Raw genomic sequence first — 101,694 nt, forward strand, 5'->3', positions numbered from 1 at the left:
CCGCGACGACGATCTTCGCGGAGGTGGTCGCGCGGGTGGGGGCGGCCGCGTTAGAGCTTGCGAAGTCCACTGAGGACCCTTTCGAGCAGCGTGACATCGGGCGTTCCGCCCGACTCGCCCGCAGCGGCGGGCTGGTGGATGGCGACAAGGCCGGCCTCGGCCAGGTCGGCCACGAGGATGCGGGCCACTCCGAGCGGCACGCCGGCCAGTGCGGAGATCTCCGCGATGGACTTGACCTCACGGCAGAGGCTGACGATCCGGGAGTGCTCCGGCAGCAGGCCGCCGGTCCGGTCGGCGGAGGCCGTGGTCGAGATCAGCGCCTCGATGGCGAGCTGGTACCGGGGCCGGGTGCGGCCTCCGGTCATCGCGTACGGGCGGACCAGCGGCTGCTGCTCGTAGCCGTCGGACTGCTGCCCGCCGTAGCCGCTGCCGTACCCGCTGCCGTACGAGCCGGCGGGTGTCGAAGGCGGGGTCATGGGTCCTCCTTGTGCTGCAGCCTTGGGCAGCCGGTTCCAGCTGGGGCAATACCAGCTGAGGCGAAATCAGCTGCCTGAGGGTAGCTGAGGGTGAAGCGCCGGGCCTGGTCGGGTCAGACCCGGCGGGGAGGTGGGACGGTGTGGTGTCCGCTCAGTGCAGCAGACTGCCCTGGAGCTCTGCGCGGAGTGCGGGGGTGAGAACGGCGCCGGCCCGGTCGACGAGCAGTGCCATCTCGTAGCCGACGAGGCCGATGTCGGAGTCCGGAGAGGCCAGCACGGCGAGCGAGGAACCGTCGCTGACGGCCATCAGGAACAGGAAGCCGCGCTCCATCTCGACCACGGTCTGGTTGACCTCGCCGCCCTCGAAGATCCGGCTGGCGCCGGACGTGAGGGAGGTGAGGCCGGAGGCGACGGCGGCGAGCTGGTCGGCGCGGTCCCTGGGGAAACCCTCCGACATGCACAGCAGGAGGCCGTCGGCTGAAACCACCACCGTGTGCGACACCCCGGGGGTGTTGTCCACGAAATTGGTGATCAGCCAGTTCAGGTTCTGTGCGGCCTGGCTCATCTGATTCAACTCAACGCTCCTGATGATCTGCGCCGTTGCCGTCGGTCCGGCCTCCGAAACTATCGAACCCGGGCTGCTGGGCACCATGCTGATTGCCCTGCTGGTTGCCCTGGCCCGCGGACTGCTCCGCCCCGGCCCGGCGGCCCTGCTGGATGCCGCGGCGCAGGTTGGTGAGACGGCCGCGGACCTCCTCGGGGGCGCGGGAGACCTGAGGACCGGTCAGCGGGGACGCCTCGGCGGTACCGGAGACCAGGTTGGCCTGCGGGGTCCGCCGGGGGAGGCCGGACATGGTGACACCGCTGGTGGAGGGCTCGCGGACCTGCTCGGCCCGGCGCCAGCGCTCGTCGTTCGCCGACGGGCGCCACGGTGCGTCACCCGGACCGCCCTGCGGACCCTGCGGGCCCTGGGGGCCCTGCTGGCCCTGCGGAGCCTGCTGGGCCTGGGCCGGAGCCGGCTGCTGGGGCTGCGGCTGGGCCGGCTGCTGGGCGTCCGGCGCGGTGGTCCCGGGGCGGCGCGGCTGGTACGGCCGCGGGCGGGCCTGCGGGTCCTGGCCCTGCTGGGGCCAGGCCTGCTCGGCCGGCTGGAAGAGCGGCGCGCCGCCGTGGGCTCCGCCGTCGGACGGGCCGGTCGGCAGGGCCATCGGCTCCTGGCGGTACTGCTCCTGGCGGGCCGGCTCGGGCCGGACCTGCTCCTGGCGGACGGGCTCCGGACGGGCCGGGTTCGGCACGCTCGGCAGCACCGGCTCGACCAGGCCGAGGCCCAGCGGGTCGCGCGGGTCGATCTCGCTGGCCTCGAAGCGCGGCCGGGCGAACTGCTGGGTGCTCTCCGTCGACGCCGACTCGGCCGGCGGCAGCGGCTGGGCCTGCTGCGGGAGCTGTTGCGGGAGCTGCTGCTGGCGGGTGCGCTGCGGCGCGTCCGGGCCGGGCCGCTGCGGGCGGCGCGGGCCCTGCGGACCCTGGCCACCGGGGCCCTGCGGACCCTGACCGCCGGGGCCCTGCGGTCCCTGGGGGGCCTGGGGGCCGCCCTGCGGACCCTGGGCACCCTGCGGGCCCTGGCCGGCCGGTCGGCGCTGCGGCAGGCCGTCCTGCGGCCGGTTGCCCGGGCGGCTGCCCTGCGGGGCACCCGGACGGCCGGACTGGTCGGCCCAGCCGTGCTGCGGCTGCTCGCCGGTACGGGCGCCCGGGGCGCCGTTGCCGCCGTCACCGGGGCGCGCACGCTCCGGGCCGGGGCGCCGGGCGCCGTCGGGGCGGCCCTGGGCGGGCTGCGGACGACCGGGCTGCTGGCCGCGGCGCGGCAGGCCGGCGCCGGGGCCGCCCTGCGGCTGACCCGCACCGGGGCCGCCCTGCGGCTGGCCCTGGCGACCGGGGCCCTGCGGGGGCAGGCCGCCCTGCGGGTTCTGCGCCGGCGGGGTCTCGCCGCGCAGCGACTGACCGACCTGACGGGTCGGCAGACCGCCGCCGGTCCGTCCACCGGGGCCGTTCGGGCTGCCGCCGAAGCCGCCCGGGCCGGTCGGGGCGCCGGGCGCACCCGGGCCGCCCTGGCCGAGCTGCGGACGGCCCTGCGGGGCACCGCCCGCCGGACCCTGGCCGAGCGCGGCAGGGCCGCCGTTCGGGCCGCCGGGCACCTGGCGCTGCTGGCGCGGCGTCGGGGCGACCCCGCGCTGCTGCTTGGCCTGCGCCGAACCGGGCCGGGCCGGGGCACGGCGGTCGGCGGAGTTGGTGACGTCCACCGGGAGCATGACGAGCGCGGTGGTGCCGCCGGAGTCGCTGGGACGCAGCTGGATCCGGATGCCGTGGCGCAGCGACAGGCGACCGACCACGAAGAGGCCCATGCGGCGGGAGACCGAGACGTCCACCGTCGGCGGGTTGGCCAGCCGCTCGTTGATGTCGGCGAGGTCGTCGGGGCTCAGGCCGATACCGGTGTCGTGGATCTCGACCAGCACCCGGCCGTCCGGCAGGGCGTGGCCGGTGACCCGGACGCGGGTCTGCGGGCTGGAGAACGAGGTGGCGTTCTCCAGCAGCTCGGCGAGCAGGTGGACGAGGTCGTTGACGACGCGGCCGGCGACCTCGGCCGAGGGCACCGCGGCGAGTTCGATGCGCTCGTACTGCTCCACCTCGGAGGCGGCGGCGCGGAGCACGTCGACCAGCGGCACGGGGCGGGTCCAGCGGCGGCCCGGGTCCTCACCGGCGAGGACGAGGAGGTTTTCGCCGTTGCGGCGCATACGGGTCGCGAGGTGGTCCAGCTTGAAGAGGTTGGCCAGCTGGTCCGGGTCGGCCTCGCGGCTCTCCAGCTCCGAGATGAGCGACAGCTGGCGCTGGATGAGGCCCTGGCTGCGGCGCGAGAGGTTGGTGAACATCGCGTTGATGTTGCCGCGGAGGAGGGCCTGCTCGGCGGCGAGGCGGACGGCCTCGCTGTGCACCATGTCGAAGGCGTGGGCCACGTGGCCGATCTCGTCGGACGAGTCGACGCCGACGGGTTCGACGGTGACGTCGACGTCGTGCGGGTCGCTCTCGGAGAGCGTCTTGACCAGCTCGGGCAGCCGCCGCTCGGCGACGTCCTCGGCCGCGGTCTGCAGCCGGGTCAGCGAGCGCACCATCGAGCGGGCGATCAGACCGGCGCCACCGAGGGCGACGAGCAGCACCAGGGCGACCGCGGCACCGATGATCAGGGCTTCGGTGTCGGCGGCGGACTGCAGTTCCTGGGCCTTGCCGTCCAGGTCCTCGATCAGCTTGGCCTCGATGCGCCGCTCGGCGGTGATCTTGGCGGAGGACTGCTCGTACCAGTCCTTGTAGGAGCGCGGCTCGGTCTGGCGGATACCGCTCTGCTGGAGGATCGAGCGCGAGTAGCGGTCGGCGTCGGCGACCACCGAGTTGTAGCTGAGCTGGCCGCGCAGGTTGTCCAGGTCGTGCGAGGTGTAGATGTTGTTGAAGCTGGTGAGCGCGTTGTCGTAGGAGGCGCGCAGGCGGATACCGAAGGACTCGTCGCTCAGGCTGAGGTCGGGGGCCTTCGGGTTGGCGAGCGCGGCGCTGATCAGGGCGCGCTGCTGCGAGGTGGCGTTCTTGGCCAGCGAGAACTGCTGGAGCGCGCGGGTGGCGCGGACCAGGTCGCGGTTGTTGGAGGCGAGCGCGATGTCCTGGGTGATCGACAGCAGGTCGCGGATGATCACGTCGTACGCGGTGATCGTGGCCTGGATGTTCTGGTTGTTCTGGTACGGGGTGTTGCGGGCGTCGGCGATCGAGTTCAGGTCCTTGCGGACCTGGAAGAGCAGGGCCTTCCCGCCGGACAGCTCGAGGTTCTCGAACTTGTCCGAGGACGCGGTGAAGGTGCGGCTGAGATCGTCGGTGATCTTGCGGGCGTTGGTGATCTCGTCGTCGAGGGTGGCGTTCGGGTCCTTGGTGATCGGACCGGCGCTGATGTCCCGCTCGGTCTGCAGCGCGTCGGCGAGGCTGGTCGCCTTCTTGGCCAGATCGGAGAGGTTGGCCATCTGGGCGAGCTGCTGCGAGGTCTCGAGCGAGGTCTGGATGCGCAGACCACCGAGGACGAGGGCGACGAGCACGGGCAGCGCGAGCAGCGCGATCAGGCGGGTACGGATCCGCCAGTTGCGCATCGCGAGCCGACTCATGCCCTTGGCGCGGCGCCTGGTCAGGGTCTTGCGGAGTTTGTCCCGGGCGGACTTCCGGTCCTCGGGCCCGTCGACCTCCGGGCGGCCGGGCCCGTCGGGCACCGGTTCGGCCGGACCGCCGGGCGTCGCCGCCTGCTGGGGGGCTGCCATTGGCTCACGCGACTCCGGGTCACCCGCGGCGCCGCTACCCCTTTTGAAACGTCCCTGCACTGGCGTCGCAACCTCTGGACCGGGCGTCCCACCGCGTCGCCGCGGCCTGGACGGTGTCGAGTTTCCTCCGCACCCCGGCCGGTCCGGGAGAGCGGGTCACCGGGGTGGACTACTCCCTACCCACGGTCCGTGGCATTCCAGCACAGCCGGGGAATCCCAACAAGGGCCGCCAAGGCACACCGCGCGGCGCTACCGACTGCTTGCACAGTCTCACTGACTGTGCGGTAACCGGACCGGAATACCGCATTTTTCGGACACTCGCCGGATACATGCCAAGCCGACCCGAGATCAACTGGAAGTGCAGTGGTTCCGGTTTGTCCGTTATTGCCGCTATGTCGGTAAAACCTGATGAAGCGATATGTCGGATATAAGAGAATTGCTCTTCAATTAGTGAGCAAAATCACAGGCCAATGTGTAGCTTTGGTCACGGTGGCTGTGGAAAGAGATCCGTAACCTGGCTGTCCGGAGCACGGCCTCGATTCAGCCTGCCCGCAAACTCCCCGAATCACTCAGGCCTCGGCCGATCCGTCTGGATCCGCCCGGCCGCAACCCCCGAGGTGCTGACGCGATGTCCCAGGCGAACACGGCCACCACGTCCACGCTGTCCAGCCGTTCCACGGCGAACCCGCGCCGGACGACGCTGGCCTCGGTCGAGGACTTCAGCAAGATCCCCGGCGCCCGCGGCTCCGCGGACGTCGCGACGTACGCGACCGAGCTGCCCGCGAACACGGCCAACCCGCGCCGCACCAAGCTGATGGTCGCCCCGGTCGTCGCCGTCCCGCAGGACTGACACCGCCGGACCCCGGGCGAAGGGCGCCGCGGCCGCACGGACAGTGCGGCCGCGGCGCCCTTCGTGGTTTGTCGCCCGCGGGGCGGGCACTCGGGGCGCAACCCCGCTGAACAGGGGCAAAGCGGGCAGGCGGGGGCTCACGCGATAGCCTGGTCGACGATTGAGCGGGCCCGCGGCCAGGACGGCGCGGCGCCCACCAGCGCCCGGGCGCGCCCCGGGCGGCCGACGAAGCGAGGGGTAGCCCAGCCGTGCGCATTGCCAGGTTTTCCGTCCGGGAGGGGAGCCCTGCCGCCGGCAGCGTCTCCTTCGGTGTGGTCGAGGGCGACCCCGCCCAGCCCGAGTCACTGGTCGTCCACGCGCTGGCCGGCCACCCCTTCGGGCAGCCCCAGCCGACCGGCGAGAGCTACCGCTTCCAGGACGTCCGGCTGCTCAGCCCGATGCTCCCCAACAAGATCGTCGCGGTCGGCCGCAACTACGCGGCACACGCCGCCGAACTCGGCAACGAGGTCCCGGCCGTCCCGCTGACCTTCTTCAAGCCGTCCACGGCGGTGATCGGCCCGACCGAGTCCATCGCGTACCCGCCGTTCTCCTCGGACGTCCAGCACGAGGCCGAACTGGCCGTGGTGATCGGCCGGATGTGCCGCGAGGTCCCGCTGGACCGGGTGCCCGAGGTGATCCTCGGCTACACCTGCGCCAACGACGTGACCGCCCGCGACGTCCAGCAGCGCGAGGGCCAGTGGGCCCGCGCCAAGGGCTTCGACACCTCCTGCCCGCTCGGCCCGTGGATCGAGACCGACCTCGACCCGGCCGACCTCGCCGTCACCTGCACGGTCAACGGCGAGCTGCGCCAGGCCGGCCGCACCTCCCAGATGGTCCGCTCGGTCGCCGAGCTGATCGTCCACATCTCCGAGGCCATGACGCTGCTGCCCGGCGACGTCATCCTCACCGGCACACCCGCAGGGGTGGGCCCGCTCAACGTCGGCGACCAGGTCGCCGTCTCCATCGAAGGCATCGGCACTCTCGCCAACAAGGTGATCAAGCGTGGCTAACACCGACCCCACTGTCCGGGTCCGCTTCTGTCCGTCCCCGACCGGCAACCCGCACGTGGGCCTGGTCCGGACGGCCCTCTTCAACTGGGCCTTCGCCCGCCACAACGGCGGCACGATGGTCTTCCGGATCGAGGACACCGACTCGGCCCGCGACTCCGAGGAGTCGTACGAGCAGCTGCTCGACGCCATGAAGTGGCTGGGCTTCGACTGGGACGAGGGCCCGGAGGTCGGCGGCCCGCACGCGCCGTACCGGCAGTCGCAGCGGATGGACATCTACGCCGACGTCGCCTGCCGCCTGCACGAGGCCGGCCACGCGTACCACTGCTACTGCAGCACCGAGGAGCTCGACGCCCGCCGCGAGGCCGCCCGCGCGGCCGGCCGGCCGTCCGGCTACGACGGCCACTGCCGCGAGCTGACGGACGAGCAGGTCGCCGTCTACAAGCTGGAGAAGCGCGAGCCGATCCTGCGCTTCCGGATGCCCGACCGCACGCTCTCCTTCGACGACCTGGTGCGCGGCACGCTCACCTTCGAGCCGGAGAACGTGCCGGACTACGGCATCGTCCGGGCCAACGGCGCGCCGCTCTACACCCTGGTCAACCCGGTGGACGACGCCCTGATGGGCATCACCCACGTGCTGCGCGGCGAGGACCTGCTCTCCTCCACCCCCCGGCAGATCGCGCTGTACGCGGCGCTCGCGGACATCGGCGTCGGCAACGGCACCACCCCGCGCTTCGGCCACCTGCCGTACGTGATGGGCGAGGGCAACAAGAAGCTCTCCAAGCGCGACCCGCAGGCCTCGCTCAACCTGTACCGCGAGCGCGGCTTCATCCCCGAGGGCCTGCTCAACTACCTGTCGCTGCTGGGCTGGTCGCTCTCCGCGGACGACGACATCTTCTCGGTGGAGCAGCTGGTCGAGGCGTTCGACATCGCGGACGTCAACGCCAACCCGGCCCGCTTCGACCTCAAGAAGTGCGAGCACATCAACGCCGAGCACGTGCGCCGGCTGGCCCCGGAGGACTTCGTCCGCCGCCTGGTGCCGTACCTGCAGGCCCCCGGGCTGCTGCCGGCCGAGCCGACCGCCGAGCAGCTGGAGCTGCTGGCCAAGGTGGCCCCGCTCACCCAGGAGCGGATGGTCGTGCTGAGCGAGATCGTCGGCATGGCCGGCTTCCTGTTCGTCGACCCGGCCGACTTCGCCCTCGACCCCGACGACGCGGCGAAGGTCCTCACGGCCGACGCCCGTCCGGTGCTGGAGGCCAGCATCACGGCGCTGGAGCAGCTGGCGGACTTCTCGCCGGAGCCGATCCAGGCCGCGCTGCGCGAGGCACTGGTGGACGGACTGGGCATCAAGCCCAAGTTCGCCTTCACGCCGCTGCGGGTGGCCGTCACGGGCCGACGGGTCTCCCCGCCGCTGTTCGAGTCGATGGAGCTGCTCGGGCGCCCCGAGACGCTGCGCCGGCTCACCGCCGCCCTGGCGGCCGTCCCGGCCTCCTGAGGCGGGCTCTGAGCAGGTCGCGGGCCCGGCAGCGTGCCGGGCCCGCGGCGTCCCCGGCCCTGCCTGCGGTTATCGATTTTGGAGCGGCGCCCGGCATCGGGTAATGTTCTTTCTGCGCCGCCCGGGAGGGAACGGCGAGGGACCAGAAACCTCGTCAGGACCGAACGGCCGGAGCAGCGCCGAGCAAGACCCCGTCGAGGGGTTGAACTCCGGTGGGGTATGGTGTAATTGGCAGCACGAGTGATTCTGGTTCATTTAGTCTAGGTTCGAGTCCTGGTACCCCAGCGCAGTACCCAGCACCACCGCAGTACCGATGTAGTATCAAGCAGTACAAGCCCCCGTTGTGTAGCGGCCTAGCACGCTGCCCTCTCACGGCAGTAGCGCCGGTTCGAATCCGGTCGGGGGTACCAGAGCAGGAAAGCCGATGGCATGTCCTTGTGAAAGGCGTGCCCATCGGCTCGATGCTTTGTTGGGGTATGGTGTAATTGGCAGCACGAGTGATTCTGGTTCATTTAGTCTAGGTTCGAGTCCTGGTACCCCAGCCAGATAAAGAAGGAAGCCCCGGTCACCGGGGCTTTTTTGCATTTCCCGGACTTTCTCCCGAAAGGGCCCGCTCACGAGGTGAGCGGGCCCTTTCCGGTTCGGGGGAGGTGGGTCAGCCGCGGCGCAGGGCCTCGGTGAGCCGGTTGGCGGCCTCGATGATGGCCTGGGCGTGCAGCCGGCCCGGGTGGCGGGTCAGGCGCTCGATCGGGCCGGACACCGAGACGGCGGCCACCACACGGTTGGAGGGGCCGCGCACCGGCGCGGAGACGGACGCCACCCCCGGCTCGCGCTCGCCGATCGACTGCGCCCAGCCGCGGCGCCGGACACCGCTCAGCGCGGTCGCGGTGAAGCGGGCGCCCTGCAGGCCGCGGTGGAGGCGCTCGGGCTCCTCCCACGCGAGCAGGACCTGGGCGGCGGAGCCGGCCTTCATCGGCAGGGTGCTGCCGACCGGGACGGTGTCCCGCAGACCGGAGAGCCGCTCGGCGGCGGCGACGCAGATCCGCATCTCGCCCTGCCGGCGGTAGAGCTGTGCGCTCTCGCCGGTGACGTCGCGCAGGTGGGTCAGGACCGGGCCCGCGGTGGCGAGCAGCCGGTCCTCGCCCGCCGCGGCGGAGAGTTCGGAGAGACGGGGGCCGAGGATGAACCGGCCCTGCATGTCCCTGGTGACCAGTCGGTGGTGTTCGAGTGCGACGGCGAGCCGGTGGGCCGTGGGCCGCGCCAGACCGGTGGCGGCGACCAGCCCCGCCAACGTGGCGGGGCCCGACTCCAGTGCGCTCAGCACCAGAGCGGCCTTGTCGAGAACGCCGACGCCGCTAGAGTTGTCCATGCCCTAAGACTGCAGTCTCAGTCCGCGAGACGCAAGTTCAATCTTCCGGGAAAAGCGCCACTCTGGATGCAGCAGCCCGGGAGACATCCAGGATGCGGCCTCGACAAGGTGTCCGCATCGTGGACACCGATCCGGCGTGCAGGTCGCGCGACGCGTGCCTCACAGGGCGGCGAAAGCACTGACCTCGACGACACGAGAAGGCCGGCAACGCGGCCGGCTGGAGGGAATCCGATGGGACGGACACTCGCAGAGAAGGTCTGGGACGACCACGTCGTGCGGCGCGCGGAGGGCGAGCCCGACCTGCTCTTCATCGACCTGCACCTGCTCCACGAGGTGACCAGCCCGCAGGCCTTCGACGGCCTGCGCCTGGCCGGCCGCCCGGTCCGCCGTACCGATCTCACGATCGCCACCGAGGACCACAACACCCCGACCCTGGACATCGACAAGCCGATCGCGGACCCGGTCTCCAAGGTGCAGCTGGAGACGCTGCGCCGGAACGCCGCCGAGTTCGGCGTCCGGATCCACTCCCTCGGCGACGTCGAGCAGGGCGTCGTGCACGTGGTCGGCCCGCAGCTGGGCCTGACCCAGCCCGGCACCACCGTGGTCTGTGGGGACTCTCACACCTCCACCCACGGCGCGTTCGGCGCCCTGGCGTTCGGCATCGGCACCAGCCAGGTCGAGCACGTGCTGGCCACCCAGACCCTGCCGCTGGCCCCCTTCCGGACCATGGCGATCACGGTCGAGGGCGAGCTGCCCGAGGGCGTCACCGCCAAGGACCTGATCCTGGCCATCATCACGAAGATCGGCACCGGCGGTGGCCAGGGCTACGTCCTGGAGTACCGCGGCTCGGCCATCCGCAGCCTCTCCATGGAGGCCCGGATGACCATCTGCAACATGTCCATCGAGGCGGGCGCCCGGGCCGGCATGATCGCCCCCGACCAGACCACCTTCGACTACCTGGAGGGCCGCCCGCACGCCCCCGCGGGCGAGGACTGGGACGCCGCGGTCGCCTACTGGAAGACCCTGGCCACCGACGAGGACGCGGTCTTCGACCACGAGATCTTCATCGACGCGAACGAGCTGACCCCGTTCGTCACCTGGGGCACCAACCCGGGCCAGGGCGCCCCGCTCGGCGCGAACGTGCCGGACCCGGCGTCCTTCGCCGACCCGCAGGAGCGGACCGCCGCCGAGAACGCCCTGGCGTACATGGGCCTGGAGGCCGGCACCCCGCTGCGCGAGGTCGAGGTCGACGCCGTCTTCGTCGGCTCCTGCACCAACGGCCGGATCGAGGACCTGCGCGCCGCCGCCGCCATCCTGGAGGGCCGCCGGATCGCCGACCGGGTGCGGATGCTGGTCGTCCCCGGCTCCGTCCGGGTCGCCCTGCAGGCCGTCGAGGAGGGCCTGGACAAGGTGTTCACCGCCGCCGGCGCCGAATGGCGCCACGCGGGCTGCTCGATGTGCCTGGGCATGAACCCCGACCAGCTGGCTCCCGGCGAGCGCTGCGCCTCCACCTCGAACCGCAACTTCGAGGGCCGGCAGGGCAAGGGCGGCCGCACCCACCTGGTGTCCCCGCAGGTCGCCGCCGCGACCGCGGTGCTCGGCCGACTGGCCGCGCCCGTCGATCTCCCGTCCAACGTCGCTGTGGAGGCCTGAGCAGCATGGAGAAGTTCACCACCCACACCGGCCGGGCCGTTCCGCTGCGCCGCAGCAACGTCGACACCGACCAGATCATCCCGGCCCACTGGCTGAAGAAGGTCACCCGTTCCGGTTTCGAGGGCGGGCTGTTCGAGGCCTGGCGCAAGGACGAGTCGTTCATCCTCAACCGCCCCGAGCGGGAGGGTGCCACGGTCCTGGTGGCCGGCCCCGAGTTCGGCACCGGCTCCTCCCGGGAGCACGCCGTCTGGGCGCTCCAGAACTACGGCTTCCACGCCGTGATCTCCTCCCGTTTCGCCGACATCTTCCGCGGCAACTCGCTGAAGAACGGCCTGCTCACGGTCGTGCTGCCGCAGGAGACGGTGGAGCGCCTGTGGGAGCTCACGGAGGCCGACCCGACCGCCGAGATCACCGTCGACCTGGAGGCCCGCGAGGTGCGCGCCGAGGGCGTCACGGCCGCCTTCGAGCTGGACGACAACGTCCGTTGGCGGCTGCTGAACGGCCTGGACGACATCAGCATCACCCTTCAGAACGAGTCCGACATCGCGGCTTTCGAGGCGACCCGGCCGTCCTTCAAGCCGCGTACGCTCCCGGTGGCCTGAGAGTCCGCCGCCGGTTCGCGACGGATCGGCCGGTTCGCCGAGAGTCCGTTGAGAACAAGCATTCTGACGTTCCGCCGGATGGCCCGCCTCCCCCCTCGGGGGGGCGGGCCATCCGCCGTTGCGGAGCAGGAGTTCGGGACCACGACCGGACCCCGATTGCCGATTTGGCATTGCCGCAGAGGGGCCCGGGCAAGCACAACTGCGGGTAGATGGCACAATCAGTACATGCACCGGCACCATGAACCTCCGTACGCGGGCGGCGAACCCGCGTCACCGGAGTCCACGGGCCGGGGAGCCGAACGCCGAATTGACGACCGGCCGGACGCCGCCACCTCACCTGCTGAGGGGCTGGACGACCCGGAAGTCGCAGCGCTCTACGCGCTTGTGGCCGAGCGGTTGAAGCAAGCTCACGCCCGCGTGCATGCGCTGAACGTGTCTGCCGATGCAAAGACCGCTCTCACCCGTCAACTGCTGATCGTCACCGAGACCGCCAAGCGCGATCTTCCGGGGGCGGCACGGCGGTTGAGTCGCTTTGTGCAGGACCTCGACGAGGGGCGCCCGCCCGTCGACTGAGGTCGCCGACGCGCAAATCCATTGCGACACTAGGGTGATTCGCGCGTTTGGTAATTGAAAGTCCGCAGATACATACCTAACGTGCGAAATGAACGGATGGAATCATCCGGCGCCCGTTTCCGAAGGGGAAGACGTGAACAAGGCTCAGCTTGTCGAAGCGGTGGCCGAGCAGCTGGGCGGTCGCAAGGCTGCCGCAGAGGCCGTCGACGCAGTGCTCGACACCATGGTGCGTGCCGTTGTGGCGGGTGACCGGGTGTCGGTCACCGGTTTCGGCACCTTCGAGAAGGTGGAGCGCTCTGCGCGCTTCGCCCGCAACCCGCAGACCGGCGAGAAGGTCAAGGTCAAGAAGACCTCGGTGCCCCGCTTCCGTCCCGGCCAGGGCTTCAAGGACCTGGTCAGCGGCAGCAAGAAGCTGCCGAAGGAAGGCCCGTCGGTCAAGAAGGCCCCCAAGGGCTCCCTCACCCCGGGCAAGAGCGGTGTCGCCGCGACCCCGGCCGCCAAGCGCGCCGCCACCAAGCGTGCCGCCACGGCCGCCGCCGCCGCTCCGGCCGCCGCCGCGACCAAGAAGGCCGCCGCCAAGAAGGCGACCACCACGGCCGCCGCCAAGAAGACCACGGCGACCGCCGCCAAGAAGGCGACCGCGACCAAGAAGACCACGGCCGCCGCCGCCAAGAAGGCCACCACGGCCGCCGCGACCAAGGCCGCCGCGTCCAAGAAGACGGCCGCCGCCAAGAAGGCGACCACCACGGCCGCCGCCAAGAAGACCACGGCGACCGCCGCCAAGAAGGCCACCACGGCCAAGAAGACGGCTCCGGCGAAGAAGACCACCACCCGCAAGACCACTGCGCGCAAGACCACCGCGAAGTAGTAACGGGCGGTCTTCAGAGCCGTGGCGGCACCCTCTCCCGGAATTCCGGGTGACCGGGCCGCCACGGCTCTTCTGCTTTCCGGGCGCTCGGTCGGTGACCGCCCGGCCCACGCTGTCCGTGCCGTCCGGGGAGAGCGGTGCCGGGGAAGGGCGTCAGGCCGGGTCGGCCGGGTCGGGGAAGGTCTGCAGCGTCACGAAGACCACCCGGCGGGCCTCGCCGGTGCCCTCGGTGCGGATCCGCACCCGCTGGCCGGGGCGCAGCAGTCGCAGGCCGCCGGCGTCGAAGGCGTCCGCGTCGAACGGCACCGGGGTCCCGTCGTCGAGCAGCACGGAGCCGGCCCGGGTGGCGGGGTCGAAGGTGAACGAGGTGGCCTGCATGAAAGCAGCATAGCGAGCGGGTCCGACAGTCCCGGCGCCATCTCACCGCGCGGGTCGGCGGCCCTCCGCAGGCCGGCCGAGCCGGTCCGAGGCGGCGGCCGTGTGCGGGCCGACGCCGAGGGCGAGGGCCTCCGCGAGGTCCGTCCCCGTGTCGACGTCCCGGCGCACCGATTCCACGCCCTCCAGGCGCAGTTCGCGGGCGCCGCCGGCCGCGTGCCGGGCCCGGGAGCCGTCGCCGAACGCGGGGGAGAGCGGGCTGCCGGGGGTACAGGCCAGCAGGGTGGTGCCCAGACCGGGGGAGTCGGCCAGGAAGGCCCGGCCGTTCGGCGGGACGGCGGCCAGGACCCGGGCCAGTTCGGCCGGCCGCAGCGCGGGCAGGTCGGCGGAGAGCGCGGCAAGCGGCGCGCGGGGGGCGAGGCCCAGCGCGGCCGCCGCGCCGTGCGCCAGCGCGTGGTTGAGGCCTCCGCCGGGTTCGTCGGCGACCACGACCGCGCCGAGCGCGGCCAACCGGGCGCCGGCCGCGGCGTCCCGGGTGACCACCAGGACCCGGGACACGCCCGGGGTGGCCAGCGCGGCCGTGACGGTGTCGAGGGCGAAGGAGAGCGCGAGGTCCGCCCGGTGCGGCCCGGCGAACGGGGCGAGCCGGGACTTCGCCACGGCGAGCGGCTTGAGCGGCAGCACCAGCGACCAGCCGGCGGTGGGTGCGGGGGGCGCGACGGGCCCGCTGGGGCGTACGGTGTCCTGGGTCATCGGCGTCATTGTGACGCCGGTCCCGGAACCCTCGCCAGGCCGTCCGAACTGTGCGGACGTGCGTTTGATCACGCCTGCCGGCCGGCTGGCGGGGCTGCTCGACAGCCGGTGAGCGATCGGGCGAGACTGTTCCGCCCGGGCCCGGGCACCGTCCCCCGGTGCGCGGCGCCGGGAGGCTAGGACTGCGGCACCCCACGTGCCGCACCGGATGAGGAGGACCTGGGGTGGCCCGCCGCTCGTACGCCAGCTTCGGCAACGCCGACTACGGAATCTGGTACCGCTTCGCGGCCGTGCTGGTGAAGCCGGTGACGACCGCGCTGGTGAAGCCCGACTGGCGGGGCTGGGAGCACCTTCCCCGGGAGGGCGGCTTCATCACCGCGGTCAACCACAACTCGATCATCGACCCGCTGGTCTACGCGCACTGGCAGTACAACAGCGGGCGGCCGCCGCGGATCCTCGGCAAGTCCTCGCTGTTCTCGGTGCCGTTCATCGGGTTCATGCTCCGCAAGACCGGTCAGATCCCGGTGTTCCGGGAGTCGACCGACGCGGCGCAGGCGTTCCGGTCGGCGATCGACGCCGTCAACGGCGGCCAGTGCGTGCAGTTCTACCCGGAGGGAACGCTCACCCGGGACCCGGACCTGTGGCCGATGACCGGCAAGAGCGGAGTGGCCCGGGTGGCGCTGATGACGGGCGCCCCGGTCATCCCGGTGGCGCACTGGGGTGCGCACGAGATCATCCCGCCCTACGGCAGGGGCGGATCCGGCAAGGGCCGGTTCAACCTGTTCCCGCGCCACCGGGTGACCGTGACGGCGGGGCCGGCGGTGGACCTGAGCAAGTACCAGGGCCAGGAGCTGACCGCGCAGGTGCTCAGGGACGCCACCGAGGACATCATGGCGGCGATCACCGCCGTCCTGGCCGAGGTCCGCGGCGAGGAGCCGCCGGCCGAGCGCTACGACATGCGGACGGAGGCCCGCCACCGGGCCACGGCAGCCGCGGCCGAGCGGCACCGGGCCGCGGGCACGCGCGACAGCGGTACCGAGGAGGTCGGCAAGTGACCCGATGCGCCGTGTTCGGGACGGGTTCCTGGGGGACCGCGTTCGCGATGGTGCTGGCCGACGCCGGTTGCGAGGTCACCCTCTGGGGGCGCCGGTGGGAGCTGGTGGACGCGATCCACACCACCCACGTCAATCCGGACTACCTGCCGGACGTCCCGCTGCCGGCGTCGATCCGGGCCACCCTGGACCCGTCGCTGGCGCTGGTCGGGGCCGACTTCGCCGTGCTCGCGGTGCCCTCGCAGACGCTGCGCGAGAACCTGGCGGCCTGGGCGTCGCTGATCGAGCCGCAGACCGTGCTGGTCAGCCTGATGAAGGGCATCGAGCTCGGCACCGCGAAGCGGATGAGCGAGGTCATCGCGGAGGTCGCCAAGGTCGCCCCGGAACGGGTGGCGGTGGTCAGCGGACCCAACCTGGCCCGTGAGATCGCCAACCGGCAGCCCGCCGCCAGCGTGGTCGCCTGCACCGACGAGGCGGTCGCCAAGCGGCTCCAGGCGGCCTGCCACACCCCGTACTTCCGCCCGTACACCAACACCGACGTGATCGGCTGCGAGCTCGGCGGCGCGGTGAAGAACGTCATCGGCCTGGCGGTCGGCATGGCCGACGGCATGGGACTCGGGGACAACACCAAGGCGACGCTGATCACCCGCGGGCTGGCCGAGACCACCCGGCTGGGGCTGGCGCTCGGCGCCGACCCCTACACCTTCGCGGGGCTCGCCGGGATGGGCGACCTGGTGGCGACCTGCTCCTCCCCGCTGTCGCGCAACCACACCTTCGGCACCAACCTGGGCCGGGGGATGTCGCTGGCGGAGACCATCGCGGCCACCCGGCAGACCGCGGAGGGCGTCAAGTCCTGCGAGTCGGTGCTCGACCTGGCCCGGCGCAGCGGCGTCGACATGCCGATCGTCGAGGCGGTGGTGGACGTGGTGCACAACGGCCGGCCCACCCAGGAGGCGCTGCGGGCGCTGATGTCGCGCTCGGCCAAGTCCGAACGGCACTGAGCGGGGCCGCGAATCACAGCGCCGGGTGACTTTCCGGAAACAGCTCGCACGGTAGTCTCAAACCCGATATGAGCATCGAACAGTCCTCCCCGAACCGGTCCGCGAAGCCGCGCGTAGCGCTCGTCTTCGGCGGACGCAGCTCCGAGCACGCCATCTCGGTCACCACCGCGGGCAGTGTGCTCAGGGCGATCGACCGTGAGAAGTACGACGTGCTGCCGATCGGCATCACCCACGAGGGCCGCTGGGCGCTGGTGAGTGACGAGCCGTCCAAGATGGCCATCACCGACGGCCGGCTGCCGGACGTCGCCCACGTCGCCGAGGCCGTCGAGGGCCAGGTGGCCCTGCCGGTCGGCCCGGGCAGCCGCGAGGTGGTCTGGAGCGAGCCGGGGGCCGCCCCGAAGGCGCTCGGCGACGTCGACGTGGTGTTCCCGCTGCTGCACGGCCCGTGGGGCGAGGACGGCACCCTGCAGGGCCTGCTGGAGCTCTCCGGTGTGCCGTACGTCGGCAACGGCGTGCTCTCCAGCGCGGTCGGCATGGACAAGGAGTTCACCAAGCGCGTCCTGGCGTCGCACGGCCTGGGCGTGGGCCGGTACACGGTGGTCCGCCCGCGTGAGTGGGAGAGCGAGGCCGGCCGCACCGCCGTGCGCGAGCGGGTCGCGGAGCTCGGCCTGCCGCTGTTCGTGAAGCCCTGCCGGGCCGGGTCCAGCATGGGCATCACCAAGGTCAAGGACCTCGCCGACCTCGACGCCGCGATCGAGGAGGCCCGCCGGCACGACCCCAAGCTGATCATCGAGGCGGGCGTCTCCGGCCGCGAGATCGAGTGCGGGGTCCTGGAGTTCGAGGACGGCCCGCGCGCCAGCGTCCCGGCCGAGGTGCTGGTCGGCGGCGGCTACGAGTTCTACGACTTCGAGGCCAAGTACATCGACTCCTCCGAGGTGCGGATCCCGGCGGAGCTCTCCGCCGAGGAGACCGCCGAGATCCGCCGCCAGGCGATCGCCGCGTTCGAGGCGCTCGGCTGCGAGGGCCTGGCCCGGGTCGACTTCTTCCTGCTGGACGACGGCAGCTGGATGATCAACGAGATCAACACCATGCCCGGGTTCACGCCGATCTCGGCCTACCCGAAGATGTGGGAGGCCACCGGCCTGTCCTACCCGGAGCTGATCGACCGGCTGCTCCAGACCGCGCTGCGCCGCTCGACCGGCCTGCGGTAGTCGCGGGGCGAACGAAGGAGGGCGGGCCGGGGACTCCCGGCCCGCCCTCCTCGCGTGGCGCCGGATCAGGGGATGGCGGTCTTCACCGCGTCGGAGAGCGACGCCGGCGCGTCCATCGGGTTGGCGGTCGCCCCGCCGGGGACGGTCACCTCGACGAAGACGGCGCGCTGGGTGGCGGTGAAGCGGTAGCCGCCGTCGGCCAGCTGCTCCGGCCACCAGGTGACGTCGTTGACGGTCGGCGAGATCTCCTGCTGGCGCTCCTCGGTCAGCCCCTCCGGGTGGGGCACGCCGCAGCGCAGCACGATGCGCGGCGTGCTGTCCCAGGCCGCCACCAGCGGCGAGGCCGGCGACGGGTCCCGGCGCGGGTGGCCGAGCAGGGTCTGCGGCAGTGCGGCGGCCAGTGCGCGGCAGTACCCGGCCTGGCGCGCGTTGGGCTGCGGCACCTCGATCCGTTCGGGCGTGCTCCAGCTGCCGATCAGCACCACCACGGTGCAGGTCAGCGCGAGCGGCAGGGCCAGCCACCGGACGGGGGCCGGCAGTGCCGCCAGGAAGCGGGGGACGCGCAGTTCTCGGGCCACCCGCCGATGGTAGCCGGGGCTTACAGGTGGACCACCGGACAGGTGAGGGTGCGGGTGATGCCCTCGACCTGCTGGACCTTCGCGACGACCAGACGGCCGAGGTCGTCCACGGTCTCGGCCTCGGCCCGGACGATCACGTCGTAGGGTCCGGTCACGTCCTCGGCCTGGAGGACGCCTTGGATCTTGGAGATGGACTCGGCCACGGCGGTGGCCTTGCCGACCTCGGTCTGGATCAGGATGTATGCCTGTACCACGGGGGCCTCCCGGCGGCTGGGTACGGAGGAACGCCGCCGTGATCACCCGGTCGGCTCCCGGGGTGGGAAACGGGCTCACCGGCAGTCTGATCACCACGCTACCGCGCGGTGGGGCGGGGAGGGGAGACCTCTGCACCACCGGAGGGCGTACGCTGCGCGCGGGGGAGCGGACTGCCCGCGGACGTCGGGTTTGAAACGTTGGAAGACGCGAGAGGACGGCAGATGCAGGGGACCGTGGGTGAGCTGGGCGAGTTCGGACTCATCAGGGAGCTGACCGCCCGGGTACCGCTCACCGATGCGGTCGACCTCGGGCCGGGTGACGACGCCGCCGTGGTGAAGGCGCCGGACGGCCGGGTGGTGGCCACCACCGACGTGCTGATCGAGGGCCGGCACTTCCGCCGGGACTGGTCCACCGCCTACGACGTGGGCCGCAAGGCCGCCGCGCAGAACCTCGCCGACGTGGCCGCGATGGGCGCGGTGCCGACCGCGATACTGCTCGGCCTGGTGGCCCCCGCCGACCTGCCCACCACCTGGGCCACCGAGCTGATGGACGGGCTGCGCGACGAGTGCCAGGTGGCCGGCGCGACGGTGGTCGGCGGCGACGTGGTCCGCGGCGACACCATCACCCTGGCCATCACGGCGCTCGGAGACCTCCAGGGGCGTGCGCCCGTGACCCGCGCCGGTGCCCAGGTGGGCGACGTGGTCGCGGTCACCGGCTGGCTCGGCTGGTCCGCGGCCGGACTGACGGTGCTGCAGCGCGGCTTCCGCTCGCCGCGGGCCTTCGTGGAGGCGCACCGCCGCCCCGAGCCGCCGTACCACGCGGGGCCGGCCGGCTCGGAGTTGGGCGCCACCGCGATGATCGACGTGAGCGACGGGCTGGTCGCCGACCTCGGCCACGTCGCCCGGGCCAGCGCGGTGGACATCGACCTGAAGGCGGCCGACTTCGACGTCCCGGCCCAGATGGCCGACATCGGCCAGGCGGTCGGGGTGGACCCGCTGGTCTGGGTGCTCTCCGGCGGCGAGGACCACGCGATCGTGGCGACCTTCCCGCGCGGGGTCCAACTGCCCGCCCGCTGGCGGGTGGTGGGCGAGGTGACCGGTCGGCCCAGCGGCCGCCGCGGCGGCCGGGTCACGGTGGACGGCGAGGCCTGGGACCGGGCCGCGGGCTGGGACCACTTCGCCGAGTGACGTCCGCGCCGTGGACGTGACGCCCTCCCAGGGCGGTGACCGCGTAGGCTTGCGGTCACCTGCACCTGCCCGCTTTGTCCGGGCAGGTGGTCTGAACCACGGCGGAGCAGGAGAGCACAGCCACCATGCGCATCGGTGTCCTGACCAGCGGCGGCGACTGCCCCGGCCTCAACGCGGTGATCCGTTCGGTGGTGCACAGGGGCACCGATGTGCACGGTGACGAGATCGTCGGGATCGAGGACGGCTTCCTCGGTCTGATCGAGGGCCGCACCCGTCCGGTCTCGCACGACGACGTCACCGGCCTGCTCACCCTCGGCGGCACCATCCTGGGCTCGGCCCGGGTCCAGCGCGAGCGGATCGCCTGGGCGGTGGACAACGCGCGGACGCTGGCCGGCAACATCGGCATCGACGCGCTGATCGCGATCGGCGGCGAGGGCACGCTGACCGCCGCCAAGATGTTCAGCGACGCCGGGCTGCCGGTGGTCGGGGTGCCGAAGACCATCGACAACGACATCGACGCCACCGACGTCACCTTCGGCTTCGACACCGCGGTGCACGTCGCGACCGACGCGATCGACCGGCTGAAGACCACCGCCGAGTCCCACCAGCGCGTCATGGTGGTGGAGTTGATGGGCCGGCACACCGGCTGGATCACCCTCACCGCCGGCATGGCGGGCGGCGCGCACGGCATCCTGATCCCGGAGAAGCCCTTCGACATCGAGGCGGTGGCCCGGATGGTCGAGGACCGCTTCTCCCGGGGCAAGAAGTTCGCCATCATCGCCGTCGCCGAGGGCGCCGCTCCGCTGCCCGGCACCATGCGCTTCGACCACGGCGAGGTCGACCAGTTCGGCCACCGGACCTTCGGCGGGATCGGCAACCGGCTCGCCAACGAGCTGGAGAACCTGCTCGGCAAGGAGGCCCGGCCGGTCATCCTCGGCCACACCCAGCGCGGCGGCACCCCCACCGCCCGCGACCGGGTGCTCGCCACCCGGTTCGGCTGGCACGCCGTGGAGGCCGTCCACAAGGGGGCGTTCGGCCACTTCACCGCGCTGCGCGGCAACGAGATCGAGCTGGTGCCGGTCGCGGAGGCCGTCACCCACCTCAAGACCGTGCCGCAGGACCGCTGGGTGGAATCCGAAGCCGTGCTCTGAACCGGCCCGGGTAGGTTTGGCCCCATGGCTCTCCCGTCGCCCACCCCCGCCCCCGGCGGCCACGCTTCGCGCGGCCCCTCCCTCGCACCTCCCCGCGTGCTCACCGTCGCCGGATCGGACTCCGGCGGCGGCGCCGGTATCCAGGCCGACCTGAAGGCGATGCTCGCCCTCGGCGTCCACGGCATGAGCGTGATCACCGCCGTCACCGCGCAGAACTCGCTCGGTGTCCAGGGCTACTGGGAGCTGCCCGCGGAGGCCGTCCGGGCCCAGTTCCGCAGTGTGGTGGACGACATCGGCGTCCAGGCCGTGAAGACCGGCATGCTCGCCTCGATCGAACTGGTGGAGACCGTCTCCGAGCTGCTGGCCGGGGTGTCCGCGCCGGTGGTGGTCGACCCGGTCGGGGTCTCCAAGCACGGGGACGCGCTGCTGGCCGCCGAGGCCGTCGCGACCGTCCGGGAGCGGCTGCTGCCCGTCGCCACCCTCGCCACCCCCAACCTGCACGAGGTGACGCAGCTCACGGGCCGGACGGTCGAGGACGAGGCGCAGATGCTCGACGCCGCGAAGGCGCTGCTCGACCTCGGGCCGCGCTGGGTGCTGGTGAAGGGCGGGCACCTGGAGGGCGAGGCCGCCGATCTGCTCTACGGCGGCGCGGGGGAGGAGCACTGGTACCGCGCTCCCCGCTACGACAACCGGCACACCCACGGCACCGGCTGCACGCTGGCCAGCGCGATCGCCGCCGGGCTGGCCAAGGGCGAGCCGCTGCCCGCGGCGGTGGCCTCGGCCAAGGAGTACATCACCGGCGCGATCGCCGGCGGTTTCGCGCTGGGCGCCGGGATCGGACCGGTCGACCACGCCTGGCGCTGGCGCTGAAAACGGCCCTGGGCGGGCCCGAGGGCCCGCCCAGGAAGGCACGGAAGGCAAACAGAAAGCCGGCCCATCCGAGGATGAACCGGCTGACTGGAGGACCGGCTTACCGGTCTGCGCGTCAGCGCGAGACCTTACCGGCCTTGATGCACGAGGTGCAGACGTTGAGCCGCTTCGGCGTCCGCCCAATCACAGCGCGCACCGTCTGAATGTTGGGGTTCCAACGACGGGGGGTACGGCGGTGAGAGTGGGAGATGCTGTTGCCGAAGCCCGGCCCCTTGCCGCAGACGTCGCAGTTGGCAGCCACAGGAGTCACTCCAAGACTTCAGATCATTTACGTTCGAAAACCCCGCCAACCCACCGGAGCACTCACGTGAACCAGACTGGACCAAAGGGGTGAGCCTGGACTGTTCCAGGCAACCGGAAGAGCATACAACGCTTGCTTCCGTTCAACGAAACTACCACGACCGCGCAGGTGATCGCTGCGCTCGCCGCCTCCGCCGCCCGCCCCCGGCCCCCGATAACCTGCCGGGTATCACCCCTCGCCGTTCATCCTGAGGCCATCGCGGCGTCCCATCCGGAGGAGACCTGGTGCTGCACACGCTCGACGCCCCGGCCGTGCGCACCTGGTGCCAGCTGGCCCTGCGCGCGCTCGGCCAGGCCCGCGAGGAGATCGACGCACTCAACGTCTACCCCGTCCCCGACGGGGACACCGGCACCAACCTCTACCTGACCGTGGAGTCGGCCGCCGCCGCGGTCGAGAGCCGCTTCACCGATCCGGTCGGGGGCGCCGCACCCGGGCTCGCCGAGGCCGCCCGGGCGATGGCCCGGGGCGCGCTGATCGGCGCACGCGGCAACTCCGGGGTGATCCTCGCCCAGTGGCTGCGCGGCACCGCCGAGACGCTCGCCGAGGGCGGCGGCGCCGACCAGCTGCGGGCCGCCCTCCAACGGGCCTCCGACTCCGCCTACCAGGCCGTCGCCGAGCCCGTCGAGGGGACGCTGCTGACCGTCGCCCGGGTCGCCGCCCGGGAGGCGGTCCGGGTCGGGGGCGGCCTCGCCCAGGTCGCCGACACCGCCCACCGGGCCGCCCGGGACGCGCTGCGGCACACCCCCGAGCAGCTCGCCGTCCTCGCCGAGGCCGGGGTGGTGGACGCCGGCGGACGCGGCCTGGTCGCCGTCCTCGGCGCGCTCGCCGACGCCGTCGCCGGACACCAGCCGATGGGCCCGGTCGCGCTGCGCGGGGACGTGCGGATCACGGAGAGCTGCGAGGGGCACGTGCGGCCGCCCGGCCCCGGCCACCCCGCGTTCGAGGTGATCTACCTGCTGGACGCCCCCGACGAGGCGCTGCCCGCGCTGCGCGCCCGGCTGGCGGTGCTCGGCGACTCCCTGGTGGTCGGCGGCGGCGACGGCCTGTGGAACGTCCACGTGCACGTGGACGACGCGGGCGCCGCCGTCGAGGCCGGGGTCGGGGCCGGGCGGCCGCACCAGATCCGGATCACCCACTTCGCCGAGGCCGCCGCCCGCTCCGGGACCGCCGACGAGCGGGGCGAGCGGGAGGAGCGCACCCGCGCGGTGCTCTCCGTGGTCTCCGGCACGGGCCTGGCCGAACTCTGCGAACAGGCCGGCGCCGTCGTCCTGCACGCCGACCCGGACCGCCCGCCGGCCAGCGCCGAACTCGCCGCCGCCGTCCGCCGGTCCGCCGCCCGCGAGGTCGTGCTGCTGCTCAACGACCCCGAACTGCGGGCCGCCGCCGGGGCCGCCGCCGACCAGCTGCGCGAGGAGGGCGTGCGGATCGCCGTACTGCCCACCCGCTCGCCGGTCCAGGGCCTGGCCGCGCTCGCCGTCCACGAGACCGGTCGGCGCTTCGACGAGGACGTGGTCGCCATGACCTCGGCCGCCGGCGCCACCCGGTACGCCGAACTCGCCGTCGCCGAGGGGGAGTCCTGGACGATGGCCGGGGTCTGCCAGGCGGGGGACGTGCTCGGGCTGATCGACGGGGACGTCGCGGTGATCGGCACCGGGCTGGCCGAGGTCGGGACGAGCGTGCTCGACCGGATGCTCGGTGCGGGCGGCGAGCTCGTCACCCTCATCCTCGGCGAGGGTGCGACCGAGGGCCTGGCCGAGGGGCTGGTCGCGCACGCCCGGCACCGGCGGCCCGAGGTGGACGCGGTGGTCTTCCACGGCGGCCAGGAGTCCGCGCCGCTGCTCATCGGGGTGGAGTAGCGCCCGGACTGTCGGTCCGGTGGTGTAAACAGGGCGGTGATGGGCGCTCTCGACGAACCACTGACCAAGCTCGTCGGCGACCGCACCGCGAAGGTGCTCGCCGACAGCCTCAAGCTGCGCACGGTCGGGGACCTGCTGCACCACTACCCGCGGCGCTACGTCGAACGCGGCCAGCTCACCAGCCTGGACGAGCTGGAGATCGACGAGCACGTCACCGTGCTGGCCCGGATCGAGAAGGTCACCCTGATCCCGTTCCGCGGCCGCAAGGGCGACCGCCTGGAGGTCGTCGTCACCGACGGCCGCAGCCGGCTCTCGCTGGTGTTCTTCAACCAGGGCTGGCGGCAGAAGGAGCTGCGGTCCGGCGCCCAGGGCCTGTTCGCGGGCAAGGTCGGGGTCTTCAACCGCAGCCGCCAACTGGTCTCGCCGGACTACCAGCTGCTCGACGAGGAGGCCGGTTCCGAGGCCGCGCAGCAGTTCGCCGGCCGGCTCATCCCGGTGTACGGCGCCAGCGCCCAGATGCCCAGCTGGAAGCTGTCCATCTGCATCGAGACGGCGCTCACCAAGCACCTGTCCGACGTCGGCGAGCCGCTGCCCGCCGACCTGCGCGAGCGGCACGAGCTGATCCCGCTGCCCGAGGCGCTGGAGCTGATCCACCGACCGCGCGGCCACGCGGACCGCGAGCGCGCCCAGAGCCGGCTGCGCTGGGACGAGGCCTTCGTCCTCCAGGTCGCCCTCGCCCAGCGCCGGGCGGCCGACTCCGCACTGCCCGCCAAGCCCCGCCCGCGCCGGGCCGGCGGCGTGCTGGAGGCCTTCGACGCCCGGCTGCCGTTCACCCTCACCGAGGGCCAGCAGACCGTCTCCACCGAGATCTTCGCCGACCTGGCGAACGAGCACCCGATGCACCGGCTGCTCCAGGGCGAGGTCGGCTCCGGCAAGACCCTCGTCGCGCTGCGCGCCATGCTCGTCGCCGTCGACGCGGGCGGCCAGGCCGTCCTGCTGGCGCCCACCGAGGTGCTGGCCCAGCAACACCACCGCTCGATCGTCGAGATGATGGGGGACCTCGCCGAGGGCGGCATGCTCGGCGGCTCGGACCTCGGCACCAAGGTGGCGCTGCTCACCGGCTCGATGGGCGTCCCGGCCCGCCGCCAGGCGCTGCTGGACATGGCCTGCGGGGACGCGGGGATCGCGATCGGCACGCATGCGCTGATCGAGGACAAGGTGCAGTTCCAGGATCTCGGCCTGGTCGTGGTGGACGAGCAGCACCGCTTCGGCGTCGAGCAGCGGGACGCGCTGCGCGCCAAGGGCGAACAGCCCCCGCACCTGCTGGTGATGACGGCCACCCCGATCCCGCGGACCGTCGCGATGACCGTGTTCGGGGACTTGGAGACGTCGGTGCTGGACCAGCTGCCGGCCGGCCGCTCGCCGATCTCCACCCATGTCGTCCCGGCCGTGGAGAAGCCCAACTTCCTTGCCCGGGCCTGGGAGCGGGTCCGCGAGGAGGTGGGCAAGGGCCACCAGGCGTACGTGGTCTGCCCCCGGATCGGGGACGAGGAGCCCGCCGACCCGAAGAAGAAGCGCAAGGCCGCGGCCGCCGCGGACCTGGAGGACGTCGGCGCCGACAGCGACGAGCGCCGGCCGCCGCTCTCGGTGGTCGAGACCGCCGAGATGCTGGTGAAGGGCCCGCTGGCCGGGCTGCGGGTGGAGATCCTGCACGGGCGGCTGGCGCCCGAGGCCAAGGACGAGGTGATGCGCCGGTTCGCGGGCGGCGAGGTGGACGTCCTGGTGGCCACCACGGTGATCGAGGTCGGCGTCAACGTGCCCAACTCCACCGCGATGGTGATCATGGACGCGGACCGGTTCGGCGTCTCCCAGCTGCACCAGCTGCGCGGCCGGGTCGGGCGCGGCAGCGCGGCCGGACTCTGCCTGCTGGTCAGCGACATGCCCGCGGGCAGTGCCGCCCGGGCCCGGCTGGAGGCGGTGGCCGGCACGCTGGACGGCTTCCAGCTCTCCCGGATCGACCTCGAACAGCGCCGCGAGGGCGACGTGCTGGGCCAGGCGCAGTCCGGGGTGAAGTCCTCGCTCAAGGTGCTCTCGGTGCTGGAGGACGAGGAGGTCATCGTCACCGCCCGGGCCGAGGCCACCCGGCTGGTCGCCGAGGACCCGGAGCTGGCCGCCCACCCGGACCTGCGCACCGCGCTGGAGAGCCTGATCGACGAGGACCGCGCGGCGTACATGGAGAAGGGCTGAGCCCGTGGTTCCGGCCGGGCCCGCGGAATTGCTGAGCGGCGCCGCGCAGGGCCCGATTGTCAGACCCCCGCGAGAGAATGTAGTTGTTCAGGGCGCACCCCCAAGGTGCGTACCTGGCACGACACTTGGGGGTCCTGCCATGGCATTCCGTCATCTCAACGAGCTCCCGCTGGGCGACAAGGTCTTCCGGATCGAACTCGCCAGCGACGACGACCGCGAGGTCACCCTCACCCTGACCGGCTGGCGCGAGGGGGCCGCCGCCGCGCCCCTCGCCTCCGGCAAGCTCCGGCTGCCGGTCGAGGACGTCGCCTCGCTGCGGATCGCGCTCAACCGCGCGCTGCGGGCCCTGGCGATCGTCGCCGATGTCTCCGAGCCCATCCCCGACCGTGACGTCCTGCGCGAGCTCTACCCCGGCCACGGCGCCCCCTGGGTGCCGCAGCACGAGGAGGAACTGGTCCGGCGCTTCCACGACAGCGAGACCATCGCCCGGATCGCCGCCCGCTTCGGCCGCACCCCCGACTCCGTCCGCACCAAGCTGCGCGAGCTCGGCCACGACCCGCGCCGCCCCGACTACTGCCCGCCCGACGGCTGCCTGTCCTGGTCCCGCTACGCCTCGCCGGCCCTGCTCGGCTCCACCGCCCCGGCCCCGAAGGCGGCGGGCGAGTAGCCCCACCCGCGGCTCCACCCGTGGCCCCGCCGGTCCGCCGGCGGGGCCACGGCCGTATAGCGTGGTCGGGCAGCGACGAAAGGACCTCCCACCACCATGAGCCGCGTGATCGCCGGGGCGGCCGGCGGCCGCCGACTGGCCGTACCGCCAGGCCGGGGCACCCGCCCGACCTCCGACAAGGCCCGCGAGGCGATGTTCTCCACCCTGGAGGCACTGCGCGGCACGATCCACGGGGCCCGGATGCTCGACCTGTTCGGCGGGTCGGGCGCGGTCGGCCTGGAGGCGCTGTCGCGCGGCGCCGAGCACGTCCTGCTGGTCGAGGCGGACGGTCAGGCGGCCCGGGTGATCCGGGAGAACGTGCGGACGGTCGGCCTGCCGGGAGCGGAGCTGAAGGCCGCCCGGGCCGAGAAGGTGATCGCGGGCCCCGCCCCGGAGACCCCGTACGACCTGGTCTTTCTCGATCCGCCCTACGCCGTCACCGACGACGAGCTGCGCGAGATGCTGATCACACTCCTGGCCGGGGGCTGGCTCGCGGACGACGCACTCGTCACCGTGGAGCGCAGCACGCGAGGCGGCGAGTTCGGCTGGCCCGAGGGCTTCGAGGTGCTGCGCTCCCGCCGCTACGGCGAGGGCACGCTCTGGTACGGTCGCGCCGCCGCCGAGGCCCGCCAACACCCGTAGCGGGCCGTGGCCCGCAGGACCCGTCACCCCACGAGGGAGCATCCACGCCATGCGCCGCGCCGTCTGCCCCGGATCGTTCGACCCGATCACCAACGGTCATCTCGACATCATCGAGCGGGCCTCGAAGCTGTACGACGTGGTGCACGTCGCGGTCGCGATCAACCGGAACAAGCAGGGCATGTTCACCATCGAGGAGCGGATCGCGCTGATCGAGGAGACCACCGCCCAGTACGGGAACATCGTGGTCGAGTCGCACCTCGGCCTGCTGGTGGACTTCTGCCGGGAGCGCGGCATCCCGGCGATCATCAAAGGCCTGCGCGCCGTCAGCGACTTCGACTACGAGCTGCAGATGGCCCAGATGAACCACGGGCTGACCGGCGTCGAGACGCTCTTCCTGCCGACCTCGCCGACGTACAGCTTCCTGTCGTCCACGCTGGTCAAGGAGGTCGCCTCGTACGGGGGCGACGTCTCGCACCTGCTGCCGGCGACGGTGCACGACCGGCTGGTCGAGCGGATCGCCGAGCGCAGGGCGCAGTAGCGGCCGCCGAGTCCGTTTCTGCCGGTTCGTCACGGCTTGTCCAGGGGCGGGGCGGCCGGGCCGGTCCGGGCGTTGTGACCTCGCCGCGCAGGGGCCGTACAGTCTGTATTCCTGCCCTGCGGTGAGGTCCACCGCGCCGGGCCTGCCTCCGCCGGACCGTCGGCGGCACACGGAAAGACGAAGCCCCGTGGACGTGCAGAACAAGGTCGACCAGATCGTCGCGGCCGTCGAGAACGCCCGCTCGATGCCCATGTCGGCCTCCTGCGTGGTGAACCGAGCCGAGCTGGTCGGACTGCTCCAGGACCTGAGGGCGGCGCTGCCCGCCGAGCTGGCCCAGGCGCAGTCGGTGATGGCCGACCACGAGCAGGTGGTCGCCGACGCCCAGGCCGAGGCCGAGCGCATCATCCACGGCGCGCACACCGAGCGCGGCTCGCTGATCTCCGACACCGAGGTGGTCCGCCGGGCCCAGGCCGAGGCGGACCGCATCCTCGCGGAGGCGCGGGCCGAGGTCGAGGCCAAGCGCGCCGAGGCCGACGACTACGTGGACAGCAAGCTCGCCAACTTCGAGGTCGTGCTGACCAAGACGCTGGGCTCGGTCGGCCGCGGGCGCATCAAGCTGCGCGGCGACGCCGGCGTCTTCGAGACCGACTTCGGCGGCGAGAGCGACGGCGACGAGTTCCAGCCGCAGCGGATCAGCCCGAGCCCCGAGGTCGACGAGTACGTCGATGTGAAGCTCGCCACCCTGGAGACCGTCCTCGGCAAGACGCTGGAGGCCGTCGGCAAGGGCCGCGACAAGCTGCTCGGCAAGGCCCCGATCGACGAGCTGGGCGCCTACCTGGCCGCCGCGGACCAGGCCCAGCAGGCCAAGAACCGCGCCGAGGCGGTCGCGGCCGGCTTCGCCGCGGACCAGGACGGCGAAGAGGTGCCCTGGTACCGCGAGGAGGTGCCGCAGCAGCAGACCTGGCCGGAGCAGACCCCGGCCGCGGCCGGCTGGCAGGCTCCCGGCACGGACCAGTACGCCGCCACCGCGCAGCAGCAGGGCGGGCAGTACGCCGAGGTGTACGGCGGCGGCTTCGACCCGGCGGGCCAGGCCGACCCGTACGGCGCCCAGTACGGCTACGGACAGCAGCAGCAGCCGCAGCAGCAGGGCTACCAGACCGGCCAGCAGGACGGCTACGGCTACCCCCAGCAGCAGCAGGGCTTCACGGCGCAGCAGTACGACGCCTACGGCTACCCGCAGCCCCCGGCCGCCCCGCCGGCGGTGCCGCAGCAGGCCCCCCAGCAGCCCGGTCTGGACGAGACCAGCTTCTTCGACACCAGCATGATCGACATGACCAGGCTGCGGGAGCTCGGCGGCCGCTGATCCGGGCCGGAGCGGGAGCGGCACCCGGCCGAAGTTGGGCCTGGCGGGAGACTCCGGTAGTCTGACCACTCCGGCCTCTCCGTGTCGGGCTGTCGGTCTGCCCGCGCATCCACCCGATGAGCAGCGCCGCGCATCAGTTTTCTCAGGAAGTCAGGACACCTTGAACCGCCTCGACCACCGCGACCCCCTCGTGTTCGACACGCACGAGCTCGGTCGTCGCCCCGGCTCGCTGCGCAAGGTGTCCCGGACTCTGGAGGCCCCCGAGGGCCTCGGGATCATCGATGTGATCGGCGTCCCGGAGAAGAGCGAGATCCGGCTGGAGCTCCGCCTGGAGTCCGTGGTCGAGGGCGTGCTGGTCACCGGCACGGCCGTGGCCGGCGTCGAGGGCGAGTGCGTGCGGTGCCTGGAGCCGGTCGAGGACGACCTCGAGGTGGACTTCCAGGAGCTGTACTACTACCCGGAGTCCGACGAGCGCATGCGCGCCCGGACCTCCGGGACCGAGGACCTCGACGAGGACTCGGAGGAAGAGACTTACCGCCTGGAGGGCGACTTCTTCGACCTCCAGCCGGTGCTGCGTGACGCGGTGGTGCTCGCACTGCCGCTGCAGCCGGTGTGCCAGGACGACTGCCTGGGCCTGTGCTCCGAGTGCGGAGCGCGCCTGAGCGACGACCCGACGCACCACCACGACGCCGCCGACCCCCGGTGGGCGGCTCTGCAGGGACTCTCCGCCGCCCCCGGCGACGAGGGTGACGGGATCAAGAACAGCGACACCCGTGAGGGTGCCGCCGAGAACCAGGAGAAGTAGCCGTGGCTGTTCCGAAGCGGAAGATGTCGCGCAGCAACACGCGCCACCGCCGGTCCAACTGGAAGGCCGTCGTTCCGGCCCTCGTGGCGTGCGACAGCTGCCACGAGCCGAAGCTCGGCCACATTGCGTGCCCGAGCTGCGGCACGTACAACCGCCGCCAGGTCCTCTCGGTCTGATCGGCGGGTGTACGGATCGATGTCGGACGGTAACCCCTCCCGCAAGTCGTCCTCCAGCAATGGTGGAAAGGCCGGCGGGCCGGCTTCGACCGAATACGACGTTCTGGAAGGGCGCCTCGGGTACACACTCGAGCGCGCCCTTCTGGTACGCGCTCTGACCCACCGCTCGTACGCGTACGAGAACGGCGGGCTGCCTACCAACGAGCGCCTGGAGTTCCTCGGCGACTCGGTGCTGGGCCTGGTGGTGACCGACACCCTCTACCGCGTCCACCCGGACGTTCCCGAGGGCACGCTCGCCAAGCTGCGCGCCGCGGTGGTCAACTCGCGGGCGCTGGCCGACGTCGGCCGGGGCCTGGAGCTCGGCACGTTCATCCGCCTCGGCAAGGGCGAGGAGGGTACCGGCGGCCGCGACAAGTCGTCGATCCTCGCCGACACCGTCGAGGCCGTGATCGGCGCCGTCTACCTGGACCAGGGCCTGGACGCGGCCACCGAGTTCGTCCACCGGTTGTTCGACCCGCTGATCGAGGAGTCCTCTCAGCTGGGCGCGGGCCTGGACTGGAAGACCAGCCTCCAGGAGCTCACCGCCTCGGTGGGCATCGGCGTGCCCGAGTACGTGGTCGAGGAGTCCGGTCCGGACCACGAGAAGACCTTCACCGCGGCGGCCCGGGTGGCCGGCGAGGACTTCGGCAGCGGCGTCGGCCGCTCGAAGAAGGAAGCCGAGCAGAAGGCCGCCGAGAGCGCCTGGCGTGCGATCAAGGAGAAGTACGCCGACCGGGTGCCCGGCGCCAAGGCCTGAGCACGCAGTACCCTTCCTCCTGCCCGTTCCCGCGTGCTGGAGGCTGTCGAGGTGCCCGAACTTCCCGAGGTAGAGGTCGTCCGCCGCGGTCTGGCGAACTGGGTCGCCGGGCGGACGGTCGCCGACGTCCAGGTGCTGCACCCGCGCGCGGTGCGTCGCCAGCCCGCCGGCGCGGCCGACTTCGCCGCCCGGCTGACCGGCTCCACGCTCGGCACCGCGCAGCGGCGCGGCAAGTACCTCTGGGTGCCGCTCTCAGGCACCCCCGGTTCGGCGGCCGGGAGCGGCTTCTCCCTGATCGGCCACCTCGGGATGAGCGGCCAACTGCTCGTCCAGGACCCGGCGGTGCCTGACGAGACGCATCTGCGGGTCCGGCTGCGGTTCACCGACGGCGGGCGCGAGCTGCGCTTCGTCGACCAGCGGACCTTCGGCGGCCTGGCGGTCGAGGAGGCCGAGGACGACGACCCGGAGGGCACCCCGGTCTCCATCGCGCACATCGCCCGCGACCCGCTGGACCCGCGCTTCGACGACGCCGCCTTCGTGACCGCGCTGCGGGCCAGGCGCACCACGGTCAAGCGCGCGCTGCTCGACCAGACCCTGATCAGCGGGGTCGGCAACATCTACGCCGACGAGGCGCTGTGGCGCTCCAGGCTGCACTACGACCGGCCGACCGCCGGCGTCACCCGCCCCCAGGCCGCCGTCCTGCTGGCCGCCGCCCGGGACGTGATGACCTCCGCCCTGGCCGTCGGCGGCACCAGCTTCGACAGCCTCTACGTCAACGTGAACGGCGAGAGCGGCTACTTCTCCCGGGACCTCGACGCCTACGGCCGCGAGCACGAGCCCTGCCGCCGCTGCGGTACGGCGATCCGCCGCGCCGCCTGGATGAACCGCTCCAGCTACTTCTGCCCCCGCTGCCAGCGCGTACCGCGGCTGCGCAGCGGGGGCTGAGACACCCTGCTAGCTCTTGGTGAGTTCGGGCTCGGCCGGGGCGCCCTCGGCCGGGCCGTGGGTGTCCTGGCCGAAGTAGGCGACGCCGACGGCGGAGACCACGGCGAGCAGGAAGCCGAGGACGCCGAGCCAGCCCAGGCCGGCCTTGGAGGAGTCGCCGAGCCAGAGCACGCCGACCGCACCGGGCAGGACCGTCTCGCCGACCACCAGGGCGGCGGTGGCGCCGTTCACCGAGCCGATCTGCAGCGCGATGGTGTGCACGTACATCCCGCCGAGACCGCCGACCAGGATGGCGTACAGGGCCGGGTCGGAGAGCAGCTTGCCGAGTTCGAACGGGTCGACGCCGTTGAGGATGCGCACGCCGACGCCGAGCGCGCCGAAGCCGAGACCGGAGAGCAGACCGGCGACGATCGCGCCCTTCGCGCCCATCCGCCGCACCAGCAGGCCGCCGCCGACCAGCAGCACGGTGGTGATGGCCAGCAGCCACCAGTGGAAGGACATCGCCGCTTCGTGGCCGCCCTCCGGCCCGGCGGAGACGGCCAGCAGGACCAGCGCCGAGCAGAGCACGCCGATCGAGGCCCACTCCAGCTGCTTGAGCCGGATGCCGAGCAGCTTGATGGAGAGCACCGCGGTGATCACCAGGTTGGCGCTGATGATGGTCTGCGAGAGGAACAGCGGCAGCAGCCGGGCGGCCAGCGCGCCGAGCCCGAACCCGATCAGGTCGAGCACCGTGCCGAGGATGAACTCCCAGGTGACGGCGGCCTTCGCGGTCGAGGAGAGGCTGGGGCCGCCGTGCTCGGTGGTCCCGGTCGAGGAGCCGCGGGCGGCCTCCTCCCGGGCGGAGCGGCGTGATCCGACGGCCTGCAGGACCGATCCGGTGCCGTAGCAGGCGGAGGCCGCCACGGCGGTGACGAGGCCGATGAACACCGGGTGCTCCGATCGAGAGAAACGGTCAAGAGAAGGTCATGGTCCGGGAGGTCCGGCACCACTATGCCTGGTCGCGCGGTACGGTCGGGACGCCCGGGAGTGCCGGGAGAACGGCCGCGGACCTGCCGGGACGTACGTCCGGGCCGGGCCTGCGGTTCCCGGCTCCGCGCGGCTCAGGGAGGGATGGGGGACGGCCGGGGGGAACATCATCCCGGAGGAGGGGCCGGACCCCGGCGGACGGTGGGGGTGCGCCGCCCGACCCGTAGGCGAAGGGTATGCCCCCTCCGGGGACGGCTGGGGGTAGCGTCGGTGGCATGAGAACCCTTGCTCGACGACCGTCCCGGACTGCGGGCCCGCCGACCCTGGCGGCGGCGCTGGTGGCGGCGCTGCTCGGGCTGCTGCTCGTGCTGGCTCCGGCGGCCTCGGCGGCCGGCGGGCTGGACGACGCCGCCGCGGCCCTCAAGCAGGGCCGGGTCTACGTCGACCCGGCGATGGAGGGCCGGTTCAGCCGGAGCCAGGCCGACGCCCTGACCGAGAAGATCCGCAAGACCGACAAGCCGATCTTCATCGCGGTCGTCCCGGCCGCCGATCCCTACGGCAGCACCACGGTCTTCCCCGACCTGCGCACCAAGGTCGGCATCACCGGCACCTACGGCATCTGGCGCGGCGACCAGTTCCAGGCCCGCTCGGACAAGTCCGCGCTGCCCAGCGGCAGTGCGGAGCGGATCGCGGGCGCCTCCTTCCGCTCGCACCCGGGCGACATCGACGCCACCCTGAACGACTTCGTCGACACCGCCGCGCCGCAGGTCAAGGGCCACGGCGTGGACGGCGGCAGCGGTGTCTCGGTCGCCGCCGTGGTGATCCCGCTGGCGCTGCTGGCCCTGGCCGGCACCGGGGTGTTCCTGCTCTTCAGGCGGGCCCGGCGGCGCAAGGAGGAGCAGCGCCTCGCCGAGCTGGCGCAGCTGCGCCGGGTGGTGGACGAGGACATCACCGCCTTCGGCGAGGAGCTCGACCGGCTCGACTTCAACCCGGGAGCGGCCGACGCCGACGACGTCCAGCGCACCGACTACGCGCACGCCCTGGACTCCTACGAGCAGGCCAAGCGGACCATGGACGAGGCCAAGGGGCCGGCGGACGTCAAGCCGGTCACCGAGGCGCTGGAGGACGGCCGGTTCGCGCTGGCCACCCTGGCGGCCCGGCGGGAGCAGCGTCCGCTGCCGGAGCGCCGTCCGCCGTGCTTCTTCGACCCGCGGCACGGCCCGTCCGTGCAGGACGCCGACTGGGCGCCGGCCGGCGGCGCGACGCGGACCGTCCCGGTCTGCCAGGCGGACGCGGCCCGGCTGGCCTCCGGGCAGGACCCGGACATCCGGACCGTGCCGACCGAGCACGGACCGCAGCCGTACTGGAACGCCGGGCCGGTGTACGGCCCGTGGGCCGGCGGCTACTTCGGGGGCTTCGGCGGCGGCGGGCTGCTGCCCGGTCTGCTGGTCGGCACCATGCTGGGCTCGATGATGAGCAGCCCGGCCTACGCGGCCGGGTCGATGGACGCGGGCTCCGGCTACGACGGCGGCGACTACTCCGGTGGCGACTTCGACTCCGGGGACTTCGGCGGCGGATTCGGTGGCGGCGGCGGGGACTTCGGTGGCGGGGGCGACTTCGGCGGCGGTGGCGGCGGGGACTTCGGCGGCGGCTTCTGAGTCGCGGCCCCGAGCGCGACGCGTGCGTGAGCACGTGAGTGACGCGGCCCCCGCCCTGGTCGGCGGGGGCCGCCCGCGTTGTCCGGCGGGCCGCCGAGCAGGGCGTCGGGCGGCCGTCGGCGGGCCGGTTTGAAAACGAAACCCTGTGTGGCAGGCTGGCGGTGTGACCTCCCGCACCCCCTCCGCCCTCCCCGGCCGCCCCTGCTCGATCGCCGCCGCCCTCCAGGTGGTCGGCGAGAAGTGGGCGCTGCTCGCCGTCCGCGAGCTCTTCTACGGCAACCACCGCTTCGACCGGATCGCCCGCAACACAGGGGCCCCGCGCGACCGGCTGACCGCCCGGCTGCGCGCGCTGGAGGAGGCCGGCGTGGTGGAGCGGCGGGCCTACAGCGAGCGCCCGCCGCGCTACGAGTACCACCTCACCGAGGCCGGCCGGGACCTGGCGCCGCTCACCCACGCGCTGCTCTCCTGGGGCGACCGCTGGCTGCTGCCCGAACCGCCGGTCGGCATGCGGCACGCCCCCGACGGCTGCGAGGACCACGCGTACGACCCGGCGTGGGTCTGCCGCGAGTGCGGGCGGGAGGGGCGCACCGCCGACCTGCGGATCGAGATCCACAGCCCCGGCTGGACCAGGGAGGGTCCCGTCGAGGCCTAGCGGCCATCTGCCCGGGACGGCCCGGAGCCGTCCAACGGGGCAGGTCAGGGCCGTGCCGGATAGGGTCGGGGCATGCATGGTCGTGACGCGCACGGGGACGAGCCGGTCCGGGTGACCGCCTGGGTGCGGGGGAAGGTCCAGCAGGTCGGGTTCCGCTGGTGGACCAGGGCGCGGGCGCTGGAGATCGGCCTGAGCGGCTACGCGAGCAACCTCGGCGACGGCCGGGTCCAGGTGGTCGCCGAGGGTCTGGCCGCCGACTGCGAGCAGCTGCTCGCCCTGCTGCGCGGCCCGGACACCCCCGGCGCCGTCAGCGGTGTCACCGAGATCTGGACGGCCGTCGGCGACGGGTACGAGAGCTTCGCGATCCGGTGATCCGTGGCGGCCGCCGGGGCCGCGCGAAGAGCCCGCCGGGATCACGCGAAAAGATCGGCAACTGCCGGTGTCATACGGTTGCCATCCGGGCAGACTCGTGGTTGACTCCGCATCGAACGATGATCCACGAGCATCTGGTGGACCGGCCCGAGACCGCTTGGCGTGACGACACCGCCATGCAGGTGACAGGGGCGCGGTAGCGTGCGGTGATCGTGTTGACCCTTTCCGTCTTTGGTGAGACGCTGGAAACCCGCGCACACGACCGCGTTTACCCGGCAGGTGCATGCCCTCGTGAGCCCAGCTCACGGCGGATGTGCCGTAGTGCCCAGCCAGCACTACCGGTGACGCGCCGCGCGTGCGTCCCCCTTCCCCCTAGACCTGTACCGTTCCGGTTCGGTCACTCAGCGTGGAGGACCATTCATCATGGCAAAGGCGCTTCTCGGGTACGTCGGCGGCCCCGACCCGCGAATGCTCTCCGAGATGCGACGGCTTCAGCAGCGCGTCCAGGACCTGGAGTCCGAGCTCCTTCGGATGCAGGCTGAGAACGACGCTCTCACCGCTGTCGCTGACGAGCACTCGCTGCTCAGCAGCATCGACCTGGACCAGCGGGAGCCGGCTCTCACCTGAGTCCCGCCCGGTCCCCACAGATCGACGCCGTTGCGCAAAGAGCCCCGCAAGGGACGCAGCTTGCAAGGGACGCCCTGAGTGGCGTCCCTTCGTCGTGTCCGGGGGCGGTTCGGCCGCCCACCGCCGGATACAGTCGCCGCTGGGGGCTCTGGCGAGCGATGAGGAGACCGGCGCGTGCACCTGAAGAGTCTGACGCTGCGCGGGTTCAAGTCCTTCGCCTCCGCCACCACGCTGCGCTTCGAACCGGGCATCACCTGCGTGGTCGGCCCCAACGGCTCGGGCAAGTCCAACGTCGTCGACGCGCTCTCCTGGGTCATGGGGGAGCAGGGCGCCAAGTCGCTGCGCGGCGGCAAGATGGAGGACGTCATCTTCGCCGGGACCAGCGGGCGCGCCCCGCTCGGCCGCGCCGAGGTCAGCCTCACCATCGACAACTCCGACGGCGCGCTGCCCATCGAGTACGCCGAGGTCACCATCACCCGGACGATGTTCCGCAACGGTGGCAGCGAGTACGCGCTCAACGGCGACACCTGCCGGCTGCTCGACATCCAGGAACTGCTCTCCGACTCCGGCATCGGCCGCGAGATGCACGTCATCGTCGGCCAGGGCCAACTCGACTCCGTCCTGCACGCCGACCCGATGGGCCGCCGGGCCTTCATCGAGGAGGCCGCCGGCGTCCTCAAGCACCGCAAGCGCAAGGAGAAGGCGCTGCGGAAGCTGGACGCCATGCAGGTCAACCTCAACCGGGTCCAGGACCTGGTGGCCGAACTGCGGCGCCAGCTCGGACCGCTCGGCCGACAGGCGAAGATCGCCCGGCGGGCCGCGGGCATCCAGGCCGACCTGCGCGACGCCCGGCTGCGGCTGCTCGCCGACGACCTGCTCACGCTGCGCAAGGCGGTCGAGGAGGAGATCGCCGACGAGCTGGCGCTGCGGCTGCGCCGCTCCACCGTCGAGCAGGAGCTCGCCCGCGCGCTGCAGCGCGAAGCCGTCCTGGAGGCGCAGGTCCAGCAGCTCGGCCCGGGCCTGGAGGCCGCCCGGCAGACCTGGTACCGGCTCTCCGCACTCGCCGAGCGCACCCGCGGCACCCTCGGCCTGGCCGAGGCGAGGGCCCGGCACGCCGCGGCCGGCGGGCAGATCGAGGAGCGCCGCGGGCGGGACCCGGAGGAGCTGGAGCAGGAGGCCGCCCGCATCCGGGAGGAGGAGGACGCGCTGGCCGGGGCCCTGGAGGAGGCCCGGTACGCGCTGGCCGAGGCGGTGGAGACCAGGGCGGAGCTGGAGCGCGGGCTGGCCGCCGAGGAGCGCCGGCTGAAGGACGCCGCCCGGGCCATCGCCGACCGGCGCGAGGGTCTGGCCCGGCTTCAGGGCCAGGCGGCCGCCGCCCGGTCCAAGGCCGGCGCCGCCGAGGCCGAGATCGGCCGGCTCGCCGAGGCCAGGGACGAGGCGCTGCTGCGCGCCGGGGCCGCCCAGCAGGAGTTCGAGGAGCTCCAGGGGCAGGTCGACGCACTGGCGGCGGACGACGAAGAGGCGGACGCCGGGTACGAGGCCGCCCGGGACGGGCTCGCCGCCGTCGAGCGCGGGCTCGCCGCAGCCCGGGAGGCGGCCGGTGCGGCGGAGCGCGAGCGGGCCGGGCTGACCGCACGGCACGAGGCACTGGCGCTCGGCCTGCGCCGCAAGGACGGCAGCGGTGTGCTGCTCGCCGCCGGTGACCGGCTGGCCGGCCTGCTGGGCCCGGCCGCCGCACTGCTGCGGATCGAACCGGGGTGCGAGACGGCCGTCGCGGCGGCGCTCGGCGCGGCGGCGGACGCCGTCGCCGTCGACTCGCCCGCCACCGCGGCCGAGGCGCTTCGGCTGCTGCACAAGGAGGACGCCGGACGGGCCGCGCTGCTGATCGCGGACGCCGGTGAAGCGGACCGACCCGCCGGGGAGTTGCCCGCCGGAGCCCGCTGGGCCGCCGAACTGGTCGACGGACCTGCCGGGTTGCTGCCCGCCGTCCGCGCCCGGCTGGCCGGCGCCGTGCTGGTCGAATCGCTGGACGACGCCCTGCAACTCCTCGTCGAAAACCCCGGGTTGAGCGCCGTCACCGTGGAGGGTGACCGGCTCGGGAGCGGCTTCGCGCAGGGCGGCTCCGGTGGGGCGCCGAGCCTGCTGGAGACCCAGGCGGCGGTGGACGAGACGGCCCGGGCGCTCGGCGAACTGGCCGAGCGCTGCACGGAGTCGGCCGAGCGGCTGGCCGAACTCACCGAACAGCGCCGGGAGTCGGCAGCCGGGCTGGAGCAACTGGCGGCCCAGCGAAGGCAGGCCGAGAAGGAGCGGGCCCAGGTGGCGGGCGCCCTCGGCCGACTCGGCGGCCAGGCCCGCGCCGCCGCCGGCGAGGCCGAGCGGCTGTCGGCCGCGGCCACCCGCGCCGAGGAGGGGCTGGCCCGACTCCTCGCCGCCGCGGAGGAACTGGCCGAACGGCTCGCCGCGGCCGAGGAGTCGGCGGACGCGGGGGAGGACGAGCCGGACGCCGCGGAGCAGCAGCGGCTGGCCGAGGGCGCCACCCGCGCCCGGCAGACGGAGATGGAGGCCAGGCTCGCGGTGCGCACCCACGAGGAGCGGGTGCGCGGCCTCGCGGGCCGGGCGGACCAGTTGGACCGGGCCGCCCGCACCGAGCGCGAGGCGCGGGCCCGGGCCGCCGAGCGCCGCCGGCGCGCCGCGCACGACGCCGGGGTGGCGAACGCCGTCGCGGCCGGTGCCCGGCAGCTGTCCGCCTGCCTGGAGGTGTCGCTGGCCCGCGCGGACGCCGGGCGGGCGGCCGTCGAGGAGGCGCGCGCGGCGCGTGAGACCGAGCTCAGGGAGGGCCGGGAGCACGGCCGGGAGCTGAAGGCCGAGCTGGACAAGCTGGTCGACGCCGGCCACCGGGACGAGGTGCTGCGGGCCGAGAAGCGGCTGCGGATCGAGCAGCTGGAGGCCCGCGCGCTGGAGGAGTTCGGCATCGAGGGCGGCGAGCTGCTCGCCTCCTACGGCCCCGACCTGCCCGTCCCGCCCTCCCCGGCGCAGGAGGGGCAGGAGCCCGGCGAGCCGCGGCCCTACGACCGGGGCGAGCAGGAGAAGCGGCTCAGGGCGGCCGAACGGGCGTACCAGCAGCTCGGCAAGGTGAACCCGCTGGCGCTGGAGGAGTTCGAGGCCCTGGAGGAGCGGCACCGGTTCCTCGGCGAGCAGCTGGACGACCTCAAGCGCGGCCGGCGCGACCTGCTGGACATCGTCAAGGACGTGGACCAGCGGGTCGAGCAGCTGTTCACCGCCGCGTACCTCGACACCGCCGCCCAGTTCGAGGGCGTGTTCGCGCGGCTCTTCCCGGGCGGCGAGGGCCGGCTGGTACTGACCGACCCGGACGACATGCTGACCACCGGGGTCGAGGTGGAGGCCCGCCCGCCGGGCAAGAAGGTGAAGCGGCTCTCGCTGCTCTCCGGCGGTGAGCGCTCGCTCACCGCGGTGGCGCTGCTGGTGTCGATCTTCAAGGCCCGGCCCAGCCCGTTCTACGTGATGGACGAGGTGGAGGCGGCGCTGGACGAGACCAACCTGCGCCGGCTGGTCGGGATCATGGAGGAGCTGCGGGAGAGCTCGCAGCTGATCGTGATCACCCACCAGAAGCTCACCATGGAGTCCGCCGACGCCCTGTACGGGGTGACCATGAAGGGCGACGGCATCTCCCAGGTGATCAGCCAGCGCCTGCGCACCGGGGCGACGCCCGGCCACCGGGCCCGGGGAGGCCACCCGGAGCAGCCGCGCGCCGTCAGCGGCGCACCGGCGTAGTCCGTCTCCTGCCGATCCGGCCGGATTCGCGCCGAGATCCGTCGGAGACGGCCAGTCCGCCTGCGGTCCGTCCCGCCCGCCGTCACGGATACTGGTTCACGTTATGGAATACGTGATTCTTGCCGTAGTCATCGCCGTGGTCGCCGTCGGCGCGATCGCCGGCCTCGTCGTTTCCGGCAGACGACGCCAGCAGCTGCCCCCGAAGTCGCAGGCGCCGGTCATCACGGCGCCCCCGACCCCGCAAGAGCCCCAGGTCGGCGAGGAGTCCGCGCCGCCGACCGAGGAGCCCCGACGCACGGTCGAGGAGGTCGAGCTCCCCGAGGCCGAGGCCGTCCCCGAGACGGTCGAGGTCGAGGAGGCCCCGGCCCTCGACGTCCCCGAGCCCACCGCAGGCCGGCTGGTCCGGCTGCGCTCGCGGCTCTCCCGCTCGCAGAACTCGCTCGGCAAGGGCCTGCTCACGCTGCTCTCGCGCGAGCGCCTGGACGAGGACACCTGGGAGGAGGTCGAGGAGACCCTGCTGACCGCCGACGTCGGCGTGGCCCCCACCCAGGAGCTGGTCGAGCGGCTGCGCACCCGGGTCAAGGTGCTCGGTACCCGCACCCCGGAGGAGCTGCGCGCCCTGCTGCGCGAGGAGCTGGTCGAGCTGGTCGGCAAGGACGCCGACCGCACGGTGCACTCCACCAAGCACGAGGCGGGCCCGGCCGTGGTCCTGGTGGTCGGCGTGAACGGCGTCGGCAAGACCACCACCACCGGCAAGCTGGCCCGGGTCCTGGTCGCCGACGGCCGCAAGGTGGTGCTCGGCGCCGCCGACACCTTCCGGGCGGCCGCCGCCGACCAGCTGCAGACCTGGGGCGAGCGGGTCGGCGCGCGGACCGTGCGCGGGCCCGAGGGCGGCGACCCGGCCTCGATCGCCTTCGACGCGGTCAAGGAGGGCATCGCCGAGGGTGCCGACACCGTGCTGGTGGACACCGCCGGCCGACTGCACACCAAGACCGGCCTGATGGACGAGCTGGGCAAGGTCAAGCGGGTGGTCGAGAAGCACGGCCCGGTGGACGAGGTACTGCTGGTCCTGGACGCCACCACCGGGCAGAACGGGCTGATCCAGGCCCGGGTCTTCGCCGAGGTGGTCGACATCACCGGCATCGTGCTGACCAAGCTGGACGGCACCGCCAAGGGTGGCATCGTGGTCGCGGTGCAGCGGGACCTGGGCGTCCCGGTGAAGCTGATCGGTCTCGGGGAGGGCGCCGACGACCTGGCGCCGTTCGAGCCGGGCGCCTTCGTCGACGCGCTGATCGGCGACTGAGCCGCAGGTTCGGCGCCGGTTTCGACCTCGGTCCAGGGTTTCGGCCTCGGTCCGGTGAAGGGTCCGCTCCGTGAGGGGCGGGCCCTTCGCCGTGTCCGCTACGAGGCCAGCCAGGCCGGTTCGGCGGTGCGCTCGCGGCTGCGGTGGCAGGCGTAGGCGAGGGTGCCGAGCAGCAGCCGGGCCTCGGGCGGGCACCCGGCGTTGTCGCGGTTCGGACGGCGCAGCCAGCGCACCGGGCCGAGGCCGCCGAGCACGGTGGGCGGCGCGGCCACGTAGCTGCCCTCGCCGTGGCAGGCGAGGTCGAGGGCGGCGTCGTCCCAGCCCATCCGGTACAGCAGGTCGGGCAGCCGGCGGGCGGTGCCGGCGGCCACCAGGAACTGCAGTCGGCCGGTCGGCGCGGCGAGCACCGGGCCCACCTGGGTGCCCATCCGTTCCAGCCGGACCAGGGCCTGCAGACCGGCCTGCTCCGGGACGTCCAGGACGTCGAAGGCGCGGCCGGCCGGGAACAGCACGGGCGCGTCGTCGCAGGCCGCGCCCGCGCTCTCGCCACCTGCGGGGTGCAGGCCAGGGGCGGCGCAGCGCGGGGTGCCGCAGTGACAGCGGGCCGGGGTGGTGGAGCCGCCCGCGGTGCCGGCGACGACCGCCCAGCCCCAGCGGCCGGTGTACTCCGCGGCCGCCTGGGACGCGGTGACCCGGCTGCGGCGGCGTGCGCCCAGCGGTGCCAGCCGCAGATGCCCCAGTCGAAGTTCGCCGAACAGGTTGTCCATGCCTCCCCCAACAGGTTCTCGTTGCCGGTGGTTACGGGATGGTGACTGTGTGTTGCTTTTCCGTTGCGTCGTGCGTTGTGCGGTGGCGGCGCGCAGCGCGTGGAGTGCGCCTGTTGTGGTGGTGCGCCTCGGGCGCCGCCTTGTGGCGGGCGGGGCCGATGCCGGATCGTCGTGTGCGCGGGGCTGCCGTCGATCAGGGCGGGCTGCAAACTCGCCTGTGACTGCTGTGTGTTGCCGTTGTTGCCGAGGTGCCGCTGCGGACTTGGCGGCCCGCATATGCCGGACCGTCGGGACTACCTAGTGAAGCGTGTGCCGTCCTGCTTCGGTTCACTCCTGGGGGTGGCGAAAGGTGGCGTTTCGCCAGGGCCGCTCCCCGGACGGCTCACAGGGGCATTACGTTCAGCACGCGGACCGCGTCGGGGAGTTCACTCCAGGCCCTCTGGGGGCGGGAGTTGGGGGAACTGACGCACCGTCCGCCAGGATGGCACACCAGTACGACAACAGTGCGGCAGGACCTCTCAGGTACGGCACGTCTGGCAAGAGCCCGCAACCGTCGGGCAGTCACGATCGGGGCCCCGGACCGGGGCCGGGCGGGATGGGGCGTTCCCATGGCAGAGAAGCAACCCAACGAGAAGCTGACCACGTGGTTCGCCCGCAGCGGCTGGTCCAAGGGAGAGCTGGCCCGCCAGGTCAACCGCCGGGCCCGCCAGATCGGGGCCCACCACGTCTCCACCGACACCTCGCGGGTGCGCCGTTGGCTCGACGGGGAGCAGCCCCGCGAGCCGATCCCCAAGATCATGTCGGAGCTGTTCTCCGAGCGCTTCGGCTCGGTGGTCTCCATCGAGGACCTCGGCCTGCGCGCCGCCATCCCGGTCTCCACCGTGGGCGGCGGCGTCGACCTGCCGTGGAGCGCCCCCCAGACCGTCCAGCTGATCAGCGACTACTCCCGCAGCGACCTGATGCTCAACCGGCGCGGCTTCCTGGGCACCTCGCTCGCCCTGACCGCCGGCGCCGCGCTGATCGAGCCGATGCAGCGCTGGCTGGCCCCCGGCCCGAACGGCACGCCCACCCCGATCCTCACCGCGGCCAACGGCGGCGAGCCCTTCACCGGCCGGCTCTCCGAGCCCGAGCTGGAACTGCTGGAGCAGACCACCGTCATGTTCCGCCAGTGGGACGCCCAGAACGGCGGCGGGCTGCGCCGCAAGGCGGTCGTCGGCCAACTGCACGAGGTCACCGACCTGCTCCAGGAGACGTACCCCGAGCAGACCACCAAGCGGCTGTTCCGGCTCACCGCCGAGCTGGCCCACCTGGCCGGCTGGATGTCGTACGACGTCGGCATGCACCCCAGCGCGCAGAAGTACTACGTGCTGGCGCTGCACGCCGCCAAGGAGGCCGGCGACCGCCCGTTCGGCGCGCTGATCCTCACCGACATGAGCCGCCAGATGATCCACCTCAACCGGGGCGAGGACGCCCTGGAGCTGATCCACCTGGCCCAGTACGGCAGCCGCGACACCGCCACCCCGCGCCAGCAGTCGCTGCTGTACGCGATGGAGGCGCGCGCGTACGCCACCATCGGCGAGGTGAACCGCTGCGCCCGGGCCGTCCGGCTGGCGGAGGACACCTTCACCGACATCCGGGAGGGCGACGGCGACCCGGACTGGCTGAAGTTCTTCTCGCCGGCCGAGCTGAACGCCGAGAACGCGCACTCCTTCCGGGACCTCGCCTACCACTCCGAGCAGGCCGAGCTGTACGCCTCGATGTCCGCGCCGGTGATGGAGCGGGCGGTCGACCTCTTCCGCCAGGACGGCGACCACGTCCGGTCCTACGCCTTCAACCTGATCGGCATGGCCAGCGTGTACCTGCTGCAGAAGGAGCCGGAGCAGGCCGCGGTGATGGCCGAGCAGGCGGTGGACATCGCCACCAAGGTCCGCTCGGAGCGGCTGAACTCCCGGGTGCGCAAGACCACCGAGGCGGCGTCGGCCCGGTACCACGGCGTGGACGCGGTCAGCCGGCTGAAGGAGCGTGTCGTCCAGGACATCCCGGAGTACGTCTCGGTGGTCTGACCGGCGCCCGGGCCGCTTCCCGGATCCGGGCCGCTTCCCGGACCCGGGGCTCTTTCCGGCCGCCCGGGGCCGGCCCTCCGGCCCGTTCTCGGGACCGCCCCCCCTACCCCGCCGACCGTGACGGCCGCCGCCGCCACGGTCGGTGGCCCTTCCGGTACTCCTCGTGCCGCGCGGCGGCACGGTAGCCCATCGCGCGCGGTGGCGCGGCCGTGGTTCACGCAGGCGTAACCCCTGCGTCGCCGTCGTCACGGCCGTGAAACAACGGGCCGCATCGGCCGAAACCCGCCTTCGGCACTCTCCTCTCATCGCCGACACCCCGGGTGGCACGGGACAGGAATCCCGGGTGTGGAGCGGCTTACTTCATGAGGAGACGCCGATGCCGGACGGCTTCAGCGCGGGCGATACCGCCTTCGTGCTCATCAGTGCGGCCCTGGTCATGTTGATGACCCCGGGCCTGGCCTTCTTCTACGGGGGCATGGTCAGGGTCAAGAGCGTGCTCAACATGCTGGCGATGAGCTTCATCTCGCTGGGCATCGTCAGCGTCCTCTGGGTCCTCTACGGGTACTCGCTCAGTTTCGGCCCCGACGCGGGTGCCGGCCTGATCGGCAACCTCGACTTCATCGGCATGCACGGCGTCGGCCTGAACGACCTGGCCGGGACGATCCCGGTCACCGCGTTCTCCGCCTTCCAGCTGATGTTCGCGATCATCACCCCGGCGCTGATCAGCGGCGCCGTCGCGGACCGCGCCAAGTTCACCGCCTGGGGCCTGTTCATCGCGCTCTGGGTGACCGTGGTCTACTTCCCGGTCGCGCACTGGGTCTTCTTCTTCGACGGCGGCGACGGCGGGTGGCTCGGCGACCGCAACGGCGTGATCGACTTCGCCGGCGGCACGGCCGTGCACATCAACGCGGGTGTCGCGGGCCTGGCCCTGTGCCTGGTGCTGGGCAAGCGGGTCGGCTTCCGGAAGGACCCGATGCGCCCGCACAGCCTGCCGCTGGTGATGCTCGGCTCCGGGCTGCTCTGGTTCGGCTGGTTCGGCTTCAACGCGGGCTCGGCGCTGGCCGCCAACGGCGTGGCCGCGATGGCGCTGGTCAACACCCAGGTGGCCACCGGGGCCGCGCTGATCGGCTGGCTGATCTACGAGAAGCTGCGGCACGGCGCGTTCACCACGCTGGGCGCCGCCTCCGGCGCGGTGGCCGGACTGGTCGCCATCACCCCGGCCTGCGGCTCGGTCAGCCCGCTCGGCGCGGTCGCGATCGGCCTGGTCGCGGGCGCCGTCTGCGCCGCCGCGATCAGCCTCAAGTACCGCTTCGGCTTCGACGACTCGCTCGACGTGGTCGGCGTGCACGCGGTCGGCGGCGCGATCGGCTCGCTGCTGGTCGGCCTGTTCGCCACCGGCACCGTCGGCCAGAGCGCCAAGGGCCTGTTCTACGGCGGCGGCCTGGAGCAGCTCGGCAAGCAGGCGATGGGCGTGGCCGTGGTCGCCGCGTACTCCTTCGTGCTCTCCTGGCTGCTCGCCAAGGCGATCGACAGGACGGTCGGGTTCCGGGTCGCCGAGGAGGTCGAGGTCGCCGGTATCGACCAGACCGAGCACGCCGAGTCGGCGTACGACTTCAGCGCGGTGGGCGCCAGCCTGGGCAGGGCCACCCCGGCCCCGGCCGTGGCCGTGGTCGCCGCCCCCGCCGCGGCCGCTCCGACCACCACCCCGACCGCCACTGCGACGGCCGGTACCGCGGCCGGCACCGGATCGCGCACCGAGAAGACCGAGGTCGACGCCTGATGAAGCTCATCACCGCAGTCATCAAGCCGCACCGGCTGGACGACGTGAAGGCCGCCCTGCAGGCCTTCGGCGTGCACGGACTGACCGTGACCGAGGCCAGCGGCTACGGCCGCCAGCGCGGACACACCGAGGTCTACCGGGGCGCCGAGTACACCGTGGACCTGGTGCCCAAGGTCAGAATCGAAGTCCTGGTGGAGGACGAGGACGCCGAGCAGCTGATCGACGTCCTCGTGGAGGCCGCCCGGACCGGCAAGATCGGCGACGGCAAGGTCTGGAGCATCCCGGTCGACACCGCCGTCCGGGTCCGGACCGGCGAACGCGGCCCCGACGCCCTTTAGTGCCGCGTCAGGCAACCTTCGCCCCGTCGCGACGCCCGGCACGCACTCTCGCCGCACCGGCCGAAAGCCCAAGTACGTCCAGTACGAGGGCTTCCGGCCGGCACGCCGATAGCACGCACCGGACGCCGCTCCTTGACGGGCAAAAGTTGCCTGACGCGGCACTAGCATCGGCTCCACTCGAACACCGCAGGCGGGCCTGCGACCGGTCCGCGGTCGCGGGTCCGCCGACGGCGTATCAGCGGCACCTGCTCAACCGGACGACGGACGGGGAGAACCAATGACCACCGAAGCCGACCCGCCCTCCCCGCCCGCCGGCGGGCGGCACGGGCCCCCCGACCCCGGCGCCGCCGACGGCCACGGCCTCCCCGCTCACGGCCTCCTCGACCAGGGCCTCCTCGACCAGGGCCTCCACGACCAGGGCCTCTCCGACCACACGGCCGCCCGGGCCGCGTTGCTGGCCGCGCCCGGCCCCGGGGGCAGCGCCCGCCGGGCCGCACTGTCCCGGCTCACCGACGAGTGGTTGTCCGGACTGCTGGCCGCGGCCGGCAACCCGGCCGGGGTCGCTCTGGTCGCGGTCGGCGGCTACGGCCGCGGCCAGCTCTCCCCGCGCAGCGACCTCGACGTGCTGCTGCTGCACGACGGCCCGCTCGACCCGGCCCTGCCCGAGCGCATCTGGTACCCGGTCTGGGACACCGGCGCCGCCCTCGACCACTCGGTGCGCACCCCGGCCCAGGCCCGCGACGTCGCCGCCGCCGACCTCAAGGCGCAGCTCGGCCTGCTGGACGCCCGGCACATCGCCGGCGACCCGGCGCTCACCGCCGGCCTGCGCTCCGCCGTCCTCGCCGACTGGCGCGCCGGCGCCCCCCAGCGCCTGCCCGAGCTGCGTGAACTCGGACGCGAGCGGGCCGAGCGCCACGGCGAGCTGTCCTTCCTGCTGGAGCCCGACCTCAAGGAGGCCCGGGGCGGCCTGCGGGACGTCGTCGCGCTCAACGCCATCGCCGCCACCTGGCTGGCCGACGCCCCGCGCGACGGCCTGGACGCCGCCGCACTCCGGCTGGCCGACGTCCGCGACGCCCTGCACCTGGCCACCGGCCGCGCCACCGAACGGCTCAGCCTCCAGGACCAGGACCAGGTGGCCGAACGGCTCGGGGTGCTCGACGCCGACACCCTGCTGCGCCAGGTGTACGAGGCCGCCCGCACCATCGCCTACGCGAGCGACGTCACCTGGCGGGCGGTGGACCGGGTGCTCGCGGCCCGCTCCAGCCGGGGCCGGCGCTCCTCGCGGCTGTCCTTCCCGTTCACCGGCGCCGGCCGCGGCTCGGGCGCGGTGGCCCGGGGCGCGGTCGAGCGCCGGCCGCTCGCCGAGGGCGTGGTCGAGCAGGACGGCGAGGCGGTGCTCGCCCAGGGCGCCCGCCCGGCCGCCGACCCGGTGCTGCCGCTGCGCGCCGCGGCCGCAGCCGCCCAGAACGGGCTCACCATCTCGTACGCGACGGTGCGCCGGCTGGCCGCCGAGTGCCGGCCGCTGCCGGTGCCCTGGCCGGACGAGGCGCGCGAGCAGCTGGTCACCCTGCTGGGCGCGGGCGAGGCCTGCATCCCGGTCTGGGAGGCGCTGGAGGCGGAGGGCCTGATCACCCGGCTGCTGCCGGACTGGGAGCGGGTGCGCTGCCGGCCGCAGCGCAACGCGGTGCACCGCTGGACGGTCGACCGCCACCTGGTGGAGACGGCGGTGCGCGCCGCCGCGATGACCCGTCGGGTGTCCCGGCCCGACCTGCTGCTGGTCGCCGCCCTGCTGCACGACCTCGGCAAGGGCTGGCCCGGGGACCACAGCGAGGCGGGCGAGGTGATCGTCCGGGACGTCGCCGTGCGGATGGGCTTCGACCGGGAGGACACCGAGACCCTGGCGGTGCTGGTGCGCCACCACCTGACCCTGGTCGAGACCGCGACCCGGCGGGACCCGGACGATCCGGCCACCGTGGAGGCGATCACCAAGGTGGTCGCCAACCTGCCCCAGCTGGAACTGCTGCACGCGCTGACCGAGGCCGACGCCACCGCGACCGGTCCGGCGGCCTGGAGCAGCTGGCGGGCCTCACTGGTGGACGGGCTGGCGGCGCGGGTGGCCGCCCAGCTGGCGGGCGGCGACCCGTCCCCGGGCCCCGGCCCGGCGGGCCCGCACGCGGCGGAGGCCGAGCCGACCGCCGAGCAGGAACGGCTCGCGGTGGAGGCCGCCCGGACCGGCGGGCCGGCGCTCTCGCTGCTGGCCCAGAGCGGCCCGGACGGACCGCCCGGCGGGGGCGCGTCCGGCGAGCTCCCGTACGGCGCGGGGCCGCCCGGCGGGGCCGTGCACCCCGAGCCGATGGGAGTCGAGCTCACCCTGGCGGTACCGGACCGGCCGGGCCTGCTCGGCACGGTCGCCGGGGTGCTGGCGCTGCACCGGCTGACCGTCCGGAAGGCGGGCCTGCGGGAGCTGGACCCGATCGGTGCGGGCGCGGTGCTGCTGCTGTCCTGGACGGTGGCCGCCGAGTTCGGCGAGCTGCCGGAGGCGGCCCGGCTGCGGGCCGACCTGCGCCGGGCGCTGGACGGCACGCTGGACGTCTCGCGCCGACTCGCCGAGCGGGACGCGGCGGCCCCCCGGCGGCGCGGCATCCCCACCCCGCCGCCGGTGGTCGCGGTCGCGCCGGCCGTGGCCTCGGCGAGCGCCACGGTGCTGGAGGTCCGCGCCCATGACGCCCCGGGCCTGCTGCACCGGATCGGCCGGGCGCTGGACGGCGCCGGCGTGCGGGTCCGGACCGCGCACGTCAGCACCCTCGGAGCGGACGCCGTCGACTCCTTCTACCTGACCGACGAGGCCGGTCGGCCGCTGGCGGCGCAGCGCGCGGGGGAGGTCGCGGCGGCCGTGCGGGCCGCGCTGGTCTGAGCACTTCCAGGACGGTCCACCCGGGGGTGGAGACCGTTGCCAGGGCGGCCGGATACCCTTGGGGGCGACGACCGTACTCATACCGATGCCGCAAGGGACCCGCGACGACGTGTTCGATACCCTTTCCGATCGCCTCGCAGCGACGTTCAAGAACCTCCGGGGCAAGGGCCGCCTCAGCGAGGCGGACATCGACGCCACCACCCGCGAGATCCGCATCGCGCTGCTGGAGGCGGACGTCGCGCTGCCGGTCGTGCGGGCCTTCATCAAGCAGATCAAGGAGCGGGCGCTCGGCTCCGAGGTCTCCGGTGCGCTGAACCCGGCGCAGCAGATCATCAAGATCGTCAACGAGGAGCTCATCGCCATCCTCGGTGGCGAGACCCGCCGGGTGAAGTTCGCCAAGAACGGCCCGACGGTGATCATGCTCGCCGGCCTCCAGGGCGCCGGCAAGACCACCCTCGCGGGCAAGCTCGGCTACTGGCTGAAGACCCAGAAGCACACCCCGCTGCTGGTCGCCTGCGACCTCCAGCGCCCGAACGCCGTCAACCAGCTCCAGGTCGTCGCCGACCGCGCGGGCGTCTCCTTCTACGGCCCGCAGCCGGGCAACGGCGTCGGCGACCCGGTGCAGGTCGCCCGTGACTCGATCGAGTACGCCAAGCAGAAGCAGTACGACGTCGTCATCGTCGACACCGCCGGCCGCCTCGGCATCGACGCCGAGCTGATGCAGCAGGCCGCCGACATCCGGACCGCGGTCAACCCGGACGAGGTCCTGTTCGTCGTCGACGCGATGATCGGCCAGGACGCGGTCACCACCGCGCAGGCCTTCCTCGACGGCGTGGACTTCACCGGTGTGGTGCTGTCCAAGCTCGACGGCGACGCCCGCGGTGGTGCCGCGCTGTCGGTCGCGCACGTCACCGGCCGCCAGATCATGTTCGCCTCCAACGGCGAGAAGGTCGACGACTTCGACGCCTTCCACCCGGACCGGATGGCCTCGCGCATCCTCGGCATGGGCGACGTGCTCTCCCTGATCGAGAAGGCCGAGCAGACCTTCTCGCAGGCCGAGGCCGAGAAGATCGCCTCCAAGCTGCAGGGCGGCGGCAAGGACTTCACGCTCGACGACTTCCTGGACCAGCTGGAGCAGGTCCGCAAGATGGGCTCGATCTCCAAGCTGCTGGGGATGCTGCCCGGCATGGGCCAGATCCGCGAGCAGATCAACAACATCGACGACAAGGACGTCGACCGCGTCGGCGCCATCATCAAGTCGATGACCCGGGCCGAGCGGACCGACCCGAAGATCATCAACGGCTCGCGCCGCCTGCGCATCGCCAAGGGCTCGGGTGTCGGCGTCGGCGAGGTCAACAACCTGGTCGAGCGGTTCTTCGAGGCCCGCAAGATGATGTCCGCGATGGCCTCCGGCAAGGGCATCCCCGGTATGCCGGGCATCCCGGGCATGGGCGGCGGCGGGAAGAAGTCCGCCAAGAAGGCCCCGGCGGCCAAGGGCCGCAAGAAGTCCGGCAACCCGCTGAAGCGCGCGCAGGAGGAGGCCGCGGCCGCCGAGCGCCGCGCCCTCGGCCCGGGCGCGGCCGACCAGCAGGCGGCCGGCGGCGCGTTCGGCCTCGGTGCGGGCAAGGGCCCGGCCGACTTCGAGCTGCCCAAGGAGTTCAAGGACCTGCTGTAGGTCCTGCTGCGGGTCCTTGCGGGGGTCCTTGTGGTCCTGTTGCGGGTCGCCCCGGGGGCCTGCTGTGGCCTTCGGGGGCCCTCCGTGGCTCCGTCCCCGGACCTGCTCGGGCCCTCCACGGCTCCGAACGGCCCGCCGCCCGGTACGCACCGGGCGGCGGGCCGTTCGCATGTCCGATGATGGTGCGGTGAGAGTGACGATCAGGGCCCCGAGGGCCGAGGACGAGGTGGCGTACGCCGAGGCGGTCCGACGGTCCGCCGAGCACATCGGACGGTGGAACCCGGTCGAGCCGAACGGGCTGCCCGAGCTCCTGGAGCGCCAGGGGCCGGGCCTGCGGACCTTTCTGGTCGTCGATCAGGGCAGCGGCGGGCTCGTCGGCAAGGTGAACGTCGCCAACATCGTGATGGGCCGGTTCTGCAACGGCGCGCTCGGCTACGACGCGTACCTGCCGTTCGCCGGGACGGGCCGGATGGCCGAGGGCATGCGGCTGGTGCTGGAGCACTGCTTCGCCCCGGTCGCGGCGGGCGGGTTGGGACTGCACCGGCTGGAGATCAACGTGCAGCCGGACAACGAGCGCTCGATCGCGCTGGCGCGGCGGCTGGGCTTCCGGCACGAGGGCTTCACCCCGCGGATGCTCTTCCTGAAGGGCGCCTGGCGGGACCACGAGCGGTTCGCGCTGACCGCGGAGGAGTGGCCCGGCCCGGGGGAGTAGGGCCCGGCCAGGGGGGCTTCGGGCGCGGCGTTGCGGATGGATCACCCGAGCGGATGTCCGTATTGTCCGATGGGTGACCGATCCCGTGCCGCCGCGCCAGACCCCCGACCAGCCCTGGCGGTCCGAGGGCGCCCCGCCCCCGCCGCCCCCGCGCCGAAAGATGCCCGGCGGCTGGACGGGCCTCATCCTCACCGCGCTCGTGGTGTTCCTGATCTCCGACCTGCTGCTGTCCTTCTTCGGCAACGGCGGCGCCACCACGATCTCCTACACCGAGTTCAACAACCAGCTGAACAAGGGCAACATCACCAAGATCTACTCCAAGGGCGACGCGATCGAGGGCACCCTCAAGAGCGCCGAGCCCAAGCCGGACGGCGCCAAGGGCACGTACACCGAGTTCGACACCCAGCGGCCGGTCTTCGCCGGCGACAACCTCTGGACCACCCTGCAGCAGCAGGGCGTCGAGGTCACCGCCGAACCGGTGGTCCAGCAGCGCAGCTTCCTCGCCAACCTGCTGATCTCGCTCGCCCCGATGCTGCTGCTGATCCTGGTCTGGGTGCTGCTCGCCCGCCGGATGGCCGGCGGCATGGGGGCCGGTGCGCTCGGCCGCAAGGCCCCGCCCAAGCCGATCACCGCCGAGCCGGGCAAGCGCACCACCTTCGCCGACGTGGCCGGCATCGACGAGGTCGAGGCCGAACTCACCGAGGTCGTCGACTTCCTGAAGAACCCGGAGCGGTACCGCAGACTCGGCGCCAAGATGCCGCGCGGGGTCCTGCTCAGCGGTCCGCCCGGCACCGGCAAGACCCTGCTCGCCCGGGCCGTGGCCGGCGAGGCCGACGTGCCGTTCTTCTCCGCCTCCGCCTCCGAGTTCATCGAGATGATCGTCGGCGTCGGCGCCAGCCGGGTGCGGGACCTGTTCGCCGAGGCCCGCAAGGTCGCCCCCGCGATCGTCTTCATCGACGAGATCGACACCATCGGCCGCCAGCGCGGCGGCGGCGGTGGCATGGGCGGCCACGACGAGCGCGAGCAGACGCTCAACCAGATCCTCACCGAGATGGACGGTTTCACCGGCTCCGAGGGCGTCATCGTCATCGCCGCCACCAACCGGGTGGACGTCCTCGACCCGGCCCTGCTGCGCCCCGGCCGGTTCGACCGCCGGATCACCGTCAGCCCGCCGGACCGGGACGGCCGGGCGGCCATCCTGCGGATCCACGCCCGGGCCGTGCCCCTGGGCGGCGACGCCGACCTCAACCGACTGGCCAAGGTCACCCCCGGGATGACCGGCGCCGAGCTGGCCAACCTGGTCAACGAGGCCGCCCTGCTGGCGGTCAAGCGCGAGCAGGACGCGGTGGGGGAGCGGGACCTCTCCGACGCGCTGGAGAAGGTCCAGCTCGGGGCCGTCCGGCCGCTGGTGATGCCGCAGGCCGAACGGGAACGCACCGCGTACCACGAGAGCGGCCACGCCCTGCTCGGCATGCTCCAGCCGGGCGCCGACCCGGTCCGCAAGATCACCATCGTGCCGCGCGGCCGGGCGCTCGGCGTCACCCTCTCCACACCCGAGACCGACCGGTACTCCTACACCGAGTCCTACCTGCGCGGGCGGATCATCGGCGCGCTCGGCGGGATGGCCGCCGAACAGGTGGTCTACGGCGTCATCACCACCGGGGCGGAGAGCGACCTGGAACAGGTCACCAACATCGCCCGGGGGATGGCCGGCCGCTGGGGGATGAGCGAGCGGGTCGGCCGGCTCACCGCCGTCCCCGCCGACCCGCAGGGCGCGTACGGGCTGTCCGCCGCGCCGACCACGCTGGACGCGGTGGACGAGGAGGCCCGGCGGATCGTCGCCGAGTGCTACGAGGAGGCGGTGCGGCTGCTGACCGAGCAGCGGGAGCGGTTGGACGCGCTGGCGGCGGCGCTGCTGGAGGCCGAGACGCTGGACGAGGAGGGGGCCTACCGGGCTGCCGGGGTGCCGCGGAAGACGCTCGACCAGGCGTGAGCCGTTCGGGTGGGGTCGGGTCGCGGGTCGGGGGTCGCGGGTCGGGGTCTGGGCGGGGTCGGGGTCGCGGGTCGGGGTCTGGGCGGTCGGGGTCGGGGCCGGGATGGCTGGGGGCGTGTGCCGGGTGGCGCACGCCCCCTGCTGCGTGATCAGTCCACGGGTGGTCGATCCCGGCGTGGTCAGCGGGGCCGTTCGGCGATCAGGTAGCGGAAGAGGTTCTCCATCCGGACGGTGCCGTCCGCCCGCAGATACGGGTGGAGCGCCTCCTCCAGCTCCTTCGCCACCAACGGCAGGCCGGAGAACTCCGCCGCCGCTTCGTACAGGCCGGTGGAGAGCAGCCCGCGCACCGCGCTGTCCAGGTCCGGGTACGCGAACGGGCAGCTCACCCGGCCGCTCCCGGCCGGGCGCAGGGAGGCTCCGGCGAGCAGGTCCTCCAGGGCGCCCGGCGTACTCAGCTCGAACGGGTCGCGCGCGGTGGTGCGGCCGGCCATCCGGCGGGCGACGTCCAGGACGGAGGCGCTCTCGCACCGCTCCGGCGGCCCCCAGGCGGCCAGCACCACGTGCCCGCCGGGGAGCGTCAGCCGGGCCGCCTCGGCCACCACCCGGCGCGGATCCGGCGATCCCGGCAACTGCTCGAAAACGGTGACGAGCGAATGGGCCGAGCGGGGGACCGCGGCCGCCGACCGGGGGCCGGCGCCGACCTGCAGCCGACGGTCCCGGGCCAGCTCGCGCAGCTCCGCCTCCGGCTCCAGGCCGGCCACCTGCGCACCCCGTCCGGCGGCCAGCAGCAGGGCCAGTCCGGAGCGGCAGCCCAGGCCGAGCACGCTGGTCGCCGGGCCGACCTCCAGCCGGTCGTAGACCGACTCGTAGAGGGGTACCAGCATCCGTTCCTGGATCTCCGCCCAGTCCCGCGCCCGCGCCGGTCCGGCGGCGCGCCCGGTGGCGGCGCAGGCCGCCGGCGGTGTCGCCGAGTGCGCTCCCGAGTAGCTCTCCGGGTGTGCTGACGGGTGCGCTGCCGCGTGCGCCGCCGGACGCGTCGCGGCGTGCGGGTCGTGCGGGTCGTGCGGTCGTGCGCCTGCTGGTCGAGCACCTGCCGGTCGTGCGGTCGTGCCGGTCACCCGAGCTGAAGCCATCGCGGCCTCCCATCCGGTCCTTCGGTGTCCTGCTACGGCTCCCCCAAAGTCCCGCCCCACACCAGCGAACAGCGGCTCGGGCGCGGCGTCCAGAGGGGTGCAGGGTGGTGCGCGCGTGTCGCGGTCGTGCGCCCCCTGGCGGTCTGCGGGCCGACGGATCCGGTTCGGCCCCGATGTATCCCGCCGGATTGCGTCCCGCGGGCCGGGTCGCACAGGGGATCGGGAGCGGAGCGGCGAGGAGCGGCGAGGAACGGGAGCGGATCGGAAGTGGGATCGGGAGGGGATCCGGGAGGGGGTCGGGAGGGGAGCCGACGTATCGGATTCGAAGTCAGGGCCCCGATCCCCGTACCATTCGCCCCATGGCAAAGGCACCCGTTCTCACCCCCCAGGCGGACGACTTCCCGCGCTGGTACCAGGACCTCATCAACAAGGCCGAGCTGGCCGACAACGGTCCGGTGCGCGGCACCATGGTCATCCGACCGTACGGCTACGGCCTGTGGGAGCGGATGCAGCAGGAGATGGACGCCCGCATCAAGAAGGCCGGCGCCCAGAACGCCTACTTCCCGATGTTCATCCCGCAGTCCTACCTGACCAGGGAGGCGGAGCACGTCGAGGGCTTCGCTCCCGAGCTCGCGGTCGTCACCCACGGCGGCGGCAAGCAGCTCGAGGAGCCGGTCGTCGTCCGGCCCACCTCCGAGACCATCATCAACGAGTACTTCTCCAAGTGGGTGCAGAGCCACCGCGACCTGCCCCTGCTGATCAACCAGTGGGCCAACGTGGTCCGCTGGGAGCTGCGCCCGCGCGTCTTCCTGCGCACCACCGAGTTCCTCTGGCAGGAGGGCCACACCGCCCACGCCACGTACGAGGACGCCCGTGACTACGCCTCGATGATCCACACCGACGTCTACGGCGACTTCATGACCAACGTGCTCGGCATCGACGTGGTGCTCGGCCGCAAGACCGCCAAGGAGCGCTTCGCCGGCGCGATCAACACCCTCACCCTCGAGGGCATGATGGGCGACGGCAAGGCGCTGCAGATGGGCACCAGCCACGAGCTGGGCCAGAACTTCGCCAAGGCGTTCAACACCACCTACCAGCTGCAGGGCGCCGAGCGCGAGTACGTCTGGCAGACCTCCTGGGGCGTCTCGACCCGCATGGTCGGCGGCCTGATCATGTCCCACGGCGACGACAACGGCCTGCGGGTTCCCCCGCGTCTGGCCGCCGTCCAGGCCGTGGTCCTCGCCATCAAGGGCGACGACGCGGTGATCGCCAAGGTCCGTGAGATCGGCGCGTCCCTGGAGGCCGCCGGCATCCGGGTCGTCGTCGACGACCGCACCGACACCCCGTTCGGCCGCCGTGCGGTCGACTGGGAGCTCAAGGGCGTGCCGCTGCGCATCGAGGTCGGCCCGCGCGACCTGGAGAACGGCACCGCGATGCTGGCCCGCCGGATCCCCGGCGGCAAGGAGCCGGTCGCGATCGACGGCCTGGCGGCGCTGCTCCCGGGCATCCTGGAGGAGGACCAGGCGCTGCTGCTGCGCCAGTCCCGCGAGCGCCGTGAGGCCCGCACGGTGGACGTGAAGACCATCGACGAGGCCGTCGAGGCCGCCGCCACCGGCTGGGGCCGCATTTCCTGGGCGGACCTGGGCCCGGAGGGCGAGGCCAAGCTGGCGGAGCAGAGCGTCTCGGTGCGCTGCATCATTGCCGCCGATGGTTCGGTGCCGCAGACGGACGATCAGGAAGGCAATATCGCGATCGTCGCGCGCGCTTACTGAGCAGTATTTCCGGTTACCGGTGAAGCCTGTCCAACGGTCTCTCATCAGTTGACATGCCTACTGGCCGGTCAACTGCCGGTATTAACGGAATAGCGGTACGGTGTACGGCCCGTGGCCCTGTCAACTCGACAGGATCACGGGCCGTACGTCCTGGGGGCGACAGCCCGCGCCCGGACGGAATTTGCGTGGCCCGCCGAGCTACGACGGGCCCAAACCTGCAGGGGGTTGGTCTTGCGTCAGATCCGGAGCGCGCAATTCGCGCGCAGTCGTACATTCCTGAGAGTTACCTGGGAATTCCCGGGGAACGGGAACACGCGGAACATCGGCTCTCACTCCATCGTTGGTCTAGCGTGAGCACGACACAGCCCCTCGTTCTCGCGGCCGAACTGGCCGCCGCCTGGAGCGACATCCAGGCCTTCCATCAGGATCTCCCCGACCTCGCCTCTCCCGAGGCGTTGATCGGCGAGTCCTCCTCGGCCTGCGGGACGCGGCTCGGTTTCGAGCGGCTTCTCCACGAGGCTGCCCACGGTCTGGCCGCGGCCCGGGACATCCGGGACACCTCGCGGGCCGGCCGCTACCACAACCGGCGCTTCCTGCTCCTCGCCTCGGAGCTGGGTCTGGCGCACCCGGTCGAACCGCACGCAAGCAGCGGCTTCTCCCAGGTGACCATGCTCAAGGAGACGCAGGAGCGGTACGCCGAGACCATCGAACGCCTGGATCGTGCGCTCGGCGCGCACCAGGAGGCGGTGGCCGGCGACGGCACGACGCGGGCCTTCCGCGGCCCTGCCGCCCGACACGGCTCCTCCGGGGGTGGCGTCAGGGTCAAGGCGGTCTGCGGCTGCGGGCGCAACGTCCGGGTGGTGCCGTCGGTGCTCGCGCAGGCGTCCATCGTCTGCGGCGCGTGCCAGCAGCCGTTCAAGATCGCGTAGGTTCGCGCGCGGCCTTCTCGCGGCTGTCGCGTCGACGGCCCGAGTGGGCCGGGATCCGGTCGGTGGCTGTGCGGGCAGCGGTCCGGCCGGGGTGATCGGCAATCCATCGGCAATCCATCGGTGTTCCAGTGGTCGGGCTGACCGGGAGCGGGGGCTCCCGGTCGGACCTGCACGGTGGCCGGGTCGTGCTGTGGCCGGTCCGTGGCGCGGCCGATCCGTGCTGTGGCATGCCTGCCCGCCTGTGGTGGGCTTGTCTGCGGTGCGCCCGCTTTGCCCTGCCCCAGCTCTGGTGTCGCGGGCTGTTTGTGGGCTCGGGGGCGGCGTTCAGGGCCCTCAGAGGCCCCAGAGCTCTCGGGGCCATCGGGGTACTCGGGGCCCTCGGGGCTCTCGGGGGCGGAGGTTCAGGGCCTGAGGCCGGGGAGCCGGGGCTCGCTGACCGGTGCCTGTGATGGCCGTGTGAGGGTGCTTCGCGCCGGTATGGCAGAATGGACAGCTGAGTACTCGGCAGCCGAGACAGGACCCCTCTCTCCTACGGCTGGCGTGTCCCTTGAACGGCTTGCCCCGCAACCCCACGCGACGGCGATGCTGTTCACCCACGTCAACACCAGGAGAACCCACTCCCGTGGCAGTCAAGATCAAGCTCAAGCGTCTCGGCAAGATTCGCTCCCCGCACTACCGCATCGTCGTCGCCGACGCCCGCACCAAGCGTGACGGTCGCGCGATCGAGGAGATCGGCATCTACCAGCCGACCTACAACCCCTCGAAGATCGAGGTCGACAGCGACCGCGCCCAGTACTGGCTGTCCGTCGGCGCCCAGCCGACCGAGCCGGTCCTCGCGATCCTCAAGCTGACCGGCGACTGGCAGAAGTACAAGGGCCTGCCGGCTCCGGCCCCGCTGCTCGTCGCCGAGCCCAAGGTCGAGGACTTCTCGCACCTGTTCGCGAAGGCCGTCGCCGGCTTCGAGGACGCCACCACCGGTGTTGCCATCACCCCGAAGGCCAAGAAGTCGGACAAGGCCGAGGCTGACGCCGACGCCGCCGTCGAGGCCTGAGCGTGATCGAGGACGCCCTCGACCACTTGGTGAAGGGCATCGTCGAGCACCCCGACGAGGTGCAGGTGCGCTCGCGCAACCTGCGTCGGGGCAACACCATCGAGGTGCGTGTGCACCCCGATGACCTCGGCAAGGTGATCGGCCGGGGCGGCCGCACGGCGCGCGCACTGCGCACCGTGGTCGGCGCCCTCGGCGGTCGCAACGTCCGGGTCGACCTGGTCGACGTGGACAGCATTCGCTGACGCAGCTGCTCGTTCAGCCGTCAGGCTTGAGGCCGGCCGGGACGCATGTCGTCCCGGTCGGCCTTCTGTCTTTCCCCGGCGGCCGGGCCGCTGTCGACCTTCTCTTCTCTGTGTCCGGCTTCCCGGCCTTCCGTGTCTTCCCTGCTTTTCCTGCTTTCCCCAGCACCAGCACTCACCCAGGAGAACGATCACCGTGCAGCTCGTCGTCGGCAAGATCGGCCGCGCCCACGGCATCAAGGGGGACGTCAGCGTCGAGGTCCGCACCGACGAGCCCGAGCTCCGGCTCGGGCCCGGTGCCGTCCTGCTCACCGACCCCGCGTCGGCCGGGCCGCTGACCGTCGAGTCCGGCAAGGTGCACAGCGGTCGACTGCTGCTGCGCTTCGCCGGCGTCAAGGACCGCAACGGTGCCGAGGCGCTGCGCGGCACCATCCTGATCGCCGAGGTCGACCCGGAGGAGAGCCCCGAGGATCCGGAGGAGTACTACGACCACCAGCTGATCGGCCTGGACGTGGTGCTGCTCGACGGCACCCCGGTCGGTGAGCTGACGGAGATCGTCCACCTCCCGTACCAGGACCTGCTCACGGTGAAGAAGCCCGACGGGACGGAGGTGCTGGTGCCGTTCGTCAGCCGCATCGTGCCGACCATCGACCTGGAGAACCAGCGTGCCGTGCTCGACCCGCCGCCCGGGCTGATCGACCCGGATCAGGCCGACGTCGTCCGGGACGCGGATGCGGGCTCCGACACGGTCGAGGACTCGGACGTGGATGCGGACTCGGACGCGGAGGGGGAGCGGTGACCGAGGATGTGACTGCGGTGACTTCGGTGACTTCGGAGGCTTCGGTGGTTGAGGCGGCCCAGGTGTCGAGCGGGATGCGGATAGACGTTGTCACGATCTTTCCCGAGTACCTTGAGCCGCTGAACATCTCGCTGGTCGGCAAGGCGCGCGCCCGCGGCCAGCTCGACGTGCACGTCCACGACCTGCGCGGCTGGACGCACGACGTGCACCGCACGGTGGACGACAGCCCGTACGGCGGCGGCCCCGGCATGGTGATGAAGCCCGAGCCCTGGGGCGAGGCTCTGGACGCGGTGCTCGCTCAGGGGCCCGAGGGCGAGGTGCCCACGCTGGTGGTGCCCACCCCCAGTGGCCGGCCCTTCACCCAGGAGCTCGCGCAGGAACTCGCCGGCCGCTCGTGGCTGGCCTTCACCCCCGCGCGGTACGAGGGCATCGACCGGCGGGTGATCGAGGAGGCCGCCACCCGGATGCCGGTGGTCGAGGCGTCGATCGGCGACTACGTCCTGGCCGGCGGCGAGGTCGCCGTGCTGGTGATGGTGGAGGCGATCGCCCGGCTGCTGCCCGGCGTACTCGGCAACGCCGAGTCCCACCGGGACGACTCCTTCGCCCCCGGCGCGATGGCCGACCTGCTGGAGGGCCCGGTCTACACCAAGCCCGCCGAGTGGCGGGAGCGGACCGTGCCGGACGTGCTGCTCAGCGGCAACCACGGCCGGATCGCCCGCTGGCGGCGCGAGCAGGCCTTCGCCCGAACCCTGGCGAACCGCCCTGACCTGGTGGAGCGCTGGCAGTACGGCTCCTTCGACAAGAAGGAGCGCGAGGCGCTCAGCATTCTCGGGCTGGCCTGGGACGAGGGGCTCGGCCGATTTCGGTCCGTGGCCGGTGATGTGGAAGAATAGGCCGCTGCTGTCTGTCGCTGAACCTCTCTCGTAGGGGTTGCGTAGTCCGGTGCCCCCGCCACGGGGGGATCATCGCCAACCGATGCGGCCCGCAGCTCACCCCATTGTGACGAACTTCCGTGGGCGGCCCGTGGCGCCTGCGATGGAGAGCAACATGAGCAACAAGCTTGCTGCTGTCGACGCGGCTTCGCTGCGTAGCGACATCCCGGCCTTCCGCGCCGGTGACACCCTGAAGGTTCACGTCCGGGTCATCGAGGGCAACCGCTCCCGTGTCCAGGTCTTCCAGGGCGTCGTCATCCGCCGCCACGGCGCCGGTGTCGGCGAGACCTTCACCGTTCGCAAGGTCAGCTTCAACGTCGGCGTGGAGCGCACCTTCCCGGTGCACACCCCGGTCGTCGAGAAGATCGAGGTCGTGACCCGCGGTGCGGTTCGCCGCGCCAAGCTGTACTACCTGCGTGACCTGCGCGGCAAGGCCGCGAAGATCAAGGAGAAGCGCGACCGCTGATCCACCGGCCCCCGGCTCTGCCAGGGGATCGGGACGCTCGACGGGGCCAGGCTGCCGCACGGTAAGCTCACCCCCCGATGAGCACGCACGAACCAATCGCGGACCGCGACGGCAGTCCCGCACCCACGGGTGCGGACTCGCCGTCGCGGTCCGCGGTCGTTTCCGCGGCCGCGGGCGGCGCCGGCTGGGGTGTCTCGGAGGCCACCGGGCACGCGGAACCGTCGGAGGGGCCGGCTGTCGAGGCGGGTAGGCCGGTGGCATCGGCGAAGTCGGTGGCGTCGGTGACGTCGGTGACGTCCGAGCTCGATGAGACGTCCGATGAGATGTCCGACGGGGAGGCCGGGGGGAGAGCCGGCGGGAAGGCCGGCGGGAAGGCCGGCGAGGAGTCCGACGGATCCGAGGAGGATGCCGAGGCGCCGGCCCGCTCGCGCTCGCGAGACCTGCTCCTGCTGGTCGGCATCTGCCTGGTGACCCTGCTCCTGGTGAACGCCTTCGTGGCGCGCCCGTTCGCGGTGCCCTCCGGGTCGATGGAGAACACGCTGCGCCCCGGCGACCGCCTGATCGCGAACAAGCTGGCCTACGCGTTCGGCGGGCACCCCCAGCGCGGGGACGTGGTCGTCTTCGACGGGACGGGCTCCTTTCTGCGCGAGTCGGATGAACCGGACGACTTCTGGGACGGGCTGCGCTCGCTCGGTCGGGATCTCGGACTGGCCCCGGCCGGGAACTCGGTCTACGTCAAGCGCGTGATCGGGGTCGGCGGGGACCGCGTGACCAGCACCGGCCCCGGCGGGCGGATCACCGTCAACGGTGTACCGATCGACGAGTCGGCCTACCTGGCTCCCGGAGACGAGGCCTCGAACGTGGCCTTCGACGTGGTGGTGCCGGTCGGCAGGCTCTGGATGATGGGGGACCATCGCAGCGCCTCCCGCGACTCGCGTGACCACCTGGGCGAGCCCGGCGGCGGTTTCGTGCCCGAGAGCAAGGTGATCGGGCGGGCCGATTGGGTGGTCTACCCGATCGGCCACTGGAGCAGCCTGGACCGGCCGGCGGCCTTCGCCGCGACAGGGGGGACCGGTGGCCATGGGGACCAGAGGTAGGGGCCGTCTGGCCGACCGTCCCGCTGCGGAGCCCTCCGGCCATCCGGCAGGGTCCGCCGACCGGGTGGAATCCGCTGATCCGGCGGCACCTGCTGATTCGGTGAGGCCTTTCGATCCGGTGGGGCCTGCCGATTCAGTGGGACCTGTGGATTCTGTGGGATCCGCCGAGCCCGGGTCACCGGCAACCCGGGGGCGGGCGGAACGCCGTCGCTCCGCCCGGAAGGCGGCCCGGCGTCGCAAGCGCTCCGTCCTGCGCGAGTTTCCGCTGATCGTCGTGGTGGCGCTGCTGGTCGCGCTGGTGATGAAGACCTTCCTGGTGCAGGTCTTCGTGATCCCGTCCGGTTCGATGGAACAGACCATCCAGATCGGGGACCGGGTGCTGGTGGACAAGTTCACCCCCTGGTTCGGCAACGAGCCGGAACGCGGCGACGTGGTGGTGTTCAAGGACCCGGGCGGCTGGCTGGAGGCCGAGCACAAGTCGGAGACGGACGGGCCGGTTCTTCGCGGCGCCAAGCAGGTCCTCACCTTCGTCGGGCTGCTGCCGTCGGACAGCGAGCAGGATCTGATCAAGCGGGTGATCGGCGTCGGCGGGGACACCGTCGAATGCTGTGACGACCAGGGGCGGATTAGCGTCAACGGCACGGCGGTGGACGAGCCCTACCTGGCGGCGGGCAACCCGCCGTCCCGGCAGCCCTTCAAGGTGAAGGTGCCGCAGGAGCGGCTCTGGGTCATGGGCGACCACCGTGACGTGTCCGCGGACTCCCGCTTTCACATGGGCAATCCAGGGCAGGGCACCATCCCGTTGAGCGGTGTGGTGGGCCGGGCGTTCGTGATCGCCTGGCCGTTGGACCGGTTCCATCAACTTGATGTGCCAGGTTCACTCTCCTCGCTGGCGCGGGCTCGGACGAGCCCCGGAACCGGGCCGAACCCGGTGGCCGTTGGGCCGGTTCCGAAGGAACCTCCGCTCGTTATGGGTGTGTTGGGCATCCTTCCGTTCGTCGTGCGCCGGCTGGGCCGGTCCTCGGAGTAGGGCGGGCCGGCCGGTGACCGGCGTGGTCGGGCGTGTGGGATCGCCGGCCGGATGCCCGGGAGTGATAGAGAAGTGCTGGAGCGGCCGGTACGAGATGGCGGCCGCTCCGCAGGCTGTGCTGGTGTCAGACGTGCCCATGACGGGCAACTCTGAGGCGGGCTTACGGTCGATGGTGCTGGAACGTGGTGCCCGCTGTGCGGCACTGTGAGCGCGGGCGCGCAGGCGTCCGCACAGCTGGGAGGAGACGTTGTGGGGGATTTGGTGATCGGCGCCCGCTCAGGCGCCGGAGAGCCCGAGGGCTCCGGCAGCCGGGCGGCCCGGTCGGCCGAGTCCGCAGTGGCTTCGGCGTCCGCCGAGGACGCGGCGGCCCAGTCCGCCGACGAACCGGGCGACAGCGCGGGCGATGCCTCGGATGCCTTCCGGGACGAGGTGGGTTCGGCGGACGAGTCGGCTGAGGAGCCTCCCGCCAGGGAGCACAAGCAGCGTTCCTTCTGGAAGGAACTGCCGATCCTGGTCGGCATCGCGCTGGTCCTGGCACTTGTGATCAAGACGTTCTTCGTCCAGGCGTTCTCCATTCCGTCGGAGTCGATGCAGAACACGCTGCAGGTGGGCGACCGCGTCCTGGTCGACAAGCTGACGCCGTGGTTCGGTGCGGAGCCCGAGCGCGGCGAGGTCGTGGTGTTCCACGACCCGGGCGGCTGGCTGAACGACGAGCCGGTGCAGCAGAGCGACAACTCCTTTGTCCGCGGCGTTCAGGACGTCCTCAGCTTTGTCGGCCTGATGCCCTCCGCCAACGAGAAGGACCTGATCAAGCGGGTCATCGCGATCGGCGGGGACACCGTCGAGTGCGAGGGCGAGGGACCGGTCAAGGTCAACGGGATCGCTCTCGACGAGCCGTACATCTTCCCCGGCAACACCCCCTGCGGTACCAAGCCGTTCGGTCCGGTGAAGGTGCCGAAGAACGGGATCTGGGTCATGGGCGACCACCGTGCGGACTCGCTGGACTCCCGCTTCCACATGGACCAGCCGGGTGGTGGCAGCGTTCCGGTGGACGAGGTGATCGGCCGCGCCTTCGTGGTGGCCTGGCCGATCGACCACTGGGCGACGCTGCCGGTGCCGAGCACCTTCGACCAGAAGGGGCTGTCGGCGGCCGCGCCGCTCGTGCCGCCCGTGGCCGGTGCCGTCGGCGCGGTCGGGATGCTTCCCCTGGTGCGCCGGCTGCGGGACCGGACGAACCGGCGAAAGCAGTCCTGACCTCCACCGGGTTGGCCCCGGGTCTTGCGCGGGCCGTGGTACCGACGAGTAATCTGCTCGGACGTGCCACGGCCCGCCGGGTTTTCCGCCCGTGGCCCCGGCGCGCCGTGTGCGTTTCCGGGTCGGTCGGGGTTGGGCGGTTTCGATGAGCAGTGTCGTGGAGCAGACGGTCGACGGGCCGCCTTCCGCCGCCCGGCCCCGACGTCGGCCGGCTGCCGTACTGCAGGGCGTGGCGATCGGGCTCGGCCTGGTCCTCATGATCGGCGGCTTCGCCCTCCTCGCCCTGGACTACCGGCCCTACCGCATCCCCACGGCCTCGATGGCACCCACGCTCCGGATCGGGGACACCGTCCTGGCCCGAACCATCGACGACGGGGCCGTCGGCCGGGGCGACGTGGTGGTCTTCCGCGATCAGGCCTGGGGCGGCGAGCTGATGGTCAAGCGGGTGGTCGCGGTGGGTGGCGACACGGTGGCCACCACCGATGACGACCACCGCCTGACCGTCAACGGCAAGCCGGTGGACGAGCCGTACCTGGCCGTACAGGGCCCGTCGGGCAGCTCCTTCACCGTCGAGGTGCCGGCCGGGCGGCTCTTCCTGCTCGGTGACAACCGGCTGGGCTCGCTCGACTCCCGTACCCATCTGGAGATCGACGGCGGGACCATCCCGGCCGGTGAGGTGCAGGCCCGGGTGGAGGCCACCCTCATGCCGTTCGGTCGGAGCGGGCTGCTTGCCCGTACCCGGGCCTTCGACGCGCTCGACGGGCCGAAGGCCGGCCGACCGGGCCCGTTGGAGCCGGCCTTCTACGCCACCGTTGTAGGCGCGGCGCTGATCGTCGTGACCTCCGCGGTGGGTGGCGTGGCAGGGCTGGCGGGCCGGATCGGGCGCCGTCGCGCGGCCTGACCGCGGCCACCCAGGTCCGTTGCCCGGCGGCTCTGTCGAACACCACCCCGGACGTCGCCGCCGGATGGCAGGATCGGAAGAGCCACCGGGGCGCAGGGAGAGAGCAGGGGGAACCGCCATGACGGCAGAGCGTCGCAGGGCAGCGCGCATCCTCCTGTTGGACGGGCTGGACCGGCTCCTGCTCTTCCGCGGCTCCGACCCTGCGGTGCCGGGCGTCACCTGGTGGTTCACGCCCGGGGGCGGTTTGGAAGCAGGGGAGGGCGTGCGCGAGGCAGCCGCGCGGGAACTGGTCGAGGAGACCGGACTGCGGGGCGTGGAGCTGGGGCCCTTGGTGGCGTACGGCACGGCTTCTTTCTCCTTTCGGGAGCAGCGTTACGAGCAGGAGCAGTGGTTCCACCTGGCCCGGACCTCGGACACGGTGCTCGACCACTCGGGAATGGGCGCCGATGAACACGCCCAGCTGCTCGCGGCGCGCTGGTGGACGATCGAGGAGCTGCGGGAAACCGCCGAGACGGTCTACCCGGCCGGACTGGCGGAGTTCGTGGGGCAACTGTTGGCCGAGGGGCCGCCAGTCGTTCCAGTACGGCTCTGAGGGTGGGTGCGGTGGTCCACAATGGGTGGACGTGACAAGTTGAGGGGACGCCTGGATGAGTGCCGAAGATCTCGAGAAGTACGAGACCGAGATGGAGCTCAAGCTCTACCGGGAGTACCGGGACGTCGTCGGCCTGTTCAAGTACGTGATCGAAACCGAGCGGCGTTTCTACCTCACCAACGACTACGAGCTGCAGGTGCACTCGGTCCAGGGCGAGGTCTTCTTCGAGGTGTCGATGGCGGATGCGTGGGTCTGGGACATGTACCGGCCGGCCCGGTTCGTCCGTAAGGTCCGGGTGCTGACCTTCAAGGACGTGAACATCGAGGAGCTCGCGAAGAGCGATCTGGAGCTGCCCTCGGACGACTCGGGCTTCGGGAACTGACGTTGGACCGACCGGCCCTGTGGTGTCCAGGGGAATTTCGACGATTCCGGGTTTCCCACTCTCCCGGGTGACGGAAGTTATCCACAGGCCCTGGTTATCCACAGGAAATAACAAGTCTCTGGCCTCGTGTAGACCTGCACGGCAACCTCCACGGCGGAGGTGATGACCGTGCAGGACACGAAGCGCTCCACGCGCAAACCGGCATCAGGGGATCAGCAGGACGGAAAGGTCGGGCGGCAGCCCCGACGAAAGACGGCTCGGGCGCTGGGCGGAGCCCCGCCCGCCGCGTCGCCGGACTCCTCGGCTCCGGCCGACCCGAAGCCTGTCTCCCAGGGGCAGGCCCGGCCGGGGCGCAGTACGAACAACGGCCTCGGCCGCTACGGGGAGCGGGTGGCAGCCCGTCGCCTCGCCGAGGACGGGCTCCGCATCCTCGACCGCAACTGGCGCTGCGTCGAGGGCGAGCTGGACATCGTCGCCCTCGACGGCGACACGCTGGCGGTCTGCGAGGTGAAGACCCGCTCCGAGCGGGGATTCCAGCATCCGAGCGAGGCCATCGACCGGGCCAAGGCCGCCCGGCTGCAGCGACTGGCCGAGCGCTGGATGGTCGAGCGCTGGCCAGGGCACTTCGCTCGGCTGGCCGGCGCCGACTACCGGTCCGGACCGGAGGACCCGAAGTGGCCGCCCCTGCCGCCCGGCGGCGTCCGCATCGACCTGGTGGCCGTCATCAACCGGCTCCGGGGCGCCGCCTCCGTGGACCACCTGCGCGGGGTGATCTGAGATGGCCTTCGCCCGCACGTGTTCCGTGGCGCTGGTCGGCGTCGACGGCGTGATCGTCGAGGTGCAGGCCGACCTGGAGCCCGGAGTCGCCGCGTTCACCCTGGTCGGACTGCCCGACAAGGCCCTCAGCGAGGCCCGGGACCGGGTACGCGCCGCCGTCGTCAACAGCGGCGAGGCGTGGCCGCAGCGGAAGCTCACCGTCGGACTGAGCCCTGCCTCGGTGCCCAAGAGCGGCAGCGGCTTCGACCTCGCGGTGGCCTGTGCCGTCCTCGCCGCCGCCGAGCGGCTGGACCCGTCCGCCATCGCCGAGCTGCTGATCATCGGCGAGCTGGGGCTGGACGGCCGGGTGCGTCCGGTCCGCGGAGTACTGCCGTCCGTGCTCGCCGCCGCGGACGCCGGCTACCACCAGGTGGTGGTGGCCGAGCAGACCGCGGCCGAGGCCTCGCTGGTCCCCGGGGTGAGCGTCATCGGAGTCCGGAGCCTGCGCCAGCTCATCGCCGTCCTGAGCGGCACCCCGGAGCCGGACGAGCCGCCGGACCGGATCGGCGGCCGGCCCGATCCGCTGATGGCCGGGCTGATGCTGCCGAGCGCGGGCGTACGCGGACTGCCGGACGACAGGGCTGCGCGCCTCGACATGGCCGACGTGGCGGGTCAGTACGAAGCCCGGAGAGCGCTGGAGATCGCCGCCGCAGGAGGTCACCACCTCTACCTCAAAGGGCCGCCGGGAGCCGGCAAGACGATGCTGGCCGAGCGGTTGCCCGCCCTGCTGCCGCCGCTCACCCAGAAGGAGGCCCTGGAGGTCACCGCCGTGCACTCGGTGGCAGGCCTGCTGCCCGCCGGTCGGCCGCTGATCGACTGCGCGCCCTACTGCGCCCCGCACCACTCCACGACCATGCCGGCGATCGTCGGCGGTGGCAGCGGGCTGCCGAGGCCGGGTGCGGTCTCGTTGGCCCATCGGGGCGTGCTGTTCCTGGACGAGGCGCCGGAGTTTCCCGTGCGGGTGCTCGACGCGCTGCGCCAGCCGCTGGAGTCCGGGGAGGTGGTGATCGCCCGCTCGGCCGGCTCGCTCCGACTCCCCGCCAGATTCCTGCTCTGCCTGGCGGCGAACCCGTGTCCGTGCGGGCGGTACTCGCGGCGCGGAGAGGGGTGCGAGTGCACGCCCGTGATGGTCAGCCGCTACCAGGGGCGGCTGTCCGGACCGCTGCTGGACCGGGTCGACCTCCAGGTCCAGGTCGCCCCGGTGACCAGGGTCGAGCTGATGGAACGCGACAGTACGGCCGAGACCACTGAGACCGTCGCGGCCCGGGTGCTGTCGGCCCGCGAGCGGGCGGCGGCCCGACTGGCCCACACGCCCTGGCGGACCAACGCCGAGGTGCCCGGCCACGAACTGCGCACCCGCTGGCAGCTGACCTCCGGGGCGCTGGACGACGCCGCGCGCCAGTTGGAGCGAGGGCTGTTGACCGCCCGCGGCCTGGACCGGGTGCTCCGGGTCGCCTGGACGGTCGCCGACCTCGCGGGTCGGGACCGCCCGGATCAGCGGGATGTGCGGACCGCCCTGGTCCTGCGTACCGGAGTCGAACAGGGCCTGCCGTTGACGGAGCGTCCGTACGGCCAATCCAGGAGCCGTCCGCCACAGGACGGCAATCCGCCACAGGACGACGAGCCGGAGTCCGGGAAGTCCCTGCCGACCCGCCCCACCGCCGCGGCCCGCAAAAAGTGACCAGCAGTCAAGAAGCGAGGAGAAAGAGCGTGAACCAGACGATGAACCACCCGAAGACCTCGTTCAGGGAGGCCCCGGACGCCCCGGTGGCCGGGTCGGGAGCCGGCCCCGGTGCGAGCGCGGCGGCAACCGCTGCGACCGCCCCCGCCGCCGATCCGGAGCGCTACGCCCGGGCGGCTCTGACCAGGCTCGGCGAACCCGGCGACGCGGTCGTCGGCCGGTGGTTGTCCCGGCTCGACGCCGCCGCGCTGCTCCAGGCGATCCGGGAGGGGGCGGTGCCCGATCATCCGGCCCTGGACGCGGACCGGCTCGCGAGCTACCGAGCCAGACTCGCCGGACTCGACCCCGGCGCGGACCTGGAACGGGTACGAGCGGTCGGTGGACGCTTCATCATTCCGGGGGACACTGAATGGCCGAGCCAGCTCGATGATCTGGGCGACGGTCGGCCGGTCGGACTGTGGGTGGTGGGAGCGGGCTCACTGCGTCTGCTCGCCCTCCGCTCGGTGGCCGTAGTGGGCTCCCGTGCCTGCACGGCGTACGGCGCGCACGTGGCGGGGGACCTATCGGCGCAGTTGGCCGAACGCGGGTGGGTGGTGGTCTCCGGCGCGGCCTACGGGATCGACGCGGCCGCCCACCGTGGAGCGCTGGCCGTCGGCGGTATGACCGTCGGGGTCCTCGCCTGCGGAGTGGACGTCGCCTACCCGCGCGGAAACACCGACCTCATCCGGCGGATCGCGGCCCAGGGGCTGCTGCTGAGCGAACTCCCGCCGGGGGAGCACCCCAACCGCTTCCGCTTCGTGCTGCGCAACCGGGTCATCGCGGCGCTCACCCGGGGCACCGTGGTGGTCGAGGCGGCGATCCGCAGCGGAGCGCTGAGCACGGCCCGGCGCGCGCGGGACCTCAACCGGCACGCCATGGGCGTCGCGGGCCCGGTGACGTCGGCGTTCTCCGCCGGGGTACACGCCATGATCCGCAGCGGAGGCGCCACGCTGGTCACCGATGCGGCGGAGGTGGCCGAGTTGATCGGCGCGATCGGAGACGACCTCGCACCGCAGCGCAGCGGGCCGGTGCTGCCCAGGGACCTGCTGGAGCCGGCCGTGGCGCGGGTGTTGGAGGCCGTTCCCGCCACGGCGGAGGGCGCGCCCGTGGAGCGCTTGGCCCGGCAGTCGGGCCTTCCGCCGGACGAAGTCCTCCAGCGGCTCTACGAGTTGGGCTCGCTCGGCTTCGTCGAACGGTACGGGGCGCACTGGCGACTGGTGCGGGGGAGGTGACGCGACGAGTCCGGGCCGCGCCCGCTGAGGATCGGCAGGGGAGAGAGGTGGCGGAGAGGGAGGGACGTGGTTCGTCCACTCCCGGTGCCGCGATCCGGTGACGAGAACGCCACCGGATCGGGGGACGACCGAGTGGCGGTAGCGCATTGCAGTGAGTCGGTCACGCTACGCTCGCCATGCCTTCCCTATCAGCACATGACTCGGCAGAACGGCGCAGACCAACGCATGCCCACACACATTCCCGGACACAGAGTGACCGGTGGCGCCCGGTCCTCGGGAGGGCCGAGGACCGAGCGGCGCCCCGTGACCGAGTTCCCGCCCAAAACGGCGGGTGCGATGGGGGCCCTGGCGCGGCAGGGCGGTCGACCCGCTTCGGTGCCCGGCCAGTCGGCCGACGCCGAAGCGAGCAGTGCAGTGAGTGCTGCGGAGAGTACGGAGATTGGTGCCGAGACCGGCGTCGAGACCGGCGTCGAGGTGGGCGTCGGGACCGACTGCCCGCACGGCGCTTCACCGGCCACCGAAGCGGGCTCGGGCGCCGAGGTGAGCGCGGACGCGGTGGCGGTGCGGAGCGGCCAGGGCCGCGAGGGGCTGCGCATCGGGCCGCGAAGCGGCCGAGCTGACGCACCCGGGGGGGCCGAGGCTTCCAACGTCCCCGCCGTCGCCTCCAACGCCCCCGTCGCCTCCGCTGCCACCAATGCCCCCGTCGGCTCCAAGGCGTCCGGGGCTCCCGCCCGGCCGACCGCCGTAGAGGGTGCCGCCTCAGCGGTGGCCGCCGTGGAGGTGGGCCGCCCAGAGGCCGTCGCCGCAAGGCTGCCCGGTACGTCCGAGACGGCTGCGCCTCCCCCTTCTCAGGGGGCGCCCGCGCCGCGTCGGGAGACCGGCGGGAGCGACCGCACGGCACTCGAAGCGCTCTGGCGCTCCTACAAGGAGACAGGGGATCAGCGGCTGCGAGAGCAGCTGATCCTGCACTACTCGCCACTCGTGAAGTACGTGGCCGGCCGGGTCGGGGTCGGCCTGCCGTCCAACGTCGAGCAGGCCGACTTCGTCTCCTCCGGGGTCTTCGGGCTGATCGACGCGATCGAGAAGTTCGACATCGACCGGGCCATCAAGTTCGAGACGTATGCGATCAGCCGGATCCGTGGAGCGATCATCGACGAGCTGAGGGCGCTCGACTGGATCCCGCGATCGGTGCGACAGAAGGCGAAGGCGGTCGAGCGCACGTACGCGACGCTGGAGGCCCGGCTGCGGCGGACCCCGCACGAGCCGGAGGTCGCGGCCGAGATGGGCATCGCGATCGAGGACCTGCACGCCATCTTCAGCCAGCTGTCGCTCGCCAACGTGGTGGCGCTCGACGAGCTGCTCCACCCGGTCGGGGAGGGCGGGGACCGGCCGAGCCTGGTGGACACCCTGGAGGACCACGGCGCCGACAACCCGGTGGAGGTGGCCGAGGACCGGGAGCTGCGCAGGCTGCTGGCGCAGGCGGTGAACACCCTCCCCGAACGCGAGAAGACCGTGGTGACGCTCTACTACTACGAGGGCCTGACCCTTGCGGAGATCGGACAGGTGCTCGGGGTGACGGAGAGCAGGGTCAGCCAGATCCACACCAAGTCGGTGCTGCAGCTGCGCGCCAAGCTCTCCGACATCAGGTGAGGCACGCGGCCGGGCGGCGGCGCGCCGTGCGTGCGCACAGCGCCGCGCCCCCGTGCGCTACCGCCGGCATGCGCGGCGCCGTACCGGTGGGGTGTAGGGCTCCGTACAGTGGGAGGGTGCCGAAGATCCGAGCGGCCACATTGGCCGAGCATCGCCAGCTGCAGCGGGCAGCTCTTCTTGACGCTGCCCGCAGCCTCCTCACCGAGGGAGGCATGGAGGCCCTGACCTTCCCCGCGCTCGCAGCGCGCACCGGACTGGCGCGTTCCTCGGTCTACGAGTACTTCCGCTCCCGCGCCGCCGTGGTCGAGGTGCTGTGCGAGGTCGACTTCCCGCTCTGGGCGGCCGAGATCGAGGCCGGTATGGAGAGCTGCGACACCGCTGCCGGGCGGGTCGAGGCGTACGTGCGGGGCCAGCTGTCGCTCGCCGGGGACCCGCGGCACCGGGCGGTGGCGGCGATCTCGGCGCTGGAGCTCGACGAGGCCGCGCGGGAGCGCATCCGGGCAGCCCACGGAAAGCTGGTCGGTCTGGTGATCCGGGCTCTTGAGGACCTCGGACACGCACAGCCCCGACTGGCGGCGGCGCTGCTCCAGGGAATCGTGGAGGCTGCCGTCCGGCAGACCGAGCAGCGAGCCGGCAGCGGTCAGGCCGAGAGCCCCGAATCGATCGCGGACGCCGCCGTGGCCGTCGCCCTGCACGGTCTCGGCAACGGCTGATCGGCGGCAGCCCTCACCCGCCGCCCAGCGGCAGCAGCCGTGCCGCGCCCGCACCGAACAGCGCCAGCGGGTCGAGGTACCGCCCGCCGCGCAACAACCCCCAGTGCAGACAGCCGTCGGCGCAGTGGCCGGTGCCGGGTGCGAGTCGTCCGACCACCTGGCCGGCCGCTACCGCGGTACCCACGGGGACGGTGCCCGTGACGGGCAGGTAGGTCGTGCGCAGCGGAGGAGTGCCGGAGCCCTGGTGGGTGACGGTGACCACCGGGCGGCCCGCCACGGTGCCCGCATAGGTGACCACCCCCGGGGCCGCCGACCGCACGTCGGTGCCGGCTGGTGCGGCCAGGTCCACCCCGCGGTGCCCGGCGGCCCAGGGTTTCGGTGGGGCCTCGAACCGCCCGCGCACCCCGTCGGGCCCGCCCACCGGCCACGCCCGGCCCGATTCAGACGCAGCCCCGGGCATGGCCTTGGGCTCAGCCCCGGGCGTCGCCCCGACCGTCCCGCCGGCCACCCCGGCCGCGTGCCCCGCGGGCGCCGGTAGGCCTGCGAGTAGGAGGACCGCCACGAGCAGGGCGAGCAGCAGCGCCCGCCGACGCCGCTCCGGGCCGCGCGGCGGCGGCAGCGGAGGCGGAAGGGCGAGCGGTTGAGCGCCGCAGAGAGCGCCGACAGCAGGGAAGAACGCAGGGCCGGGGCGAATCGTCATGGCGACGAGGCTCCCCGCCCCGCCCCGCCTCGACCAGTCCCACGCGGATTCCTGTGGACAACCGGCCCCTGTGGACAACAACCATCCCTCGAACGGGTGCACTGCAGCCCAACGGCTCCCGCCCCGACCCCACCCCGCCCCGCCCCGACCCGGCCCCGCACAGCTTCGACACAGGCCGGCAGAGGTTCCGGGGCAGGCTCGGTACAGACCCGACAGGGACCCGACAGGGGCCGGGCAGGGCCCGGCACGGTGCCGCGCTGCTCCGGCACCGCCCCCGCATTGTTCCCGGCACCACTCCCACTGCCACTCCCAGCGCCACCTCCGCTGTCACCCCCCGCGCCACCTCCGCACTTCCGTGAAGTCGCCCGTCGCTCGGAGCTTCCCGTACACTTCACACGCGACCCGGTCCGCCGGGTCGACTTCGCACGCCCCGCCACCGGCGGTCGGACGCGGCTCGGCCGCTACCCCCGCCAGGTGCGAGTGCCGCTCGGTCCGCCGAGCCCGACCGGTCCCCGGACCGCGAGGGCCGAAGCGGCTCGGCACGTTCGGGGCGTCAGGCGTGGCTGTCACCTGGCTGCCACGGACAAAACCGAGCCTGACCCGGCCGAACGCAGCCGCCCGAGCGGGGAGCGCCATCGCGCGACCCACGACGGCTGCCGCACGAGAGCCGGGCGCAACACCTTAGGAGTACGGCTATGGCCGTCGTCACGATGCGGGAGCTGCTGGAGAGCGGCGTCCACTTCGGTCACCAGACCCGCCGCTGGAACCCGAAGATGAAGCGCTTCATCATCACGGAGCGCAACGGCATCTACATCATCGACCTCCTGCAGTCGCTGAACTACATCGACCGCGCCTTCGAGTTCATCAAGGAGACCGTTGCCCACGGCGGCAGCGTCCTCTTCGTCGGCACGAAGAAGCAGGCCCAGGAGGCCATCGCCGAGCAGGCCACCCGCGTGGGCATGCCCTACGTGAACCAGCGCTGGCTCGGCGGCATGCTGACCAACTTCCAGACGGTCTACAAGCGCCTTCAGCGGATGAAGGAGCTCGGCGAGATCGACTTCTCGGACGTGGCCGGTTCGGGCCTCACCAAGAAGGAGCTGCTGGTTCTCGAGCGCGAGCACACCAAGCTCGAGAAGACCCTTGGCGGTATCCGTGACATGCAGCGCGTTCCCAGCGCTGTCTGGATCGTCGACACCAAGAAGGAGCACATCGCGGTCGGCGAGGCCCGGAAGCTCAACATCCCGGTCGTCGCCATCCTCGACACCAACTGCGACCCCGACGAGGTCGACTACAAGATCCCGGGCAACGACGACGCGATCCGCTCCGTCACCCTGCTGACCCGTGTGATCGCCGACGCCGTCGCCGAGGGCCTGAAGTCCCGCGCGGGTGTCGCCAAGGGCGACGCGAAGGCCGAGCCGGGCGCCGACCAGCCGCTGGCCGACTGGGAGAAGGACCTCATCGAGGGCGAGAAGAAGGCCGAGGAGGCCCCGGCCGCCGAGGCTGAGGCTCCCGCCGAGGTCGAGGCCCCCGCCGCCGAGGTTGAGGCTCCGGCCGCCGAGGTCGAGGCCCCCGCCGCCGAGGCTCCGGCCGCTGACGCTCCGGCCGAGCAGGCCTGACGTACCAAGGGTGAGGGGCACCCGCCGGTACGACACCGGTAGGTGCCCCTCTCTCCCGTGCCGGGACCGAACCAGCGGTCCCGGCACAGCCCCACGCAGACACGCGAGACGCGAGAAGAGATTCACACCATGGCGAACTTCACCGCCGCGGACGTCAAGAAGCTCCGTGAGCTCACCGGCGCCGGCATGATGGACTGCAAGAAGGCCCTTGACGAGGCCGAGGGCGACGTCCAGAAGGCCGTCGAGCTCCTGCGCATCAAGGGCCAGAAGGGCGTTGCCAAGCGCGAGGGCCGCGACGCCTCCAACGGCGCCGTTGCCGCGCTGATCGCCGAGGACAAGAAGTCCGGCGTTCTGGTCGAGCTGAACTGCGAGACCGACTTCGTCGCCAAGGGTGACAACTTCGTCCAGGTCGCCGACGCGATCGCCGCCCACGTGGCGAAGACCGCCCCGGCCGACCTCGACGCCGCCCTGGCCTCCGAGATCGAGGCCGGCAAGACCGTCCAGCAGTTCGTGGACGAGGCCAACGCGACCCTGGGCGAGAAGATCGTCTTCCGTCGCTTCGCCCAGTTCTCGGGTGACGGCTTCGTCGCGGTCTACCTGCACAAGACCAGCCCCGACCTGCCGCCGGCCGTCGGCGTCCTGGTCGAGCTGGACAAGGAGAACGCCGAGGTCGCCAAGGACGTCGCGCAGCACATCGCCGCCTTCGCCCCGAAGTACCTCTCCCGCGAGGAGATCCCGGCCGCCGACCTCGAGAACGAGCGTCGCGTCGCCGAGGCCACCGCCCGCGAGGAGGGCAAGCCGGAGGCCGCCCTGCCGAAGATCGTCGAGGGTCGCGTCACCGGCTACGTGAAGGAGAACTCCGTTCTGGAGCAGGCCTTCGCCAAGGACAACAAGAAGACCGTCGCCAAGGTCCTCGAGGAGAACGGCGTCGCCCTCAAGCGCTTCGCCCGCTTCCGCGTCGGCGCCTGAGCCACGTTCCACCGGGATCCCGGCCCGCATAGGCTGGGAACCGCCCCCGTCCGCTGACCAGGGCGGGAGGGACGCGCCGAGCGGGCTCCACCCAGCGTCATCCGTCTATGGGCGGGCCGCGTCGGCACCATGAACGACGAGGAGGCCATTGCCGTGCAGGACACCGTACCGGTTCCCGCGGCAGTGGCCTCCTCGCGTGTACGCGCAGGCCGGGGATCCGCACACCCGCGCCTGTGAACCAGTAGGTGCAGAAGGAGAAGTCCATGCAGGAGACGCAGGAGACCGCGCAGGACCCCCAGGCCGCAACGCGCCGCCGGGTGATGCTGAAGCTTTCCGGTGAAGCCTTCGCCGGTGGCGGCGGGCTCGGCGTCGACCCGGACGTCGTGCACGCGATCGCACGTGAGATCGCCACCGTCGTCCGCGCCGGTACCGAGGTCGCGGTGGTGATCGGCGGGGGGAACTTCTTCCGTGGTGCGGAGCTCCAGGTCCGCGGCATGGATCGGGCCCGTTCCGACTACATGGGCATGCTGGGCACCGTCATGAACTGCCTCGCGCTCCAGGACTTCCTGGTCAAGGAGGGCATCGAGACCCGGGTCCAGACCGCCATCACGATGGGCCAGGTCGCCGAGCCGTACCTGCCGCTGCGCGCCGTCCGGCACCTGGAGAAGGGCCGAGTGGTGATCTTCGGCGCCGGCATGGGCATGCCGTACTTCTCCACCGACACCACCGCCGTCCAGCGCGCGCTGGAGATCCACGCCGACGTGCTGCTGATGGGCAAGAACGGCGTGGACGGCGTCTACGACTCCGACCCCCGGACCAACCCGGACGCGGTCAAGTTCGACGCGCTGGAGTACTCCGAGGTCATCGCCCGTGATCTGAAGGTCGCCGACCTCACCGCGATCACGCTGTGCAAGGACAACAACCTCCCGATGCTGGTCTTCGAGCTGCTGGCGGAGGGCAATATCGCGCGTGCGGTGAAGAGTGAGAAGATCGGCACACTCATCAGCCAGGATTCTGTCCGGGCCTGAGCAGCAATCAGCCGTACCGGACGGCGTCGACACCGCGACCGGGCTTGACGCCGACACCGGTCGGGACAACCGCAGATGAACCGGACAGGGAGTACACAGTGATCGAAGAGACCCTCCTCGAGGCCGAGGAGAAGATGGAGAAGGCTGTCGAGGTCGCCAAGAACGACTTCGCCGCCATCCGGACCGGCCGTGCGCACCCGGCGATGTTCGCCAAGATCGTGGCCGAGTACTACGGCGCCGTGACGCCGATCAACCAGCTGGCCTCCTTCTCCGTGCCGGAGCCGCGGATGGCGGTCGTCGCGCCGTTCGACAAGACCGCTCTGAAGGCCATCGAGCAGGCGATCCGCGACTCCGACCTGGGCGTCAACCCGAGCAACGACGGGTCCATCATCCGGGTGGTGCTCCCCGAGCTCACCGAGGAGCGTCGCCGCGAGTACATCAAGGTCGCCCGCGGCAAGGGCGAGGACGCCAAGGTGTCCATCCGCTCGGTCCGCCGCAAGGCCAAGGACGCGATCGACAAGCTGGTCAAGGACGGCGAGATCGGCGAGGACGACGGCCGCCGCGCGGAGAAGGAGCTCGACGACACCACGGCCAAGTACGTGGCCGGCGTCGACGAGCTGCTGAAGCACAAGGAAGCCGAGCTGCTCGAAGTCTGATGAACGACGCCCCTGACGCCCCTGGCTACTGGGGCCCATCCGACCCGCAGCACCAGCAGCACCAGCAGAACCAGCAGGACCGGCAGCACCCGCACCACCAGCCGTACCGGCCGGGGCAACCGCTGCAGCCGCCGCACCTGCAGCAGCCCCACCAGCCGCAGCAGCCGGACGGGCTCGGTGCGCAGCACACCCAGCAGTTCCCGCCGTACCCGGCCGGACCGGCCGCTGCGGGTGACCAGGGACACCGAACGGGTCACTCGCAGCAGCCTCCGGTGTACTGGGGCGGCGACGCGGAGGAGACTCAGGTCATGCCTCCCGTACCGACGACCGGCCCCGGGCCGGAGCCGACCCCGAGGCGGTCCCCGGGGCGGGCCGTGCAGCCGCCCCAGAGCCCGGCCGAGGAACCGTCGGCCCGGGAGGCCGGCCGTCTGAGCGGCCCGCTGTTCCGGGACGAGCAGCCCGAGACGGCGGTGCCGGGCGCGGCCGAGACGGTCGTGCTCCGTGCGGTCACCGACAGCGCCGGCCCGGCGCAGGCTCCGGCCGGCCGGCCGTACCCGCAGGCACCGGGGTACCCCGGCGCCCCGGCCCACCCCGCGCCGTCGCCGAGCCACCCGACGGCCGGGCAGCCCCACCTTGTGCCGTCGTCCCACCCAGGGCAGGAGACACCCGTGGCCGAGCCCGAACCGCAGCCGCGCAAGCAGCGCGGTGGCCGTAACCTCCAAGCCGCGATAGGCGTGGGCGTCGGCCTCGGCGCGGTGATCATCGCCTCCCTGTTCGTGGTGAAGGCGCTGTTCCTGGTCGTGGTGATGGCGGCCGTGGTGGTCGGCGTCTGGGAGCTCTCCAGCCGGCTGACCGAGCGCAAGGAGATCAACGCGCCGCTGATCCCGCTGGTCGCGGGCAGTATCGCGATGATCTCCACCGGCTACTGGGCCGGGGTGCAGTGGGCGGCCGCCTCCCTGGCCCTGACCGGGCTGGCGGTGATGGTCTGGCGGATGGCCCAGCCGCCGGAGAACTACCTGCGGGACATAACGGCGGGTATCTTCACCGCCTTCTACGTCCCGTTCCTGGCCACCTTCGTGGCGATGATGCTGGCGGCCGACGACGGCCCCCAGCGGATCGTGCTCTTCCTGATCGTCACGGTCTGCAGCGACACCGGCGCCTACGCGGTCGGCTACAAGTTCGGCAAGCACAAGCTGGCTCCGACGATCAGCCCGGGCAAGACCCGCGAGGGCCTGGCCGGCGGGATCGGTCTGTCGATGCTGGCGGGCGCGCTGCTGATGGAGCTGATCATTGACGACGGCAGCTGGTGGCAGGGCCTGATCCTGGGCGGCTGCGCGGCGGTCACCGCGACCCTGGGCGACCTGGGCGAGTCGATGATCAAGCGCGACCTGGGCATCAAGGACATGGGCACGCTGCTGCCCGGCCACGGCGGCATCATGGACCGGCTGGACTCGCTCCTGCCGACCGCGCCGGTGGTCTGGCTGCTGCTGGCGGCCTTCGTGGGCAGCTAGGGCGGCCCCAGGCACTCTCCGGCCGATCTTGCCGGCCGCGGACGAGACCGGTCGCACACCCCGTCGTATCGAGGGCCCCGGACGCCAGGCGTCCGGGGCTCCCGCCGTCTGCGACACTGGATGAACCATGCCTAAGCCCGGAGAACTCACCTTTGTCGCGCCGCGCGGCTCCAAGCCCCCGCGACACCTCGCCGACCTCAGCCCCGCCGAGCGCAAGGAGGCCGTCGCCGAGCTGGGCGAGCAACCGTTCCGCGCGAAGCAGCTCTCCAACCACTACTTCGGCCGGATGTCGAACGACCCGGCGAGCTGGTCGGACATCCCCGCCGCCAGCCGGGAGAAGCTCACCGAGAGCCTGCTGCCCGACCTGATGTCGGTGGTGCGGCACGTCTCGTGCGACGAAGACACCACCCGCAAGACGCTCTGGAAGCTGTTCGACGGCACGCTCGTCGAGTCGGTGCTGATGCGCTACCCGGACCGGGTCACGATGTGCATCAGCTCGCAGGCCGGGTGCGGCATGAACTGTCCGTTCTGCGCCACCGGCCAGGCCGGTCTGACCCGCAACCTCTCCACGGCCGAGATCGTCGAGCAGATCGCCGCCGGGATGCGCGCGCTCAAGGCCGGCGAGATCCCGGGCGGCGAGGCGCGGCTCTCCAACGTGGTCTTCATGGGCATGGGCGAGCCGCTGGCGAACTACAACCGGGTCCTGGCCTCGATCCGCCGCCTCACCGACCCGGCGCCGGACGGCTTCGGCCTCTCCCAGCGCGGCATCACCGTCTCCACCGTCGGCCTGGTGCCGGCCATGAACCGGCTCGCCGACGAGGGCCTGAGCTGCCGCCTCGCGCTGTCGCTGCACGCCCCGGACGACGAGCTGCGCGACGAGCTGGTGCCGGTCAACACCCGGTGGAAGGTCGCCGAGGTGCTGGACGCGGCGTGGAACTACGCGGAGAAGTCCGGCCGCCGGATCTCCATCGAGTACGCGCTGATCAAGGACATCAACGACCAGGCGTGGCGGGCGGACCTGCTCGGCCGGCTGATCAAGAACCACCGGGTGCACGTCAACCTGATCCCGCTGAACCCGACCCCGGGGTCCAAGTGGACGGCCTCGCGGCCCGAGGACGAGCGCGAGTTCGTCCGGCGGCTGCAGTCGCACGGTGTGCCGACCACCGTCCGTGACACCCGCGGCCAGGAGATCGACGGCGCCTGCGGTCAGCTCGCCGCGGCGGGCTGAGCACGCGACGGCCGCCGGGAGCCGGGCCGGGCCTGGGCCGGAGCCCGGCGGCTCAGGCCAGCCCGGCGGCCGCCAGCACGGCGGTCAGCCCGCCGGTGACCAGCAGGACGGTGCCGGTGGCCAGGGTCCGCAGCGCGACGGCGCCGAACAGCAGCCGGGGCGCGGCGCCGAGCCGCAGCAGGGCGTCGGTGACGTCCCGGCGGGCGGTGCGGACCTCGGCCAGCCGCGCCACCACGGCCGCCGCCGCGCAGCCCAGCACCAGACAGGCCTCGATCGCCGGCAGCGCGTCGGCGCTGCCGGGGGTGCCGATCCAGTAGCGGATGGTCGTGAGCACCATCGCGAGGGTCAGGGCGAGGACGGCCAACGGCGGGCCGAGCCGGCGGGCCTGGGCGGTCAGACCGCGGCCGGCCAGCAGCCGCAGCGGGGTCGGGCGGCCGAGTGCGAGCAGCCGCCCGGTCCAGGACAGCAGCGGCCCGGTGAGCAGCACGAGGCCGAGCGCGCACGCGGCCCAGCCGCCGAGCGCCGCGGTGCTGGTACTGCCGAGACCGGCCGGGAGTCGGATCGGTCGGCCGTCGGCGCCGGCCCCGGGCCGCAGTGCGATCAGCTCCAGGGCGAGGCCGGTGACGGCCAGCCCGATCGGCAGCGCGATGCGCAGCGGGCTGAAGCCGGTCGGTGCCGGACGGCGGCTGCCGGGCAGGGCCTCGGCGAGCGGTACCGCGCCGGCCGCGGCGATTCCGGCGGTCAGCGGCACCAGGGCGAGCAGCGTGACGGGCGCGGCGGCGGGCAGCGGCACGCCCATGCCGAGGTCGGGGGCGAGCGAGGGCCCGGCGATGTCGTTGCGCAGCACCAGGAAGACCAGCAGGGTCAGCGCGCTGCCGAGGGTGCAGGCGAGCGCGATCTCCCCGGCGATCAGGGCCCGGATCCGGGCGGCGCCGGCCCCGGCGGCGGTCAGGCCGGTGATCCGCTCGGGCCGCTGGGCGGGGACGGCGCGGGCGGCGACGGCGGCGAACCAGGCGACGGCGGCCAGCGGCGGCAGGCACCAGAGCAGCCGGACGAGGGCGTCGCCGGCGCCGAGCGGGTCGCTCATCGCCCGGCCGAGCGCGCGCAGCAGGAAGCCCGCGACCACCGCCCCGGCGAGGGCGGTGAGCAGCCAGCGGCCGAGGTCGAGTGCCCGGTAGCCCCGGGCCAGACGGAGATAGAACACGTCGGCCCTTTCAGCTGCGCCGGGCCGACACGGCGGACGCTCCGACCGCTCCCGGCGTGCCCGCGGCCCCGGCACCGCCGGGGAGGCCGCGTGGGACGGGGGCGGCGGGGGCGGTCAGCCGTCCGTCGAGGAGGGCGACCGAGCGGTCGGCGTACCGGACGAGCTCGGGGTCGTGGGTCGCGAGGACGAGGGTCAGCTGGTGCGAGCGCGCCGCGCTGGTCAGTATCCGCAGGACCTGGTCGGCGGCCTCGCGGTGCAGTGGCGCGGTGGGGTCGTCGGCGAAGACGACCGGGGGGAGCGGGGCGAGCGCGCGGGCGACGGCGATCCGCTGGCGCTGGCTCTGGACGAGCCGGTCGGGCCGCTGCTTGGCGATCTCGCCGACGTCGAGGCGGTCCAGCCACTCGTCGGCGGCGGTGTACGCGGCCTTGTTGCCGGCGCCGGCCAGCAGCAGGGGGAGGGCGACGTTCTCCCGGGCGGTCAGCTCGGGCACCAGGTGCGGTTCGGAGCCGACGAAGCCGAAGCGGTCGCGGCGCAGCCGCTCGCGGCCGGACCGGCCCAGGGTGTGCACCGGGGCGCTGTTGAACCAGACCTCCCCCTCGTCGACCGGGAGGAGGGCGGAGAGACAGCCGAGCAGGGTGCTCTTGCCGGAGCCGCGCGGGCCGGTGACGGCCAGTACCTCGCCGTCCCGGACGCCGAGCGAGATGCCGCGCAGGGCGGGGGTGCCGTGATGGGACTTGACGATCCCCCGGGCCCACAGCACGTCGTTGTCAGGCGGGGCCGCTGACATGAGGTTCCATCCTGGGTGGCCGCAGGGATATGACAGTCGTCAGATTAGAACGATCGGGACCTGGCGCGGTTGCGGCGCACTGGTCCATCAAGGGCAAATCACCCGCAATCAGGCGTGTTTGATCGGGGAGATCGGGGAGATCAGCGGAAAAACACCGCAGGGCGGTCCCGCGGGAAGCGGGACCGCCCTGCGGCGGAGGGTGGGGAAGGAGGATCAGGTGGTCAGATCTTCGCCCACGCGTCGGTGAGGCTGGTCCGCAGGATCTGCTCGATCTCGTCGAAGGTCGACTGGTCGGAGATCAGCGGCGGGGCCAGCTGGATGACCGGGTCGCCACGGTCGTCGGCGCGGCAGTACAGGCCGTTGTCGAAGAGCGCCTTCGACAGGAAGCCGTAGAGCACGCGCTCGACCTCGTCGTCGTTGAACGACTCCTTGGTGACCTTGTCCTTCACGAGCTCGATGCCGTAGAAGTACCCGTTGCCGCGGACGTCGCCGACGATCGGAAGGTCGCGCAGCTTGTCCAGGGTGCCGAGGAAGTTCGCCTCGTTGTCCAGGACGTGCTGGTTCAGGCCCTCGCGCTCGAAGATGTCGAGGTTGGCCAGCGCCACCGCGGAGGAGACCGGGTGGCCGCCGAAGGTGTAGCCGTGCAGGAAGGTGTTGTCACCCTTGTAGAACGGCTCGGCCAGGCGGTCCGAGATGATCGTGGCGCCGATCGGGGAGTAGCCCGAGGTCATGCCCTTGGCGCAGGTGATCATGTCGGGCTGGTAGCCGAACTTGTCGGCGCCGAACATGGTGCCCAGGCGGCCGAAGGCGCAGATGACCTCGTCCGAGACCAGCAGCACGTCGTGGCGGTCGCAGATCTCGCGCAGGCGCTGGAAGTACCCGGGCGGCGGCGGGAAGCAGCCACCGGCGTTCTGCACCGGCTCGACGAAGACGGCGGCGACGGTCTCGGCGCCCTCGTTGAGGATGGCCACCTCGATCTCGTCGGCGCACCAGCGGCCGTAGGCCTCCGGGTCGACCGTGCCGTCGGGGCCGGCCAGGAAGGCCGGGGCGCGGTAGATGTTGGTGTTCGGGGCCTTGTGGGTGCCCGGCACCAGCGGCTCGAACGGGGCCTTCAGGCCCGGCAGGCCGGTGATGGAGAGGGCGCCCTGCGGGGTGCCGTGGTAGGCGACCGCACGCGAGATGACCTTGTACTTGGTCGGCTTGCCGGTCAGCTTGAAGTACTGCTTGGCAAGCTTCCAGGCGGTCTCGACGGCCTCGCCGCCACCGGTGGAGAAGAAGACCTTGTTCAGGTCGCCCGGGGCGTAGTTGGCCAGGCGCTCGGCCAGCTCGACGGCCTTCGGGTGGGCGTAGCTCCACACCGGGAAGAAGGCGAGCTCCTTGGCCTGCTTGGCGGCGGCCTCGGCGAGCTCCTCGCGGCCGTGACCGGCCTGGACGACGAACAGGCCGGCGAGGCCGTCGAGGTACTTGCGGCCCTTGTCGTCCCAGACGTAGGTGCCCTCGCCCTTGACGATCGTCGGCACGGGGGAGTTCTCGTACGACGACATGCGGGTGAAGTGCATCCACAGGTGGTCGTAGGCGGTCTTGGAAAGGTCCTTCTGCGCCGGGTCGGCTGTCATCGGGTGCCCCAGGTGTAGGTCTGTTTCCGGAGCTTCAGGTAAACGAAGCTCTCGGTGCTCCGCACGCCGGGAAGCGCGCGGATGCGCTTGTTGATCATTTCGAGCAGGTGCTCGTCGTCCTCGCAGACCAGTTCGGCCAGGAGGTCGAACGAGCCTGCGGTGCAGACGACGTAGTCGACCTCGTCGAGGGCGGCCAGCGCGTCGGCGACGGGCTCGATGTCGCCTTCGACGCGGATTCCGACCATCGCCTGGCGGGTGAAGCCGACGGTGAGCGGGTCCGTGACGGCGACGATCTGCATCACGCCTTGGTCGAGCAGCTTCTGGACGCGCTGTCGTACGGCCGCCTCGGACAGGCCGACGGCCTTGCCGATGGCGGCGTACGGGCGACGCCCGTCCTCCTGGAGCTGCTCGATGATCGCCTTGGAGGCGGCGTCGAGGGGAACGCTGGCGTTCCGGTCGCGGTTGGCCACGCCGCAACTGTGCCTGATCGCTCCGCTGTTCGCAAGCGCGGATGCTGCTGATTTCGTCGTGATCTTGGAAATCCCATGCGGATTTCATCGTGCTTCCGCACTCGGCCTGTCGATAACGGCAGTTGTCCGGCTACCCTGACCCGGTACGCGCGCACCCCCGCAGCGGAGCGCGCGTTCCGCCAACAGTGGACCGCGCCACACCGGGCCCGGCCACTCGGCGCCCTTCGTCCGGCGGACCTGCCGACGTACCATGGCGCCGGATTCTGCAACGCCGCAGGCCCAGACCGAGGAGAGACCGTGAGCGACCTTCGCACGCTGCGCAACTACATCAACGGTGAGTTCGTCGATGCGGCGGACGGCCGCACGCTCGACATCGTGGACCCCACCACCGGCGAGGTCTACGCGACGTCCCCGCTGTCCGGCGCCTCCGACGTCGACGCCGCCATGGCCTCCGCCGCCGCCGCCTTCCCGGCCTGGCGCGACGCCACCCCCAGCACCCGGCAGAAGCTGCTCCTCAAGATCGCGGACGCGGTCGAGGCGCGTGCCGACGAGATCGTCGACACCGAGGTCCGCAACACCGGCAAGCCGCGGGCGCTGACCCTCTCCGAGGAGATCGGCCCGATGGTGGACCAGATCCGCTTCTTCGCCGGCGCCGCCCGCCTGCTGGAGGGCAAGGCCGCCGGTGAGTACATGGACGGGATGACCTCGATCGTCCGCCGCGAGCCGGTCGGCGTCTGCGCCCAGGTCGCGCCGTGGAACTACCCGATGATGATGGCCGTCTGGAAGTTCGCCCCGGCCATCGCCGCCGGCAACACCGTCGTGCTCAAGCCCTCGGACACCACCCCGGCCTCCACCGTGCTGCTCGCCGACATCATCGGCGGCGTGCTCAAGGAGCTGGACCTGCCGGCCGGCGTCTTCAACGTGATCTGCGGCGACCGCGAGACCGGCCGGGCGATGGTCGAGCACCCCACCCCGGCGATGGCCTCCATCACCGGCTCGGTGCGCGCCGGCATCTCGGTGGCCGAGTCCGCCGCCAAGGACGTCAAGCGCGTCCACCTGGAGCTGGGCGGCAAGGCCCCGGTCGTGGTCTTCGAGGACGCCGACATCGCCGAGGCGGTCGAGGGCATCTCGGTGGCCGGCTTCTTCAACGCGGGCCAGGACTGTACCGCCGCCACCCGCGTGCTGGTGCACGAGTCGATCCACGACGCCTTCGTGGAGGCGCTGGCCAAGGCCGCCGCCGAGACCAAGACCGGTGGCGTGGACGACGAGGACGTGCTCTACGGCCCGCTGAACAACGCCAACCAGCTGCAGCAGGTCTCCGGCTTCATCGACCGCCTGCCGGCGCACGCCAAGGTCGAGGCCGGTGGCCACCGGGTCGGCGACAAGGGCTACTTCTACGCCCCGACCGTCGTCTCGGGCCTGAACCAGGACGACGAGATCATCCAGAACGAGGTCTTCGGCCCGGTCATCACCGTGCAGAAGTTCTCCGACGAGGAGCAGGCCGTCGGTTACGCCAACGGCGTCGAGTACGCGCTGGCCTCCTCGGTGTGGACCAAGGACCACGCCCGTGCCATGCGGATGTCGCGCCTCCTGGACTTCGGCTGCGTCTGGATCAACACCCACATCCCGCTGGTCGCCGAGATGCCGCACGGCGGTTTCAAGAAGTCCGGCTACGGCAAGGACCTCTCCTCCTACGGCTTCGAGGACTACACCCGCGTGAAGCACGTCATGACCGCGTTCTAGTCGTGACCGCGTTCCAGGCCGTGACCGCGATCTGATCGATCGTCTGAGGATCGTGTGATCTGACAATGGGCCCGGGTCGTTTCGACCCGGGCCCTGTGTCTTGTCACCCTGTCGGCCGTTCGCGTGACCGCCTGACAAGATGAACCTGCACTTCGGGGGTGGGACTCCCTAGCCTTACCGGCATGAGCATCCCCACCGCTGACTCAGCCGCCGGACAGGCGGTCAAGGCCGCCGACCGCGCGCACGTCTTCCACTCGTGGTCCGCCCAGGCGCTGATCGACCCCCTCGCGGTGGCCGGCGCCGAGGGCTCGTACTTCTGGGACTACGACGGCAACCGCTACCTCGACTTCTCGTCGCAGCTGGTGAACACCAACATCGGGCACCAGCACCCGAAGGTGGTCGCCGCGATCCAGGAGCAGGCGGCGAAGCTCTGCACCATCGCGCCCGGCTTCGCGGTCGAGTCGCGCAGCGAGGCCGCGCGGCTGATCGCCGAGCGCACGCCCGGCGACCTCGACAAGATCTTCTTCACCAACGGCGGCGCCGAGGCCAACGAGAACGCCATCCGGCTGGCCCGGCTGCACACAGGCCGGCAGAAGGTCATGTCGACCTACCGCTCGTACCACGGAGCCACCGCCAACGCGATCGCCCTCACCGGCGACCCGCGCCGCTGGGCCAACGAGACCGGCGTCTCCGGCGTCGTCCACTTCTGGGGGCCGTACGCCTACCGCTCCAACTTCCACGCCGAGAACGAGGCGCAGGAGTGCGAGCGCGCGCTGGAGCACCTGGAGCAGGTGATCGCGTTCGAGGGGCCGGGCACCGTCGCGGCGATCATCCTGGAGACCGTGGTCGGCACCGCGGGCATCCTGATCCCGCCGCCGGGCTACCTGGCCGGGGTGCGCGAGATCTGCGACCGCTACGGCATCGTCTTCATCCTGGACGAGGTGATGGCCGGCTTCGGCCGTACCGGCGCGTGGTTCGCCGCCGACCACTGGGGTGTCACGCCCGACCTGCTCACCTTCGCCAAGGGCGTCAACTCCGGCTACGTCCCGCTGGGCGGGGTGGCGATCAGTGCGAAGATCGCCGCCGACTTCGCCGAGCGGCCGTTCCCCGGCGGGCTCACCTACTCCGGCCACCCGCTGGCCTGCGCCTCGGCCGTCGCCACCATCAACACGATGGCGGAGGAGGGCATCGTCGAGAACGCCCGGCACATCGGCGAGAACGTGATCGGCCCCGGTCTGCGCGAGCTGGCCGAGCGCCACCCCTCGATCGGCGAGGTCCGCGGCCTCGGCGTGTTCTGGGCGCTGGACCTGGTGAAGGACCGCACCACCCGCGAGCCGCTGGTGCCGTACAACGCGGCGGGCGCCGCCAACGCGCCGATGGCCGAACTGGCCGCCGCCTGCAAGCAGCGCGGGCTCTGGCCGTTCGTCAACATGAACCGCTTCCACGTCGTCCCGCCCTGCACGGTCACCGAGGAGGAGGCCAAGACCGGCCTCGCGGTACTCGACGAGGTGCTGTCACTGACCGACGCGCACACCGTCTGACGTACCGACAGGACGGCCCCGGGTGCCCGTGCGCCCGGGGCCGTCCACGCTCCGGAGGATCCCCGTATGTCCAGCACCACCCCGACCCGCCGCCCCACCCGCCACCGCCGGCCGAGCCGCCGCGCGGTGCTCGGCGGTGCCGCCGGGCTGCTCGGCGCCGGCACCCTGAGCGGCTGCGGCATCCCGTCCGCGTACGTCGCCGAGGACCGCCGCTCGGCGCCCGACCGCTCGGAGCACGAGCGGCGGCTGGCCTTCTCCAACTGGACCCAGTACATCGACGTCGACGACAGTGGTCGGCGCCCGACCCTGGACGCCTTCACCGAGCGGACCGGGATCAAGGTCGCCTACACCGAGGACATCAACGACAACGACGAGTTCTTCGGGAAGATCGGCCCGGTCCTCACCCAGGGCACCGACCCCGGCCGCGACCTGATGGTGGTCAGCGACTGGATGGCCGGCCGGTACGTCGCGCTCGGCTGGGTGCAGGCCATGGACCGGGAGGGCATGCCCAACGTCACCGCCCAGCTGGACCCGCAGCTCGCCGACCCGGCCTTCGACCCCGGCCGCCGGCGCAGCGTGCCGTGGCAGTCCGGGATCACCGGCATCGCCTACAACCGCAAGGAGCTCGGGCGCGAGATCAGGTCCACCGCCGACCTCTGGGCGCCGGACCTCAAGGGCCGGGTCACCCTGTTCGCCGGGCTGGACGAGGCGCTCGGACTGCTGATGCTCGCGCACGGCGCCGACATCGCGGCCTTCACCTCCGACGACGCGCACCGCGCGATGGACCTGGTGCAGAAGCTGGTCGACTCCCGGCACATCCGTCGCTTCACCGGCAACGACTACACCAGCGACCTGGCCTCCGGCGCCGCGCTCGCCTGCCAGGCCTACTCGGGCGATGCCGTCCAGCTGACCGCCGAGAACCCGGACATCGAGTTCGTGGTGCCCGAGGAGGGCGGCGAGCTGTGGGCGGAGAGCCTGCTGATCCCCAACCGGGCCGGCCACAAGCGCAACGCCGAGCTGCTGATCGACCACTACTACCAGCCCGAGGTGGCCGCCGAACTGGCCGCCGCCGTGCAGTACATCTGCCCGGTGCCCGCCGCCCGTGAGGTGCTGGCGGCGAGCGGGGACAAGGAGAAGGCCGAGCTGGCCGAGCACCCGCTGCTCTTCCCGACCGAGGAGATGCGGGCCCGGCTGCACACCATGCGCGATGTCACCTCCGCCGAGCGGCCCGACCTGCACAAGGTCTGGGGGCGGATCACCGGGGTGTAGCGGACGCACGGCTCCGGCCCGCCCGTGGATGTCCCGTCGGCGCAGGGCCCTGCCGAGGGGCGGGGCCTACCGCCGGACGGCGTCCAGGGCGAGCAGCGCGACGTGCAGGGAGAGGCAGGACTCCACCTGGTCGAGGTCGACGCCGAGGATCCGCTCGACCTTGTGCAGCCGGTCGTAGAACGACGGCCGGGACAGATGCGCGGCATCGGCCGCCGCGGACTTGTTCCGGCCCTGCTCCAGGTAGATCCGCAGCATCTGCACCAACTGGCCGTTGTGCTCGGCGTCGTAGGCGAGCAGCGGGCCGAGCTCCCGCTCGACGTAGGTCTGCAGCCGGGCGTCGTCGCGCAGCAGGTGCAGCAGGCCGCGCAGCCGGACGTCGGGCAGCCGGTAGTAGGCGGCGGCGCGGCCGCCGGGGGCGTCGTGCAGGGCGGCGTCGGCGACCTGGGTGGCCTCCAGCAGGGTGCGCCGGGCGTCGCGCACCGAGCCGACGGAGGAGCCGGCGGCGACCACCGGTGCGGGCGCGGGGCCGGCGTCCCGGTGGGCCTCCGTCATCAGCCGGCGCAGCGCGGCGGAGAAGGAGTCCAGCGCGGCGTGCTCGTCCTGCTGGGCGCCGAGCGCGATCAGCACCCCCACGCCCTCGTCGTCCAGGGCGCCGACCAGCGCGGAGAGCCGGCAGCCGCGGATCGCGCCGGCCGCCAGCTCGGTGAAGTCGCGCAGCCGGGCCTGGGCCTCCAGGGCGGCCGGGATCGGTCCGCGCCGCTGGCGCAGCACCACCCCGACCAGCCGCCGGCCCTCCAGCGGGACGCCGAGCGCCTGGGCGCGCAGGGCCACCTCGGAGACGGTCAGCGCGTGGGTGAGGATGCCGGAGAGCAGGGTGCGGTGGGTCTGGCGTTCCAGGCTCTCCCGGTCGCGGACCACCAGCCGGTTGAGCGCCAGGGCGGAGGCGCCGCGCTCCAGCAGCATCGCGTGCGGGTGGCTCTCGCCCTCCGGCAGGACGGCCGGGTCCTGGACCAGGACGAGCCGCCCCCAGTCCTGGCCGCGCGCGCCGACCGCGGTCACCAGCCAGCCGCTGCGCGGGTCGTGCCCGGTGCGACCGGCGGGGCGGACCCCGCGCGAGCGGCGCTCCCAGTCCTCCAGCAGCTCGCTCTCCGGACGCCCGGCCGTGTCGTGGGCCAGCACCTGGTGGGCGAGGTTCTCCAGTACGACGGGTGCGCCGGCCATCCGGGCGACCTGCCGGACCACCTCGGAGGGTTCGGCGCCCTCCACCACCAGCTCGTTGAACACCTGGTGGACGGCCTCCGAGGCACGCAGCTGCTCCAGCTGGGCGTTGACCACCAGGGCGTGCACGGCCTCGGTGACGGCGACGAAGCGCAGCTCGCGGCGGAGCGCGATCAGCGGCAGTCCGCGCTGCTCGGCGGCGTGCACCAGGGCACGGGGGAGCGAGTCGAAGTACCGCCGGCCGAACTCGACGACCAGGCCGGCCACGCCCACCTCGGCCAGCTCGCGGACGTACCGGGCCAGACCCTCGCGGTCCTCGGGCAGCGCGATGCCGGTGGTCAGCACCAGCTCGCCGCCCTGGAGCATGCCGGCGACGTCGGGCAGCTCGCTGACGTGGACCCAGCGGACCGGGCGCTCCAGGTGCTCGGCGCCGGCGACCACCTGGGGCAGGCCGCGCCGCATCACCTCGAGATCGAGAACGCGGGCGACGGTGGGGAGCATCGCGGTGCCTCCAGGGTTCAGAGTGTCAGGTAAATCATCCCTCCCGGCGACGACCTGTTGCCCTGCCCGAACCCTTCCACCCTGTAAGGCCCTTTGCGCCGAGGTTGGCGGAGTGAGCCTTGTCACGCCCGTCCGGCAGCGGGCATGGTCAGCGGGTCGGCTGTGGCGAAACACGGGCATCACCGTCGGAATCCGTCGCGTCACCGGAAAAGCACCAGCGGAATCCCTTGCCGGGCTTCCGCGGGGCTGCCAGGATCGCGCACCTCGGTGATCGACCGGGCCGGATTCCCCCGTACCGCGGGCACGGCGACTCGACCAGTCGTACGAGGCCGGTACGGGCCCTCGCCCGCCGGCACGTGCAGCATGACGGGGATCAACCGATCAGCACGCCATGCGGGCAGTCGAACCACCGGGCACTTGGAGGAACCAGATGGACCTGACCGACTTCGGTCCGGGCGCGCAGTACATCGCGGGCCGGCAGAGCCGGGGCAGCGGTGATCCCTTCCAGGTCGTCAACCCGGCCGACGGCAGCGTGGTCGAGCGGATCACCCTGGCCTCCACCGGCGAGGTCGACGCGGCGGTGGCCGCCGCCCGGGCCGCGCTGCCCGAGTGGGCCGGCGCCACTCCCGGCGCCCGCTCCGAGGCGCTGACCCGGCTGGCCGCCGTCCTCACCGACGCCGCCGGGGACCTCGCCCGGGTGGAGACCTCGCAGACCGGCAAGCCGATCAGGCTCGCCACCGAGTTCGACGTCCCCGGCACCATCGACAACGCCGCGTTCTTCGCCGGCGCGGCCCGGAACCTGGAGGGCAAGGCGGCCGGCGAGTACTCCGGCGACCACACCTCCTACGTGCGCCGCGAGGCGATCGGCGTGGTCGGCTCGATCTCGCCGTGGAACTACCCGCTGCAGATGGCCGCCTGGAAGATCCTCCCGGCGATCGCGGCGGGCAACACCATCGTCCTGAAGCCGGCCGAGCTGACGCCGCTGACCTCGCTGATGTTCGCCCGCGCCTGCACCGCGGCGGGCATCCCGGACGGCGTGGTCAACGTCGTCACCGGCGCCGGGCGCACCGCGGGGGAGCGCCTGGTCTCCCACCCGGACGTCGCGATGGTCTCCTTCACCGGCTCCACCCCGGTCGGCAGGCGGGTCGCCGAACTCGCCACCGCGACCGTCAAGCGCACCCACCTGGAGCTCGGCGGCAAGGCGCCCTTCGTGGTCTTCGACGACGCAGACCTGGACGCCGCCGTGCACGGCGCGGTCGCCGCCTCGCTGATCAACGGCGGCCAGGACTGCACCGCCGCCACCCGCGCCTACGTCCAGCGCCCGCTGTACGAGGCCTTCGTGGCCGGCGTCGCCGAGCTGTTCGGCGCGATCCGGCTCGGCGACCCGCTGAACCCGCGGACCGACCTCGGCCCGCTGGTCTCCTACGCCCACCGCGACCGGGTGGCCGGCTTCGTCGAGCGCGCCCGCGGGTACGCCACCGTGGTCACCGGCGGCCGTGCCCCGGAGAAGGGCCACGACGGCACCGACCTCACCCCCGGCGCCTACTACCTGCCGACCCTGATCACCGGCGCCGCCCAGGACAGCGAGGTCGTCCAGGGCGAGATCTTCGGCCCGGTCCTGGTCGTGCTGCCCTTCGACGGCGACGACGAGGGCCTGCGGCTGGCCAACGACACCCCCTACGGCCTGGCCGCCTCCGCCTGGACCAGCAACGTGCACCGCTCGCTGCGGGCCACCCGCGAGCTCGCGGCGGGCTGCGTCTGGGTCAACGACCACATCCCGATCATCAGCGAGATGCCGCACGGCGGCTACAAGTCCTCCGGCTACGGCAAGGACATGTCGCAGTACTCGCTGGACGAGTACACCCAGGTCAAGCACGTCATGTTCGACACCACCGCGGTGGCCCGCAAGGACTGGCACCGCACCGTCTTCGGAGACAGATAACCCGCGGGGCGCACCCCCGGCGCCCCGCCCCGACCTCTCGCCCCCAGGAGGCCTGTTCCATGGCGTTCAACGAGCTCACCGACGGTCTGTCGGAACCGGTCCGCAAGGCCTGGGAACGCAGCCTGACCAGCGGCCGGGCCGCACTCGGCCGCCGGACCGTGCTGCGCGCCGCCGCCCTCACCGCCGGGGCCGGCACCCTGGCCGCCTGCGGCATCCCGCCGGCGAAGACCGCCGGGACGGGCGACTCGACCGCCAACGCCGCCAAGGACCTCTCGGACAGCGAGAAGGAGGTGAACTTCTCCAACTGGCCGCTTTACGTCGACACCGACGAGAAGGACGCGGAGAAGCACGGCACCCTGGAGGCCTTCACCGAGGCCACCGGCATCAAGGTCCGGTACACCGAGGACGTCAACGACAACGTCGAGTTCTTCGGCAAGGTCAAGCCACAGCTCGCGGCCGGCCAGGACACCGGCCGCGACCTGATGGTGCTCACCGACTGGATGGCCGCCCGGATGATCCGGCTCGGCTGGGCGCAGAAGCTCAACCCGGCCAACGTCACCACCGCGATCACCACGATCGACTCCCGCTTCCGCGCCCCCGACTGGGACCCGGGCCGGCTCTACTCCTACCCCTGGGCCGGCATCCAGGTGGTGATCGCCTACAACCGGAAGGCCACCAAGGGGAAGGAGGTCACCAGCGTCTCCCAGCTGCTGGACGACCCCGACCTCAAGGGCCGGGTCACCTTCCTCTCCGAGATGCGCGACAGCATCGGCATCACCCTGCTCGACATGGGCAAGGACCCGGCGAAGTTCACCGCCGACGACTTCGACGCCGCGATCGCCCGGCTGCAGAAGGCCGTGGACAACAAGCAGATCCGCCGCTTCACCGGCAACGACTACGGCCAGGAGCTGTCCTCCGGCGACATCGCCGCCTGCGTGGCCTGGGGCGGCGACCTGATCCAACTGCGCGCCGACAACCCGGACATCGAGTTCGTCATACCGGAGAAGGGCTTCGTGACCTCGACCGACAACATGCTCGTCCCGGCCAGGGCGCAGCACAAGGCGAACGCGGAGAAGCTGATCGACTTCTACTATCAGCCGAAGATCGCGGCGCAGCTGGTCGCGGGGATCGGCTTCGTCTCGGCCGTCACCGGGATGCAGGAGGAGCTCACCACCCTCGCCCCGGACACCGCGGCCAACCCCCTGGTCGTCCCCACCCCCGCGATGGCGGCCAAGGCGCACGTGTTCCGCACCCTCAACGAGACCGAGGAGAGCGCCTTCGAGGAGAAGTTCTCCAAGCTCATCGGCGCCTGACCCCCACTGACGGCAGAGACACCAGAGAGACACCGCTATGACAGACCAGCTGCGCGACCCGGCCGCGGGCGGCGACGTCCGCCTCACCGGCATAGGCAAGACCTACGGCTCCTTCACCGCCGTGCACCCACTCGACCTGACCGTCCCGCAGGGGTCCTTCTTCGCCCTGCTCGGCGCCTCCGGCTGCGGCAAGACCACCACCCTGCGCATGATCGCCGGCCTGGAGGAGCCCACCAGCGGCACCGTCCTGATCGGCGGCCAGGACGTCACCGCCCTGCCCCCGTACAAGCGGCCGGTGAACACCGTCTTCCAGAGCTACGCGCTCTTCCCGCACCTCGACATCTTCGAGAACGTCGCCTTCGGCCTGCGCAGGCGCGGCCGCAAGGACGTCAGGAAGCAGGTCGAGGACATGCTGGAGCTGGTCGAGCTCGGCCAGTACGCCCGGCGCAAGCCGCACCAGCTCTCCGGCGGCCAGCAGCAGCGCGTCGCCGTCGCCCGCGCCCTGATCAACCACCCGCAGGTGCTCCTGCTGGACGAGCCGCTCGGCGCGCTCGACCTCAAGCTCCGCCGCCAGATGCAGCTGGAGCTCAAGCGGATCCAGACCGAGGTCGGCATCACCTTCGTCCACGTCACCCACGACCAGGAGGAGGCCATGACGATGGCCGACACCATCGCGGTGATGAACGGCGGCCGGGTCGAACAGCTCGGCGCACCCGCCGACCTCTACGAGAACCCCGCCACCACCTTCGTGGCCAACTTCCTCGGCCAGTCCAACCTGCTGCCCGCGGACGTCACCGGCAGCTCGGGCGGCGACCTGCTGCTCACCGCGGCCGGGGCCCGACTGGCCGTGCCCCGGGCCCGCTGCGCCACCGACGCCACCAAGGTCCACCTCGGTGTGCGCCCGGAGAAGATCACCATCGAGCACGCCTCCGCCGAGGTCGTCGACGGCCGCAACCGGCTGGCCGGCACCGTCCTCGACTCCAGCTTCATCGGCGTCTCCACCCAGTACCTGGTGCGCATCGACGGCGGCCAGGAGGTGGCGGTCTTCGAGCAGAACATGGAGCGCGACGCCCGGATCACCGCCGGCGCCCCGGTCGTCCTGCACTGGAACCCGGCCCACTCCTTCGCCCTCGACGCCTCGCAGGCGATCGACGCGGGCACCGGGGAGGAGGCGGCGTGACCACCACCACCGCGGCGGCTCCGCCGCAGGCCGTACCACCGGACGGGAGCGCGCTCCCCGGGCCGGCCCCGAAGCCCCGGCGAAAGCTCACCCCGTACTGGCTGCTGCTGCCCGGCATCGCCTGGCTGGTCGTCTTCTTCGCGGTGCCGATGGTCTACCAGGGCTCCACCTCCCTGCAGACCGGCTCGCTGGAGGAGGGCTTCCGGGTCACCTGGCACCTCGCGACGTACTGGGACGCGCTGGTCGAGTACCGCTGGCACTTCGTCCGCTCGTTCGGCTACGCCGCCACCGCGACCGTGCTCTGCCTGGCCATCGGCTACCCGCTGGCGTACACGATCGCCTTCAAGGCGAGCAAGCGCTGGCGCAACGTCATCCTGATCCTGGTGATCGCGCCGTTCTTCACCAGCTTCCTGATCCGCACGCTGGCCTGGAAGACGATCCTCTCGGACGGCGGCCCGGTGGTCGGCGTGCTCAACACGCTGCACGTCCTGGACGTCACCAGCGCGATCGGCCTCACCTCCGGCGACCGGGTCCTGGCCACACCGCTCGCCGTGGTCTGCGGCCTGACCTACAACTTCCTGCCGTTCATGATCCTGCCGCTGTACACCTCGCTGGAGCGGATCGACCCGCGCCTGCACGAGGCGGCCGGCGACCTCTACGCCCGCCCGTTCACCACCTTCCGCAAGGTGACCTTCCCGATCTCGCTGCCCGGCGTGGTCGCGGGCACGCTGCTCACCTTCATCCCCGCCTCCGGCGACTACATCAACGCCCAGCTGCTGGGCTCGCCGAGCGAGCAGATGGTCGGCAACGGCATCCAGAAGCAGTTCCTGAACGTGCTCGACTACCCCACGGCAGCCGCCCTGAGCTTCATCCTGATGGCCCTGATCCTGGGCATGGTGACGGTCTACATGCGCAAGGCCGGGACGGAGGAACTGGTCTGATGTCCCGAGTGATCAAGTGGATCCGCGCCCACCTGGTGGTGCTGGCCGGCCTGCTGGCCCTGGCCTACCTGGTGCTGCCCAACCTGGTGGTGCTCGCCTTCTCGTTCAACAAGCCGGTCGGCAAGTTCAACTACGAGTGGTCCGAGTTCTCCACCGACGCCTGGACCAATCCGTGCGGCGTGGCCGACATGTGCCAGTCGCTCTCGCTGAGCCTCCAGGTCGCGGTGCTCGCCACCGTCGGAGCCACCGTGCTCGGCACCATGGTCGCCTTCGCGCTGGCCCGCTACCGCTTCCGCGGCCGCGCCGCCACCACCGCGATGATCTTCCTGCCGATGGCGATGCCCGAGGTGGTGATGGCCGCCTCGCTCGGCACGCTCTTCCTCAACATGCGCATCCCGTTCGGCTTCACCACCATCCTCATCGCGCACATCATGTTCTGCCTCAGCTTCGTGGTGACGGCGGTCAAGGCCCGCGTGATGAGCATGGACCCGAGGCTCGAACAGGCCGCCCAGGACCTCTACGCGACCCCGGTCCAGACCTTCCTGCGGGTCACCCTGCCGCTCGCCGCCCCCGGCATCGCGGCCGGCGCGCTGCTCAGCTTCGCGCTCTCCTTCGACGACTTCATCATCACCCAGTTCAACTCGGGCCCGACCACGGTCACCTTCCCGATGTTCGTCTGGGGCGCCTCGCAGCGCGGCATCCCGGTGCAGGTGAACGTCATCGGCACCGCGATGTTCATCGCCGCCGTCGCGCTGACCGTGGGCGGCCAGTGGCTGGGGAACCGCCGGAAGGCCACCGCCTGACCCGCGTCCGGCCCTGGCCACCACGGCCGACCCACCGGGTCACGGCTCGACCCGCGCCCGACCCGCGTCCGACCCACGACCGGCGCACCCCCGACGTACCGTCGGGGGTGACCGGCAAACCATCCCCGATGTTCAGAAAGTGGCTGATAATGCATGGACTCCGCCCGCGCACTCAGTGACGCCAGGCCCACCCCCTTCTGGCTGGAGGACCCGGGCCGGCCGGCGGCGCTGCCCGCCCTGGTCGGCGACGCCAAGTGCGACCTGCTGGTCGTCGGCGGCGGCTACTCCGGCCTCTGGACCGCCCTCATCGCCAAGGAACGCGACCCCTCGCTGGACGTCGTGCTGGTGGAGGGCAACGAGGTGGGCTGGGCCGCGTCCGGGCGCAACGGCGGATTCTGCGCGGCCAGCCTGACCCACGGCTTCGGCAACGGCCTGCAGCGCTGGCCCGCCGAACTCGGCCAGCTGGAACGCCTCGGTGCCGCCAACCTCGACGGCATCGAGGCCACCCTCAAGCGCTACGGCATCGACGCCGAGTGGGAGCGCACCGGCGAGATCGACGTCGCCACCCAGCCCCACCAGCTCGCCGAGCTGCACGAGATCGCCGAGGCCGTCGCCGAGTACGGCCTCGACGTCACCGTGCTCGACGGCGACGCCCTGCGCGCCGAGGTCGACTCACCGACCTTCCTCGGCGGGATCTGGGACAAGGAGGGCGTGGCGATGGTCCACCCCGCCAAGCTCGCCTGGGGCCTCAAGGCCGCCTGCCAGGCCCAGGGCGTCCGCATCTTCGAGCACACCCGGGCCCTGGACCTGCACGAGTACGGCAGCGGCATGGCCGTCCGCACCCCCTACGGCCGGGTCTTCGCCCGCCGGGTCGCGCTCGGCACCAACGTGTTCCCGTCGCTGGTCAAGCGGGTCCGCCCGTTCGTCGTCCCGGTGTACGACTACGCGCTGATGACCGAGCCGCTCAGCGCCGAGCAGCTCGCCGCGATCGGCTGGCGCAACCGCCAGGGCCTCGGCGACAGCGCCAACAAGTTCCACTACTTCCGGCTCTCCGCCGACAACCGCATCCTCTGGGGCGGCTACGACGCGGTCTACAACTACGGCGGACACGTCCGCAGCGAGTACGACCAGCGGCCGGAGACCTTCCGGACGCTGGCGCACAACTTCTTCCGCTGCTTCCCGCAGCTGGAGGGGCTGCGCTTCACCCACGCCTGGGGCGGCGCCATCGACACCTGCACCCGGTTCTCGGCGTTCTTCGACACCGCCTACCGCGGCCGGGTCGCCTACGCCGCCGGGTACACCGGCCTCGGCGTCGGCGCCACCCGCTTCGGCGCCGAGGTGATGCTCGACCTGCTCGCCGGGCAGCGCACCGAGCGCACCTCGCTGGAGATGGTCCGCAGCAAGCCGCTGCCGTTCCCGCCCGAGCCGGTCCGCTGGGCCGGGATCGAGATCACCACCCGCTCCCTGGAGCGCGCGGACCGCACCGGCGGCCACCGCAACCTCTGGCTGCGCACGCTCGACCGGCTGGGCCTGGGCTTCGACAGCTGAACCCGGCCGACGGAGGCGCCCCGACTCCGCCCACCTCCTGGTTGTGTGTAAGAGAGACCCGCCGTCCGCCTCTCGTTGGTGACGGCGGGTCTCTGTTTCCCGTCGCGCCACGACCAGCGTCAGCGCTGAGAAACGGGGACAGGACATGGAGAGCACCGGACTGCACTGGCTCGCCCGGGCGGCGTCGGACCCGGAAGCCTTCCGGCTGCAGTGGGAGCGGACCGGCTTCGGCCTGGCGCTGCTCCCGGCCGGGCGGCGCTGGGACGTCCTCTCGGTACCCGGGCGCCTCGGCCGGCCGGCCCTCGACATCCTGGCGTCGGGCCTCTGCGGCCCGGTGCTCGCCGACGGCGGGGACGAGCACATCGGCTTCCTCGTCCCCGTCGGCACCGCCGCCCGGTGGATCGGCACCGGCGTGCGCTGCGCGGGCGAGGGCACCTGGATCGCCGTCCCGCACCCGAGCCGGCGCAACCGCGGCCTGCGCTGGCTCGTCCCGCCGGACGGCTCCGGACGGCTCAACGACCCGGTCATGCTGGAGCTCGCCCTGCACGAGGCGGTGGCCCGGCTCACCGAGGAGTAGCGGCGGCTCCGTGGGCGCGCGGGACGGGCGGCCGCGTCAGACTGGAGGCGTGACCACCGCCCCGGACGCCGTCGACGCGTCCCTCCGCCCGGGCCCGGCCCAGCTGCGCCTCGTCGAGCTGGCCCGTCCCGTCTGCGACCGGCTGGGCCTCGCCCTGGCCGGCGGGCACGCGCTGCGCGCCCACGGCGTACCGGCCTGCGCCCAGGACGGCATCACCCTGGTCACCAGCGGCGGGACGGAGCTTCCCCAGGCCGCCGACGAGCTGGCCGCCGCCTACCGGGCGGCCGGCGGCGGGGTCGCCGAGCGGCCGGGCACCCCGCGGCTGGAGCAGCTCTCCGTCCGGCTGACCCTGGGCGGGCGCACCCACGCGGTGGAGCTGCGCAAGGAACCGCTCGGCCACCGCCCGGTCCGGCTCGACCTCGGCGGAGGGACCGAAACGGCTCCGCTGGAGGTCACGGTCGTCGCCCTGGAGGACGCGGCCGCGCTGACCACCGCGCTGCTCGCCGACCGGGGCATGCCGCGGGACCTGATCGACGTGCACGCCCTGACCACCTCCTGGTACCGGGAGGGGGAGCTGCTCGCGCTGGCCGGCGCCCTGGACGCGGACTTCCAGCCCGCCGTGCTCGCCGACCGGCTGGAGACGCTGGCCGAGGCCGCCGACGGCCGGTTCCGGGCGCGCGGCCTCGCCGGGAGCGCGGTCGGCGGGCTCAAGCGGTGGGCGCTGGCCTGGTCGCAGGACCTCCGGCTGGACCTGCTGGAGACCCAGGAGGCCGCCGACGGCCTGCACGATCCGTACCTGGAGGACGTGGAGGAGGCGGCCGACGCCGCCGATGCCGCCGACGGGGACGGCCTGGGCGAGGCCGCTTCCGGTGGGGTCGGTGAGGCCGACGGGGTGGGTGAGGTGCACGAGGCGGACGGTGGGACGGCTCCGGAGGGGGCTCCGGAGGCGGGGGAGGCCTGAGCTTCGCCCGTTCGGAGTACCGGTCCGACGACCTGTAAGGCTGAATCCCCGATCCCCGTCAGCCTGTTCGTTGAGCCGGGCGGTGGCGGCGACCAGACTGGGTGATGAGCGCGGCAGCCCCGTGATCCCGTCGCCCGGCCCACCTGCGGGCGGCGCCACACAAGGGACCGCTGGCAGGACGCCGCCCGGGACTTCGGAGGAAGACGTACCTTGAGCAAGCACCTCATCCACTGGATCGGCGGCGAGGCGGTCGCCACCGCCGGTGCCGCGCCCCGCCGCGGTGACATCTTCGACCCGGCCACCGGCCAGGTCGCGGGCCAGGTCGACTTCGCGGAGATCGCCGAGGTCGACCAGGCGGTCGCCGCCGCCGCCGCCGCGTTCGGCGAGTGGCGCAACGCCTCGGTCGCCAAGCGCTCCACGGTGCTCTTCAGCTTCCGCGAGCTGCTCAACGCCCGCCGGGACGAGCTGGCCTCGATCATCGTGGCCGAGCACGGCAAGGTGCACTCCGACGCGCTCGGCGAGATCGCCCGCGGCCTGGAGGTCGTCGAGTACGCCTGCGGGATCCCGCAGCTCGTCAAGGGCGGCTTCACCGAGCAGGCCTCGACCGGCATCGACGTCTACTCGATCCGCCAGCCGCTCGGGCCGGTCGCGATCATCTCGCCGTTCAACTTCCCGGCCATGGTGCCGATGTGGTTCTTCCCGATCGCCATCGCCGCGGGCAACACCGTCGTGCTGAAGCCCTCGGAGAAGGACCCGTCCGCGGCCAACTTCCTCGCCGAGCTGTGGAAGGAGGCCGGCCTGCCGGACGGCGTCTTCAACGTCGTGCACGGTGACAAGGTCGCCGTCGACCGGCTGCTGGAACACCCCGACATCAAGTCGGTCAGCTTCGTCGGCTCCACCCCGATCGCCCGGTACGTCTACGAGACCGGTACCCGCTACGGCAAGCGCGTGCAGGCCCTCGGCGGCGCGAAGAACCACATGCTGGTCCTGCCCGACGCGGACCTGGACCTCAGCGCCGACGCCGCCATCAACGCCGGCTTCGGCGCGGCCGGCGAGCGCTGCATGGCGATCTCGGTGCTGGTCGCGGTCGACCCGATCGGCGACGAGCTGGTCGAGAAGATCAAGCAGCGGATGGCCACCCTGAAGGTCGGCCCGGGCTGCAACGGCGACTCGGAGATGGGCCCGCTGGTCACCGGCCAGCACCGGGACAAGGTCACCTCGTACGTCGAGTCCGGTGTCGCCGACGGCGCCGAGCTCGCCGTGGACGGCCGCAAGCACCCGATCACCACCGAGGACCGCAACGGCGCCCCGACGGCGGACGGCTTCTGGCTCGGCCCCACGCTGTTCGACCACGTGAAGCCGGGCATGTCCGTCTACAACGACGAGATCTTCGGCCCGGTGCTCTCGGTGGTGCGCGTCGACTCCTACGAGGAGGGCGTGGCGCTGATCAACGCCAACCCCTACGGCAACGGCACCGCCATCTTCACCAACGACGGCGGCGCGGCCCGGCGCTTCCAGTACGAGGTGGAGGTCGGCATGGTCGGCATCAACGTGCCGATCCCGGTCCCGGTCGCCTACTACTCCTTCGGCGGCTGGAAGGCCTCGCTGTTCGGCGACGCCCACGCGTACGGCCCCGACGGCGTGCAGTTCTTCACCCGCGGCAAGGCCGTCACCCAGCGCTGGCTCGACCCCTCGCACGGCGGCATCAACCTCGGCTTCCCGACCAACAGCTGAGCCACCCGCTCACCCCGAGCAGCCGGCCGGACCCTTCCCCCGAGGGCCCGGCCGGCTTCTTTGCGCTCCGTTTGCGTCCGCCTGCCGATGGGCGTAGTGTTCTCTAGTCGCTCGGCTGGGAGCACCGGACACGCATTGGCGCGGACGGTCCCGGGGCGGCCAATCCACTGAAACACCACTT

Annotated in this window: 90 protein-coding genes and 3 tRNA genes; 75 read left to right on the forward strand and 18 right to left on the reverse strand. The window is 72.4% G+C overall.

From position 1 onward, the window contains the following. Positions 1-50: 50 nt before the first annotated feature. The 3 genes from ACFVVX_RS30210 to ACFVVX_RS30220 all read right to left on the reverse strand — a co-directional run bounded on the left by ACFVVX_RS30210 (position 51) and on the right by ACFVVX_RS30220 (position 4,813). On the reverse strand, positions 51-476 hold the full coding sequence (locus ACFVVX_RS30210; protein ID WP_387950206.1) for a DUF742 domain-containing protein: 426 nt from the start codon (positions 474-476) through the stop codon (positions 51-53). Between the two features lie 151 nt (positions 477-627). Beyond that, positions 628-1,041, reverse strand: a complete 414-nt coding sequence (locus ACFVVX_RS30215) for a roadblock/LC7 domain-containing protein (protein ID WP_360642581.1) — start codon at positions 1,039-1,041, stop codon at positions 628-630. Positions 1,042-1,051: 10 nt separating this feature from the next. Further along, entirely contained in the window at positions 1,052-4,813 is a 3,762-nt protein-coding gene (locus ACFVVX_RS30220; RefSeq protein ID WP_387950208.1) for a nitrate- and nitrite sensing domain-containing protein, read from the reverse strand. A gap of 628 nt (positions 4,814-5,441) precedes the next feature. On the opposite strand from ACFVVX_RS30220, the gene ACFVVX_RS30225 reads away from it, so the two are divergent. From ACFVVX_RS30225 to ACFVVX_RS30250, 6 genes are all read left to right on the forward strand, one after another. After that, entirely contained in the window at positions 5,442-5,663 is a 222-nt protein-coding gene (locus ACFVVX_RS30225) for a hypothetical protein (RefSeq protein ID WP_387950211.1), read from the forward strand. 248 nt (positions 5,664-5,911) lie between these two features. Beyond that, entirely contained in the window at positions 5,912-6,712 is an 801-nt protein-coding gene (locus tag ACFVVX_RS30230) for a fumarylacetoacetate hydrolase family protein (protein ID WP_387950213.1), read from the forward strand. Beyond that, the gene (gene gltX, locus ACFVVX_RS30235) at positions 6,705-8,204 is read left to right on the forward strand and encodes a glutamate--tRNA ligase (RefSeq protein ID WP_387950215.1); all 1,500 of its coding nucleotides are present in this window, start codon (positions 6,705-6,707) and stop codon (positions 8,202-8,204) included. Before ACFVVX_RS30230 ends, gltX begins: the two co-directional genes overlap by 8 nt. Before the next feature lie 213 nt (positions 8,205-8,417). Continuing rightward, positions 8,418-8,489: transfer RNA gene (locus ACFVVX_RS30240), tRNA-Gln, on the forward strand. Positions 8,490-8,538: 49 nt separating this feature from the next. Further along, a tRNA-Glu gene (locus ACFVVX_RS30245) sits at positions 8,539-8,614 on the forward strand. Between the two features lie 60 nt (positions 8,615-8,674). Beyond that, positions 8,675-8,749 (forward strand) — tRNA-Gln (locus tag ACFVVX_RS30250). 110 nt (positions 8,750-8,859) lie between these two features. On the opposite strand, the gene ndgR is transcribed toward ACFVVX_RS30250, so the two are convergent. Continuing rightward, a complete protein-coding gene (gene ndgR, locus ACFVVX_RS30255) occupies positions 8,860-9,573 on the reverse strand; it encodes an IclR family transcriptional regulator NdgR (protein ID WP_148642806.1) in 714 nt (237 codons plus the stop codon). A gap of 231 nt (positions 9,574-9,804) precedes the next feature. On the opposite strand from ndgR, the gene leuC reads away from it, so the two are divergent. The 4 genes from leuC (at position 9,805) to ACFVVX_RS30275 (ending at position 13,269) form a co-directional block, all read left to right on the forward strand. Then, positions 9,805-11,226 (forward strand): 3-isopropylmalate dehydratase large subunit, encoded by a 1,422-nt coding sequence (gene leuC / locus ACFVVX_RS30260; protein WP_387950216.1) that lies wholly within the window; start codon positions 9,805-9,807, stop codon positions 11,224-11,226. A gap of 5 nt (positions 11,227-11,231) precedes the next feature. Continuing rightward, a complete protein-coding gene (gene leuD / locus ACFVVX_RS30265; RefSeq protein WP_387950218.1) occupies positions 11,232-11,828 on the forward strand; it encodes a 3-isopropylmalate dehydratase small subunit in 597 nt (198 codons plus the stop codon). 225 nt (positions 11,829-12,053) lie between these two features. After that, positions 12,054-12,401 (forward strand): hypothetical protein, encoded by a 348-nt coding sequence (locus ACFVVX_RS30270; protein WP_387950220.1) that lies wholly within the window; start codon positions 12,054-12,056, stop codon positions 12,399-12,401. Between the two features lie 133 nt (positions 12,402-12,534). After that, positions 12,535-13,269: an HU family DNA-binding protein gene (locus ACFVVX_RS30275; protein WP_387950222.1), complete on the forward strand. Its 735-nt coding sequence runs from the start codon at positions 12,535-12,537 to the stop codon at positions 13,267-13,269. 153 nt (positions 13,270-13,422) lie between these two features. Here the strand turns inward: ACFVVX_RS30275 and ACFVVX_RS30280 are convergent, their stop codons facing one another. Both ACFVVX_RS30280 and cofC read right to left on the reverse strand, forming a co-directional pair. Beyond that, positions 13,423-13,647, reverse strand: coding sequence for a hypothetical protein (locus ACFVVX_RS30280; protein ID WP_387950223.1), 225 nt, complete (start codon positions 13,645-13,647; stop codon positions 13,423-13,425). Positions 13,648-13,689: 42 nt separating this feature from the next. Further along, on the reverse strand, positions 13,690-14,397 hold the full coding sequence (gene cofC / locus ACFVVX_RS30285; RefSeq protein WP_387950225.1) for a 2-phospho-L-lactate guanylyltransferase: 708 nt from the start codon (positions 14,395-14,397) through the stop codon (positions 13,690-13,692). A 224-nt stretch (positions 14,398-14,621) separates the two neighbouring features. On the opposite strand from cofC, the gene ACFVVX_RS30290 reads away from it, so the two are divergent. The 3 genes from ACFVVX_RS30290 (at position 14,622) to ACFVVX_RS30300 (ending at position 17,661) form a co-directional block, all read left to right on the forward strand. Further along, the gene (locus ACFVVX_RS30290; protein ID WP_387950226.1) at positions 14,622-15,452 is read left to right on the forward strand and encodes a lysophospholipid acyltransferase family protein; all 831 of its coding nucleotides are present in this window, start codon (positions 14,622-14,624) and stop codon (positions 15,450-15,452) included. Beyond that, complete coding sequence (locus ACFVVX_RS30295; RefSeq protein ID WP_387950228.1) at positions 15,449-16,450, forward strand: NAD(P)H-dependent glycerol-3-phosphate dehydrogenase; 1,002 nt, start codon at positions 15,449-15,451, stop codon at positions 16,448-16,450. Before ACFVVX_RS30290 ends, ACFVVX_RS30295 begins: the two co-directional genes overlap by 4 nt. Before the next feature lie 68 nt (positions 16,451-16,518). Next, positions 16,519-17,661 (forward strand): D-alanine--D-alanine ligase family protein, encoded by a 1,143-nt coding sequence (locus ACFVVX_RS30300; protein ID WP_387950229.1) that lies wholly within the window; start codon positions 16,519-16,521, stop codon positions 17,659-17,661. Positions 17,662-17,726: 65 nt separating this feature from the next. On the opposite strand, the gene ACFVVX_RS30305 is transcribed toward ACFVVX_RS30300, so the two are convergent. After that, entirely contained in the window at positions 17,727-18,239 is a 513-nt protein-coding gene (locus tag ACFVVX_RS30305) for a DUF3515 domain-containing protein (protein ID WP_387950231.1), read from the reverse strand. 20 nt (positions 18,240-18,259) lie between these two features. Further along, positions 18,260-18,493, reverse strand: coding sequence for an Lrp/AsnC family transcriptional regulator (locus ACFVVX_RS30310; RefSeq protein ID WP_387950233.1), 234 nt, complete (start codon positions 18,491-18,493; stop codon positions 18,260-18,262). 222 nt (positions 18,494-18,715) lie between these two features. Here ACFVVX_RS30310 and ACFVVX_RS30315 point away from each other — a divergent pair, with 222 nt between their 5' ends. From ACFVVX_RS30315 to thiD, 3 genes are all read left to right on the forward strand, one after another. After that, positions 18,716-19,681 carry a thiamine-phosphate kinase gene (locus ACFVVX_RS30315; RefSeq protein WP_387950235.1) on the forward strand — a complete coding sequence of 322 codons (966 nt, stop codon included), beginning with the start codon at positions 18,716-18,718 and terminating at the stop codon, positions 19,679-19,681. A 125-nt stretch (positions 19,682-19,806) separates the two neighbouring features. Further along, complete coding sequence (locus ACFVVX_RS30320) at positions 19,807-20,832, forward strand: 6-phosphofructokinase (protein WP_387950237.1); 1,026 nt, start codon at positions 19,807-19,809, stop codon at positions 20,830-20,832. A 24-nt stretch (positions 20,833-20,856) separates the two neighbouring features. Beyond that, positions 20,857-21,702 carry a bifunctional hydroxymethylpyrimidine kinase/phosphomethylpyrimidine kinase gene (gene thiD, locus ACFVVX_RS30325; RefSeq protein WP_387950238.1) on the forward strand — a complete coding sequence of 282 codons (846 nt, stop codon included), beginning with the start codon at positions 20,857-20,859 and terminating at the stop codon, positions 21,700-21,702. 115 nt (positions 21,703-21,817) lie between these two features. Here the strand turns inward: thiD and rpmB are convergent, their stop codons facing one another. Further along, positions 21,818-22,003 carry a 50S ribosomal protein L28 gene (gene rpmB, locus ACFVVX_RS30330; RefSeq protein WP_014138233.1) on the reverse strand — a complete coding sequence of 62 codons (186 nt, stop codon included), beginning with the start codon at positions 22,001-22,003 and terminating at the stop codon, positions 21,818-21,820. Positions 22,004-22,287: 284 nt separating this feature from the next. Here rpmB and ACFVVX_RS30335 point away from each other — a divergent pair, with 284 nt between their 5' ends. From ACFVVX_RS30335 to mutM, 10 genes are all read left to right on the forward strand, one after another. Then, complete coding sequence (locus ACFVVX_RS30335) at positions 22,288-23,919, forward strand: DAK2 domain-containing protein (RefSeq protein ID WP_387950240.1); 1,632 nt, start codon at positions 22,288-22,290, stop codon at positions 23,917-23,919. Positions 23,920-23,958: 39 nt separating this feature from the next. Next, on the forward strand, positions 23,959-26,166 hold the full coding sequence (gene recG, locus ACFVVX_RS30340; RefSeq protein ID WP_387950242.1) for an ATP-dependent DNA helicase RecG: 2,208 nt from the start codon (positions 23,959-23,961) through the stop codon (positions 26,164-26,166). Positions 26,167-26,305: 139 nt separating this feature from the next. Continuing rightward, complete coding sequence (locus ACFVVX_RS30345) at positions 26,306-26,833, forward strand: hypothetical protein (RefSeq protein WP_387950244.1); 528 nt, start codon at positions 26,306-26,308, stop codon at positions 26,831-26,833. 96 nt (positions 26,834-26,929) lie between these two features. Further along, on the forward strand, positions 26,930-27,514 hold the full coding sequence (gene rsmD / locus ACFVVX_RS30350; protein ID WP_387950246.1) for a 16S rRNA (guanine(966)-N(2))-methyltransferase RsmD: 585 nt from the start codon (positions 26,930-26,932) through the stop codon (positions 27,512-27,514). Between the two features lie 49 nt (positions 27,515-27,563). After that, positions 27,564-28,052 (forward strand): pantetheine-phosphate adenylyltransferase, encoded by a 489-nt coding sequence (gene coaD, locus ACFVVX_RS30355; RefSeq protein WP_387950247.1) that lies wholly within the window; start codon positions 27,564-27,566, stop codon positions 28,050-28,052. Between the two features lie 187 nt (positions 28,053-28,239). Continuing rightward, a complete protein-coding gene (locus ACFVVX_RS30360; protein WP_387950249.1) occupies positions 28,240-29,415 on the forward strand; it encodes a cell division initiation protein in 1,176 nt (391 codons plus the stop codon). 160 nt (positions 29,416-29,575) lie between these two features. Beyond that, complete coding sequence (locus ACFVVX_RS30365) at positions 29,576-30,220, forward strand: YceD family protein (RefSeq protein ID WP_387950251.1); 645 nt, start codon at positions 29,576-29,578, stop codon at positions 30,218-30,220. Positions 30,221-30,222: 2 nt separating this feature from the next. Continuing rightward, positions 30,223-30,396, forward strand: coding sequence for a 50S ribosomal protein L32 (gene rpmF, locus ACFVVX_RS30370; protein ID WP_188303282.1), 174 nt, complete (start codon positions 30,223-30,225; stop codon positions 30,394-30,396). 19 nt (positions 30,397-30,415) lie between these two features. Continuing rightward, positions 30,416-31,192, forward strand: a complete 777-nt coding sequence (gene rnc, locus ACFVVX_RS30375) for a ribonuclease III (protein ID WP_387950253.1) — start codon at positions 30,416-30,418, stop codon at positions 31,190-31,192. Positions 31,193-31,243: 51 nt separating this feature from the next. Continuing rightward, complete coding sequence (gene mutM, locus ACFVVX_RS30380) at positions 31,244-32,137, forward strand: bifunctional DNA-formamidopyrimidine glycosylase/DNA-(apurinic or apyrimidinic site) lyase (RefSeq protein ID WP_387950255.1); 894 nt, start codon at positions 31,244-31,246, stop codon at positions 32,135-32,137. 9 nt (positions 32,138-32,146) lie between these two features. Here the strand turns inward: mutM and ACFVVX_RS30385 are convergent, their stop codons facing one another. Continuing rightward, the gene (locus ACFVVX_RS30385) at positions 32,147-33,064 is read right to left on the reverse strand and encodes a hypothetical protein (protein WP_387950256.1); all 918 of its coding nucleotides are present in this window, start codon (positions 33,062-33,064) and stop codon (positions 32,147-32,149) included. Between the two features lie 314 nt (positions 33,065-33,378). On the opposite strand from ACFVVX_RS30385, the gene ACFVVX_RS30390 reads away from it, so the two are divergent. The 6 genes from ACFVVX_RS30390 (at position 33,379) to ftsY (ending at position 41,507) form a co-directional block, all read left to right on the forward strand. Beyond that, a complete protein-coding gene (locus tag ACFVVX_RS30390; protein WP_387950257.1) occupies positions 33,379-34,761 on the forward strand; it encodes a hypothetical protein in 1,383 nt (460 codons plus the stop codon). 163 nt (positions 34,762-34,924) lie between these two features. Further along, positions 34,925-35,413: a winged helix-turn-helix transcriptional regulator gene (locus ACFVVX_RS30395; RefSeq protein WP_387950259.1), complete on the forward strand. Its 489-nt coding sequence runs from the start codon at positions 34,925-34,927 to the stop codon at positions 35,411-35,413. 72 nt (positions 35,414-35,485) lie between these two features. Further along, positions 35,486-35,785, forward strand: coding sequence for an acylphosphatase (locus ACFVVX_RS30400; RefSeq protein ID WP_387950261.1), 300 nt, complete (start codon positions 35,486-35,488; stop codon positions 35,783-35,785). Between the two features lie 423 nt (positions 35,786-36,208). Then, positions 36,209-36,412 (forward strand): hypothetical protein, encoded by a 204-nt coding sequence (locus ACFVVX_RS30405; RefSeq protein WP_148642783.1) that lies wholly within the window; start codon positions 36,209-36,211, stop codon positions 36,410-36,412. Between the two features lie 174 nt (positions 36,413-36,586). Beyond that, the gene (gene smc, locus ACFVVX_RS30410) at positions 36,587-40,204 is read left to right on the forward strand and encodes a chromosome segregation protein SMC (RefSeq protein ID WP_387950263.1); all 3,618 of its coding nucleotides are present in this window, start codon (positions 36,587-36,589) and stop codon (positions 40,202-40,204) included. A gap of 103 nt (positions 40,205-40,307) precedes the next feature. Next, the gene (gene ftsY, locus ACFVVX_RS30415; RefSeq protein ID WP_387950265.1) at positions 40,308-41,507 is read left to right on the forward strand and encodes a signal recognition particle-docking protein FtsY; all 1,200 of its coding nucleotides are present in this window, start codon (positions 40,308-40,310) and stop codon (positions 41,505-41,507) included. A gap of 98 nt (positions 41,508-41,605) precedes the next feature. Here the strand turns inward: ftsY and ACFVVX_RS30420 are convergent, their stop codons facing one another. Next, on the reverse strand, positions 41,606-42,274 hold the full coding sequence (locus tag ACFVVX_RS30420) for a bifunctional DNA primase/polymerase (protein ID WP_387950266.1): 669 nt from the start codon (positions 42,272-42,274) through the stop codon (positions 41,606-41,608). Between the two features lie 608 nt (positions 42,275-42,882). On the opposite strand from ACFVVX_RS30420, the gene ACFVVX_RS30425 reads away from it, so the two are divergent. The 7 genes from ACFVVX_RS30425 to ftsH all read left to right on the forward strand — a co-directional run bounded on the left by ACFVVX_RS30425 (position 42,883) and on the right by ftsH (position 53,749). After that, positions 42,883-44,337, forward strand: coding sequence for a hypothetical protein (locus tag ACFVVX_RS30425; RefSeq protein WP_387950267.1), 1,455 nt, complete (start codon positions 42,883-42,885; stop codon positions 44,335-44,337). Between the two features lie 376 nt (positions 44,338-44,713). Further along, a complete protein-coding gene (locus tag ACFVVX_RS30430; RefSeq protein WP_387950269.1) occupies positions 44,714-46,117 on the forward strand; it encodes an ammonium transporter in 1,404 nt (467 codons plus the stop codon). Further along, a complete protein-coding gene (locus tag ACFVVX_RS30435) occupies positions 46,117-46,455 on the forward strand; it encodes a P-II family nitrogen regulator (protein ID WP_387950270.1) in 339 nt (112 codons plus the stop codon). The genes ACFVVX_RS30430 and ACFVVX_RS30435 overlap by 1 nt, the downstream gene beginning before the upstream one ends. A gap of 277 nt (positions 46,456-46,732) precedes the next feature. After that, a complete protein-coding gene (locus tag ACFVVX_RS30440) occupies positions 46,733-49,369 on the forward strand; it encodes a [protein-PII] uridylyltransferase (protein WP_387950272.1) in 2,637 nt (878 codons plus the stop codon). Between the two features lie 109 nt (positions 49,370-49,478). Beyond that, positions 49,479-51,044: a signal recognition particle protein gene (gene ffh / locus ACFVVX_RS30445; RefSeq protein WP_387950273.1), complete on the forward strand. Its 1,566-nt coding sequence runs from the start codon at positions 49,479-49,481 to the stop codon at positions 51,042-51,044. Between the two features lie 169 nt (positions 51,045-51,213). Further along, entirely contained in the window at positions 51,214-51,756 is a 543-nt protein-coding gene (locus ACFVVX_RS30450) for a GNAT family N-acetyltransferase (protein WP_387950274.1), read from the forward strand. A 73-nt stretch (positions 51,757-51,829) separates the two neighbouring features. After that, complete coding sequence (gene ftsH / locus ACFVVX_RS30455; protein WP_387950275.1) at positions 51,830-53,749, forward strand: ATP-dependent zinc metalloprotease FtsH; 1,920 nt, start codon at positions 51,830-51,832, stop codon at positions 53,747-53,749. A gap of 179 nt (positions 53,750-53,928) precedes the next feature. Here the strand turns inward: ftsH and ACFVVX_RS30460 are convergent, their stop codons facing one another. Beyond that, a complete protein-coding gene (locus ACFVVX_RS30460) occupies positions 53,929-54,633 on the reverse strand; it encodes a class I SAM-dependent methyltransferase (RefSeq protein ID WP_387950277.1) in 705 nt (234 codons plus the stop codon). A 608-nt stretch (positions 54,634-55,241) separates the two neighbouring features. On the opposite strand from ACFVVX_RS30460, the gene proS reads away from it, so the two are divergent. The 18 genes from proS to ACFVVX_RS30550 all read left to right on the forward strand — a co-directional run bounded on the left by proS (position 55,242) and on the right by ACFVVX_RS30550 (position 72,457). Further along, positions 55,242-56,654, forward strand: coding sequence for a proline--tRNA ligase (gene proS / locus ACFVVX_RS30465; RefSeq protein WP_387950278.1), 1,413 nt, complete (start codon positions 55,242-55,244; stop codon positions 56,652-56,654). 350 nt (positions 56,655-57,004) lie between these two features. Continuing rightward, positions 57,005-57,583, forward strand: a complete 579-nt coding sequence (locus ACFVVX_RS30470) for a hypothetical protein (RefSeq protein WP_387950280.1) — start codon at positions 57,005-57,007, stop codon at positions 57,581-57,583. Between the two features lie 622 nt (positions 57,584-58,205). Further along, the gene (rpsP, locus tag ACFVVX_RS30475; RefSeq protein WP_387950281.1) at positions 58,206-58,634 is read left to right on the forward strand and encodes a 30S ribosomal protein S16; all 429 of its coding nucleotides are present in this window, start codon (positions 58,206-58,208) and stop codon (positions 58,632-58,634) included. Between the two features lie 2 nt (positions 58,635-58,636). After that, positions 58,637-58,876: an RNA-binding protein gene (locus tag ACFVVX_RS30480; protein ID WP_030306741.1), complete on the forward strand. Its 240-nt coding sequence runs from the start codon at positions 58,637-58,639 to the stop codon at positions 58,874-58,876. Positions 58,877-59,069: 193 nt separating this feature from the next. Continuing rightward, on the forward strand, positions 59,070-59,672 hold the full coding sequence (rimM, locus tag ACFVVX_RS30485) for a ribosome maturation factor RimM (protein WP_387950283.1): 603 nt from the start codon (positions 59,070-59,072) through the stop codon (positions 59,670-59,672). A gap of 74 nt (positions 59,673-59,746) precedes the next feature. After that, on the forward strand, positions 59,747-60,565 hold the full coding sequence (trmD, locus tag ACFVVX_RS30490) for a tRNA (guanosine(37)-N1)-methyltransferase TrmD (RefSeq protein ID WP_387950284.1): 819 nt from the start codon (positions 59,747-59,749) through the stop codon (positions 60,563-60,565). A 154-nt stretch (positions 60,566-60,719) separates the two neighbouring features. After that, the gene (gene rplS, locus ACFVVX_RS30495; RefSeq protein WP_063347674.1) at positions 60,720-61,070 is read left to right on the forward strand and encodes a 50S ribosomal protein L19; all 351 of its coding nucleotides are present in this window, start codon (positions 60,720-60,722) and stop codon (positions 61,068-61,070) included. A gap of 323 nt (positions 61,071-61,393) precedes the next feature. Beyond that, positions 61,394-62,167: a signal peptidase I gene (gene lepB / locus ACFVVX_RS30500; protein WP_387950286.1), complete on the forward strand. Its 774-nt coding sequence runs from the start codon at positions 61,394-61,396 to the stop codon at positions 62,165-62,167. A 274-nt stretch (positions 62,168-62,441) separates the two neighbouring features. Further along, entirely contained in the window at positions 62,442-63,197 is a 756-nt protein-coding gene (gene lepB / locus ACFVVX_RS30505) for a signal peptidase I (RefSeq protein WP_387950288.1), read from the forward strand. Between the two features lie 249 nt (positions 63,198-63,446). Further along, entirely contained in the window at positions 63,447-64,451 is a 1,005-nt protein-coding gene (lepB, locus tag ACFVVX_RS30510) for a signal peptidase I (protein ID WP_387950290.1), read from the forward strand. Between the two features lie 145 nt (positions 64,452-64,596). Continuing rightward, the gene (gene lepB, locus ACFVVX_RS30515; RefSeq protein WP_387950292.1) at positions 64,597-65,352 is read left to right on the forward strand and encodes a signal peptidase I; all 756 of its coding nucleotides are present in this window, start codon (positions 64,597-64,599) and stop codon (positions 65,350-65,352) included. Between the two features lie 118 nt (positions 65,353-65,470). Beyond that, positions 65,471-65,944, forward strand: a complete 474-nt coding sequence (locus ACFVVX_RS30520; RefSeq protein ID WP_387950294.1) for an NUDIX hydrolase — start codon at positions 65,471-65,473, stop codon at positions 65,942-65,944. A 55-nt stretch (positions 65,945-65,999) separates the two neighbouring features. Further along, positions 66,000-66,326, forward strand: coding sequence for a DUF2469 domain-containing protein (locus tag ACFVVX_RS30525; RefSeq protein ID WP_148642766.1), 327 nt, complete (start codon positions 66,000-66,002; stop codon positions 66,324-66,326). 390 nt (positions 66,327-66,716) lie between these two features. Continuing rightward, on the forward strand, positions 66,717-67,103 hold the full coding sequence (locus tag ACFVVX_RS30530; RefSeq protein ID WP_387950295.1) for a YraN family protein: 387 nt from the start codon (positions 66,717-66,719) through the stop codon (positions 67,101-67,103). A gap of 1 nt (position 67,104) precedes the next feature. Then, positions 67,105-68,823: a YifB family Mg chelatase-like AAA ATPase gene (locus tag ACFVVX_RS30535; protein WP_387950296.1), complete on the forward strand. Its 1,719-nt coding sequence runs from the start codon at positions 67,105-67,107 to the stop codon at positions 68,821-68,823. A gap of 41 nt (positions 68,824-68,864) precedes the next feature. Continuing rightward, positions 68,865-70,094 (forward strand): DNA-processing protein DprA, encoded by a 1,230-nt coding sequence (gene dprA / locus ACFVVX_RS30540; RefSeq protein ID WP_387950336.1) that lies wholly within the window; start codon positions 68,865-68,867, stop codon positions 70,092-70,094. 810 nt (positions 70,095-70,904) lie between these two features. After that, positions 70,905-71,744: an RNA polymerase sigma factor WhiG gene (gene whiG, locus ACFVVX_RS30545; RefSeq protein WP_387950337.1), complete on the forward strand. Its 840-nt coding sequence runs from the start codon at positions 70,905-70,907 to the stop codon at positions 71,742-71,744. A 140-nt stretch (positions 71,745-71,884) separates the two neighbouring features. After that, positions 71,885-72,457 (forward strand): TetR/AcrR family transcriptional regulator, encoded by a 573-nt coding sequence (locus ACFVVX_RS30550; protein ID WP_387950339.1) that lies wholly within the window; start codon positions 71,885-71,887, stop codon positions 72,455-72,457. A 13-nt stretch (positions 72,458-72,470) separates the two neighbouring features. Here the strand turns inward: ACFVVX_RS30550 and ACFVVX_RS30555 are convergent, their stop codons facing one another. Continuing rightward, complete coding sequence (locus ACFVVX_RS30555) at positions 72,471-72,878, reverse strand: M23 family metallopeptidase (protein ID WP_387950298.1); 408 nt, start codon at positions 72,876-72,878, stop codon at positions 72,471-72,473. A 974-nt stretch (positions 72,879-73,852) separates the two neighbouring features. Here ACFVVX_RS30555 and rpsB point away from each other — a divergent pair. The 6 genes from rpsB (at position 73,853) to rlmN (ending at position 80,165) form a co-directional block, all read left to right on the forward strand. Beyond that, on the forward strand, positions 73,853-74,773 hold the full coding sequence (gene rpsB, locus ACFVVX_RS30560) for a 30S ribosomal protein S2 (RefSeq protein ID WP_387950300.1): 921 nt from the start codon (positions 73,853-73,855) through the stop codon (positions 74,771-74,773). A 129-nt stretch (positions 74,774-74,902) separates the two neighbouring features. Then, complete coding sequence (tsf, locus tag ACFVVX_RS30565) at positions 74,903-75,742, forward strand: translation elongation factor Ts (protein ID WP_387950301.1); 840 nt, start codon at positions 74,903-74,905, stop codon at positions 75,740-75,742. 263 nt (positions 75,743-76,005) lie between these two features. Beyond that, entirely contained in the window at positions 76,006-76,770 is a 765-nt protein-coding gene (gene pyrH, locus ACFVVX_RS30570; protein ID WP_387950303.1) for a UMP kinase, read from the forward strand. A 98-nt stretch (positions 76,771-76,868) separates the two neighbouring features. Then, entirely contained in the window at positions 76,869-77,426 is a 558-nt protein-coding gene (gene frr / locus ACFVVX_RS30575; protein ID WP_387950305.1) for a ribosome recycling factor, read from the forward strand. Beyond that, a complete protein-coding gene (locus ACFVVX_RS30580; protein WP_387950307.1) occupies positions 77,426-78,937 on the forward strand; it encodes a phosphatidate cytidylyltransferase in 1,512 nt (503 codons plus the stop codon). The genes frr and ACFVVX_RS30580 overlap by 1 nt, the downstream gene beginning before the upstream one ends. Before the next feature lie 127 nt (positions 78,938-79,064). Then, the gene (gene rlmN, locus ACFVVX_RS30585; RefSeq protein ID WP_387950309.1) at positions 79,065-80,165 is read left to right on the forward strand and encodes a 23S rRNA (adenine(2503)-C(2))-methyltransferase RlmN; all 1,101 of its coding nucleotides are present in this window, start codon (positions 79,065-79,067) and stop codon (positions 80,163-80,165) included. A gap of 52 nt (positions 80,166-80,217) precedes the next feature. Here the strand turns inward: rlmN and ACFVVX_RS30590 are convergent, their stop codons facing one another. From ACFVVX_RS30590 to ACFVVX_RS30605, 4 genes are all read right to left on the reverse strand, one after another. Continuing rightward, the gene (locus tag ACFVVX_RS30590; RefSeq protein ID WP_387950311.1) at positions 80,218-81,369 is read right to left on the reverse strand and encodes a hypothetical protein; all 1,152 of its coding nucleotides are present in this window, start codon (positions 81,367-81,369) and stop codon (positions 80,218-80,220) included. Positions 81,370-81,379: 10 nt separating this feature from the next. Then, on the reverse strand, positions 81,380-82,156 hold the full coding sequence (locus ACFVVX_RS30595; protein ID WP_387950312.1) for an ABC transporter ATP-binding protein: 777 nt from the start codon (positions 82,154-82,156) through the stop codon (positions 81,380-81,382). Positions 82,157-82,377: 221 nt separating this feature from the next. Continuing rightward, positions 82,378-83,772 (reverse strand): aspartate aminotransferase family protein, encoded by a 1,395-nt coding sequence (locus ACFVVX_RS30600; RefSeq protein ID WP_387950314.1) that lies wholly within the window; start codon positions 83,770-83,772, stop codon positions 82,378-82,380. After that, positions 83,769-84,242 (reverse strand): Lrp/AsnC family transcriptional regulator, encoded by a 474-nt coding sequence (locus tag ACFVVX_RS30605; protein ID WP_030306695.1) that lies wholly within the window; start codon positions 84,240-84,242, stop codon positions 83,769-83,771. Before ACFVVX_RS30605 ends, ACFVVX_RS30600 begins: the two co-directional genes overlap by 4 nt. A gap of 297 nt (positions 84,243-84,539) precedes the next feature. Between ACFVVX_RS30605 and ACFVVX_RS30610 the strand changes: the two genes are divergently transcribed. From ACFVVX_RS30610 to ACFVVX_RS30620, 3 genes are all read left to right on the forward strand, one after another. Continuing rightward, positions 84,540-85,985: a gamma-aminobutyraldehyde dehydrogenase gene (locus ACFVVX_RS30610; RefSeq protein ID WP_387950315.1), complete on the forward strand. Its 1,446-nt coding sequence runs from the start codon at positions 84,540-84,542 to the stop codon at positions 85,983-85,985. A 182-nt stretch (positions 85,986-86,167) separates the two neighbouring features. Continuing rightward, complete coding sequence (locus tag ACFVVX_RS30615) at positions 86,168-87,526, forward strand: aspartate aminotransferase family protein (protein WP_387950317.1); 1,359 nt, start codon at positions 86,168-86,170, stop codon at positions 87,524-87,526. 66 nt (positions 87,527-87,592) lie between these two features. Then, entirely contained in the window at positions 87,593-88,795 is a 1,203-nt protein-coding gene (locus ACFVVX_RS30620) for a spermidine/putrescine ABC transporter substrate-binding protein (protein WP_387950319.1), read from the forward strand. 66 nt (positions 88,796-88,861) lie between these two features. On the opposite strand, the gene ACFVVX_RS30625 is transcribed toward ACFVVX_RS30620, so the two are convergent. After that, on the reverse strand, positions 88,862-90,514 hold the full coding sequence (locus ACFVVX_RS30625; RefSeq protein WP_387950320.1) for a PucR family transcriptional regulator: 1,653 nt from the start codon (positions 90,512-90,514) through the stop codon (positions 88,862-88,864). Positions 90,515-90,944: 430 nt separating this feature from the next. On the opposite strand from ACFVVX_RS30625, the gene ACFVVX_RS30630 reads away from it, so the two are divergent. The 9 genes from ACFVVX_RS30630 to ACFVVX_RS30670 all read left to right on the forward strand — a co-directional run bounded on the left by ACFVVX_RS30630 (position 90,945) and on the right by ACFVVX_RS30670 (position 101,513). Further along, positions 90,945-92,456 (forward strand): gamma-aminobutyraldehyde dehydrogenase, encoded by a 1,512-nt coding sequence (locus ACFVVX_RS30630; RefSeq protein ID WP_387950322.1) that lies wholly within the window; start codon positions 90,945-90,947, stop codon positions 92,454-92,456. A 59-nt stretch (positions 92,457-92,515) separates the two neighbouring features. Further along, positions 92,516-93,769 (forward strand): spermidine/putrescine ABC transporter substrate-binding protein, encoded by a 1,254-nt coding sequence (locus tag ACFVVX_RS30635; RefSeq protein ID WP_387950323.1) that lies wholly within the window; start codon positions 92,516-92,518, stop codon positions 93,767-93,769. Between the two features lie 37 nt (positions 93,770-93,806). Beyond that, the gene (locus tag ACFVVX_RS30640) at positions 93,807-94,949 is read left to right on the forward strand and encodes an ABC transporter ATP-binding protein (RefSeq protein ID WP_387950325.1); all 1,143 of its coding nucleotides are present in this window, start codon (positions 93,807-93,809) and stop codon (positions 94,947-94,949) included. Continuing rightward, on the forward strand, positions 94,946-95,890 hold the full coding sequence (locus ACFVVX_RS30645) for an ABC transporter permease (RefSeq protein WP_387950326.1): 945 nt from the start codon (positions 94,946-94,948) through the stop codon (positions 95,888-95,890). The genes ACFVVX_RS30640 and ACFVVX_RS30645 overlap by 4 nt, the downstream gene beginning before the upstream one ends. Beyond that, entirely contained in the window at positions 95,890-96,693 is an 804-nt protein-coding gene (locus tag ACFVVX_RS30650; protein WP_387950328.1) for an ABC transporter permease, read from the forward strand. The genes ACFVVX_RS30645 and ACFVVX_RS30650 overlap by 1 nt, the downstream gene beginning before the upstream one ends. Before the next feature lie 153 nt (positions 96,694-96,846). Continuing rightward, positions 96,847-98,241: an NAD(P)/FAD-dependent oxidoreductase gene (locus tag ACFVVX_RS30655; RefSeq protein ID WP_387950329.1), complete on the forward strand. Its 1,395-nt coding sequence runs from the start codon at positions 96,847-96,849 to the stop codon at positions 98,239-98,241. 145 nt (positions 98,242-98,386) lie between these two features. Beyond that, positions 98,387-98,818 (forward strand): hypothetical protein, encoded by a 432-nt coding sequence (locus tag ACFVVX_RS30660; protein ID WP_387950330.1) that lies wholly within the window; start codon positions 98,387-98,389, stop codon positions 98,816-98,818. 49 nt (positions 98,819-98,867) lie between these two features. Next, positions 98,868-99,779, forward strand: coding sequence for a hypothetical protein (locus ACFVVX_RS30665; protein WP_387950332.1), 912 nt, complete (start codon positions 98,868-98,870; stop codon positions 99,777-99,779). A gap of 210 nt (positions 99,780-99,989) precedes the next feature. Continuing rightward, entirely contained in the window at positions 99,990-101,513 is a 1,524-nt protein-coding gene (locus ACFVVX_RS30670) for a CoA-acylating methylmalonate-semialdehyde dehydrogenase (RefSeq protein ID WP_387950334.1), read from the forward strand. The last annotated feature ends 181 nt before the right edge of the window (positions 101,514-101,694 follow it).

The sequence above is a fragment of the Kitasatospora sp. NPDC058170 genome (genome assembly GCF_042883905.1).
GTDB lineage: Bacteria > Actinomycetota > Actinomycetes > Streptomycetales > Streptomycetaceae > Kitasatospora.

Coding starts and splice junctions, on each gene's coding strand:
- ACFVVX_RS30210 (WP_387950206.1), bottom strand. CDS start 476: ATGACCCCGCCTTCGACACCCGCCGGCTCGTACGGCAGCGGGTACGGC.
- ACFVVX_RS30215 (WP_360642581.1), bottom strand. CDS start 1,041: ATGAGCCAGGCCGCACAGAACCTGAACTGGCTGATCACCAATTTCGTG.
- ACFVVX_RS30220 (WP_387950208.1), bottom strand. CDS start 4,813: ATGGCAGCCCCCCAGCAGGCGGCGACGCCCGGCGGTCCGGCCGAACCG.
- ACFVVX_RS30225 (WP_387950211.1), top strand. CDS start 5,442: ATGTCCCAGGCGAACACGGCCACCACGTCCACGCTGTCCAGCCGTTCC.
- ndgR (WP_148642806.1), bottom strand. CDS start 9,573: ATGGACAACTCTAGCGGCGTCGGCGTTCTCGACAAGGCCGCTCTGGTG.
- leuC (WP_387950216.1), top strand. CDS start 9,805: ATGGGACGGACACTCGCAGAGAAGGTCTGGGACGACCACGTCGTGCGG.
- leuD (WP_387950218.1), top strand. CDS start 11,232: ATGGAGAAGTTCACCACCCACACCGGCCGGGCCGTTCCGCTGCGCCGC.
- ACFVVX_RS30270 (WP_387950220.1), top strand. CDS start 12,054: ATGCACCGGCACCATGAACCTCCGTACGCGGGCGGCGAACCCGCGTCA.
- ACFVVX_RS30280 (WP_387950223.1), bottom strand. CDS start 13,647: ATGCAGGCCACCTCGTTCACCTTCGACCCCGCCACCCGGGCCGGCTCC.
- cofC (WP_387950225.1), bottom strand. CDS start 14,397: ATGACCCAGGACACCGTACGCCCCAGCGGGCCCGTCGCGCCCCCCGCA.
- ACFVVX_RS30300 (WP_387950229.1), top strand. CDS start 16,519: ATGAGCATCGAACAGTCCTCCCCGAACCGGTCCGCGAAGCCGCGCGTA.
- ACFVVX_RS30315 (WP_387950235.1), top strand. CDS start 18,716: ATGCAGGGGACCGTGGGTGAGCTGGGCGAGTTCGGACTCATCAGGGAG.
- ACFVVX_RS30320 (WP_387950237.1), top strand. CDS start 19,807: ATGCGCATCGGTGTCCTGACCAGCGGCGGCGACTGCCCCGGCCTCAAC.
- thiD (WP_387950238.1), top strand. CDS start 20,857: ATGGCTCTCCCGTCGCCCACCCCCGCCCCCGGCGGCCACGCTTCGCGC.
- recG (WP_387950242.1), top strand. CDS start 23,959: ATGGGCGCTCTCGACGAACCACTGACCAAGCTCGTCGGCGACCGCACC.
- ACFVVX_RS30345 (WP_387950244.1), top strand. CDS start 26,306: ATGGCATTCCGTCATCTCAACGAGCTCCCGCTGGGCGACAAGGTCTTC.
- rsmD (WP_387950246.1), top strand. CDS start 26,930: ATGAGCCGCGTGATCGCCGGGGCGGCCGGCGGCCGCCGACTGGCCGTA.
- coaD (WP_387950247.1), top strand. CDS start 27,564: ATGCGCCGCGCCGTCTGCCCCGGATCGTTCGACCCGATCACCAACGGT.
- rnc (WP_387950253.1), top strand. CDS start 30,416: ATGTCGGACGGTAACCCCTCCCGCAAGTCGTCCTCCAGCAATGGTGGA.
- ACFVVX_RS30390 (WP_387950257.1), top strand. CDS start 33,379: ATGAGAACCCTTGCTCGACGACCGTCCCGGACTGCGGGCCCGCCGACC.
- ACFVVX_RS30400 (WP_387950261.1), top strand. CDS start 35,486: ATGCATGGTCGTGACGCGCACGGGGACGAGCCGGTCCGGGTGACCGCC.
- ACFVVX_RS30405 (WP_148642783.1), top strand. CDS start 36,209: ATGGCAAAGGCGCTTCTCGGGTACGTCGGCGGCCCCGACCCGCGAATG.
- ftsY (WP_387950265.1), top strand. CDS start 40,308: ATGGAATACGTGATTCTTGCCGTAGTCATCGCCGTGGTCGCCGTCGGC.
- ACFVVX_RS30420 (WP_387950266.1), bottom strand. CDS start 42,274: ATGGACAACCTGTTCGGCGAACTTCGACTGGGGCATCTGCGGCTGGCA.
- ACFVVX_RS30425 (WP_387950267.1), top strand. CDS start 42,883: ATGGCAGAGAAGCAACCCAACGAGAAGCTGACCACGTGGTTCGCCCGC.
- ACFVVX_RS30430 (WP_387950269.1), top strand. CDS start 44,714: ATGCCGGACGGCTTCAGCGCGGGCGATACCGCCTTCGTGCTCATCAGT.
- ACFVVX_RS30435 (WP_387950270.1), top strand. CDS start 46,117: ATGAAGCTCATCACCGCAGTCATCAAGCCGCACCGGCTGGACGACGTG.
- ACFVVX_RS30440 (WP_387950272.1), top strand. CDS start 46,733: ATGACCACCGAAGCCGACCCGCCCTCCCCGCCCGCCGGCGGGCGGCAC.
- ACFVVX_RS30450 (WP_387950274.1), top strand. CDS start 51,214: ATGTCCGATGATGGTGCGGTGAGAGTGACGATCAGGGCCCCGAGGGCC.
- ACFVVX_RS30460 (WP_387950277.1), bottom strand. CDS start 54,633: ATGCTGGTACCCCTCTACGAGTCGGTCTACGACCGGCTGGAGGTCGGC.
- proS (WP_387950278.1), top strand. CDS start 55,242: ATGGCAAAGGCACCCGTTCTCACCCCCCAGGCGGACGACTTCCCGCGC.
- trmD (WP_387950284.1), top strand. CDS start 59,747: ATGCGGATAGACGTTGTCACGATCTTTCCCGAGTACCTTGAGCCGCTG.
- rplS (WP_063347674.1), top strand. CDS start 60,720: ATGAGCAACAAGCTTGCTGCTGTCGACGCGGCTTCGCTGCGTAGCGAC.
- lepB (WP_387950286.1), top strand. CDS start 61,394: ATGTCCGACGGGGAGGCCGGGGGGAGAGCCGGCGGGAAGGCCGGCGGG.
- lepB (WP_387950292.1), top strand. CDS start 64,597: ATGAGCAGTGTCGTGGAGCAGACGGTCGACGGGCCGCCTTCCGCCGCC.
- ACFVVX_RS30520 (WP_387950294.1), top strand. CDS start 65,471: ATGACGGCAGAGCGTCGCAGGGCAGCGCGCATCCTCCTGTTGGACGGG.
- ACFVVX_RS30525 (WP_148642766.1), top strand. CDS start 66,000: ATGAGTGCCGAAGATCTCGAGAAGTACGAGACCGAGATGGAGCTCAAG.
- ACFVVX_RS30535 (WP_387950296.1), top strand. CDS start 67,105: ATGGCCTTCGCCCGCACGTGTTCCGTGGCGCTGGTCGGCGTCGACGGC.
- dprA (WP_387950336.1), top strand. CDS start 68,865: ATGAACCACCCGAAGACCTCGTTCAGGGAGGCCCCGGACGCCCCGGTG.
- rpsB (WP_387950300.1), top strand. CDS start 73,853: ATGGCCGTCGTCACGATGCGGGAGCTGCTGGAGAGCGGCGTCCACTTC.
- tsf (WP_387950301.1), top strand. CDS start 74,903: ATGGCGAACTTCACCGCCGCGGACGTCAAGAAGCTCCGTGAGCTCACC.
- pyrH (WP_387950303.1), top strand. CDS start 76,006: ATGCAGGAGACGCAGGAGACCGCGCAGGACCCCCAGGCCGCAACGCGC.
- ACFVVX_RS30580 (WP_387950307.1), top strand. CDS start 77,426: ATGAACGACGCCCCTGACGCCCCTGGCTACTGGGGCCCATCCGACCCG.
- rlmN (WP_387950309.1), top strand. CDS start 79,065: ATGCCTAAGCCCGGAGAACTCACCTTTGTCGCGCCGCGCGGCTCCAAG.
- ACFVVX_RS30595 (WP_387950312.1), bottom strand. CDS start 82,156: ATGTCAGCGGCCCCGCCTGACAACGACGTGCTGTGGGCCCGGGGGATC.
- ACFVVX_RS30600 (WP_387950314.1), bottom strand. CDS start 83,772: ATGACAGCCGACCCGGCGCAGAAGGACCTTTCCAAGACCGCCTACGAC.
- ACFVVX_RS30615 (WP_387950317.1), top strand. CDS start 86,168: ATGAGCATCCCCACCGCTGACTCAGCCGCCGGACAGGCGGTCAAGGCC.
- ACFVVX_RS30620 (WP_387950319.1), top strand. CDS start 87,593: ATGTCCAGCACCACCCCGACCCGCCGCCCCACCCGCCACCGCCGGCCG.
- ACFVVX_RS30625 (WP_387950320.1), bottom strand. CDS start 90,514: ATGCTCCCCACCGTCGCCCGCGTTCTCGATCTCGAGGTGATGCGGCGC.
- ACFVVX_RS30630 (WP_387950322.1), top strand. CDS start 90,945: ATGGACCTGACCGACTTCGGTCCGGGCGCGCAGTACATCGCGGGCCGG.
- ACFVVX_RS30635 (WP_387950323.1), top strand. CDS start 92,516: ATGGCGTTCAACGAGCTCACCGACGGTCTGTCGGAACCGGTCCGCAAG.
- ACFVVX_RS30640 (WP_387950325.1), top strand. CDS start 93,807: ATGACAGACCAGCTGCGCGACCCGGCCGCGGGCGGCGACGTCCGCCTC.
- ACFVVX_RS30650 (WP_387950328.1), top strand. CDS start 95,890: ATGTCCCGAGTGATCAAGTGGATCCGCGCCCACCTGGTGGTGCTGGCC.
- ACFVVX_RS30655 (WP_387950329.1), top strand. CDS start 96,847: ATGGACTCCGCCCGCGCACTCAGTGACGCCAGGCCCACCCCCTTCTGG.
- ACFVVX_RS30660 (WP_387950330.1), top strand. CDS start 98,387: ATGGAGAGCACCGGACTGCACTGGCTCGCCCGGGCGGCGTCGGACCCG.